Origin of the sequence: Micromonospora sp. DH13 (genome assembly GCF_020873825.1) — a bacterium.
GTDB lineage: Bacteria > Actinomycetota > Actinomycetes > Mycobacteriales > Micromonosporaceae > Micromonospora > Micromonospora haikouensis.
The window spans coordinates 168342-283684 of record NZ_JAHWGR010000006.1 but is presented as its reverse complement, the minus strand read 5'-3'; the positions used below and the strand labels follow the sequence as shown (position 1 = coordinate 283684).

The 115343-nt window shown below is 73.6% G+C and carries 81 protein-coding genes, 1 tRNA gene, 1 other RNA gene and 1 pseudogene (1 of these 84 only partly in view); 53 read left to right on the top strand and 31 right to left on the bottom strand.

The features are described 5' to 3' along the window. Nucleotides 1-648: 648 nt before the first annotated feature. On the top strand, nt 649-1233 hold the full coding sequence (locus LPA42_RS08860; RefSeq protein WP_077936346.1) for a MerR family transcriptional regulator: 585 nt from the start codon (nt 649-651) through the stop codon (nt 1231-1233). Between the two features lie 84 nt (nt 1234-1317). Here LPA42_RS08860 and LPA42_RS08855 read toward each other — a convergent pair whose 3' ends face one another. From LPA42_RS08855 to LPA42_RS08845, 3 genes are all read right to left on the bottom strand, one after another. Further along, nucleotides 1318-2349 carry a glycoside hydrolase family 11 protein gene (locus tag LPA42_RS08855; RefSeq protein ID WP_077936347.1) on the bottom strand — a complete coding sequence of 344 codons (1032 nt, stop codon included), beginning with the start codon at nt 2347-2349 and terminating at the stop codon, nt 1318-1320. Between the two features lie 436 nt (nt 2350-2785). Further along, nucleotides 2786-3247: an S-adenosylmethionine decarboxylase family protein gene (locus tag LPA42_RS08850; RefSeq protein ID WP_043962040.1), complete on the bottom strand. Its 462-nt coding sequence runs from the start codon at nt 3245-3247 to the stop codon at nt 2786-2788. Nucleotides 3248-3284: 37 nt separating this feature from the next. Further along, the gene (locus tag LPA42_RS08845) at nt 3285-4484 is read right to left on the bottom strand and encodes a nucleotide disphospho-sugar-binding domain-containing protein (RefSeq protein ID WP_077936348.1); all 1200 of its coding nucleotides are present in this window, start codon (nt 4482-4484) and stop codon (nt 3285-3287) included. 229 nt (nt 4485-4713) lie between these two features. Here LPA42_RS08845 and LPA42_RS08840 point away from each other — a divergent pair, with 229 nt between their 5' ends. Continuing rightward, entirely contained in the window at nt 4714-5667 is a 954-nt protein-coding gene (locus LPA42_RS08840) for an aldo/keto reductase (RefSeq protein WP_077936349.1), read from the top strand. Between the two features lie 126 nt (nt 5668-5793). Here LPA42_RS08840 and LPA42_RS08835 read toward each other — a convergent pair whose 3' ends face one another. The 9 genes from LPA42_RS08835 to LPA42_RS08795 all read right to left on the bottom strand — a co-directional run bounded on the left by LPA42_RS08835 (nt 5794) and on the right by LPA42_RS08795 (nt 14883). Further along, complete coding sequence (locus LPA42_RS08835) at nt 5794-6975, bottom strand: endonuclease/exonuclease/phosphatase family protein (RefSeq protein WP_077936350.1); 1182 nt, start codon at nt 6973-6975, stop codon at nt 5794-5796. Next, complete coding sequence (locus tag LPA42_RS08830) at nt 6972-8030, bottom strand: glycosyltransferase family 2 protein (RefSeq protein ID WP_077936351.1); 1059 nt, start codon at nt 8028-8030, stop codon at nt 6972-6974. The genes LPA42_RS08835 and LPA42_RS08830 overlap by 4 nt, the downstream gene beginning before the upstream one ends. A gap of 45 nt (nt 8031-8075) precedes the next feature. Then, the gene (locus LPA42_RS08825; protein WP_198956459.1) at nt 8076-9062 is read right to left on the bottom strand and encodes a UbiA prenyltransferase family protein; all 987 of its coding nucleotides are present in this window, start codon (nt 9060-9062) and stop codon (nt 8076-8078) included. Nucleotides 9063-9080: 18 nt separating this feature from the next. Continuing rightward, nucleotides 9081-10130, bottom strand: a complete 1050-nt coding sequence (locus LPA42_RS08820) for an NAD(P)-dependent oxidoreductase (protein WP_077936356.1) — start codon at nt 10128-10130, stop codon at nt 9081-9083. Further along, complete coding sequence (locus LPA42_RS08815) at nt 10127-11455, bottom strand: aspartate aminotransferase family protein (RefSeq protein WP_198956460.1); 1329 nt, start codon at nt 11453-11455, stop codon at nt 10127-10129. The genes LPA42_RS08820 and LPA42_RS08815 overlap by 4 nt, the downstream gene beginning before the upstream one ends. A 202-nt stretch (nt 11456-11657) precedes the next feature. Then, a complete protein-coding gene (locus tag LPA42_RS08810; RefSeq protein ID WP_228986474.1) occupies nt 11658-12641 on the bottom strand; it encodes a lysylphosphatidylglycerol synthase domain-containing protein in 984 nt (327 codons plus the stop codon). Further along, a complete protein-coding gene (locus LPA42_RS08805; RefSeq protein ID WP_043962045.1) occupies nt 12641-13648 on the bottom strand; it encodes a glycosyltransferase family 2 protein in 1008 nt (335 codons plus the stop codon). Before LPA42_RS08805 ends, LPA42_RS08810 begins: the two co-directional genes overlap by 1 nt. Nucleotides 13649-13904: 256 nt before the next feature. After that, complete coding sequence (locus LPA42_RS08800; protein WP_043962046.1) at nt 13905-14132, bottom strand: hypothetical protein; 228 nt, start codon at nt 14130-14132, stop codon at nt 13905-13907. Between the two features lie 40 nt (nt 14133-14172). Next, a complete protein-coding gene (locus tag LPA42_RS08795) occupies nt 14173-14883 on the bottom strand; it encodes a BTAD domain-containing putative transcriptional regulator (RefSeq protein ID WP_077936357.1) in 711 nt (236 codons plus the stop codon). Nucleotides 14884-15084: 201 nt separating this feature from the next. Here LPA42_RS08795 and LPA42_RS08790 point away from each other — a divergent pair, with 201 nt between their 5' ends. The 7 genes from LPA42_RS08790 (at nt 15085) to LPA42_RS08760 (ending at nt 24662) form a co-directional block, all read left to right on the top strand. Then, nucleotides 15085-16035: a UbiA family prenyltransferase gene (locus LPA42_RS08790; RefSeq protein WP_077936358.1), complete on the top strand. Its 951-nt coding sequence runs from the start codon at nt 15085-15087 to the stop codon at nt 16033-16035. 128 nt (nt 16036-16163) lie between these two features. Further along, on the top strand, nt 16164-17246 hold the full coding sequence (locus LPA42_RS34390; protein WP_144082556.1) for a sensor histidine kinase: 1083 nt from the start codon (nt 16164-16166) through the stop codon (nt 17244-17246). Further along, the gene (locus tag LPA42_RS08780; protein ID WP_077936360.1) at nt 17243-17926 is read left to right on the top strand and encodes a response regulator transcription factor; all 684 of its coding nucleotides are present in this window, start codon (nt 17243-17245) and stop codon (nt 17924-17926) included. Before LPA42_RS34390 ends, LPA42_RS08780 begins: the two co-directional genes overlap by 4 nt. A gap of 156 nt (nt 17927-18082) precedes the next feature. Then, nucleotides 18083-19336, top strand: coding sequence for an AMP-binding protein (locus LPA42_RS08775; RefSeq protein WP_077936361.1), 1254 nt, complete (start codon nt 18083-18085; stop codon nt 19334-19336). 341 nt (nt 19337-19677) lie between these two features. Next, nucleotides 19678-21036, top strand: coding sequence for a lectin (locus LPA42_RS08770; protein ID WP_077936362.1), 1359 nt, complete (start codon nt 19678-19680; stop codon nt 21034-21036). Nucleotides 21037-21208: 172 nt separating this feature from the next. Then, complete coding sequence (locus LPA42_RS08765) at nt 21209-22438, top strand: hypothetical protein (RefSeq protein WP_077936363.1); 1230 nt, start codon at nt 21209-21211, stop codon at nt 22436-22438. 391 nt (nt 22439-22829) lie between these two features. After that, nucleotides 22830-24662, top strand: coding sequence for a hypothetical protein (locus LPA42_RS08760; RefSeq protein ID WP_077936364.1), 1833 nt, complete (start codon nt 22830-22832; stop codon nt 24660-24662). Between the two features lie 48 nt (nt 24663-24710). Here LPA42_RS08760 and LPA42_RS08755 read toward each other — a convergent pair whose 3' ends face one another. Continuing rightward, nucleotides 24711-25538: a DUF72 domain-containing protein gene (locus LPA42_RS08755; RefSeq protein WP_198956461.1), complete on the bottom strand. Its 828-nt coding sequence runs from the start codon at nt 25536-25538 to the stop codon at nt 24711-24713. 140 nt (nt 25539-25678) lie between these two features. On the opposite strand from LPA42_RS08755, the gene LPA42_RS08750 reads away from it, so the two are divergent. Genes LPA42_RS08750 through LPA42_RS08740 form a run of 3 tightly spaced genes read left to right on the top strand, consistent with a single transcriptional unit; the run spans nt 25679 to nt 31271 of the window. Further along, complete coding sequence (locus tag LPA42_RS08750) at nt 25679-26143, top strand: hypothetical protein (protein WP_077936365.1); 465 nt, start codon at nt 25679-25681, stop codon at nt 26141-26143. A gap of 2 nt (nt 26144-26145) precedes the next feature. After that, nucleotides 26146-30489 carry a type VII secretion protein EccCb gene (gene eccCb, locus LPA42_RS08745; RefSeq protein ID WP_077936366.1) on the top strand — a complete coding sequence of 1448 codons (4344 nt, stop codon included), beginning with the start codon at nt 26146-26148 and terminating at the stop codon, nt 30487-30489. Nucleotides 30490-30539: 50 nt separating this feature from the next. Next, a complete protein-coding gene (locus LPA42_RS08740; RefSeq protein ID WP_077936367.1) occupies nt 30540-31271 on the top strand; it encodes a Clp protease N-terminal domain-containing protein in 732 nt (243 codons plus the stop codon). Between the two features lie 50 nt (nt 31272-31321). Here LPA42_RS08740 and LPA42_RS08735 read toward each other — a convergent pair whose 3' ends face one another. Beyond that, on the bottom strand, nt 31322-31840 hold the full coding sequence (locus LPA42_RS08735) for a hypothetical protein (RefSeq protein WP_077936368.1): 519 nt from the start codon (nt 31838-31840) through the stop codon (nt 31322-31324). A 157-nt stretch (nt 31841-31997) separates the two neighbouring features. Between LPA42_RS08735 and nfi the strand changes: the two genes are divergently transcribed. The 16 genes from nfi to raiA all read left to right on the top strand — a co-directional run bounded on the left by nfi (nt 31998) and on the right by raiA (nt 50381). Then, on the top strand, nt 31998-32684 hold the full coding sequence (nfi, locus tag LPA42_RS08730; protein WP_077936381.1) for a deoxyribonuclease V: 687 nt from the start codon (nt 31998-32000) through the stop codon (nt 32682-32684). A gap of 108 nt (nt 32685-32792) precedes the next feature. Next, nucleotides 32793-33893 (top strand): hypothetical protein, encoded by a 1101-nt coding sequence (locus tag LPA42_RS08725; RefSeq protein WP_096761590.1) that lies wholly within the window; start codon nt 32793-32795, stop codon nt 33891-33893. 68 nt (nt 33894-33961) lie between these two features. Beyond that, the gene (locus LPA42_RS08720; protein ID WP_077936369.1) at nt 33962-35347 is read left to right on the top strand and encodes a phosphomannomutase/phosphoglucomutase; all 1386 of its coding nucleotides are present in this window, start codon (nt 33962-33964) and stop codon (nt 35345-35347) included. Nucleotides 35348-35409: 62 nt separating this feature from the next. Then, nucleotides 35410-35595, top strand: coding sequence for a Trm112 family protein (locus LPA42_RS08715; RefSeq protein ID WP_043962058.1), 186 nt, complete (start codon nt 35410-35412; stop codon nt 35593-35595). Then, nucleotides 35592-36788 carry an SIS domain-containing protein gene (locus LPA42_RS08710; RefSeq protein WP_077936370.1) on the top strand — a complete coding sequence of 399 codons (1197 nt, stop codon included), beginning with the start codon at nt 35592-35594 and terminating at the stop codon, nt 36786-36788. Before LPA42_RS08715 ends, LPA42_RS08710 begins: the two co-directional genes overlap by 4 nt. A gap of 28 nt (nt 36789-36816) precedes the next feature. Then, nucleotides 36817-37842: a cation diffusion facilitator family transporter gene (locus LPA42_RS08705; RefSeq protein ID WP_077936371.1), complete on the top strand. Its 1026-nt coding sequence runs from the start codon at nt 36817-36819 to the stop codon at nt 37840-37842. Nucleotides 37843-37844: 2 nt separating this feature from the next. Then, on the top strand, nt 37845-39023 hold the full coding sequence (manA, locus tag LPA42_RS08700) for a mannose-6-phosphate isomerase, class I (RefSeq protein ID WP_077936372.1): 1179 nt from the start codon (nt 37845-37847) through the stop codon (nt 39021-39023). 352 nt (nt 39024-39375) lie between these two features. Continuing rightward, nucleotides 39376-40875 carry an adenosylhomocysteinase gene (gene ahcY / locus LPA42_RS08695; protein WP_077936373.1) on the top strand — a complete coding sequence of 500 codons (1500 nt, stop codon included), beginning with the start codon at nt 39376-39378 and terminating at the stop codon, nt 40873-40875. A gap of 201 nt (nt 40876-41076) precedes the next feature. After that, nucleotides 41077-41970, top strand: coding sequence for an iron uptake transporter permease EfeU (efeU, locus tag LPA42_RS08690; protein WP_077936374.1), 894 nt, complete (start codon nt 41077-41079; stop codon nt 41968-41970). Between the two features lie 21 nt (nt 41971-41991). After that, entirely contained in the window at nt 41992-43125 is a 1134-nt protein-coding gene (efeO, locus tag LPA42_RS08685) for an iron uptake system protein EfeO (RefSeq protein WP_077936375.1), read from the top strand. Nucleotides 43126-43171: 46 nt separating this feature from the next. Beyond that, the gene (gene efeB, locus LPA42_RS08680) at nt 43172-44452 is read left to right on the top strand and encodes an iron uptake transporter deferrochelatase/peroxidase subunit (RefSeq protein WP_077936376.1); all 1281 of its coding nucleotides are present in this window, start codon (nt 43172-43174) and stop codon (nt 44450-44452) included. A gap of 74 nt (nt 44453-44526) precedes the next feature. After that, nucleotides 44527-45216 carry an MtrAB system response regulator MtrA gene (mtrA, locus tag LPA42_RS08675; RefSeq protein WP_043962066.1) on the top strand — a complete coding sequence of 230 codons (690 nt, stop codon included), beginning with the start codon at nt 44527-44529 and terminating at the stop codon, nt 45214-45216. Between the two features lie 103 nt (nt 45217-45319). Next, nucleotides 45320-46984, top strand: a complete 1665-nt coding sequence (gene mtrB / locus LPA42_RS08670; protein ID WP_228986473.1) for an MtrAB system histidine kinase MtrB — start codon at nt 45320-45322, stop codon at nt 46982-46984. Beyond that, nucleotides 46981-48795 (top strand): LpqB family beta-propeller domain-containing protein, encoded by a 1815-nt coding sequence (locus LPA42_RS08665; RefSeq protein WP_077936378.1) that lies wholly within the window; start codon nt 46981-46983, stop codon nt 48793-48795. The genes mtrB and LPA42_RS08665 overlap by 4 nt, the downstream gene beginning before the upstream one ends. Further along, the gene (locus LPA42_RS08660) at nt 48795-49499 is read left to right on the top strand and encodes a ComF family protein (protein WP_077936379.1); all 705 of its coding nucleotides are present in this window, start codon (nt 48795-48797) and stop codon (nt 49497-49499) included. Before LPA42_RS08665 ends, LPA42_RS08660 begins: the two co-directional genes overlap by 1 nt. Nucleotides 49500-49751: 252 nt before the next feature. After that, nucleotides 49752-50381: a ribosome-associated translation inhibitor RaiA gene (raiA, locus tag LPA42_RS08655; protein WP_043962069.1), complete on the top strand. Its 630-nt coding sequence runs from the start codon at nt 49752-49754 to the stop codon at nt 50379-50381. 58 nt (nt 50382-50439) lie between these two features. Here raiA and LPA42_RS08650 read toward each other — a convergent pair whose 3' ends face one another. Both LPA42_RS08650 and LPA42_RS08645 read right to left on the bottom strand, forming a co-directional pair. Beyond that, on the bottom strand, nt 50440-51591 hold the full coding sequence (locus LPA42_RS08650) for a GNAT family N-acetyltransferase (RefSeq protein ID WP_228986467.1): 1152 nt from the start codon (nt 51589-51591) through the stop codon (nt 50440-50442). Continuing rightward, nucleotides 51591-52790 (bottom strand): GNAT family N-acetyltransferase, encoded by a 1200-nt coding sequence (locus tag LPA42_RS08645; RefSeq protein WP_198956462.1) that lies wholly within the window; start codon nt 52788-52790, stop codon nt 51591-51593. The genes LPA42_RS08650 and LPA42_RS08645 overlap by 1 nt, the downstream gene beginning before the upstream one ends. A gap of 162 nt (nt 52791-52952) precedes the next feature. On the opposite strand from LPA42_RS08645, the gene secA reads away from it, so the two are divergent. After that, nucleotides 52953-55871: a preprotein translocase subunit SecA gene (gene secA, locus LPA42_RS08640; protein WP_077936384.1), complete on the top strand. Its 2919-nt coding sequence runs from the start codon at nt 52953-52955 to the stop codon at nt 55869-55871. Between the two features lie 197 nt (nt 55872-56068). On the opposite strand, the gene LPA42_RS08635 is transcribed toward secA, so the two are convergent. Both LPA42_RS08635 and LPA42_RS08630 read right to left on the bottom strand, forming a co-directional pair. Beyond that, entirely contained in the window at nt 56069-56671 is a 603-nt protein-coding gene (locus tag LPA42_RS08635; protein ID WP_091284028.1) for an Rv3235 family protein, read from the bottom strand. Nucleotides 56672-56770: 99 nt separating this feature from the next. Continuing rightward, nucleotides 56771-56998 (bottom strand): helix-turn-helix domain-containing protein, encoded by a 228-nt coding sequence (locus LPA42_RS08630; protein ID WP_007074927.1) that lies wholly within the window; start codon nt 56996-56998, stop codon nt 56771-56773. Between the two features lie 203 nt (nt 56999-57201). Between LPA42_RS08630 and LPA42_RS08625 the strand changes: the two genes are divergently transcribed. Then, nucleotides 57202-57711 (top strand): hypothetical protein, encoded by a 510-nt coding sequence (locus LPA42_RS08625; protein ID WP_077936385.1) that lies wholly within the window; start codon nt 57202-57204, stop codon nt 57709-57711. Nucleotides 57712-57762: 51 nt separating this feature from the next. Here LPA42_RS08625 and LPA42_RS08620 read toward each other — a convergent pair whose 3' ends face one another. Further along, a complete protein-coding gene (locus LPA42_RS08620) occupies nt 57763-58821 on the bottom strand; it encodes a hypothetical protein (protein ID WP_077936386.1) in 1059 nt (352 codons plus the stop codon). 390 nt (nt 58822-59211) lie between these two features. Here LPA42_RS08620 and pruA point away from each other — a divergent pair, with 390 nt between their 5' ends. The 8 genes from pruA (at nt 59212) to LPA42_RS08580 (ending at nt 66795) form a co-directional block, all read left to right on the top strand. After that, a complete protein-coding gene (gene pruA / locus LPA42_RS08615; protein WP_077936387.1) occupies nt 59212-60840 on the top strand; it encodes an L-glutamate gamma-semialdehyde dehydrogenase in 1629 nt (542 codons plus the stop codon). A gap of 220 nt (nt 60841-61060) precedes the next feature. After that, a complete protein-coding gene (locus tag LPA42_RS08610) occupies nt 61061-61576 on the top strand; it encodes a PadR family transcriptional regulator (protein ID WP_043964044.1) in 516 nt (171 codons plus the stop codon). Between the two features lie 145 nt (nt 61577-61721). After that, nucleotides 61722-62843, top strand: a complete 1122-nt coding sequence (prfB, locus tag LPA42_RS08605; RefSeq protein ID WP_077936388.1) for a peptide chain release factor 2 — start codon at nt 61722-61724, stop codon at nt 62841-62843. Between the two features lie 118 nt (nt 62844-62961). Further along, on the top strand, nt 62962-63642 hold the full coding sequence (ftsE, locus tag LPA42_RS08600; RefSeq protein WP_043962078.1) for a cell division ATP-binding protein FtsE: 681 nt from the start codon (nt 62962-62964) through the stop codon (nt 63640-63642). A 67-nt stretch (nt 63643-63709) separates the two neighbouring features. After that, entirely contained in the window at nt 63710-64585 is an 876-nt protein-coding gene (gene ftsX / locus LPA42_RS08595; RefSeq protein WP_077936389.1) for a permease-like cell division protein FtsX, read from the top strand. A gap of 148 nt (nt 64586-64733) precedes the next feature. Beyond that, the gene (smpB, locus tag LPA42_RS08590) at nt 64734-65213 is read left to right on the top strand and encodes an SsrA-binding protein SmpB (protein WP_074478481.1); all 480 of its coding nucleotides are present in this window, start codon (nt 64734-64736) and stop codon (nt 65211-65213) included. A gap of 105 nt (nt 65214-65318) precedes the next feature. Beyond that, nucleotides 65319-65694: a transfer-messenger RNA gene (gene ssrA, locus LPA42_RS08585) on the top strand. An 87-nt stretch (nt 65695-65781) separates the two neighbouring features. Then, a complete protein-coding gene (locus LPA42_RS08580; protein WP_077936390.1) occupies nt 65782-66795 on the top strand; it encodes a hypothetical protein in 1014 nt (337 codons plus the stop codon). 57 nt (nt 66796-66852) lie between these two features. On the opposite strand, the gene mdlC is transcribed toward LPA42_RS08580, so the two are convergent. After that, nucleotides 66853-68448: a benzoylformate decarboxylase gene (gene mdlC / locus LPA42_RS08575; protein ID WP_077936391.1), complete on the bottom strand. Its 1596-nt coding sequence runs from the start codon at nt 68446-68448 to the stop codon at nt 66853-66855. A 66-nt stretch (nt 68449-68514) separates the two neighbouring features. Then, entirely contained in the window at nt 68515-69318 is an 804-nt protein-coding gene (locus LPA42_RS08570) for an S-methyl-5'-thioadenosine phosphorylase (RefSeq protein ID WP_077936392.1), read from the bottom strand. A 239-nt stretch (nt 69319-69557) separates the two neighbouring features. Between LPA42_RS08570 and LPA42_RS08565 the strand changes: the two genes are divergently transcribed. From LPA42_RS08565 to LPA42_RS08550, 4 genes are all read left to right on the top strand, one after another. After that, a complete protein-coding gene (locus LPA42_RS08565; protein ID WP_043964045.1) occupies nt 69558-70148 on the top strand; it encodes a YqgE/AlgH family protein in 591 nt (196 codons plus the stop codon). A 91-nt stretch (nt 70149-70239) separates the two neighbouring features. Next, nucleotides 70240-70312 (top strand) — tRNA-Ala (locus LPA42_RS08560). 95 nt (nt 70313-70407) lie between these two features. Beyond that, entirely contained in the window at nt 70408-70662 is a 255-nt protein-coding gene (locus LPA42_RS08555; RefSeq protein ID WP_077936393.1) for a hypothetical protein, read from the top strand. Further along, nucleotides 70644-71060, top strand: a complete 417-nt coding sequence (locus tag LPA42_RS08550) for a type II toxin-antitoxin system VapC family toxin (RefSeq protein ID WP_077936394.1) — start codon at nt 70644-70646, stop codon at nt 71058-71060. Before LPA42_RS08555 ends, LPA42_RS08550 begins: the two co-directional genes overlap by 19 nt. A gap of 78 nt (nt 71061-71138) precedes the next feature. Here LPA42_RS08550 and LPA42_RS08545 read toward each other — a convergent pair whose 3' ends face one another. From LPA42_RS08545 to LPA42_RS08525, 5 genes are all read right to left on the bottom strand, one after another. Then, nucleotides 71139-72506, bottom strand: a complete 1368-nt coding sequence (locus tag LPA42_RS08545; protein ID WP_077936395.1) for an aspartate aminotransferase family protein — start codon at nt 72504-72506, stop codon at nt 71139-71141. 82 nt (nt 72507-72588) lie between these two features. Further along, entirely contained in the window at nt 72589-73965 is a 1377-nt protein-coding gene (locus LPA42_RS08540) for a methylaspartate mutase (RefSeq protein ID WP_077936396.1), read from the bottom strand. Further along, complete coding sequence (locus LPA42_RS08535; RefSeq protein WP_077936397.1) at nt 73958-74527, bottom strand: cobalamin-dependent protein; 570 nt, start codon at nt 74525-74527, stop codon at nt 73958-73960. Before LPA42_RS08535 ends, LPA42_RS08540 begins: the two co-directional genes overlap by 8 nt. Before the next feature lie 80 nt (nt 74528-74607). Further along, nucleotides 74608-76032: a fatty acid desaturase gene (locus LPA42_RS08530; RefSeq protein WP_228986466.1), complete on the bottom strand. Its 1425-nt coding sequence runs from the start codon at nt 76030-76032 to the stop codon at nt 74608-74610. A 47-nt stretch (nt 76033-76079) separates the two neighbouring features. Further along, entirely contained in the window at nt 76080-77633 is a 1554-nt protein-coding gene (locus LPA42_RS08525) for a pyridoxal-dependent decarboxylase (protein ID WP_228986472.1), read from the bottom strand. A gap of 225 nt (nt 77634-77858) precedes the next feature. Between LPA42_RS08525 and LPA42_RS08520 the strand changes: the two genes are divergently transcribed. Continuing rightward, on the top strand, nt 77859-78044 hold the full coding sequence (locus LPA42_RS08520; protein WP_077936398.1) for a hypothetical protein: 186 nt from the start codon (nt 77859-77861) through the stop codon (nt 78042-78044). A gap of 97 nt (nt 78045-78141) precedes the next feature. On the opposite strand, the gene LPA42_RS34385 is transcribed toward LPA42_RS08520, so the two are convergent. Both LPA42_RS34385 and LPA42_RS08510 read right to left on the bottom strand, forming a co-directional pair. Next, complete coding sequence (locus tag LPA42_RS34385; RefSeq protein ID WP_077936399.1) at nt 78142-81105, bottom strand: AfsR/SARP family transcriptional regulator; 2964 nt, start codon at nt 81103-81105, stop codon at nt 78142-78144. An 82-nt stretch (nt 81106-81187) separates the two neighbouring features. Further along, a complete protein-coding gene (locus LPA42_RS08510; RefSeq protein ID WP_228986465.1) occupies nt 81188-82240 on the bottom strand; it encodes a DMT family transporter in 1053 nt (350 codons plus the stop codon). 136 nt (nt 82241-82376) lie between these two features. On the opposite strand from LPA42_RS08510, the gene LPA42_RS08505 reads away from it, so the two are divergent. The 4 genes and pseudogenes from LPA42_RS08505 to LPA42_RS08490 all read left to right on the top strand — a co-directional run bounded on the left by LPA42_RS08505 (nt 82377) and on the right by LPA42_RS08490 (nt 85231). Further along, complete coding sequence (locus tag LPA42_RS08505; RefSeq protein WP_158229381.1) at nt 82377-83045, top strand: CGNR zinc finger domain-containing protein; 669 nt, start codon at nt 82377-82379, stop codon at nt 83043-83045. A 424-nt stretch (nt 83046-83469) separates the two neighbouring features. Beyond that, a complete protein-coding gene (locus tag LPA42_RS08500; RefSeq protein ID WP_144082558.1) occupies nt 83470-84738 on the top strand; it encodes a hypothetical protein in 1269 nt (422 codons plus the stop codon). 23 nt (nt 84739-84761) lie between these two features. After that, nucleotides 84762-84905 (top strand): annotated as a pseudogene (locus LPA42_RS08495) (hypothetical protein); the annotation flags it as partial. Further along, nucleotides 84902-85231, top strand: coding sequence for a helix-turn-helix domain-containing protein (locus LPA42_RS08490; RefSeq protein ID WP_077936403.1), 330 nt, complete (start codon nt 84902-84904; stop codon nt 85229-85231). The pseudogene LPA42_RS08495 and the gene LPA42_RS08490, both read left to right, overlap by 4 nt. A gap of 103 nt (nt 85232-85334) precedes the next feature. Here LPA42_RS08490 and LPA42_RS34135 read toward each other — a convergent pair whose 3' ends face one another. The 3 genes from LPA42_RS34135 to LPA42_RS08475 form a co-directional block, all read right to left on the bottom strand. Further along, on the bottom strand, nt 85335-86558 hold the full coding sequence (locus tag LPA42_RS34135) for a helix-turn-helix domain-containing protein (RefSeq protein WP_304442019.1): 1224 nt from the start codon (nt 86556-86558) through the stop codon (nt 85335-85337). Nucleotides 86559-86799: 241 nt separating this feature from the next. After that, nucleotides 86800-87609, bottom strand: coding sequence for a GntR family transcriptional regulator (locus LPA42_RS08480; protein ID WP_077936404.1), 810 nt, complete (start codon nt 87607-87609; stop codon nt 86800-86802). Between the two features lie 465 nt (nt 87610-88074). Continuing rightward, nucleotides 88075-92160: an alpha/beta hydrolase gene (locus LPA42_RS08475; protein WP_077936405.1), complete on the bottom strand. Its 4086-nt coding sequence runs from the start codon at nt 92158-92160 to the stop codon at nt 88075-88077. A 790-nt stretch (nt 92161-92950) separates the two neighbouring features. Between LPA42_RS08475 and LPA42_RS08470 the strand changes: the two genes are divergently transcribed. The 6 genes from LPA42_RS08470 to LPA42_RS08445 form a co-directional block, all read left to right on the top strand. Beyond that, entirely contained in the window at nt 92951-93763 is an 813-nt protein-coding gene (locus tag LPA42_RS08470) for a helix-turn-helix domain-containing protein (protein ID WP_158229382.1), read from the top strand. 251 nt (nt 93764-94014) lie between these two features. After that, a complete protein-coding gene (locus LPA42_RS08465) occupies nt 94015-94245 on the top strand; it encodes an MbtH family protein (protein WP_176734036.1) in 231 nt (76 codons plus the stop codon). Continuing rightward, nucleotides 94238-102283, top strand: a complete 8046-nt coding sequence (locus LPA42_RS08460) for a non-ribosomal peptide synthetase (protein WP_228986464.1) — start codon at nt 94238-94240, stop codon at nt 102281-102283. The genes LPA42_RS08465 and LPA42_RS08460 overlap by 8 nt, the downstream gene beginning before the upstream one ends. Further along, nucleotides 102280-110103: a non-ribosomal peptide synthetase gene (locus tag LPA42_RS08455; RefSeq protein WP_077936414.1), complete on the top strand. Its 7824-nt coding sequence runs from the start codon at nt 102280-102282 to the stop codon at nt 110101-110103. The genes LPA42_RS08460 and LPA42_RS08455 overlap by 4 nt, the downstream gene beginning before the upstream one ends. Nucleotides 110104-110108: 5 nt before the next feature. Beyond that, nucleotides 110109-111920: a carbamoyltransferase C-terminal domain-containing protein gene (locus tag LPA42_RS08450; RefSeq protein ID WP_077936415.1), complete on the top strand. Its 1812-nt coding sequence runs from the start codon at nt 110109-110111 to the stop codon at nt 111918-111920. Beyond that, on the top strand, nt 111917-115343 hold the 5' portion of the coding sequence (locus LPA42_RS08445) for a non-ribosomal peptide synthetase (RefSeq protein WP_077936416.1). Its footprint extends 179 nt past the window's final position; the window shows 3427 of its 3606 coding nt (coding positions 1-3427); its start codon is at nt 111917-111919; its stop codon lies off the right edge, out of view. Before LPA42_RS08450 ends, LPA42_RS08445 begins: the two co-directional genes overlap by 4 nt.

Sequence of the window (115343 nt, the reverse complement as noted above, 5' to 3'; positions counted from 1 at the left end):
TCAGATCCTCCGGGTTGGGCGCAGGTGGCTAAGCGGCGCCCAAATTGCCCAACGTGGATAGCCGCCCGGCCGGGTTCGACGCCTCTCGGTGCGCTGTTCCGTGTGGGAATTCCGCGGCGTGACCCTGCCGCCTGGTGCTCGGGTGAGATGGCTCGTGGGCGCGACCGCCGTCGGCGTCGGATGGCGGGAGTGCGCTCGTCGATCCGGGTGGACCGACGTTCGCCGGGTGCCACTAAAGAAGTGGCATTGCGCCGCAGAAACTCTGTAGGCCGCGAAGCGTCACCATGCATACATCACGAACATCCCGGTCAGTGTGACGCGGTGTCCGGTTGCGCTCGGCTCACTTGTCATGCGGATGTGGCGGGCGTGGCCGGTTGGTGAAGCGCCTCTATACGCGGGTCGGCACACACGCGACGAGCGCCTGTCGGAGGCCCTTTATGTTTTGCTTATAGCGCCGCTGCCACAATCACGGTCCGGGGGATGTGGAATGTCGCTCGACGATCTGCGGCGTATACCACTCGGGGCTGGCCCGATGGGTGACGACACTGCGGTTCGGCAGAAAGTGGACAGCCCGAGGCTCACTGGGCCCGGCGGTCGCCACTGGCTCCGGGCTGCTGCGGCAACAAGCGGAGGCAGGGGATACTCTTGATGACTATCGATCAGCTCGCGGCCGAGGTATGGCTCACCCCGCGGACCATCCGCTCCTACCACACCCGCGGGCTGCTTCAGCCGCCGAACCGGGTCGGCCGGACGCCCTACTACGACCGTCCCCACCTCAACCGAATGCGGACCGTCGCGCTTCTGCAGGGACAGGGCCTTTCGCTGGAGACGATCTGTGCGCTGCTCGACCCGGACGGGGTGATCGGCAAGTTCATCCTGCCGAACCGGACGATCGACCAGGTGCTGCGTGCCGACCCGAGCCTGACCCGCCCGCTGATCGACAGTGGAGTCCTCCTGCCGCGCCTGGACGGCGCGTTCAGCGTCCGGGGCGCTCGTGCGGTGCTGGCCGCGAGGGTCGCGAGCCGGCCGGACGCTCCGCTGACCGAGGTGCTGCACGTTCTTGCCGGCTCGGTGACCGCGATCGCGCCGCTCGCCGACGAACTGCTCAGCCGGGTGGGCGCCGAGCTGCTCTGTCTGGTGCCCGGCGGTGTCTCCCATCGGGAAGAACTGCTCGACCTCGTCGTCGAGGCGTTGCGGGTCGGGCTGCAGACCAGGGCCGCGCCGGCCGCCTGACGCCGTCGGCGTCGTGGACCTGCGGCGACGGGTGGCGCGCCGGCTCGGCCGGCACGCCACCCGCCTGGTTCGCCCGGGCCGGGGTCAGCCGGTCCGGCAGGTGACCGTCGGCCAGTTCCAGTTGCCGTTGGCCATGATCGTGATGCCGAAGTTGTTGCCGTTGCCGTTCGGCCTGGCGGTGACGGTGCCGGTGGTGCCGCTGACCGAGGCGTTCCAGCTGTTCTGGATGCTCTGGCCCCCGCCGAGGCCGAGGGTGACCACCCAGTTGCTGGTGCCGCTGACCGCCACGTTCAGGTTGAACCGGTCACCCCACTGCTCGGCGGGCGACAGCACCGCGGTGCAGTTGCCGCCCGCGGGCGGGGTGGTCGGGCCGCTGGTCGGACCGGTGGTGGGGTTGCTCCCACCGCCCTCCCAGACGGTGACGTCGGAGCTGCCGCTGCTCTGGTAGCCCTCGGTGGCCATGATCTGGTAGCTGTGGTTGGTGCCGAGGTTGAGGCCGGCGCGGGCCCAGGCGTCGAAGTGGTTGGCGACCGTGATGGTGCCGCTGCTGCGCTTCTGCTGGCGGACGCTCCAGTACTGGTAGAACGTCTGGTTGCCGTCGATCGACGGGGCGTTGACCCGCAGGCTGCGCAGGATGTCGTAGGTGCCGCCGTCGGTGGTCACCGTGCCCAGCCTGGTGGCGCCGCTGCTCGGGTTGTAGCTACCGAAGTTCTCCACCACGTAGTACTCGATGAGCGGGTTGCGGGTCCAGCCGTACAGGGCGAGGTAGGTGTTGTTGTTGCCCGGGTTGTAGTTGCCCGAGTAGCTGACCGTCCGTCGGGTGCCGGTGGCCCAGCCCTTGCCGCCGACCCAGTTGTTGGTGCTCCTGTCCCAGCTGCTGCTGTAGCGGCCGTCGGCGCGCAGCGTCATGCTGGCGTTGCCGCTGTCCTTCCAGAACGAGAAGTAGTAGCCGTTGTGCGTGCCGGTGAGGTTGGAGGTGAGCGTCCGGTCGGCCTCGGCGTACGCGTTGGGCGAGGCGATGAACGTGCCGGTGACGGCCAGCGCTGCGGCGCACGCGGCGCCGAGGAGCAGCCGCAGTCGGCTGCCCCTTCGCGGTCTGGTCGAGGTGTGGTTCATTAGCGTGTTCCTCCTCGTGACAGCTGGTGGTGGCCAGCGCCGCGGTGCGACCCGGCGGGCTGTCGGCGGCCAGGCGCGGCAGCCGGTCGTTCGGCGTCTCACCACACGGTGGGCGGGCGGTCCTCGGGTACGACCGGGACGGGGTCGCGGGGGGTGACATCGACAGCATTGAGAACCGTCGATGACGAACGTAAGACGCCGAATTTGGGTCTGTCAACGATTTTCCGAAATATTCCCGAAACTTGTTTCTCTCGGGGTGCGGGCCGAGGGTGGCCGCCGGTGGGCCGGCCGCAGCGCCTGCGGATCGCGTTCCGCATGGTCATGCGCCCTCGCGGGGCGGGCACGGGTGATCCGGAGCCGGATCTTCGAAACTTCCGGAACTACCGTCACGCTGCCGGCCGCGCTGACCGGCCGGCCCCGCGCCGCGCGCCGCCCGTCAGGCACCCACCGCCGCGAGCCGCTGGCTGCGCCACAGCCGGGCCGCCGGCCCGAGCGCACGGGGCCAGTTCTCACCCCGGCGGGTCAGGGACCGCTCGCTGATCTCGAACCCGCCGACCAGCCCGGCCAGCTCGTCGAGCACGTCGGCCTCGCGGAACGGCTTGCAGGAGAAGATGTTCACGAACACCTCCCGCAGCCCCGGATAGGTGTGGATGGCGGCGTGCGACTCGGCGAGGATCACCACGGCCGACTTGCCGGCCTGGTGCGGCGGGCCGTCCTCGCTGGCGACCAGCGGCCCGGCGATCACGGTCATGCCGATGCGGGCGACGAGGTCGCGCATGAAGGTGTGCAGGGCCTCGCCGTCGTCCAGGGCGCGGGTGTCGGTGACCGCGGACAGCCGCAGGGTCAGCTCGTCGCCGTAGTGGTCGTCGATCGGATGGTCACCAGGGTGCCCGGTCATCGGTCGTTCTCCTTGTCGGTGGGATGTCGGTGCGGAGTCAGCCGGCGCGGGACAGCAGCCGGACCGGGTCGGCGGTCAGTTCCTGCATGATCGAGACGACGCGGGCCGGACCGGTCGGCGGCGCGGCGGCCCGGGCGGGGCGGGACGGCCGGACGCTGCCGGCGCGGTCGACGAGTTCCCGGAGCCGCTCCGGACGCCAGTCGTCGTCCCCGCAGTTGGCGGCCAGCCCCTGGCGGGCCAGCATGTCGGCGAAGTACTCGCGTTCCGGGTCCCCGCCGGGGAAGACCAGCAGCGGCACGCCGGCGTGCACCGCGCTGGCGAGCGTGCCCCGGCCGCCGTGGCAGAGCAGCGCCCTGGCCCGCCCGAGCAGGTTGCGCATCGGCAGCAGCGGCCACGCCTGCACGTTGCCCTGCGGCGACACCCGGGGCGGGGCCGTGTCGGTGCTGCCCGAGGCGATCAGCACGTCGACGTCCGAGCCCTCGAACGCCGCGAGGCAGTGCCGGTAGTACCAGTCGGCGTCCATCGGCGGCCCGCTGGTGTAGGCCAGCAGCCCGCGCTGCCCCGGCCGGGGCCAGTCCACCGGCCCGGTGACGAGGTGCCGGTCCAGGGACGCCGCGGTGAGCTGGCCGACGTACTCGCCGGTGCTGTGCCGCGCGACCAGCGGGTCCATCTCGGGGGCCAGCGGGTAGACCAGGCGGGTGCTCCAGGTGAAGAGCACCTCCGACAGGGACTGGGGCTCCGGTGCCCGGCTGCGGCTCAGCGCCGGCCGGAACGCGGCCAGCGCCCGGGTGTCCACCGGCGCCCAGCTGTCACTGCCCCGCCCGAAGAGACGGTGGTCCGGCCAGGTGACCGGGCTGACCACGGGGATGCCGGCGAGCGACCCGGCGACCACCGTGGTCAGGTCGTAGTCGTGGAAGAGCACCTGCACCCGGCGGGCGCGGAACTCCCGCAACTGCGCGGCCAGGACGGTCTCCACCAGGTCGGGGTCGGCGTACGCGGACCGGGACAGCAGGTCGTCCAGGCGCAGGGCGGTCGTCGCGTCGGGGTACGGCGCGGTCTCCGGCCCGGGGATCGGCACCGCCGGCACGCCCAGCCGGTCCAGCAGGGGCCGGAAGTGTGGGCTGGCGAACAGCACCGGCGTGTGCCCCGCGAGGCGAACCGCCTCGTACACGCTGAGCACGGTGGAGACCGAGCCGAGGCCGTACGACCACACGCCGGGAACCAGGCCGACCCGCATGGTGTCATCCTCCTTCCGGGCACCGCACCGCTGTGGCCGGTGCCCTGCGGCGACTGTAGGAAGCCGGCAACCGCGGCAACAAGGTGGCGACGTCCGCCGTCGGCACAGATGCGCCCTGGGTGCCATCTACCCTGCGCCGAAGGTCGTAGATATCGATCAGGAGCGGGCCTGCGGAGGGTTGCCGTCCCTATCCTGGGCGCGACGGACCGTCACACTCTGGGAGGGACTCATGAGGCAACGCGAGTTGTCCGGCGGCGCGGGGATCCAGGTCAGCCAGCTCTGCCTCGGCGCGATGGCGTTCGGCACCGAAGTGGACGAGGAGACCTCGTTCGCGATCCTGGACCGCTTCGTCGAGGCGGGCGGCACCACCATCGACACCGCCAACTGCTACTCGTTCTGGGTCCCCAACGGGGTCGGCGGCGAGAGCGAGACGGTGCTCGGCCGGTGGCTGTCCCGCCGGGGCGGCCGGGACGGCCTGGTGCTGGCGTCGAAGGTGGGCTCCGGGCCCGGCGCGCACGGCGGGGCCGAGGGGCTCGCCCCGGAGGTGATCCGCACCCAGCTGGCCGGCTCGCTCCAGCGGCTCGGCGTGGACCACCTGGACCTGTACTACTCGCACCGGGAGGACCGCGACACCCCCGACGAGCAGACCCTGGCGACGTTCCACGAGGCGGTGACCGAGGGGAAGGTGCGGACGCTGGGGGCCAGCAACCACGCCGCCTGGCGGCTGGCCGAGACCCGGGCGCTGGCCGAGGCGCGGGGCTGGACGCCGTACACGGCGGTGCAGCAGCGCTACTCGTACCTGCTGCCCCGCCCGGCGACGGCGCTGCCCGAGGGCGGGCACGTGCACGCCAGCGACGAGCTGCTGGACCTCGTCCGCAGCCGGGGGCTGACCATGTTCGCGTACAGCACCCTGCTGTGGGGCTCGTACACCCGGCCGGACAAGCCGCTGCCGGAGCACTACCAGCACCCGGGCACCGAGCGGCGGCTCCAGGCGCTGCGCGAGGTGGCGGACGAGCTGGGCGTCACCGTCAACCAGGTGGTGCTGAGCTGGCTGATCGGCGGGGAGCCGGCGATCGTACCCATCGTCGGGGTCAGCTCGGTGGCCCAGCTCGACGAGGCCCTCGCCGCGGTCGACCTGGACCTCCCGACCGAGCTGCGCAAGCGCCTCGACGAGGCCTGCTGAACCACCCGCGTCGGCGACCGGGCAGGGGATTCCCCTGCCCGGTCGCCGTGTGTCCACGCAGAAACCCCGTCCCGCTCCCCGGGCGGGGGGAGCGGGACGGGGCCGGCCGCTGGCCGCGCGTGCCGGTCAGCCGGTGCCGGTGAGGGAGACGGTGAACCGCTGTCCGAGGTGGTCGGAGAGGCCCTGCGGACCGACCATCCGGTAGTCGTGGGACTGCATCGGGCCGGACACGAACGCCCAGTCCAGCCGCCACCACGGCTTGCTGTCCGGCCAGGACGCCGGGTAGAGAAGGCCGCTGGCCTCGGCCACGTCGGTCATCCCACCGGCGAGGTCGTGCAGTTCGCCCATCGCCGAGGTGGCGTTGAAGTCACCGGCGACGAGCTGCCCGTTCCGGTTGCCCGCCAGGTCGGCCCGCAGCGCCCGGTAGTGGGCCTGCCGGCGATCCTCCTGGGCCCGCATGAACTCGGTGAACTCGGGGTCGGTGGGGTCCATCGAGATGTCGAGCTGCACCGGCACGTGCACGTTGTAGACGGAGAGCACCCGGCCGTCGACGAGCAGATCGGTGCGGAGCACCTTATGCCGGTAGTAGTCGCCGAAGTCCGAGTCCGCCGGCACCCCGTGCCGCACCGGGTCGCCCAGGTACGGCAGCCCGTCCAGGGCCCGCGAGGCCACGATCGGGTAGCGGGACATGGTGAGCAGCTCCCCGACGGCCACCACCTGGTAGTCGGGGAAGAGCCGGCGCAGCTCGGCGACGTGGTCCACCCGGACCGGCCGGTGCCGGTCCAGGTCCCAGCCGACGTATTCCTGGAGGAGGTAGACGTCGGCCTGCTGGGCGGCCAGGTAGTCGTGGAAGCGCTGCGGGTCGGACCCGTCGTACCAGTACTCGGTGTTCCAGGAGAACACCCGGACCGCGCCGGGCGGGGCCGGGGTGGCCCCGCCGGACAGCGCGGCCGGGTTCAGGCCCGACACGTCGAAGCCGACGGCCAGGCAGCACAGCGCGGCGACGGCGAGCCGACCGCGCGCCGGCCGGGCCAGCGGGGCGAAGGCCAGCAACAGCAGCGGTACGGCGACGAAGACCAGCGGCGGCATCAGCTCGACGGGCCGCCACCACCAGTGCCCACCGGTGAGGAGCAGGAACGTCGTGAGGAACACCGCCCAGCAGGCGGTGAGCGCGGCGAGCCAGCGGGCCCGGCGCGGCCACCCCGGCTTGACCGCGGCGTGGCGTTGTGGTGCGGCGGGGGTGGTGACCCCGGGGGTCCCCGGCGCGGCGGTGGCCGCGCCGGGGACGGGGTCGAGCAGGAGGCTCATGCCGTGGTCCCGACCATCGTCGGGGACGACGGGGTGCGGGCGGCCGACCAGTCGGCGTCGTACAGCCGGCGGAAGTCGCGGGACACCAGCCACTGCAGGGCGCCGACCGCGATGCCGGCGGCGATCGCCACGTTGGTACCGAAGGCGACGGCGGTGAACACGGCCAGGAACGGCAGGCCCTTGCGGCGGCGCACGTGCCGGTACATCTCCGCGTCCGCCGACAGCGAGATGCCGAACAGGGCGGCGGTGAGCAGCAGCCAGGCGGGGTGCAGCACGGCCAGCGGCAGGCTGGCGAGCACGCCGAGGGCGGCCACGGTGCCGAAGGAGCGGGCCGGGCTCTCGAAGCCCTTGGCGAAGCGCCGCCGCCGGGCGAACAGCGGCACCCGCAGCCGGGCCCGGCGGTAGAGCTTGTGCAGCAGCGGCCACAGCTCGTCGTCGTCGTCGTGCCAGCCGCGGACCTTGTCGGTGACCATGATCTGGTAACGGGCCGACATCCGCTCGCCGTAGTCGACCTCCTCGGTTTGTCGCAGCCGGGGATTGAACGGGCCGACCTCCTCGAAGACCCGGCGGGGGATCGCGGTCAGCGACGAGAACAGGAAGCTGACCTCGCCGAGGGACGCCATCCGCCAGGAGTACGCCTGGAGCACCCGGCACTCCTCGACGATGCTGTCGCGGATCAGCGGGTCCTCCTCGTAGATGCCGCAGACCGCGCCGTAATCGGGGTGGGCGGCCAGCTCGGCGACCGCCAGCTGCACCGCGTCCGGGCGCAGCGCCACGTCGGAGTCGACGAAGAAGAGGATCTCGCCGCGGGCCGCCGCGGCGCCGGTGTTGCGGGCGACGGCCACCCCGCTGTTACGCGGGGTCTGGAGCACCGTCACCGGCCGCTGGCGGGCCTTGGCGAGCGAGTCGTCGGTGCTGTGGTCGTCGACCACGATCACCTCGATCGGCTGGTAGGTCTGCCCCAGCGCGGCGTCGATGCACCTGCCGATGGAGTTGCCGTAGTTGTAGTTCGGGATGATCACCGAGACCAGCGGGTTCGCGGTCGGGGTCGTCATGGGGCTGTCTCCTCAGGAGGGGGTGGGTGAGGTGGGTCGGGATCGTCAGTGGGCGAGGGCGAGCAGGGCCGGGTGTTGGGTGACGAGCAGGACGCCGCCGATCAGCACGCCCCACAGCAGGGCGTTGACCAGCATCGCCCGGTCCTTCAGCAGCACCCGGGTGGGTTCGCCGCCGTCGCCGTCGACGACCACCACCTGGAGGTAGCGGGCCACCGCGAAGAGTGCGAACGGGGTCGAGCCGACCAGGGCCAGCGCCTGGTACGGGGTGGGGATGGTGGCCTGCACGTGGCCGAGGAAGCCGCTGATCGCGACCGCGGCGCAGAGCACGATCAGCAGGTCCAGGTACTGGACCGAGTAGCCGGCGAGCGAGGGCCGGTGGGCGCTGCCGCCGACGGCCATCTCGTGCCGCCGCTTGCCGAGGATGAGCAGCAGGCAGAGGGAGAAGACGGCGATCAGCAGCCAGCTCGACACGGCGACCCCGGCGGCCAGGTAGCCCTGCACCACCCGGAGCAGGAAGCCACCGGCCACCACGAGCACGTCCAGCAGCGGCAGGTGCTTGAGCCCTCTGCTGTAGGCGACGTTCAGCGTCAGGTAGGCCGCCAGCGGCCACCACGGGAACGCCGGTCCGAACGCCACCGCCGCGACCAGCGCGGTGGCGAGCAGGGCACCGAAGGCGTACGCGGTGGGCACGCTCACCCGCCCGGAGGCGATCGGTCGGTTGCGTTTGGTGGGATGCGCCCGGTCGCGGTGCCGGTCGTAGACGTCGTTCCAGACGTAGACCAGCGCGGAGACCAGGGTGAACAGCAGCACCGCCCAGCTCACCCGGCCGAGGACACCCAGGCCGAGCCGGGGGGTGTCGATCAGCACCAGCGGCACCACCAGCAGGTTCTTCGCCCACTGGTGCGGCCGGATCAGGGTGGTCAGGTCACGCACCAGGTTGCGGTCGGTGGCGCGGGAGCCGGTGGACAGGGCGGCCGTGGGGGCGACCGGAGCGGGCCGGTCGAGGGTCGGCGGGTCGACGAGGACAGTCACGGTTACCTCCGGTGCCGATCAGAAGATGGCCTTGGCCAGGCCGAGGGCGCCCTGCTTCCAGGGGTCCCGGCTGGTCCGGCCGGACGAGGTCGGTGCGGCGGTGCGGTTGTTGGCCCGCCACCAGTCGTAGGTGCGCAGGATGGCGTCGCGGTTGGACAGTCGGGGCGTCCAGCCGAGCACGTCGCGGGCCTTGTCGACGCTGACGTAGGAGTCGGCCCGCAGCTTGTGGATGAGGCGTCCGTAGACCGGGGAGAGCTTCAGCCGCTGCAGCAGCTCCAGCGCGGCGACGGCGGGGCGCACCGGCACCGAGACGACGCGCTTGCCGTGGCCGGCGGCGTCCAGCACCGCCTGGAAGTCCTCCCGCAGGGTGGCGAACTGGTCGGCGGCGATGTTGAACGTGTCGTTGGCGACGTCGTCCGGTGCGTGCAGCACGGTGCGTACCGCGTCGACCAGGTCGTCGATCGCCAGCATCTGGATCCGCACGTCGCCCTTGCCGAGCACCGGGAAGTTGCGGCCCTCCTCGGCCCACTCGAAGAGCATCGAGAACAGCCCCATCCGGCCCGGCCCGAGGAACGTCTTGGGCCGCAGCATCGGCAGCACCATGCCGGCCGCGCGGTACCGCTCGGCGACCTCCTCCGCGCCGGCCTTGGCCCGGCTGTACGGGTCGACCGGCTCGCGCGGGTACTCCTCGGTGGTGGGCACCACGTTCGGCAGGCCGTACACGGCGGTCGAGGAGACGTGCACCACCCGGGCCGTGCCGGCGCGGGCGGCGGCGTCGAGCACCGTCTCCGTGCCGCCCACGATGATCGAGCGGATCTCGTCCTCGGGGTAGCTGGGCAGGGCGGCGGCGGTGTGCACCAGGGCGTCCGCGCCGGCCAGGGCGGCACCGACCTTGGCCCGGTCCCGCACGTCGGCGACCGTGTACTCGACGCCCCGTACCGGCTCGATCGGGTCGCGCACGTCCAGGCCGCGCACCCGCCAGCCGTCGGCGGCCAGCGCCCGCACCAGGTGCCCGCCCAGCATTCCGCTGCCGCCGGTCACCACCACCGTCTTTGCGTTCTGATTCACCACAGCGACGACACCTTCTCCTTGACGAAACGGGTGACCAGCCGGGGCAGGCCCTGGGCGAGGGTCTGGTCCAGGCGGTCGAGGAAGTGCTCCACCTCGGCCGTGCCGGTCACCAGCGACGGGCCGACCACCAGTGGGTTCTTGCCGTTGAGCGTGTAGTACGTGTAGATGTCGTGGTCCCGGTAGAGGGCGCTGATGACCGCGCAGGTGACGAGCTTCGTGCCGAACTGCGGGTCCTTGGCCAGGCCGCTGGGCGCCAGCTTGGTGACCAGGTCCAGCACGCGCGGCGCGTCGAGGAACACCCCCCACAGGGCGCCAGCGCCGCGGACCTCGGCGACCGCGTCCGGGTGCTCCTTGGCGATCCGGGCCAACCCGGGGCCCAGGATCCGCTCGATGTCGCGGGCCCGGGCGGGGAAGTCCTCCTCCACCGCCACGTTGATCGCCTCGATCGCGGTGGCCGTCTCCTCGCCGAAGCCGTAGTAGGTGGTGCTGGTGCTCTGCAGCAGCGCGTCGTTGAAGCTCTCGTACGCCTTGTGGAAGATGGGCCGCCGGGCCACGTACGCGGAGATCGAGGACTTGCCGCCGCCGAAGGACTTCGACGTGGTCACCACGTCCGGGATCAGCCCCGGGTAGCGCATGAAGTAGAACATCGTGCCGGTCTTGCCCCAGCCGGTGTAGATCTCGTCGAAGATGAGCACGATGTCCTCGCGGGTGCACAGCTCACGCAGCCCGCGCAGGAACTCCTCCGAGCACCAGCGCATGGTCGAGGCGCTGAAGGGTTCGATGAGGATCGCGTACACGTCGCACTTGCCCCGGCGGTCCCGGGTCGCGTCGACGGCCGCCTGGACCGCGGCCAGGTCGTCGTACGGGAAGCTCACCACCCCCGGGATGCCGGGGAAGGTGAAGTGGTTCTGCGAGCTGCCGGTTAGGCTGCCCGAACCGAGCAGCTTGCCGTGGAAGCTGATGTCGCTGCGCATGATCGTGTTGCGCTTGCCGCCGTGGTACTTGTAGGCGAGCTTGACCGCGCCCTCCACCGCCTCGGCACCGGAGTTGGGCAGGAAGGACATGTCGAGGTCGCCGGGGAACACGGCGGCCAGGTTGTGCGACAGGGCGGCCAGGTACGGCGAGAAGTAGGTCTTGTGCACCTCCATCCGCCGCTGCTGCTGGAAGCGCTGGCGGGCGGCCAGGATCCGGGGGTGGTTGTGCCCGTGGTTGAGCACCCCGACGCCGCCGGTGAAGTCGAGGATCCGCCGGCCGTCCCGGGTGTGGATCCAGGGGCCCTCGGCGTGGTCGACCAGCTCCCGGCCGAAGCCGAACGAGGTCATCAGGCTGACCTGGCTCTTGTTGACGTGCTTGCGGTAGAGGTCCTGCACCTCGGCGACGGAGAGCTGCTCCGCGTCGTCGATGGTCAGTAGCTCGGTCATGAGGGGTCCTTTCCTCAGCGGGTTTCACGGAGGTGGTGGTGGAGCGGAGGTGGTGGTGGAGCGGAGGTGGTGGTGGAGTCGGGGTGGTTGCGCCCGGCGGGGGTCAGCCGGGGGTCGGGGTGAGCCGGGCGTCCGCCCCGGCGGGTGGGGTGGCGGCGCGACCCCTGGCGGCGAGCCGGTCCGAGACCGCGACCGTGAGCAGCGCCAGGCCCGCCGTGAGCACCTCGGCGAGGGTGCTGAGCACCCGGCTGGCCACCGCTGCGGTGACCGCCGCCGGCAGGGGCAGGACGGTGGACAGGGCCGCGACCACCAGCACCTCCCGCACGCCGGCGCCGTCCGGCACGAAGATGGCGAACGTGCCGGCGGTGGTGGCCAGGGCGAACGCGCCGACCGCCGCCGCCAGGGCGGCGCGAGCGTCCGCGCCGAGCAGCGCCGCGACGACCCACAGGTGCACCCCCGAGAGCACCCAGGACAGGGTCTGCCACCCGATCGAGCGTCGGACCTCGGCGGGCCGGTGCAGCGGTGCCGGCTGGGGCCGGCGGGCGACCCGGGCGGCCAGCCGGACCAGGGTGTCGAGCAGCCCGGGCCGGACGGCCAGCACCACCAGCAGGGCCACCGGCAGGAGCAGCCAGGCCAGCCCGGCGCCGGTGCCGAGCACGGCCGGGGCCACCAGGAGCCCCACCGCGCCGCCGGTCAGCAGCACCACGACCAGGTTCACCAGGTAGGTGCCGGCCATCCGGCCCCGGCTGACCCCGGCGGCGTCGCCGAGCCGGAGCTGGGCCAGCAGGCCCCACAGCCGGCCCGGGACGAACTTGCCGAGGAACCCGACGAAGAACATCCGTACGCCGGTGCGGGACGGCACCTCCGCACCCACCGAGGCCAGCGTCAGCGTCCAGGCCCGCATGCCGCAGAGCAGGCCGGCCCCGGTGACCAGCAGCGCAGCCAGCAGCCATCCGGCGGTGTCCGGCCGCAGCAGCCGGCCAAGCGTCGACCAGTCCTGCCCGCGCAGGGCCACTGCGACGCCGCCGAGCACCGCGACCACGAAGACCGCCGTGAGCGCCGTGCGCCACAACCGCCGCCGGCCCATCACCGACCCGCCGCGAGGGGCAGGGGGCGGGGGCTGCCGGTGCCGCGCAGCCGGGCGACCAGGCCGGCCGCCGCGCCGACCACGATGGCGAGCTGGGCCACCAGGTGTACGCCGACGAACCAGGCCAGGAAGGCCGTGCCGCGCTCGCGCCGGACGAACGGCAGCAGCCCCGGGTCGGCGAGCAGGAAGAGCCCGAAGCAGGCCAGCGGCACGGCGAGCAGCGCCGGGTGCAGCAACCCCAGCGGCAGGGTGGCCAGCACCAGCGGGGCGGCCAGCACGCCGAGGGCGGGATTGACCGCGACGCTGCCGGCACGCATGCGGTGCGCCCCGGCGAACGCCGCCAGCGGCAGCGACCGGCGGTACTGCTCGCGCAGCATGTCCCCGAACCGGGCGCAGTCGTCGTGCCGGCCGACCACCGTGTCGGTGAGCCTGATGCCGGTGACCCGGGCGAGCCGTTCGCTGTACTCGACGTCCTCGGCGTCGCGCAGCTCCTCGTGGAACGGGCCGGCGGCGAGGAACGCGGACCGCCGCACCGCGGCCAGCGCGAAGATCGCCGTGTTGACCCGGCCCACGCTGCGCCGTCGCCACCAGTGCGCGTGCAGCACCTTGTAGTGCTCGATCGGCCCGTCGTCGTAGAGCGGCTGGGTGTCGTAGGTGCCGTGCACGCAGCCGCAGGTGGGGTCGGCGGCGAGCACCGCCAGGGCGTTGGCGATCGCGTCGGCGCGCAGCGCCACGTCGGAGTCGACGAAGAAGAGGATGTCGCCGGTGGCCGCCCGTGCGCCGATGTTGCGGGCCGCCGACACGCCCCGGTTGCCTCCGCCGTCGACCACCCGGCACGGGTACCGGGCCGCGATGTCGCGGGACCGGTCGGTGGAACCGTCGTCGACGACGATGACCTCGTACGGCCGGTGGGTCTGCGCGAACACGGCGTCCAGGCACGCACCGAGCGTCTTCTCGTAGTTGTAGTTCGGTATGACGACCGAAACTCTCTGCCCATCAGCGGCCATTCGGCCTCTCCCCCTCACTCCCGACGCCGTGGTCGACGTCGATGAATACCGGTGCCAACGACGTTAGGGACGTCGATTCCTCCGGCCAAGGTGGCGCATCCTCATTCGGGCGGGATTTCCTCAAAGGTGGAAGGTGCATCTACGACCATCAGCGCATGGGCTTTCTCGGCAGTGGGAAATCGGCAGAGAAAAAGGGCGCCCCGCACGTCTGGCACGACGTGCGGAACGCCCTCGGACAGGGACGGTGCGGCTGGTCTCAGTTGCGGTGCGCGGTGTACAGCAGGATCGGGGGGCAGTCGTCGGCCACCGCCAGCAGGTTTCGCCGGACGCGGTGCAGGGCCTGCCGGAACCGGCTGCCCAGCGAGCTGCGGGCGGGCGGCGCCGGGTCCGTCACCGGCGGGCCGGCCGAGAGCCGGTCACCGGCGGCCCGGGGCGGTGCGGACGGGATCGGGGCCGGGTGCTCCAGCGGGATCGTGATGGTCATGCTGCTCCCTCCATGGGTGTGCGGTCGGTCCTTGCAGGGGTCACACCTGCGCCAGCCGGCTCTGGGCGAGCTCGTCCCAGCGCAGCGCCGCCGCCGTGATGCCGAGCTGGCGGTGGCAGTCGGCCAGGACGGTGAAGGCCGCCGGGTCGTACGGGTCCACCTCCAACGCCCGGCGGTTCCAGCGGATCGCGGCCCACCAGTCCCCGGACTCCAGGGCCAGGTCGCTGAGGAGCCGCAGGGCGTGCAGGGCGCGGACGCGGCACCACTCCCGCTCGGCCACCGCCCACTCCGCGTCCTGCGTGGGCAGCAGGTCGCCCCGGTAGACCTCCACCGCGCGCCGCAGGTGCCCGGCGGCCAGCACCCGGTCGCCGGTGGCGACCGCGGCGGTGGCGGCGGCGATCCGGCGTTCGAAGGTGGCCACGTCGATCCGGAGCTGGTCGGCCTCGAGCAGGTAGCCGCCGTCCACCGAGGCGATCCGCACCGCGGCGTGCCGCTCGCCCGTCGCGCAGAGGGCGCGCCGGGCCCCGTGCACCGCGGCCTTCACCGAGGTGGCGCCGGCCGACGGGGGCAGGTGCGGCCACAGCGCCGAGCGGAGGGTGTCCCGGCTGACCGGTCGGCCCCGGTGCAGCAGCAGGTATTGCACGAGCGCCTGGGACTTGCCGGCCCGCCAGTTGGTGACGGTGCGACCGTCGATGGTGATCCGGAATCCGCCGAGCAGTTCGGCGCTCGACGTGACTGCGATGTCTGACATAGTGTTCCACCACGCTCTGTCGTTCACGGGCTGTGGGTGCCCTGCCGACCGTAAATTGCCTGCGCGGTGGTGGCCAAGGTGGCGTAATCAATGTGGCGACGGAAGTAGCATTAGGTGGTAGGTGCCCTGCTACCTACGTCGTAGGCGTAAGTTAGTGACTCGGGTGAACCGGGTAACGCGTTTCCCGCCCACCATATTCACATGACCTACCACTCGGTTATTCGGTTCGACCGGTACTCCCGGTCCGTCGGTGTCGTACGGCCGTCGTCGGTGGCGGTCGCGGAAGGCTGCCGGCACGTGGCGGCGAGCTGGCGGGAGGCCCGCCCCGTCGTCCAGGTCGTCTTCCAGTTGCGCTTCCTCGCGGGCGCGGCCGTGGCCGCCCCGCAGGCGGTGCTGACCCGGCCCGGGTCGCTGCTGGTCGGCGCGTTCGCCTGGCTCTGCGCGACCTGGTTCGTCTACCTGCTGAACGGGCTCTCCGACCAGGTCGAGGACCGGCGCAACGGCTCGCCGCGCCCGCTCGCCACCGGGGCGCTCCCCGTCGGCGTCGCCCGGCGGATCGTGGTGGCCCTGGCCGGGCTCGCCCTGGTGTCGGCAGCGGCGGTCTCGGCGCGCCTGGCCGGGCTGGTGGCGCTGATGCTGGCCCTCGGCTGGCTCTACTCTGCCGGTCCCCGGCCGCAGAAGGGCAACATGTTCGGCTTCGTGCTGGTGGTCGCCTCGGGTGGGATCGTCACCTACCTGGCCGGGGCCGCCGCGTCCGGCGGCCCGGTGGGTCCCGAACTGGTGGTGCTGTCGGTGGCGATGTCGCTGTGGATGGCGCTGGGCGGCACCACCAAGGACCTCTCCGATGTGGCCGGTGACCGGGCGGCCGGCCGGCGCACCCTGCCGGTGCTGCTGGGCGACCGGCCCGCCCGCCGGTTGATGGCCGTCCTGGTGGTGATGGCCGGCGGCGTGCTGCTGACGGGTGCCCTGGTGCTGACTCCGGTGCTGCTCCTGCCGGCGGTGGTGCTGGCCATCGGCGCGACGGGGGTGGTCGGTTGCCTGCTCACCGGGGCCGGCGCCACCGGACGGTGGCTCCAGCGCCGCCCGTACCGGCTCTTCATGGTCAGCCAGTACGCCGTGCACCTGAGCGTGCTGGGGCTGTTCCCCGGCTGACGACGGGCCGGGCGACGGGCCGCCAGTGTCGTCAGTGGACGGTTATCTTCGTCACTGTCAGCCGAGGGTCTACGCTCCGCTACAGGCGCGCTACCGTGGTAGCCTCTGGCGAGACAGCGGGGGGGTCCGTGGCGAATCCGTACGCGATGCAGCCCGTGGCCGAGGCCGAACTGTCCTCGATGGCGCGCGAGATCGTCGAAGCGTTTCAACGCTCACTGCGTCAGCAGGAGAGTGACCTGGCCAATGGTCCCGACGTCCTGGCGCAGCTCGCGGCCCAGGTGCAGGCGGTGCTCAGCGATGTCGCGGCCCGGGTGTCCATGACGGATGCGCCACCGATGGACCTGGTCGGCGAGGCTCGGCTGTTCGCCGTCGACATCGGCGCCGACCGGGCCCGGCGCGGGATCCACCCGGTCCAGTCGCTCCGCGCCGCGACCACCCTCTTCGAGGTGATGCTGCCGATCATCACGCGCGGTCTGCCGGCCACGGACAGCGCCGGGGCGTTGCGACTCAGCCGCGCGCTGCACGAGGCGATCATGGCCCGGGTCGCGCTGGCCTCGCTGTCGTACGTGGGCTTCCTCATGGAGAAGCTGCAGGCGTCCCGGCAGGAGGAGCGCACCCGGATCGCCCGCGAGCTGCACGACCGGGTCCTGCACGAGATGGGCCTCACCCTGCACCGGCTCGACCTGCACCGGCACTACGCCGACCGTGACCCGGAACAGGCCCGCGCGAAGATCGACTCGGCCATCGAGTCGCTCGACGAGGCGGTCCGCACGGTGCGCGGCCTCTCCGCCGAGCTCCGTCGCTCGGTGGGCGAATACGGCCTGGAACGCACCCTGCGCGGCTATCTGGAGGCCAACGTGCCGCCTCCGATGCAGTTCTCGCTGGTGACCAACGGCGATCTCAAGGTGCTCCCGCCGGACGTGCTGGAGGAGCTCTACCTGATCCTGCGGGAGGCCGCCCGCAACGCGTTGCGGCACGCCGCGCCGAGCCGGGTGGACATCGCGGTGGACGTGGGAGACAACGCGGTGGCCGCCACGGTCGTCGACGACGGGTGCGGCTTCGACACGACAGATCCGGACCGTGCCCGGGGCGGCCTGCCGTCGATGTTCGAGCGGGCCCAGTTGCTGCACGGGCAGGTCGAGCTGATCAGCGCGCCGGGTCAGGGCACCCGGGTCGAGGTGCGGATCCCGTTCGCCGAGGCGGGCCTGTGACCGACACGGACCGGTCCCAGATCCGGGTGTGCCTGGCCGACGACCACACCCTGCTGCGCGACGGCATCAAGGAGATGCTCTCCACCGAGCCGGAGTTCGCGGTGGTCGGTGAGGCGTCCTCCGGCCCGGAGGCGCTGGCCCTCGTGATGCGGCTGCGCCCGGACGTGCTGCTGCTCGACGTGGAGATGCCGGGACCGGGCGCGGCGGCGGTGATCCGACAGGCCCGACGGGTGGCACCGGAGACCCGGGTGATCGTGTTGACCATGCACGACGACCCGGACATGGTGCACGATCTGCTGGAGGCCGGCGCCGTGGCATACCTGCTCAAGACGATCCTGCGGGACGACCTGGTCGCCGCGGTGCGCTCGGTGGTCCGCCGGCCCACGCAGAGCGTCCTGCTGGCGGTCTCCCGCGAGACGGTGGAGCGGCTGGACCGGCAGAAGCCGCGGACGAACGGCACGCCGTTGACCTCGCGGGAGCTGGAGGTCCTCCGGCTCACCGCGGAGGCGATGAGCAACGCGCAGATCGCCAGCCGGCTCTTCATCACCGAGGCCACGGTCAAGCGGCACCTCACCAACATCTACGCCAAGCTGCAGGCGGTGTCCCGGGTGGACGCGATCCGCAAGGCGACCGCCGCCCGGCTGATCAAGCCGATGGACGACCGGCCCAGCGCCCGCTGACGACCCACGCGGCGCGCACCGTGAGGCATGACCGGGCCGTGACCGGCGTCGCCTAGGTTGGTTCGGTCGGATGTCGTCGAGGTTTCGCCCGGTGTTCTCCCGGCCTCGCGCCGGCGGGATGTATGCCGGGCCAGTCTCCGGAACTGGGAGCGCCGCATGTCTGGGTGGAGGGAGTCCCGCTACTTTCAACTGGTGGTCAGCCAGGCCCGGGATTTCGCGGTCTGGCCCATCGGTCGACGGCCGCCCGCGGGGTGGCGGGCCATGCCGTTCGCCGGCACCATCCAGGCCTGTGGCCGGCAGGTGGCGGAGCTGACCGGCGTAACGCGGGCCAACGACCCGACCCGCTCCCTCGCGACCGACATCAGCCTCGTCGGTCTGCTCCGCAAGGCTGCGGGGGAGCAGCCCGACGCGCCGGCGCTGTGCGTCGGCGACCTGCGGCTGTCCTACCGACGACTGTGGGAGTCGATCGACGACGTCGCCGACCGGCTGGTCGCGGCCGGGGCGGGCCCCGGCCGGCGGGTCGCCGTCGTCGGCGAACGCGCCGAGGACCTGGTCGCGGCGGCCCTCGCGGTGCTGGCCACCGGAGCCAGTTGTGTCCTGTGTGTCGGCAGTCGCCCGGACGCGGCGGTGCGGGAGGCGCAGCCGGAGCTGGTGCTGACCCCGGCGGGGGCGGCGACGCCCGGCGGGTGGCCGGTGGTCCGGCAGCGCTGGCGGAGCGTGACCGGGGCGTTCTGGCAGGCCAACGGCCGCACCGAGGAGTCGCTGGCCGTGCCGGCGGGGGACGAGCCCGGGCCGTCCCTGGTGGTGCCGCTGGCCGACGGCGCGGTGGGTGTGGTGTGGCGTGGTTCGCAGCTGAGCTGGCTGGCCGGCGCCTGTGGTCTGCCGCCGTCGGGCCACGGGGACCGGGTGAGCGTGCCGGCGTCGGCGGGCCCGCTGGTGGGCGTGGTGGCGGCGACGCGCGCGCTGCTCACCGGCGCGGAACTGCTCCTGCCGGCGGCGCAGGCGCCGGGCGCGGGTGCCCGGGACGACGAGACGGCGGGGCCGGCACGGTGGTCGCTGCGGATCGACCGGAACGCCGGCCGGGCCGACGAGATGGAACTGTTCGGCTTCGCCGAGACCTCGATGATGGCGGCGGTGGTGCCGGGGGGCGAGGTGCTGACGCCGTTGCCGCAGCACCGGTGGCACGTTCTCGACGCCGGCTTCGGGCCCGTGCCGGCGGGGGAGGTCGGGGAGCTGTTCCTGGCCGGCCCGATGCTGGCCGTCGGGTACCTCGACCGGCCGGAGCTGACCCTGGCCCGTTTCCTGCCCGATCCGCTGGGCGCGCCCGAAGGCAGCCGGATGTTCCGGACCGGGTGCCGGGCGCGGTGTCTGCCGGGGCACGGGTTCGCGCTCGTCGAGGGGGAGGACTGAGCGTACGGGGTTGTCGGGGCCGCAACCTGCCGGACATGGCATTGACATATCTCACTCGATGGTTCTAGGGTCTTGCCGAATCGGTTCGACGCCAGCGGACGGTCCGGGCTGCGTCCGGCTCCGTGCGGTACGGATGCCGTCGACGATTCGAAGACCATCCGGTCCTGCATGGGCAGCGAGACCGGAGATGGAGCCTGCGGAGGCGGAGCCGGGCACCGCGGGCACGTCGTGCGCCTCTCCCGGTGTCTCCCCAGCGGTGTGCGCCATCAGGAGCGGCCGGCAGGGGAGCGCCGTGGACCCCCGCACCTGAATCAGTCCGTGCCGAGTGGCAGGAGCCCATCATGGCGAAGCGCAGACCAATTCTCGGAACCATCGCGGCGGCGGCGATCCTCGTCGCCGGCGTGAGCGCGACGGCACTGGCCGGCGGCCTGGGCGGAGCCGCGTCGGCCGCGGGCCTCGGGGCCGCCGCGGCGACCGCGGGGTGCGGCAAGGCGCCCACGTTGACCAGCGGCCAGCGGACCATCCAGAGCAGTGGCCAGAACCGCAGCTTCATCCTGCGGATCCCCGACAACTACGACCGGAACCACCCCTACCGGTTGATCTTCGGCTTCCACTGGAACGGCGGCACCGCCAACGACGTCGACTCCGGCGGGACGGACGGGGCGGCCTGGTCCTACTACGGGCTGCGCCAGCAGGCGAACAACAGCACGATCTTCGTCGCGCCCCAGGGCAACGGCAACGGCTGGGCCAACCCCGGCGGCCAGGACGTCACCTTCGTCGACGACATGATCAGGCAGATCGAGGCGGACCTGTGCGTCGACACGACGCAGCTGTTCGCGCTCGGCTTCAGCTACGGCGGGGGCATGAGCTACTCCCTGGCCTGCTCCCGGGCGAACGTCTTCCGCGCCGTCGCGGTCTACTCCGGCGGGCAGCTCAGCGGCTGCAGCGGCGGCACCCAGCCGATCGCGTACATGGGGATCCACGGCATCGGGGACCCGGTGCTCAACGTCTCCGCCGGCCGGTCCCTGCGCGACACGTTCGTGCGCAACAACGGGTGCACGGCGCAGAACCCGCCCGAGCCGAGGGCGGGCAGCCTGACCCACGTCACCACCACCTACTCCGGCTGCCGGTCCGGCTATCCGGTGGTGTGGGCCGCGTTCGACGGCGGCCATACCCCCGGCCCGGTGGATGGCGGCGGCGACAGCGGTGTCCGGACCTGGACCAAGGGCGAGGTGTGGCGGTTCTTCACCCAGTTCGACAGCACGGGTCCGACGCCGTCGCCCACCGTCAGCCCGACCACCCCGCCGCCGGGCGGCACCTCGGCCGTGCGCAACACCACCGCAGGCCGGTGCCTGGACGTCAACGGCGGCTCGCAGGCCAACGGCGCTGCGGCGATCATCTGGGACTGCCACGGCCAGAGCAACCAGGCCTGGACCTCGACCGCGGCGCAGGAGCTGCGGGTCTTCGGCGGCAAGTGCCTCGACGTCAACGGTGGTGCCACCGCCAACGGCAGTTCGGTGATCATCTGGGACTGCAACGGCCAGTCCAACCAGCGGTGGCGGTTCAACGCCGACGGCACGATCACCGCCGTCGGTTCGGGCCGGTGCCTGGACCTGGTCAGCGGCGGTACGGCCAACGGGACGCGCACCCAGATCTGGGACTGCACCGGGGCGGCCAGCCAGAAGTGGAGCCGTAGCTGACCCGCTGAACGTCGCGGACGAAACGGTGGATCCGGCGGTGCCCCGACAGGCTATAGATTGACGCTGGCCGATGCGTAAGGTCAACTTATCGACGTGGCGGGCCGCTGGCGGCCTGCCGGGGCAACGCCGCCTCCGCCGTGCAGGAAACGACGTTTTGTGGGGAGAACAGCACATGAACGAACATCAGGACGGCAGCCGGTGGGTGCGCTGGGGGCGGGCGGCGAGAACAGCCGTCGCCGCGGCGACGACAGCCATCGGGATCGCGGCGCTCGCCGTCGGAGTCACGGCGGGCCCGGCCACCGCGGGCACGGGCTCCGCCGCGCGCGGGTCGCTGAACGCCTCGCTCGCCGCCGCGCCGGTCGCCCGGGTGGCCGCGGGTAACGCGCACACCTGTGCGATTCCCGCCGACGGAACGCTGTGGTGCTGGGGCGACAACCTCAGCGGCCAGCTCGGCGACGGGACCACCACCAACCGCACCACCCCGGTCCAGGCCGGTGCGGCCACCACCTGGGCGCGCATCGACGCCGGCACCAGCAGCACGTGCGGGGTGCGCACGGACGGGACGCTGTGGTGCTGGGGCGGCAACTCCAACGGGCAGCTCGGTGACGGGACCTCCACGAGGCGCACCGCCCCGGTGCAGGTCGGTGACGCCACCAACTGGGCCAGCGTCAGCGTCGCCGCCAACCACACCTGCGGCGTCCGGACCAACGGCACCCTGTGGTGCTGGGGCCTGAACCGCAACACGCAACTGGGCACCGGTTCGTCTCCCTACTGGACGACCACCCCGCTGCAGGTCGGCACGGCGACCACCTGGGTGAGCGTCTCGACCGGATACGCGCACACCTGCGCCGTCCGCACCGACCGGACCCTGTGGTGCTGGGGCGACAGCACGGACGGCCAGCTCGGCCTCGGCATCCTGAGCTACCGGTCGACGCCGACGCAGGTGGGGACCGCGACCAGTTGGGCCGGCGTGACGACCGGCTACGCGCACACCTGCGCGGTTCGCACCGACGGGACCCTGTGGTGCTGGGGCGAGAACGGGTACGGCCAGCTCGGTGGCGGCACCGGTTTCCAGACCACGCCGGTCCAGGTCGGCACCGCCACCACGTGGGCCCGGGTCGACGCCGGCGTCGACTCGTCGTGCGCGGTCCGCACCGACGGCAGCCTGTGGTGCTGGGGCAACAACAACTCCGGGCAGTTGGGCGACGGCACCACCACCCACCGGAACACCCCGACCCGGATCGGCACCGCCACCACCTGGACCGACGGCTTCGCCGTGACCTACCACGGCTGCGCGATCCGCACCGACGGTGGCCTGTGGTGCTGGGGCAACAACATCTCCGGGCAGCTTGGCGACGGCACCACCACCAACCGGTCGACCCCCGCACAGGTGGTCGTGTAGGCCTGACCGGACGTCCCGTTCTTCTCCGCCTCGCGGACCCCGGTCCGGGCGGCGTACCGACGGTAAGGCCCTGGCCTGGGTGCGAATCACCAGGCCAGGGCCTTCTTCTGTTCTCCCGGAGTGGCCGGGCATTCGCCGGCGCCATTCGCGTCCACCGGGGACCGGCTGACAGGAGCAGTCCTCGGCGGTACGCTGTGGGCGCTCGGAATCCGAGCCGAATATCCATTTTTGTCATTCAGCCGGATTTCTGCCGGACTCCCGGCAGTGATGCCGTAGACGTTTTGCCGCGCCCGAGTTGGCGATCCTCCGTTACGGTGAGTGTCGCTTTCGTCGTGTCCGGTAATCGTCAATGCATCACGACGAAGAGATTGTGTCGAGAGAGAGGGCATTGATGCATCGGCCCAGAATGTCTAGATGGCGGCTGTTCTCCGCCGTCGCACTCGGCGTCCTGCCGGTTCTCGCCGCCGCGCCGTCCACGGCGGCGGTTCCCGGGGAGCCGGGGCTGCTGCCGCGGGCGTCGACGACATTCGAGCACGAGTTGCTCGGAAAGGCGCTTCCCGACGAATGTTTCGCCGGGATCGGGCAGCCCTATCCGGCCGGCCCGCCGTGTGCGCAGGGACAGGCCAAGGTCAACCAGGCGTACGTGTGGTCGCTCGCCCAGGCGAACAATCGCCTGTGGTTCGGCACCGGAGCAAATGTTAACTGCATCGTAACGGGTTCGACTCTTTCCCTGCCGAACCCGCGGCTGAACGACGACTATGTCTGCGAGTTCGCGAGCAGTCAGATTGTCGTACAGAACCCGACCATGCCGACAAACGTGGGCGACCACCGGCAGCCCCGGGTGTACGTCTACGACCTGGCCTCCAAAGTGCAGACGGAGAAGACCGGCGTCATCATGAACGCGTCGGCCGACGACGCGTCCCGGCTGAAGAGGACGCTGGGCCTGCGGGCCGGCGGGACGCACCAGGGCGTCGTCCTGCTCGCCGGGCCGGCCCTCGGCCAGACGGTCAACATGTTCGCGTTCGACACGGCGACCGGCGACTACCTCGGCTCGGCCAACTTCACCAAGTACGGCAACATCCGCCACTTCCTCGTGGCCGGCGACGTCCTCTACGCGGGCGTCGGGGTCGGCGCCAACGGCCGGGACGGCGGGTACATGCTGCGCTGGGCCGGCGACCGCACCAACCCGTTCAACTTCGTCGAGGTCGGCAAGCTGCCCGCCCAGATCGCCGACCTGACGGAGCACGACGGTCGGGTCTTCGTCAGCACCTGGTCGGCGGCGACCGGCGGGTCGCTCGCCGCGCGTTCGACGGCCGGCTCCGGCTGGGGCCGTCCCGGCGTCACGCCGGCCGACGAGCCCAACCCCGCCGTCGCCGGCGTCTGGATGAGCCCGCCGCTGGCCGACGGCGCGCCCGGCCTGACGGAGGAGGACACCGTCGGCTGGAAGCAGGTCTGGAGCGCGGCGTCCTACGAGCCGGACCCGGTCATCGCCGGCACGTACGGCCTCGGTGCGCTGATGTCCTACCAGGGCTACCTCTACTGGGGGACGATGCACGTCCCGATGAAGTCGACGAGCGTGGTCGCCGACCTGTACCCGCCGGCCGACGAGACCGCGGCGCGGGCGATGCTGGAGAAAACCCAGCGCCCGGTGAGCATCTTCCGGGGCAAGCGGTTCGACACCGACCGGGAGAAGGTGGAGCTGCTCTACGGGGAGCGGGTGCTACCGGCGTACGACCCGACGGCGAACGAGGGCGCGGGCGCCTGGAAGTGGACCTCCACCGGCTACAAGCCGAAGTACGGCCACAGCGGGTTCGGCAACGTCTACACCAACTACACCTGGACCATGGCCGTCGCCGGCGGCCGGCTCTTCGTCGGCACGATGGACTGGAGCTACCTCGCGAAGGACCTGCTGCCCGAGGCCGCGCGGCAGATGGGCTTCGCCAACGCGGCGCGCGGGCTGAGCGACGACCTGGACCCGATCGAGATCGACCCCGAGCTCTACGGCGGCGACCTGTACGTGTTCGAGTCCAGCCTGCGGGGGGCCACCGCCGTGGACACGAAGGGGCTGGGAAACTACCTCAACTACGGCTTCCGCACCATGGTCGCCGACGGCTCGACCCTGTACCTCGGAATGGCCAACCCGATGAACCTGCGTACCGACCCGACGGACGACGTGCCGGAGGGCGGCTGGGAGCTGATCAGGCTCACCCCCACCGGACGCTGACCGATCCCGGGGGGCTGCCCGGCGGCGCCGGGCGGCCCCCCGGGGCACTCAGAAGAGGGTGAGGGGCCCGACCGGCACCGGCTCGGGCAGCGCCTCGACGCCGGGCACGCGCCCGCGCACCTCGTCGTGGAACCGGCGGGCGAGCGCGGGCGCGTCGGCATTGTCCGGGGTGTGGACGAACACGGTGGGCGAGCGGCCCTCGCGCAGCCAGCCGGCGACCACGTCGACCCAGTGCCGCCAGCCGTCGACGGTCCGCTCGGGGTCGTCGCGGCCGAGGTACCGCACGATCGGCCGGTCGGTCAGCGCGCGGGTCCGCAGCGGCAGGCGCGGCTTCCTCGTCCACGCCTCCCGCTCCGCGTCGCTGGTCGGTGGGCTCGCGAAGAACGCGGTGGTGTCGAACGGGATCCACTCGGCGTCGGTGACGGCGAGCGTCTCCTCGAGCAGCCGCGCCGCGTGGGCGTCGGCGAAGAACGCGGGATGGCGCACCTCCACGGCCTGCCGGTGGGACGCGGGGAGCCGGCGCAGGAACCGGGCCAGCGCGGGCACGTCGGCCGGGGCGAACGACCCCGGCAACTGGACCCAGAGCGCGTGGGCCCGGGGCCCGAGCGGCTCGATCGCGTCGAGGAAGGCGCCCAACTCGGCGTCGGCGTCGGCGAGGCGGCGCTCGTGGGTGACGAGCTTGGGCAGCTTGACCACGAACCGGAAGTCGGGCCCGGTCTGCCGCGCCCACGACGCCACGGCGTCCCGGCTCGGGGTCGCGTAGAACGTCGTGTTCCCCTCGACCGCGTCGCACCAGCCGGCGTAGTGCCGCAGGCGCTCCTGGGCGGGCAGCGGGTGCGCCAGGAAGCGCCCCTGCCACGACCGGTGCGCCCACATCGCGCATCCCACGTGCAGCCGCATGGGCCAGACCCTATCCGGGTGCGCCGGGCCGGTGTCCGCCCCGGGTGGCACGGGCCCACCGGACTGGCGCCGGTGGTGTTGAATGTGGACATCCCGCCCGTCTGACGGAGGTGCGCATGTCGGAGCTTCAGCTGCTCGTGGAGCCTGCCGCGGCGGTCTCCGCCGAACGGGTCGACCAGCTCACCGGCGGGCTCGCCGACGACCTGCGGTCCGTGCGGGGACTACGCGTCGCGTACGCCCAGTCGCCCGCGACCACCCACGGCAAGTCGCAGCAGGCCTGGGAGTTGGGGATGCTGGCCGTCGGCGGCCTCTTCTCGGCCGCCACCATGCGCACGATCGCGCTGATCGCGGTGGCCTACGCCGACCGGATCAAGGCCCGGTCGGTCCGGCTGCGCCGGGGTGACCGGGAGCTGGTGATCACCGGGGCGACGAAGGTCGACGACGCGCTCGTCGCCCAGCTCGTCGCGCTGCTGGCCGACCCGCCCCCGCCCGCCGAGCCGGGCGCGCTGCCGCCTCCGCCCGCCGAGCCGGGCGCGCTGCCGCCGGCGGGGACGAGCGGCGGTGCCGCCGCCGGGGGCTGACCGTGGGACAGCGCCGCGCCCTGCTGATCGCCAACGACCGGTACGTCGACGAGGCGCTGAGCGACCTGTACGCGCCCCGGGAGGAGGCGCGGGACCTGCTGAGCCTGCTCGCCGACCCGGACATCGGTGCCTTCGACCAGCCCTTGCTGCTGGAGAACGAGTCGAAGAGCTCGATCGAGCGGGCCATGGAGTCGATGCTGCGCGCGGCCGGCCCGGAGGACCTGGTCCTGCTCTACTTCTCCGGTCACGGGGTGCGCAGCAGCAAGCGGGGCCGGCTGCACCTGGCGGTGTCGAACACGGAGGTCGACCGGCTCTCCTCCACGGCGGTGTCGGCGTCGTTCGTCCGCGAGCTGCTCGACGAGTCGGACGCGGCGAGCTTCGTGCTCCTGCTCGACTGCTGCTACAGCGGCGCGTTCGAGGGGCAGGGCCTCAAGACCACCGACGACCTGGCCATCGACGGTGAGCTGAAGACCGGTTACGGCCGGTACGTGATCACCGCCACCAACTCGGTGGAGCGCGCCGACGACGGCCGCCCCGCGTCGGGGGGCGCGCCCCGGCTGCGCTCGGCGTTCACCGAGACGGTCATCCAGGGCCTCAGCACCGGTGCCGCCGACCTCACGGGCCAGGGCCGGATCACCCCGGACGACCTGTGGCGGTATGTGCGGATGGAGCTGCCGAGGCGCACGACATCGCAGTCGCCGTCGCAGTTCGGGCAGGTCAGCGACGAGATCCACATCGCGCTGTCGCGGGAGGGCCACCACCGCCAGCGGCAGCGGCGCGACCACCGGGACCTGCGCCTCGGCGACCTGCTCGGGCCGCTGGAGCCGACCGACGACGTGCGGCTCTGCGCGGTCGACTGGCGGCGGCGCGGGCTGCTCAAGGTGCCGGTCGGCCAGGCCCACCGGCTCGACCAGCCGGCCGGCGAACCGCTCTGGCTCGACCTCGCCTCGTCCGAGGGGCACCTGCTGGTGGTGGGTCGGGCCGGGACGGGCAAGACCACGCTGCTACGCACCATCGTCGGCGGGCTGGCGCTGACCCACTCCGACCAGGAGGTGGCCTTCCACTGCCTGGAGTCCGGCGGGAACTGGTTGGGCCCGATGCGCCGCCTGCCGCACGTGCGCGAGGTCGTCGGCGACGACGAGGTCGCCGAGGTCGGCGCGCTGCTGGACCGGCTGGAGCGGGACGTCCTCGCCCGCAAGAAGCTGTTCCGCCGCTACGAGCTGGAGTCGCCGACGGGCCTGCGCGCCCGGCGCGCCACCCTGGACGGCGGGCCGTACCCGGACGTGTTCCTGGTGGTCGACCGCTGGCAGGACTTCGCCGCCCTGCTGCCGGACTTCACCGCCCGGGTGGTCGACCTGGCCAACAAGGGCCTGGGGTACGGCGTGCACGTGGCCGTCGTCGAGCGCAGCTGGCGGGCGATCCCGGAGGAGCTGCTGGAGCTGCCGCAGGCCAGGATCGAGACCCGGCTGTCCCAGCCGCAGGAGTCGCGGGTCAGCCCCGACCTGGCGGGGCGGCTGCCGGCGAACCTGCCGGGCTGGGCGATCCACGGCCGGCGCACCTTCCGCATCGCCCTGCCGGATCTGACGGTCAGCGACGCCGATCCGGAGACCGAGGCCCCCGGCGCGGTGGACGAGGCCGGGCTCATGGTGGCGCTGATCGCGCAGGCGTGGTCGAGCGCGCGGGAGCCCGAGGAGGCCGTCGCCGGCCGGCGGGTGCGGCCGCCGTTCTCCGGGCACACCGACGAGGCGCTGGCCCTGATCGGGGTGGCGGACCACGCGGCGCTGGTCGACTTCGCGGGCGCCGACGAGCCGCTCGGCCCGGACTTCCTGCGGCTGCCGATCGGCGTGGCGGAGGACGGCCGGCCGGTGCTGCTGGACCTGAAGGAGTCCGCCCGGGACGGGATGGGCCCGCACGGGGTGCTGGTCGGCGCGCCCGCGTCGGGCAAGGGCGAGCTGCTGCGGGCGCTCGTGCTCGGGCTCGCGGCCCGGCACTCCGTCGCCCGGTTCAACGTGCTGCTGATGGACTTCAAGGGCGGCGCGGCCTTCGCCGGGCTGGACGGGCTGCCGCACGTCGCCGGGCACGTCGCCAACCTCGCCGAGGACCCGGCCCTGGTCGACCGGCTGCGGGACGCGCTCGGCGGCGAGCTGGCCCGCCGGCAGGAGCTGCTGCGGTCCGCCGGCACGCTGCCGAACTGGTGGGCGTACGAGCAGGCCAGGGCGGCCGGTGCGGAGCTGGTGGAGCTGCCGGTGCTGCTGGTCGTCTGCGACGAGTTCGCCGACCTGCTCACCGTCCAGCCGGACCTGGGCGAGCTGTTCGCCCGGATCGGCCGGGTCGGCCGGGCGCTGGGCGTGCACCTGCTGCTGGCCGGCCAGCGGGTCGAGGAGAGCCGGCTGCGCGGGCTGGACACCTACCTGTCGTACCGGATCGCCCTGCGGACGTTCACGGCGCAGGAGAGCCGGCTGGTGATCGGGGTGCCCGACGCGTACGGGTTGCCGTCGCTCCCCGGGAGCGGCTACCTGCGCACCGGGTCGGGTGATCCGGTCCGGTTCCGGGCGGCGTACGTCTCGGGGCCGGTGGGCCTGCGCACCGGCTACGCGGAGCCGCCGCCGCCCGACCTGGCCGGGCACAGCCTCGCGGACATCGTGGTGGGCCGGCTGCGCGGCGCTGGACCCCGTGCCCGGCAGGTCTGGTTGCCGCCGCTGGACGCCTCGCCCACCCTGGGTGGGCTGCTGCCGCCGGTCGACCCGACCGCCCCCGGGCCGCCGGCCCACCTGCCGGGGTTCCTCGCCGTGCCCGTCGGGGTCGTCGACCGCCCCTACGAGCAGCGCCGCGACCCGCTGACGGTGGAGCTGGCCGGCGCGGGCGGGCACGTCGCCGTGGTGGGCGCGCCGCTGACCGGCAAGAGCACGCTGGTGCTGACGGTGGTGGCCGCGCTGGCGCTGACGCACAGCCCCCGGGAGGTGCAGTTCTTCTGCCTCGACTTCGGCGGCGGGCGGCTGGGCGTCCTCGCCGGGTTGCCGCACGTGTCCGGGGTGGCCGGGCGGCGTGACGTCGAGGCGGTGGGCCGGACCGTCGCCGAGGTGGTGGGGATCCTCGACCGGCGCGAGGACCGGTTCGCGGAGCTGGGGATCGAGTCCATGGCGGCCTACCGCCGCCTGCGCGCCGAGGGCGCGTATCCCGACGACCCGTTCGGCGACGTGTTCCTCGTGGTCGACGGCTGGCCGACGCTGCGGCGGGAGCACGAGGAGTTGGAGGAGGCCGTCGCCGACGTCGCCGTCCGTGGGCTGTCCTACGGGGTGCACCTGCTGGTCACCTCCGGCCGCTGGGGCGACTTCCGGCCCGGCCTGCGGGACCGCCTCGAAACCCGGCTGGAGCTGCGCCTCGCCGACCCGTACGAGTCGGAGATGGGCCGGCGGGCGGCGGCGAACGTCCCGGAGCGGTCCCCCGGGCGCGGCCTCGCGGGCGACCGGGCGCACTTCCTGGCCGCCCTGCCGCGCGTCGACGGCCGCGACGGCGTCGCCGACCTGGCGGAGGCGACGGCCGAGCTGGTGGCGGGGGTGGCCGCGGCGTGGCCGGGGGAGGCGGCGCCGCCGGTGCGGCTGCTGCCGCTGCGGCTGACGGTCGCCGAGCTGGACCGCGCGTGCCCCGCCGGGGAGCGGGGCCTGCCGATCGGACTGGACGAGGCGACGCTGGGCCCGGTGGTGCTCGACCCGGCGGCGGACCCGCACCTGGTCGTCTTCGGCGACGCCGAGTGCGGCAAGACGAACCTGCTCCGGCTCGTCGCCCGGCAGGTCGTCGCGCGTCACTCCCCGGCCGAGGCGCGGCTGGTGCTCGCCGACTACCGGCGGGGCCTGCTCGGCGCCGTCGAGGGGGAGCACCTGCTCGACTACGCCCCCTCCGAGCAGTCCTTCGCCCAGACGGTCGCGGAGATCCGTGCCGTCCTGCACGAACGGCTCCCGGGCCCGGACGTCACCCCGCAGCAGCTACGCGAACGGAGCTGGTGGCGGGGCCCGGAGCTGTTCGTCCTGGTGGACGACTACGACCTCATGGCGGCGGGTGGGACCAACCCGCTGCACGCCCTGCGGGAGCTGCTGCCGGTGGCGGGGGACGTCGGCCTGCACGTGGTGCTGGCCCGGCGGAGCGGCGGGGCGGGGCGCGCGATCTACGAGCCGGTGCTGCAGACCCTGCGGGAGTTGGGCTCGGCCGGGCTGCTGATGTCGGGCGACCGGGGGGAGGGGGCGATCCTCGGGAGCCTGCGCCCGCGTCCGCTGCCGCCGGGCCGGGGGGTGCTGGTCCGCCGCCGGGAGGGGCAGCAGTTGATCCAGACCGCGCTCGCGGAGGCGTGATCGTCAACTTCGGGTTGACGGTCCGAGGTGCGTCAACCTATGGTTGACGCATGACGGAAAACGCCCAGCTTCCCAGTTCGGTCCGGCTCGACGACCTCATCGCGGGGATCAAGAAGGCCCGCCCCGACGTGCTCGACCAGCTCACCGACGCGGTCGTGGTCGCCGACCACCTCGGCGACATCGCCGATCACCTCATCGGCCATTTCGTCGACCAGGCCCGCCGCTCCGGCGCGTCCTGGACGGAGATCGGCCGCAGCATGGGGGTCAGCAAGCAGGCCGCCCAGAAGCGTTCCGCCGCCAAGGCGGAGACCGCCGCCACGCTCGACCCGAGCGCCGGGTTCGGCCGGTTCACCCCGCGCGCCCGCAACGTGGTGCTGGCCTCGCAGGAGGAGGCGCGCGCCGCCGGCAACGCCGAGATCACCCCGGGACACGTCGCGCTCGGCCTGCTCGCCGAGCCGGAGGGACTGGCGGCCGCGTTGATCGCGGCCCGGGGCGTACCCCTGGAACGGGTCCGGGAGGCCGTCACCGCGACCCTGCCGGCGCAGGCCGACCCGGTCCCGGAGCTGGTTCCCTTCGACGCGCGGGCCAAGAAGGTCCTGGAACTGACGTTCCGGGAGGCGCTGCGCATGGGGCACAACTACGTCGGCACGGAGCACATCCTGCTCGCCCTGCTGGAGGAGGAGGGCGGCGACGGCGTGCTCGGCGGGCTCGGTCTGGAGAAGGACGCCATGGAGTCCGCCGTGGAGGGCGCGCTGGCCGAGCTCACCCGCAAGCGGGCCTGAACCGCGTCGGGCACGCGCCACGGGGGTGCGTGCCCGACGCGCGGCGGGGGTCAGTCTTCGGCGGGGAAGCCGTAGCGGGCCGCGTGCTCCGGGTCGGCCGGGTCGACCTGCCGGATGCCGGCGTCGGCGAGCCGCTTGTTCACCTCGTCGAGCTGCTCCCGGACCAGCCGGGCCTCCTCCTCGGTGACCCGCCCTCGGTGCGGCTTGCCGGCGTGCTCGATCGTGCCGTAGTCGACCTTCTCGGCACCCTTGCGGGCCTTCGGCGGGCGCACCCGCTCGGCGGTCTTCAGCAACTGGGCCATCGGCACGTCGGTGGCCAGCGCGTCGAACTCGCTGGCCGTCAGCACCACCCGGCGGGGCTCGCCGCCGCCGTGCCGGTCATGGATCTCGACCACCGCGACGTCCAGGGCCGCGTCGTCGATGCTCTCCACCTCCGTCGCGGTGGCGTCCAGCTGCACGGGCCCCGCGACCAGGTCGGGGTGCTCCAGCACCACGACGCGGACCACCTCGTCGTCCGGCTGCAGAACGGTGCCGCTGAAGTCGGAGACGTGGATCGTCTTCTTGCCCATGCGCGGAGCTTCTCCTGTCGGTGACCGGTTGTCGGACCAGAAGAAATTACCCGACAGGTGTGCGAAACAGCGGTCTGGACCGGACGGGTGTGTCGCCGCGGCGGCGCCCCGGCGGCACGACGCGCCGGGGGTGTGGGGCGCCGCCTACGATCACCGGGTGGACACCCCGGTCGCCGCCCCGCCGCCCCGGACCGAGGCCGAGGCGCTCGCCGTGCAGGACCGGCTGCGCCCGCTGGTGGACCTCACCGGGCCGGGACCCGCCGCGCCCGCGACGGTGGCCGGCCTCGACGTCGCGTACGCCGAGAGCGGCGACCGGCTCGCGGCGGCCGTCACCGTGCTGGACGCCCGGACGCTGGCCGTGGTGGACCAGGCGGTGAGTGTGGGCCGGCCCGCCTTCCCGTACGTCCCCGGGCTGTTCGCCTTCCGGGAGCTGCCCGCACTGCTGGCGGCGTTGGAACTGCTGACCGTCCGCCCGGAGCTGCTGGTCTGCGACGGGCACGGGCTGGCCCATCCGCGCCGCTTCGGGCTCGCCTGCCACCTGGGCGTGGTGACCGGCCTGCCGGCGATCGGGGTCGGTAAGACGCCGCTGGTGGGCCGGTGGGAGCCGCCGGCCGGGGCGCGTGGCGCCTGGTCCCCGCTGTGCGACGGCGGGGAGGTGGTGGGCCGGGTGCTGCGCACGCGGGACGGCGTGAAGCCGGTCTTCGTGAGCGTCGGGCACCGGATGGGACTGGAGAACGCGTGCGCCCGGGTGCTCGCGCTGACGCCGAGCTACCGGCTGCCGGAGACCACCCGCACCGCCGACCGGCTCTGCCGCGCCGCGCTCGCGAGCCGCAGCGGGGTGTGAGAAGGGGACCCTTCTCTACCGCAGGCGTTAACAGGGGGCCCCTCCTTTCCGCGCCGAGCCGCGATCGGCGACCGGTAGTAACCTGACCCGCGGACCCGGAAGGGAGAAATGGCGGTGATCATGGCGCTACGTCGGCACGCGACGCGGCTCGCGGCGGTCTGCGTGATGCTGGGCGGCCTGGTGGCCGCCGGGGCGTCGCCGGCCCTGGCCGAGGGTGACTCGGTGCGGGTGCGCGCCACCGACAGCTTCCGGCCGGGCGGCTCGCCCGGCGCGGTCAACGTCGAGGTGCGCAAGCGCACCGAGGGCTGCGTGGTGCTGCGCACCGGGCTTGGCCTGAGCCTCGCCGGCCTCGCCGCCAACCAGGTCACCGCGCAGGTGAGCCTCGGGGGCCGCTGGGTCCCGGTGCCGGTCTCCGGCGGTGGCGGAACGGTCGCCACGGGCCGGTCCGCCCCGACGAACCCGACCCTGTGCAAGGGCAAGGGCGTCACCATGCGCTACCGGCTGACCTTCGCGGCGGGGGCACCGGGCGGCCGGCTCACGGTGGTCGGCGAGGCAGTCGACGGGCGGGGCCGGGCCATCGGCCGGGGGGCCGTCGCGTCCCGGGTGGTCGGGCCGCAGGCGGTGAAGCCGTCGCCCACCCCGAGCCGCAGCCCGTCGCGGTCGCCGAGCCCGAGCCCGACGGCGGAGCCCACGACCGACGCGCCGACGGCCGGGGAGCCGACCCTGGCCGCCGTCGCCGCCGGGGCCGCCGGGGCCGGCACCGTGGCCGCGGCCGAGGAGGGCTCCGGCGGGCTGTCCTGGATCATGCTCTTCGGCGTCGGCCTGGTCGTGCTGGGCGTCGGCCTGATCGTGCTGCTGGTGCGCCGGTCGCGGGCCGACCGGGAGCCGGCCGACGACGCCGACGCCGTCCCCGGCGTCCCGCTGCCGCGCAACCCCGGCGGCACCACCTACCGGTCGGCGACGCCCGCGACGCCCGCGCCGGGCCGGACGCCGCCGACCCCCGGGGTGTACGGCCGGCCGGCCGCGCCACCGTCCGGCGGGGTCTACGGCGCCCGCCCCGGTCCGTCGGCCGCTCCGCCGCCCACCGGCGGGGTCTACGGCGGCGGCGCGACGCAGCCCGGCGACGGTGGCGGGTCGGGGCCCGGCGAGCCGCCCGCGCCCGCCGGTGGGGGCGACGCGACGACGATCATGCCGCGCCTGCCCGGCTGAGGCCGGCGGCCCCCCGGTGCTCCGATACGCTCAGGCCGTTGGCGACCTGCGGCGAAGGAGCGAAGCGCGTGTCTGATCTGTCCCGGATCGTGAAGGCGTACGACGTCCGTGGGACGGTGCCGGACCAATGGGACGAACGGGTCGCCGAGGCCCTGGGGGCCGCCTTCGGGCAGGTGCTCGCCGCCGCCGGTGAGCCCGGCGACGCGGTCGTGATCGCGCACGACATGCGGGCCAGCGGGCCGGGCCTGGCGGAGGCGTTCGCCGCGGGCGTCCGGGCCGAGGGTCGCTCGGTGATCGAGTTGGGGCTCGCCTCCACCGACATGCTCTACTACGCCTCCGGCACCCTCGGCCTGCCCGGGGCGATGTTCACCGCCAGTCACAACCCGGCGCAGTACAACGGCATCAAGATGTGCCGGGCCGGCGCCCGCCCGATCGGCCAGGACAGCGGGCTGACCGAGATCCGGGACCGGGCGCAGGCCCTGCTCGACTCCGGGGCCGTCCGTCCGGCCGGCGCGCCGACGCGGCCGACGCAGCGGCGCGACCTGCGCCCGGAGTACGCGGCCCACCTGCGCAAGCTGGTCGACCTGTCCGGCATCCGGCCGCTGAAGGTCGTGGTCGACGCGGGCAACGGGATGGGCGGCTGGACGGTGCCGAGCGTGCTCGGCGACGCCGTGCTGCCCGCGCTGCCGCTGGAGATCGTGCCGCTCTACTTCGAGCTGGACGGCACCTTCCCCAACCACGAGGCCAACCCGCTGGACCCGGCCAACCTGGTCGACCTCCAGCGGGCCGTCCGCGAGCACGGCGCCGACCTGGGGCTGGCGTTCGACGGTGACGCCGACCGCTGCTTCGTGGTCGACGAGCGCGGCGAGCCGGTCTCCCCGTCGGCGATCACCGCCCTGGTGGCGGTCCGCGAGCTGGCCAAGCACCCCGGCTCCACGGTGATCCACAACCCGATCACCTCGCGCGCGGTGCCGGAGATCATCCGCGAGCACGGCGGCGAGCCGGTGGTGACCCGGGTCGGCCACTCCTTCATCAAGGCCGAGATGGCCCGCACCAACGCCGTCTTCGGCGGCGAGCACTCCGCCCACTACTACTTCCGCGAGTTCTGGTTCGCCGACACCGGCATGCTGGCCGCCATGCACGCGCTCGCGGCGCTCGGCGGGCAGGCCCTGCCCCTGTCCGAGCTGGCCCGCGAGTACGAGCGCTACGTCGCCTCCGGCGAGATCAACTCCACGGTGGCCGACCAGGCGGCGAGCATCGCGCAGGTGCGGGCCGCGTACCCGCAGGCGGCGGTCGACGAGCTGGACGGGCTGACCCTGAGCTTCCCCGACGGCGCCTGGTTCAACCTGCGCGCCAGCAACACCGAGCCGCTGCTGCGGCTGAACGTCGAGGCACCGACCGAGGAACGGATGATCTCCCTCCGCGACGAGGTGCTCGACCGGGTTCGCCGATAAGATCCCCTGCGCCGGCCGGCACCGCCGACCGCCGCCTACGCACCCGTGGAAGGAGCCGCACCATGGCCCTGGACCCGCAGTTGCTCGAGATCCTCGCCTGTCCGGACACACACCACGCCCCCCTCGACTACGACGCGGGGGCACAGACGCTGACCTGCACCGAGTGCGGGCGGATCTTCGAGGTGCGCGACGACGTGCCGGTGCTGCTGCTCGACGAGGCGCGCGGCGGACCCGCGCAGCAGTCGTGATGGAGGGGACGGCCGGTGTCAGCGGGCACCGGCACGCCGACGAGGCCCTGCTGGACAACCCGGACGCCCTCGCCGAGCACGACCCGGGCGGCATGCTGCGGTTCATGGCCTCGGCCGGGGCGCAGGTGCGGGAGTCCGCCGCTCTGGCGGCCGAGGCCAACCTCACCGTGCTCGCCGACGAGGGCCGCCCCCGGGCGGTCGTCATCGCCGGCATCGGCACCGCCGGGCGTACCGGGGACGTGCTGGCCACGGTCGCCGGGCCGCGCTGCCCGGTGCCGGTCATCCCGCACCGCAGCGCCGGTGTGCCCGGCTGGGTGGGCGCGGCCGACGTGGTGATCGCCGTCAGCGCCTCCGGCCGCAGCCCCGAGGCGCTCGGCGCGGCCGAGGCCGCCCACCGTCGGGGGGCCCGCCTGGTCGCCGTCGGCGCGCCCGACTCGCAGTTGCAGTCGGTGGCCGAGCGGGCCCGGGCGCCGTTCATCCCGGTGCCCCGCCGCGCCCCGGCCCGGGCCAGCCTGTGGGCGCTCACCGTGCCGGTTCTGCTCGCCGCCCGTACGCTCGGGCTCGTGAAGGTCAACGAGGCGGATCTCGCGGAGACGGCGGCGCGGCTCGACGCCGACGCCGACCGCTGCCGTCCCACGGCCGAGTCGTTCGTCAACCCGGCGAAGTCGCTGGCCCTGGGGCTGGCCGGCTCGGTGCCGATCGTCTGGGGCTCGTCGCCGCTGGCGACCGTCGCGGCCCGCCGGTTCGGCGACACCCTGTCGGCCAACGCCCGCTACCCGGTGGTCAGCGGGGCGCTCGGCGAGGCCGGCCGGGGCCGCGTCGGCCTGCTCGACGGCGTGTTCGGCGGGCTGGCTGAGGGGGAGCGGGACATCTTCGCCGACCCGGGCGAGTCCGACGGCGACGGCACCCGGCTGCGGCTGGTGCTGCTGCGCGACGGCGGGCTCAACGCCGAGGACGACGCCGACGAGCCGCTGGCGGTCGAGGAGCGCCGGGCCGACGCCGTGCAGACGCTCGCCGAGCGGCGCGGGGTCCGCTGCGACGTGGTGACGGCCGAGGGCGGCTCCGCGCTGGAGCGGCTCGCCTCGCTGGTGGCGGTGCCCGACTTCGCCTCCATCTACCTCGCCCTGGCACACGGGCTGGACCCGATGGCGGTTCCGGCCATCACCGAGATGAAGGAGCTGGCAAACCAGTGAGCACGTGCGGCATCGAACGGGGACAGCGGTGAGCGCCAACGGCGGCACGAAGGCGATCGTCGCGGCCCTGCTGGCCAACGTCGGCATCGCGGTCACGAAGTTCATCGCGTTCCTGTTGACGGGCTCCTCGTCGATGCTCGCCGAGTCGATCCACTCGGTGGCCGACTCGGGCAACCAGGGCCTGCTGCTGCTCGGCGGCAAGCGGGCCCGGCGCGAGGCCACCCCGCAGCACCCCTTCGGGTACGGCCGGGAGCGCTACGTCTACGCGTTCATCGTGGCCATCGTGCTGTTCAGCCTCGGCGGCCTGTTCGCGCTCTACGAGGCGTGGCACAAGGCGGCCGACCCGCACCCGATCGAGAACTGGCAGTGGGTGCCGGTCGTCGTGCTGGTGGCGGCGATCGTGATGGAGAGCTTCTCCTTCCGCACGGCGATCGTGGAGTCGAACCTCATCCGGGGCAACCAGTCCTGGGTGCGGTTCATCCGCCGGTCCAAGGCCCCCGAGCTGCCGGTGGTGCTGCTGGAGGACTTCGGCGCGCTGGTCGGTCTGGTCTTCGCCCTGTTCGGCGTCGGGATGACCCTGATCACCGGCAACGGCATGTGGGACGCGGCCGGCACGGCGATGATCGGCGTCCTGTTGGTGGTCATCGCGGTCACCCTGGCGATCGAGACCAAGAGCCTGCTGCTCGGCGAGGGCGCCGAGGCGACCGACGTGGCGACCATCGAGCGGGCCGTCACCGACGGCCCGGAGGTGGAGCGGATCATCCACATGAAGACGCTCTACCTGGGCCCGGAGGAGCTGCTGGTGGCCGCGAAGATCGCGGTGCCGGCGTGCGAGAGCGCCGAGGAACTGGCCCGGGGGATCAACGCCGTCGAGGCGCGGATCCGGGCGGCCGTCCCGGTCGCCCGGGTGATCTATCTGGAGCCGGACATCTGGTCCGCCACCGCGCAGCGGGCCGGCACCGGCGCCGCCGCGCACACCGCCGTCGCCACGCCGGAGGCCGCCACGCCGCAGGCGGCGGTGGCCGGCGCGGACGAGTCGCACGCCGGGGGCTGACCATGGAACCGCTGCACGGCCCGATCCGGGACTACGCCTGGGGTTCGCGCTCGGCGATCGCCGGGTTGCAGGGGCGGTCGGTGCCGAGCCCCGGGCCGGAGGCGGAGCTGTGGCTGGGCGCGCACCCGGGTGCCCCGGCCAGCGTGCAGCGCGACGGCGAGCCGGTGAGCCTGCTCGACGTGCTGGCGGCCGAGCCGGGGCGCTGGCTCGGCGAGCAGTCGGTGCGCCGGTTCGGCCCCCGGCTGCCGTTCCTGCTCAAGGTGCTCGCCGCCGACACCCCGCTGAGTCTGCAGGCGCACCCCGACGCGGAGCAGGCCCGCGCCGGGTACGCGGCCGACGCGGCGCGTCCGGTGGGGGAGCGCAACTACGTCGACCCCCACCACAAGCCGGAGCTGCTGGTCGCGCTCACGCCGTTCTCGGCGCTGTGCGGCTTCCGCGACCCGGCGGCGTCGGCTGCGGCGCTGGCCGCCTTCGGCGTACGGGCGCTGGAGCCGGTGGTGGCGGCGCTGCACGAGGGCCCGGCGGGGCTGCGGGAGGCCGTCCGGCTGCTGCTGAGCTGGCCGGAGGCCGAGCGGGCGGGGCTGGTAGAGGCCGTGCTCGCCGCGGGGGCCGCCGGGCCGGACGCGGCGCTGGCGCACGCGCTGGCCGCCCACTACCCCGGCGACCCCGGGGTGCTGGTGGCGCTGCTGCTGCACCACGTGCGGCTCGCGCCGGGGGAGGCGATCTGGATGCCGGCCGGCAACCTGCACGCCTACCTGCGCGGCACCGGCGTGGAGATCATGGCGGCCAGCGACAACGTGCTGCGGGGCGGCCTGACCCCGAAGCGGGTCGACGTCGACGAGCTGCTGCGGGTGCTGCGCTTCGAGGTGCTCGGCGACCCGCTGGTGGCCCCGGAGCAGGTGGCCCCGGGCGTGGTGCGCTGGCCGGTGCCGGTCGACGACTTCGCGCTGTACCGGGCGGTCGTGGCCGGTGCGCCGGTGCGGCTCGCGGTGCCGGGGCCCCGCGTGGTGCTCTGCCGCGCCGGGAAGGTCTCGGCCGACGACGGGACGGGCGCGGTGATCCTCGCCCCGGGGCAGGCCGCGATCGGCCCCGCCGACGCGGGGCCGCTCGTCCTCGACGGCGAGGGCGAGGCATACGTGGCGACCAGCGGGTTGGACCGAGGCGCCCTCGGGGCCGGCTAAAGCCGGGCTTGGGTCCGGCTTGGCCTGGCGTGTCTGAGGCTCGTCCGGCCTTCCTGCGGCGGGGCACCCGACAGCGGCGGGTGAGCCGGGATCGGCCTGGCGGATCCCGGCGACACAAATCGGATATTCCCGAAATGACTTGACGTCGCACTGCCTCCGGGTAACTTCTTAGGTGCGCAGCGTCACCGCGACGAAGGTCCGGCGGCGCGCGGGGAACCAAACCGGGGGGATGCACGGGGCGGCCGGACCGTGGGCGGACAGTCCGCTCGCGACCGACCGCCCCGTGCGCTGTCCGTCTCCGCGCGTAAGGTGGAGGGTCGCGCAGCACTTCGTTCGTTCGACAGGAGCTTCCATGACCAGCACCCTCCCGGCGGCCCACCACGGCACGCCGTCCGAGGCCCGGCCGAGCACCCTCGCCGAGGGCGACTACAAGGTGGCGGATCTGTCGCTCGCCGAGTTCGGGCGCAAGGAGATCCAGCTCGCCGAGCACGAGATGCCGGGCCTGATGGCGATCCGCCGCGAGTTCGCGCAGGCGCAGCCCCTCGCCGGGGCGCGCATCACCGGCTCCCTGCACATGACGATCCAGACCGCCGTGCTGATCGAGACCCTGGTCGCGCTCGGCGCGCAGGTCCGCTGGGCGTCGTGCAACATCTTCTCCACCCAGGACCACGCCGCCGCCGCGATCGTCGTCGGCCCGGACGGCACCCCCGACGCGCCGGCCGGCGTCCCGGTCTACGCCTGGAAGGGCGAGAGCCTCCAGGAATACTGGTGGTGCACCGAGCGGGTGCTCGACTGGCCCGACGGTCAGGGCCCCAACATGATCCTCGACGACGGCGGCGACGCGACCCTGCTCGTCCACAAGGGCGTCGAGTTCGAGAAGTCCGGTGTCGTGCCGCCGGTGGAGTCGGCCGACTCCGAGGAGTACGCGGTCATCCTGGAGGTGCTGCACCGCTCCCTCGCCTCCGACGGGCAGCGGTGGACCCGGATCGCCGCCGGCATCAAGGGCGTGACCGAGGAGACCACCACCGGCGTGCACCGGCTCTACGAGATGCACCGCGCCGGCACGCTGCTCTTCCCGGCCATCAACGTCAACGACTCGGTCACCAAGAGCAAGTTCGACAACAAGTACGGCTGCCGCCACTCGCTGATCGACGGCATCAACCGGGCCACCGACGTGCTGATCGGCGGCAAGATGGCCGTCGTGCTCGGCTACGGCGACGTGGGCAAGGGCTGCGCCGAGTCGCTGCGCGGCCAGGGCGCCCGGGTCGTGGTGACCGAGGTCGACCCGATCTGCGCCCTCCAGGCGGCGATGGACGGCTACCAGGTCTCCACCCTGGACGACGTCGTCGAGCAGGCCGACATCTTCATCACCGCCACCGGCTGCTTCGACGTCATCACCAACGAGCACATGGCCCGGATGAAGCACCAGGCCATCGTCGGCAACATCGGGCACTTCGACAACGAGATCGACATGGCCGGCCTGGCCAAGCGCTCCGACGTCGAGCGGATCAACATCAAGCCGCAGGTCGACCTGTGGCGGTTCGCCGACGGGCACGCGATCATCGTGCTCTCCGAGGGTCGTCTGCTGAACCTGGGCAACGCCACCGGCCACCCGAGCTTCGTGATGTCGAACTCGTTCGCCAACCAGACGATCGCCCAGATCGAGCTGTTCACCAAGACCGAGGAATACCCGATCGGCGTCTACGTGCTGCCGAAGCACCTCGACGAGAAGGTCGCCCGGCTGCACCTCGGCGCGCTCGGCGCGAAGCTGAGCACGCTGACCAAGGAGCAGGCCGCCTACCTGGGCGTCTCCCCGGAGGGCCCGTTCAAGCCGGAGCACTACCGGTACTGAGCCAGCGACGACAGGGACCGGGTCGGCCGCACGGCGGCGGGCCCGGTCCCTTCGCGTGCGGGGGCCGCGGCGGCGGCCCCGCGGTGCGCCGTGGCCGGGCGGGTGACGTGGCGAAGAACAACTTGACGGAGCCGGGTCGACGGGAGGAAGGTATGGCTGCCCTAAGTTAACCGAGGCAACCTGATCGATCACGGAGCACCGATGTTCGCCACCTACCTGATCGGCCTGCGCGAGGGCCTGGAAGCGACCCTCGTGGTCAGCATCCTGGTCGCCTTCCTCGTGAAGTCGCAGCGCCGGGACCGGCTGCCGCAGGTGTGGGGCGGCGTCGGGCTCGCGGTGGCGCTGTCGGTGCTCTTCGGCTGGCTGATCGAATACACCTCGACCTCGCTGCTGGCCCGCTCGGAGGACCGGGAGCTGTTCGAGGCGGTCACCTCGGTGGCGGCCGTCGTCTTCGTCACCTGGATGATCTTCTGGATGCGCCGGGCGGCCCGCACGATGGCCGGCGAGCTGCGCGGCCGGCTCAGCGAGGCGCTCGCGGTCGGCTCCCTCGCGGTCGCCGGGATGGCCTTCCTCGCCGTGATCCGCGAGGGGCTGGAGACCGCGCTCATCTTCTACTCCGCCGCCCAGGGCGCGGCCGGCGACAGCGGCCCGCTGCTGGCCCTGCTCGCCGGCATCGCCAGCGCCGTGGCGATCGGCGTGGGCCTCTACTTCAGCGCCCTGCGGATCAACCTGTCGACGTTCTTCACCTGGACCGGCGCGCTGCTGATCCTGGTCGCCGCCGGCATCCTCAAGTACGGCGTGCACGACTTCCAGGAGGCCGGCGTCCTGCCGGGCCTCAACGACCTGGCCTTCGACATCAGCGCGACCCTCGACCCGAGCACCTGGTACGCCGCCCTGCTCGCCGGGATGTTCAACGTGACCCCCGCCCCGAGCGTGCTGGAGACGGTCGCCTGGGTCGCGTACGCGGTGCCGGTGCTGGTGCTCTTCCTGCGCCGCCCCGCCCCTCCCGCCGGCGCGAGCGCGCCCGCCCCGTCGGCGGGTGCCGCCGGCGTCACCGAGCCCACCGGAACGGCGCCCGCGTCGCCGCGCGCCTGACCATCCCGAGGAGAAACCCCGATGCGTACCACCCGCTTCCTGGTGCTCGCCGCCGCCGGCGCGCTCGCCACCACCGGCCTCGCCGCCTGCGGCGGGCAGGAGAAGGACGCCGGCACGGCCGACGGCGGCCCGATCGCCGTCAAGGCGAGCGACACCGCCTGCGAGGTCGGCCGGACCGAGCTGGCCGCCGGCCAGACCGTCTTCGAGGTGACGAACTCCGGCGCGAAGGTGACCGAGTTCTACGTCTACGCCGCCGGGGACCGGGTGATGGGCGAGGTCGAGAACATCGCCCCCGGGCTCAAGCGCGAGCTGCGCGTGGAGCTGCCCGCCGGGACGTACGAGACGGCCTGCAAGCCCGGGATGAGCGGCAAGGGGATCCGGGGGGCGCTGAAGGTCAGCGGCACCGCCGCGACCGTCGCCCCCGACGCCGCGCTGGCCGAGGCCACCGCGAGCTACCAGCGGTACGTGGCCAGCCAGACCGCCGCGCTGCTGACGAAGACCGAGGAGTTCGTCGCCGCCGTCAAGGCCGGCGACGTGGCCAAGGCCAAGGCGCTGTACCCGGTGGCCCGCACCTACTGGGAGCGGATCGAGCCGGTCGCGGAGAGCTTCGGCGACCTCGACCCGAAGATCGACGGCCGCGAGGAGGTCGTCGAGGAGGGCATGGAGTTCACCGGCTTCCACCGGATCGAGAAGGACCTCTGGACCACCGGCGACATCAGCGCCGACGGCCCGATCGCCGACCAGCTGCTCACCGACGTCAAGGCGATCGTCGCCAAGGCCAACGCCGAGAAGCTGACCCCGCTCCAGCTCGCCAACGGCGCGAAGGCGCTGCTCGACGAGGTCGCCAGCGGCAAGATCACCGGCGAGGAGGAGCGGTACTCGCACACCGACCTGTGGGACTTCAACGCCAACCTGGAGGGCTCGAAGGCCGCCATCGCCGCGCTGCGCCCGGCCCTGGAGCAGCGCGCCCCCGAGCTGGTCACCCAGCTCGACGCCGAGTTCGCCAACGTGGAGACGGCGCTGGGCAAGCACCGCGACGGCGACGGCTGGAAGCTGCACACCGCGCTGAGCAAGGCCGAGCTGAAGGAGCTGTCCGACAGCATCAACGCGCTGGCCGAGCCGATCAGCAAGGTCGCCGCGGTCGTCGCCCGGTGACGTACGTCCCCGGCGCACGCGCCGACGAGCAGGAAGGGGTGCAGCGATGAGCGCGAGCAGACTGTCCCGGCGGCGGGCGATCACGCTCGCCGGCGCGGGGGTCGCCGGGGTGGCGGGCGTCGCCGCCGGGGCCGGCGCGCTGGTCCGCGGCGGGGCGGAGCGCGCCTCGGCCGACCAGGGCGCGGCGGCCGGCGCGGTGCCCTTCCACGGCGAGCACCAGGCCGGCATCACCACCCCGGCCCAGGACCGGCTGCACTTCGTCGCCTTCGACGTGGTCACCAAGGACCGGGCCCGCCTGGTCGAGCTGCTCGGCGAGTGGACGGCCGCCGCCGCCCGGATGACCGCCGGGAAGGACGCCGGGGTGATCGGCGCGGTCGGCGGCGTGCCGGAGGCCCCGCCGGACGACACCGGCGAGGCGCTCGGGCTGCCCCCGTCCCAGCTCACCCTCACCATCGGCTTCGGGCCGACGCTGTTCCGCGACGCCCAGGGGCGGGACCGGTTCGGCCTCGCCGACCGCCGGCCCGCCGCGCTGGTCGACCTGCCGCACTTCGCCGGGGACGCGCTGCGGCCGGAGATCTCCGGCGGCGACCTCTGCGTGCAGGCCTGCGCCAACGACCCCCAGGTGGCGGTGCACGCCATCCGCAACCTGGCCCGCATCGGCATGGGCGTGGTCAGCGTCCGCTGGTCGCAGCTCGGGTTCGGGCGCACCTCGTCGACCTCGACGGGGCAGGCGACCCCGCGCAACCTGTTCGGCTTCAAGGACGGCACGGCCAACCTCAAGGCCGAGGACGGCGGGCTGCTGCGCGAGCACCTGTGGGTGCAGCCCGGCGACGGCCCGGACTGGATGACGGGCGGGTCGTACCTGGTCACCCGGAAGATCCGGATGCTCGTCGAGACCTGGGACCGCAGCTCGCTGGTCGAGCAGGAGCAGATCGTCGGCCGGACCAAGGGCAGCGGCGCGCCGCTGGGCAAGGGGGACGAGTTCGACGAGCCCGACTTCGCCGCGAAGGGCGACGACGGCCAGCCGGTGATCGCCGCGACGTCGCACGTGCGGCTGGCCCACCCCGACGCCAACGACGGGGCGCGGCTGCTGCGGCGGGGCTACAACTTCGTGGACGGCTCCGACGGGCTGGGCCGGCTCGACGCCGGGCTGTTCTTCATCGCCTACCAGCGGGACCCGCGCAAGCAGTTCGTGCCCATCCAGACCCGGCTGGCCCGCAACGACGCGATGAACGAATATCTGCGGCACGTCTCCAGCGGCATCTTCGCCTGCCCGCCGGGCGTACGCGACGGCGGCGACCACTGGGGGCGGGCCCTGTTCGGCTGACGAGGTGGCCCGCCGGCGACTCCCGGGACGGTGCCGGTCCCACCGACCGGAACGGGGATGGAAGTATAGATCCCATGAGAGCCCGGGTACTGGTGGTCGATGACGACCCCGCGCTCGCCGAGATGCTCGGCATCGTCCTGCGCAGCGAGGGTTTCCTGCCCTCGTTCGTCGCCGACGGGGAACGGGCGCTGGCCGCGTTCCGGGAGAACCGGCCCGACATCGTCCTGCTCGACCTGATGCTGCCCGGGATGAGTGGCATCGACGTGGCCCGGGCGATCCGGGGCGAGTCGGGCGTGCCGATCGTGATGCTGACGGCCAAGAGCGACACGGTGGACGTGGTGCTCGGCCTGGAGTCCGGCGCGGACGACTACGTGGTCAAGCCGTTCAAGCCCAAGGAGCTGGTGGCCCGGATGCGGGCCCGGCTGCGCCGGGGCGAGGACGTGGCCCCCGAGCTGCTGACCATCGGTCCGCCCGGCAACCAGATCAGCATCGACGTGCCGGCGCACACGGTGAGCCGCAACGGCGAGGAGGTAAAGCTGACGCCGCTGGAGTTCGACCTGCTGGTCGCGCTCGCCCGCAAGCCGCGCCAGGTCTTCACCCGCGAGGTGCTGCTGGAGCAGGTCTGGGGCTATCGGCACGCCGCCGACACCCGGCTGGTCAACGTGCACGTGCAGCGGCTGCGGGCCAAGATCGAGCCGGATCCGGAGCGGCCGGAAATCATCCTGACGGTGCGGGGCGTGGGCTACAAGGCGGGCACGGGATAGCCTTGGTCGCACTGTGACCACCTCCCCGCCTCCCGGTCCCGCACCCACCGTCACCCGCCGGCCACCCGCCGCGCGGGAGCTGTGGCGCGCGCTGTCCGGGCGGGTGGCGCGGCTGCTGGCGGGCGCGCACCAGACGTGGCGCCGCTCGCTCCAGCTCCGGGTGGTGACCATCACACTGGTCACGTCCAGCCTGCTCGTGGGCGGTTTCGCCTACCTCATCGCCGACAAGATCACCAACATCCTGCTGGAGAACGCCGAGACCGACGTCCGGCTGCGGCTCAGCAGCGGCAGCGACTACGCGGCCAAGCAGTTCAGCCTGTTCAGCCAGGCGCAGGAGGCCCAGCTCCAGGACACCATCGACGGCACGGTCAACTACCTGGCCGGCGGCGACCCGCAGCAGACCAGCGGGGTGGTGGTGGCGATCACCGCCGACAACTACACCGGGATCATCGAGCCGCGCTTCTCGCCCGACGTCGACGTCCGCCCGCTGATCAGCCGGGAGCTGCGGGCCACCGTCGCCGACGGCAACATCGCCAGCCAGATCCGCACCGGCCGGCTCACCGGCGACACCACGAAATACCTGGTGTACGGCTCGCCGGTGCCGACCCGGTTCGGCCAGGTGGAGCTCTACTACCTCGTCCCGCTGACCCGGCAGGACGCCACGGCGACCGACGCCCGGGCCACCGTGGTGGCCACCGGGGCGGCCCTGGTGCTGCTGCTCGGCCTGCTCGCCGCCCTGGTGACCCGGCTGGTGGTGACGCCCGTGCGGGTGGCCGCCCGCACCGCCCAGCGGCTCTCCGCCGGCCTGCTCGACCAGCGGATGGTGGTCAACGGCGAGGACGACCTGGCGCTGCTGGCCGCCTCGTTCAACCAGATGGCGACCAACCTGCAACGGCAGATCCTCCGGCTGGAGGAGATGTCCCGGTTGCAGCGCCGGTTCACCTCCGACGTCTCGCACGAGCTGCGCACCCCGCTGACCACCGTCCGGATGGCCGCCGACCTGATCTTCGCCGAGCGGGAGGAGTTCGAGCCGGCCGTGGCCCGCAGCGCCGAGCTGCTCCAGGCCGAGCTGGACCGCTTCGAGGAGCTGCTCACCGACCTGCTGGAGATCAGCCGGTTCGACGCCGGGTTCGCCATGCTGGACGCCGAGCCGACCGACCTGGTCCCGGTCGTGCACCGGGTCGCCGACCGGCTGGCCGGGCTGGCCGAGCGGGTCGGCGTCACCATCGACCTCGACCTGCCGGACGCCCCGGTGATCGCCGAGGTGGACCCGCGCCGCGTCGAGCGGGTGCTGCGCAACCTGGTCGGCAACGCCGTCGAGCACGGCGAGGGCAAGCCCGTCCGGATCACCCTCGGCCAGGACCGGGCGGCCGTCGCGGTCACCGTCCGCGACCACGGGGTCGGCCTCAAACCGGGCGAGGAGAAGCTGGTCTTCAACCGGTTCTGGCGGGCCGACCCGTCCCGGGCGCGGCAGACCGGCGGCACGGGCCTCGGCCTGTCCATCAGCCTGGAGGACGCCCGGCTGCACGGCGGCTGGCTGGAGGCGTGGGGCTCGCCCGGCCAGGGCGCCCAGTTCCGGCTCACCCTGCCGGCCCGGGCCGGCGACCGGCTGACCACGTCGCCGCTGCGGCTCGTGCCCGCCGACGCGACCCTGCCCTTCGGCGGCCCCCGGGCCGGCGGGCTGCTCGCCATCGGCCCGGGCCCCGGCGGCGCCCTGGCCATCGGGCCGGCGGCGGGGGCCGAGGACCGGGCGGAGGTGGGTTCGTGACCCGCCGCCGGCTCGCCGGGCTGCTCGCCGGGGTGCTCCTGCTCACCGGGGCGGCCGGCTGCGGCATCCCCGAGCGGTCCGAGGTCCGGGTCGACGGGCAGGTCACCGCCGCGAAGTCCGGCTCGTCGAGCTTCCGCCGGGACGAGCCGCCGAACCGCCTCGCCAGCGGCACCGACCGCGCGGCCTTCGTCACCAACTTCCTCTCCGCCGCGGCCGGGGAGGCCGACCGCGCCTACTACCGGGTCAAGCAGTTCGTCGCCCCCGAGGGGCGCAGCCGGATCCAGGAGAAGCAGCCCAGCGAGGTGGCCCTCACCGTGGTGCGGCTGCGCGAGACACCGGTGATCACCGACAGCACCGACGGCACCCGGGTCACGCTGCGGGTGCAGCAGATCGGCCTGCTGCGCGCCGACGGCACCCTCATGCCGCCGGTGGCCACCGAGACGGAATACCGCTTCGAGCTGCGCGCGGCCTCGCAGGAGGACAAGCCGGACACCGGCTGGTACGTCGCCGACCCGCCGCCGAACGTGCTGCTGCTCAGCGACCAGGCGCTGCGCCAGTACTACCAGACCCACATCGTCTACTTCTGGAACACCGGCCGCACCCAACTGGTGCCCGACCAGCGCTACCTGCCGCTGGCCGTGCCCGACGAGCGGCGGGTCACCGAGGTGGTCAAGTGGCTGACCGCCGGGCCGTCGGAGTGGCTGGGGCCGGGCACGAGCCGGCTGCCCGACGGCACCCGGCTGATCAACAACGCGACCGGGGCCGACGGGCGGTGGGAGGTCAACCTCGACATGCCCGTGGACGCGGACGACCGGCGGGTGGAGGAGTTCGTCGACCAGCTCGCCTGGTCGCTGCCGGAGCTGGACGGCCAGCTCGAACTGCGGATCCACAACCAGACCCGGGTGACCGTGCCCGACCTCGGCCAGCGCCGGCGGGACCGGCCGGCGTACCCGCTCGACGGCAACCCGCAGCGGTTCTGCGTCTACGACGGCGCGGTGCACCCGCTCGACTTCGGCGGCGGTGAGCTGCTCGGCGCCGCGCCGGTCACCGAGGCCGTCAACAAGGGCGTCGTCGCCGCCGGGTTCAGCCGCTCCCACGACGAGATCCGCGCCGCGCTGGTGACCGCCGGGGCGGACAAGCGGCAGCGGCTGGTGGTCGGCGTCGGCGCGGCGCCGGTGTCGATCGTCCAGCGTGGCACCCGCACGTTCACCGCGATGGGCCAGCCGGTGTGGCTGCGCTCGCCCGCCCCCGACCGGCCGCAGGGCCTGGTGGTGGCCGACGGCGCGCTCTACCGTTTCGACTCCGGCGCCCAGTTGCGGGCCGTACCGCTGACCGCCGAGGGCCGGGTGACGGCGGTGGCGACGTCGCTGGACGGGCACCGGATCGCCGTCATCGTCGGCGGCGCGCTGTATGTCGCGGCGGTCAACCTCAACGGCGGCGTGGTCTCCGTGGGCCCGGCCCGCCGGCTGGCCACCTCGCTGACCGACCTCTCCGCCGTCGACTGGGCGGGGGAGAACACCCTGCACCTGGCGGGCTCGGCCGGCCGGCCGGCGATCTACGACATCAGCGTGGACGGGGCCCTGGAGACGCCGCTGCGCCGCGACGTCGGCGCCCGGGTCACCCACCTGTCGTCGTACCCGTTGAACGCGGTGGCGCCGTTCCCCAACGGCAACCTGATGTACGAGGCGAACGGGGTGGCCTACCGCAACAGCCCGTTCGACACGATCAAGCGGGACGAGGTGCGGGACGTGACCCCGCCGCCGGCCGGGGCGCAGGCCGGCAACCCGACGGCCCCGTTCTTCCTCTACTGATGCGCCTCTGGGCGGACCTGACCGACCTGGTGCTGCCCGTGGAGTGCGCCGGTTGCCGCGAGCACCGGGCGGCCCGGCAGGGGTTCTGCCCCGGCTGCGTGGCCACCCTGGCGGCGCTGCGCCCCCGGCCGGTACGCCCCACCCCCGCCCCGCCGGGGCTGCCCCCGTGCGTGGCGCTGGGCCCGTACGGCGGGGCGCTGCGGGAGGCGCTGCTGGCGTACAAGGAACGGGGCCGGCACGGGCTGGCCCGGCCGCTGGGTGGGCTGCTCGCCGAGGTGGTGGCCGGGGCGGTCGGCGCGGCGCGGCCGGTGCTGCTGGTCCCGGTGCCGGACACCGCGGCGGCGGCCCGCGCCCGCTACGGCGACCACCTCGGCCGGCTGGCCCGGCACGCGGCGGCCCGGCTCACCGGGGCCGGCTGGCCCGCCCGGGTGGTCCGGCCGCTGCGGGCGCTGCCCCGGCCGGACTCGGCGACCCTGGACAGCGCGGGCCGGGCCCGGGCGGCGGAGTCGGCGTTCCGGGCCCGGCCGGGAGTGGCCGCGCCCACGGTCCGCGCCGGCTCGCCGCCGCCGGTGGTCGTACTGCTCGACGACATCGTCACCACCGGCGTCACGCTGGCCGCCGCCGCGCGGGTGCTCACCGCGACCGGCCTGTCACCATCGGTCGCCGCCGTTCTCGCGGCCACGGAGAAACGTCGGCTTCCGTGACTCAACGTGTTTCTGATTCACCCGACCGTGTGTCAGCTGTGAAAATTCTGAGGCTTTGCGCGTTGGGGGGTGACTGCCGGGCGAACAGGGGTTAGCGTTTTCGTGTCGGGGGTAGGAAGGCATTCCCACCCGCTCCCGGCGGTGAGAGGAGGCGCAGCCGCACTGACCCGGTCGACGCCGAGCGTGGGGTCTCCCAGAAGGCGAGCCGGCCGGGATTTCCGGATCGAAGACCGTCCGAACAAGGGAGGTCACGTGGACATCGTGGTCAAGGGCCGCAACGTCGAGGTCCCGGATCATTACCGGGTGCACGTAGCCGAGAAGCTCGCAAAGATCGAACGTTACGATCACAAGCTTATTCGCGTCGATGTCGAGTTGTTCCACGAGCGCAATCCGCGCCAGTCCGACCATTGCCAGCGGGTCGAGATAACGTGCGTTTCCCGTGGTCCGGTGATTCGGGCCGAGGCCTGCACCGACGATTTCTACAGCGCACTCGACGCCGCGATCGCCAAGCTGGACAACCGGCTGCGCCGCGCGGCGGACCGCCGCCGGGTCCACCGGGGGCGGCACGCGCCGATCTCCGTGGCGGCGGCCACGGCCGACCTGCCGGTCGCCGGCCTCGGGGCACCCGTCGCGGCCCTCGACGGCGCCGGCACGGCCACGGCCGTCGCCGAGCGGTTCGAGGAGGAACCCGACGACCAGCCGTGGCACATCGCCCGGGCGAAGGTCCACCCCGCCGAGCCGATGACGGTCGACGACGCGTTGTTCCAGATGGAACTGGTCGGGCACGACTTCTACCTGTTCCACGACAAGGAGTCCGGCCGCCCCAGCGTCGTCTACCGGCGACACGCCTACGACTACGGCATCATCTCCCTCGACACCTGACCACCTGATCCGACGGCCGCCCCGCTGACCCGTCCACGGGCCAGCGGGGCGGATCCGTTCAGCGAAGCTCGTCAGTGGCGAGCCGGGCGTACTGGACCGAGTCGACGCGGGTGCCGTCGGGGCCGGGCAGCCGGCCGCGCAGGAGGCCCTCCCGGGTGAAGCCGGCCCGCTCCAGGACCCGCTGCGAGGCCGCGTTCTCCGGCCGGGTGCCCGCCCAGACCCGGGCCAGCCCCACCCCGTCGAACGCCCACCCCGTGACCAGCCGCACCGCCCGGGTGGCCAGCCCCCGCCCCCGCCCGGCGGGCAGCAGGCTGAAGCCGATCATCGCCTGCCCGGTCGCCTGCTCGTCGTGGTAGAGCATGCACCCGCCGGCCAGCTCGCCGGTGTGCGCGTCCACGATGGCCAGGTCGGCCGCCTCCCCGGCCAGCCAGCGGGTGCCGGCCAGCCGGCAGCGCCGCTCGACGTCGGCGGGCGTCGGGGCGCGCGGGGGCACCCGGTTCGCGACGACCTCGGGCAGGCTGTGCAGCGCGAACAGCGCCTCCGCGTCGTCGGGCCCGACCGGGCGCACGGTCACCACCCCGTCGGTGAGCCGGCCGCCGGGCAGGTCGGGCAGGAGGCGGGGCACCGGGCCGGGCGGGTCGTCGACCAGGCGTACCCAGCAGACCAGGTCCTGCCGGCCGCCGCCGCGCGCCAGGTTCGCCGCCCGGCGTACCCCCTCGTGCCGGAACCCGGCGGCGAGCGCGACCCGCTGGCTGGCCGTGTTCTCCGGGTGGGTGAGCAGCTCCAGGCGGGCCGTGCCGTGCGCGAAGGCCGCCGCCGCGAGCGCCCGGGTCGCGGCCGTGGCCACGCCGCGACCCCGCGCCCACGGCGCGACCCAGTAGCCCAGCTCCGCCTGACCCCGCACTGGCACCAGGTTGCCCAGGCCCGCGCCGCCGAGCAGCCGGTCGGTGGCCGGGTCCGCGATCGCGTACGAGGCCCCGCCGGCGGCCCGGGCCGCCGGGGCGCCCTCGGTCACCCACCACCGGGCGTCGGCCTCCGTGTACGGGCTGGGCATGCCGGAGATGAACCGCTGGGTGAGCGGGTCGGCGCAGGCCGCCGCGACGTCCGGCACGTCCCCGACGCGGTACGGCCGCAGTCGCACCCCGTCGCCCTCCACGGTGCCGGGCACACTCGTCATGCTCACCGGGCTATCTCCGTTCGCGGCGCTCATCAGCCCCTCCCGGGCGGCGCGGGCGTGGGCGCGGCCAGGTCCCCGGGCAGCAGCGACGCGACCCAGGCGTCGGCCCGGGTGCCGGCGCGGGTGGGCAGGAAGCCCCGGGCGGTGCCCTCCATGGTGAACCCCGCCTTCTCGGCGACCCGGCGGGAGGCGGTGTTGCCGACGAGCGCGCGCCACTCGACGCGGGCCAGGCCGAGGGTGGTGAAGCCCCAGGCGGCCAGGGCGGCGGTGGCGGCCGGCATGTACCCCCGGCCCCGGGCGTGCGGCGCGGTCATGAAGCCGACCATGCCCTGCACCGGGTCGGCGGCGGCGAGCCGCAGGTCGACCGAGGCGACGTACCGGTCTTCGTCGTCGGCGACGGTGAAGTACGCGCCGGTGCCCCGCGCCCAGGCCGCGTCGGCGACGTCGCGCCTGAACCCCGCGGCGTCCGCCCGCTCGTACGGGGCCGGCACCGTGGTCCACTCGACCGTGTGCGGGTCCCGGCAGGTCTCGGTGATCGCGTCGAGGTCGCCCTCCTCGATCGGCCGCAGCCGCAGCTCCCGCCCGGCGACGGTGGCGAACAGGGTGGGCTGCCCCCGGCCGAAGACGCCGGCCCGGCGGGCGTCGAGGGTGTCCGGCCCGGCCGGCCCGGGCGCGCCCGGCGCGGGCAGATCTTCGGGGAACAGGGAGCCGATCCAGCCCTCCCGCCGCCCGCCCGGCGACGGGTCGGCCAGCCGCAGTTCGCCCTCGATCCGGAAGCCGGCGCGCAGCGCGGCCAGCCGGGAGGCGTGGTTGCCGATCTCGGCCTGCCAGATCAGCCGGCGCAGCCCCAGCGCGTCGAACGCCCAGCGGGCGAGGGCCCGGGTGGCCCGGGTGGCGACGCCCCGGCCCCGGGCCCACGGCGCGACCCAGTAGCCGACCTCGCCGGTGTCCGTCGTCTGGTCCACCGAGACCAGCCCGCACGAGGCGAGCAGCTCGCCGGTGGCGGCGTCGCAGACGGCGAACGGCGCGCGGGTCCCGGCCCGCCAGTCCCCGGCGCTGATCTCGCCGACGAAGGCGCGGGCGTGGTCCGGCAGGTACGGTCGCGGTACGGTGGTCCAGCGCTGGATGTCCGGATCCTGGCAGGCCCGGTGCACGGCGTCCGCATCGGCCGCCCGCCAGGGTCGCAGCAGCAGGCCGTCCTCGGTGAGCTCCACGGGTTCCACCCGAGCCATCGTGCCGGATCTTTCGCGCTGGGCGTAACCGGATATCCCGCCGCCCGGCCGGCGGTCGGAGTGTTATGTCGGTTTCTCGCCGATCAGACCGCCGCCACCAGTGACCATCGGGCCGACGAAGCGCCTACGATGGGTCGAGACTGTCTAGGGGAGCGTTGATCCGTGTCGATTCTGGAAAAGGTCCTACGCGCGGGCGAGGGCCGCATGGTGCGCCGGCTGAAGGCCATCGCCGCCGCCGTCAACTCGATCGAGGACGACTACGTCAACCTCACCGACGACGAGCTGCGGGGTCTCACGGACCAGTACCGGGAGCGGCTCGCCGACGGTGAGACCCTCGACGACCTGCTGCCGGAGGCGTTCGCCACGGTGCGCGAGGCGGCCGCCCGGGTGCTCGGCCAGCGGCCGTACGACGTGCAGGTGATGGGCGGCGCGGCGCTGCACTTCGGCAACATCGCCGAGATGAAGACCGGCGAGGGCAAGACCCTGACCTCGGTCATGGCGGTCTACCTCAACGCGCTGTCCGGCAAGGGCGTGCACGTGGTCACGGTCAACGACTACCTGGCCCAGCGCGACGCCGCCTGGATGGGCCGGGTGCACGAGTTCCTGGGCCTGACCGTCGGCGTGGTGCTGCCCAACCGGCCGGCGAGCGAGCACCGCGCGGCGTACGAGTGCGACATCACCTACGGCACCAACAACGAGTTCGGCTTCGACTACCTGCGCGACAACATGGCCTGGTCGAAGGACGAGCTGGTGCAGCGCGGCCACAACTTCGCCGTGGTCGACGAGGTCGACTCGATCCTGATCGACGAGGCCCGCACGCCGCTGATCATCTCCGGCCCGGCCGAGCACTCCGCCCGCTGGTACGGCGAGTTCGCCGGCGTGGTGGCCCGCCTCCAGCCCGGCAAGGACGGCGAGGGCGACTACGAGGTCGACTACGCCAAGCGCACCATCGCGGTGACCGAGCGCGGCGTCGCCAAGGTGGAGGACCGGCTCGGCATCGACAACCTCTACGAGTCGGTGAACACCCCCCTCGTGGGCTACCTCAACAACGCGATCAAGGCCAAGGAGCTCTACAAGCGCGACAAGGACTACATCGTCAGCGACGGCGAGGTCCTGATCGTCGACGAGTTCACCGGCCGCATCCTGCACGGCCGCCGCTACAACGAGGGCATGCACCAGGCGATCGAGGCCAAGGAGGGGGTGGAGATCAAGCAGGAGAACCAGACCCTGGCCACGATCACCCTCCAGAACTACTTCCGCCTCTACGAGAAGCTGTCCGGCATGACCGGCACGGCCCAGACCGAGGCGGGCGAGTTCAACAAGGTCTACAAGGTCGGCGTGGTGAGCATCCCGACCCACCGGCCGATGGTCCGGGAGGACCGGGCTGACGTCATCTACAAGACCGAGAAGGCCAAGTTCAACGCCGTCGTCGAGGACATCGCCGAGCGGCACCAGGCCGGCCAGCCGGTGCTGGTGGGCACCGTCTCGGTGGAAAACTCGGAGATCATCTCGCAGCTGCTGCGCCGCCGGGGCATCCCGCACGCCGTGCTGAACGCCAAGTTCCACGCCCGCGAGGCCGAGATCGTCGCCCAGGCCGGGCGCAAGGGCGCGGTCACGGTGGCCACCAACATGGCCGGCCGGGGCACCGACATCCTGCTCGGCGGCAACGCCGAGTTCCTCGCCGCCAACGAGCTGCGCCAGCGCGGCCTTGACCCGGCGGAGAACGAGGAGGAGTACGCCAAGGCGATGGAGGAGGTCCTGCCCAAGTGGAAGCAGGCCTGCGACGCCGAGGCGGAGGAGGTCGCCGCCGCCGGCGGGCTCTACGTGCTGGGCACGGAGCGGCACGAGTCCCGGCGCATCGACAACCAGCTGCGTGGCCGGGCCGGCCGGCAGGGTGACCCGGGCGAGTCCCGCTTCTACCTGTCCCTGCAGGACGAGCTGATGAAGCGGTTCCGGGCCGGCGCGGTCGAGGCGGTGATGGACCGCTTCAACATCCCGGAGGACGTGCCCATCGAGTCGAAGATGGTCACCCGCCAGATCAAGAGCGCCCAGGCCCAGATCGAGGGCCAGAACGCCGAGATCCGCAAGAACGTCCTCAAGTACGACGAGGTGCTCAACAAGCAGCGCCAGGTCATCTACGCCGAGCGCCTGCGGGTGCTCAACGGCGAGGACCTCTCCGACCAGGTGCGCAACATGATCGACGACGTCGTCGGCGCGTACGTCGTCGGGGCCACCAGCGACGGGTACGCCGAGGACTGGGACCTGGAGCAGCTCTGGGCGAGCCTCAAGCAGCTCTACCCGGTGGGCGTGACCCTGGACGAGCTGGAGGAGGAGCTCGGCTCCCGGGCCGGCATGGACCAGGACTTCCTGCTCGCCCGCCTCAAGGACGACGCGCACGCCGCGTACGACCGGCGCGAGGAGCAGCTCGGCACCGACGGCACCCGTGAGCTGGAGCGGATGGTGCTGCTCCAGGTCATCGACCGCAAGTGGCGCGAGCACCTCTACGAGATGGACTACCTCCAGGAGGGCATCAGCCTGCGGGCGTACGCCCAGCGCGACCCGGTGGTGGAATACCAGCGCGAGGGCTTCGACATGTTCGCCACCATGATGGACGGCATCAAGGAGGAGACGGTCGGCTTCCTCTACAACCTGGAGGTGCAGGTCCAGGAGGCCGAGCCCGAGGCCGAGGAGGTGCAGCTGCTGGAGAAGCCGGTGGAGATCAAGGCCAAGGGCCTGGGCCGCGCTCCCCAGCAGCAGGGTCTGCAATACTCCGCGCCGACCATCGACGGCGAGGCGGGTGCGGGCGCGGTCGCCGTGGAGCGGCCGGAGGAGCAGGCCCCGCCGGTGCGTAAGCCCCGCGCGGAGCGCCCGGCCCGGCCGGTCCCGCCGCCGGCCCCGGAGCCCCAGCGCGCCCCGGCCGCGTTCGGCGGCAGCGGGCAGGCGACGGCGGCCAGCTCGACCCGCCGCACGACCCCGGGGCAGGCGGACTCGTCCGGCAACACGTCCCGCAACGCGCCCTGCCCGTGCGGCTCCGGCCGTAAGTACAAGCGCTGCCACGGCGCGGCCAACGGCGGCAACTGACCCACCGCGACACCGACGGGCCCCGGCGAGAACGCCGGGGCCCGTCCGCGTCCGCGTCGGCGGGCTCCGCCGCCGCCACCGCCGCCCAGCGTGATCGCCTGCTGGTTTGTGAGACGACACGCCGGACGGGTTCGCCAGGAACCGCAGACGATCATGGGGCTTCACCCCGGCGGGGAGTGGGAGCACCGGCGCTGACTTCAGAGGACCTGGAGGGCGGTGCACAGCCAGCGCCCCCGGCGGTGCTCCAGGCGCAGCGCCATCGCCCAGGTGCGGCCGGTGGCAGCGGTCAGGACGGCGGCGGCCTCCACGGCGGCCGGGCGGGGTTCGCAGACCCGCAGCCGGCGCAGCCGCACGGTGGGGCGGGTCGAGCGGCGGCGCACCGGGCCGGTGTGTGCGGCTGCCGTGGCCAGCTCCTGCGCCACGTCGGCCGCCCGGCCAGGCTCGGTCAGCGGGCGGATCTGCCCGGGTGGCCGGTAGCCGTTGACGATCTCCAGGCAGGTGGCGACGAATCGCTGGGCGGCCCGGGTGGCCTCCGGGGTGGCGGTCACCAGCGCGGACGGCGGCGGGGCGGCCGGGGTGGCCCGGCCGGGGCCGCCGGGGGTGGGGCGCGGGTCGTGCGGCCGGCCGGTGGGCCGGCGTGGGGCGAGCCGGTGCGCCTCGAACAGGTCGAGGGCCAGCTGAGCGGCGACCGGGCGGGGGAAGCCCTCGGCCGGCTCCTCCAGGAAGGGCGGGTCGAGCGGCGGCGCGGGGCGCACCCGCACCGGGGGACGGACGGGACCGGGCCGGCGGGACTCGATCATCGCAACCCCCGATGTTTGCGTTTGCCTTCGTTTGCCTTCGACAGCATCGATTCTCGGCCACGCAGCGGCCCCGGTCAATGGCGTGGGGTGCGGGGGAGGCTACTCCGGGTCGCGGTCGGTCAGCGGGTTGCCCCGGACCCACTCGGCGGTCTCGGCGTACTTGCGCTGGATGTACTCCTCCAGCCGGGCCCGCTCGACGCGCCACTGCCCCCGGCCGCCGATCTTGATCGCGGGCAGCTCGCCGCTGCGCACCATGTGGTAGACCTGCGAGTCCGACACGTTGAGCTCGGCGGCCACGTCGGAGAGCAGCAGGAACCTCGGCTCCACGGAATCTCCCGGGGTTGGGATCGTTTGCTTCAGTTTGCCACCCACTGCCGACAACGCCGCCCCGTGCCGGCCGACGCGCCACCGGGACGGCCCGCGCGGCAGCTTCCCGCCGGCCGGGTGCGCGGTGTATGACGGTCACGGCGTACGGCATGATCGGCGCCCGGGCCCACGCACGTCGGCCCGGAGGCGGAGGGAGACCACCGGTGAACGACGAGCTTGTCCGGGTGTACGTGCCGGCGATCGTGCCCATGCTCGCCCGCCTGCCCGAGCAGGGGCTGCCCGAGACGGACGCCCACGCCGTCACCCCCGCCCTGCGCGAGTGGTACGCCGAGGGCGACGAGGAGGAGCTGGAGTACGTCGCCTTCACCCGCGCCGCCCAGGACGCCCTGCTCCTGCTGCGCGACGACCCGGCCGCGCCCCGCCGCCGGGTGGTGATCTCGGTCGACGTGCCGGCGGCGGCGCTGCGCCGCACCGACGACGTGCTCGGCTCCAGCGCCGTCCGGCTGGTGCGCCCGGTGCCGGTGTCGGCCGTCGCCGCCCTGCACGTGGACGGCGACGACGCGGTCGCCGACGTGTCGGCCGCCGCCGCCGTGGCCGCCGAGGCCCTGGCCGGCGACCCGGACGCCCAGTTCACCGTCGACGGCGCGGAGGACCACGAGCTGGAGTGGTACGACGTCACCGAGCTGGAGCAGCTCCTCCGCGCCGCCTCCTGACCCGCGTCGCGCCTGGCCGCCCCGCCGGTCCGCTGCCGCCCGGCGCACCCCTCAGCGGTCGGCGCTCGCCTCCACGGCCTCCGCCTCGTCGTCCTCCCCGGCGGCCTCGTCGTCGGGCGTCGGGCCGAGGGTGCGGCCGAAGGCGATCAGCGCGGTGAGCGCGCCGACGAAGAGCACCCAGATGCCGTTGTCGATCCGGGAGGTGCCCAGCGAGGTCTGCGCGACGGAGTCCGCCTCGCTCAGCGCGCCGGCCAGGTCGAGCAGGGACCGCCCGCCGATCCGGATGACGACCTCGGCGAGCAGCAGGAGCAGGCCGGGACCGGCCCCGGCCAGCAGGTAGCCGGGCCAGCGGACGTCGCCCGCCGCCGGGTCGCTCCGCCGGGCGCGGCGCCGGGCCCAGGTCAGGTATGCGAAGGCGAGCAGCCCCGCCAGCAGGCCGGCGAGCAGCGACTCCGTCCGCGACACCCACTTGGCGGCGGTGACCAGGGACTCCTGGGTGTCGCCCGCCCCGAACAGGTCGAACAGGGGATCCCGGGCCCGGCTGAACGCCACCACGAACACCAGCGCCCCGAGCGCGGCGGCGACCACCGCCCCGGCCACCCGGGCGTTGCCGGCACCGGCCACCGCGCCGCCGATGGTCGCCGCCGCCGCGGCGGTGCCCGCGATGACGTTGGTGGTCGCGTTGTCGAAGTAGGTCAGGTTGATCACCACGGCGGCGGCGAGCCCGACGAGCAGGCCGGCGCCCGTGGCGACGACGAACCGCAGGGTGGCCCGGTCCACGCCGCGCCGGGCCAGCAGGTTCGTCACCGCCAGGGCGACCGCCGCGCCGGCCACCAGCGCGGCCGAGATCACCCCGGGCAGCGCGAACGCGGAGAGGCTGATCGCGGTGACGCCCGCCTGGGCGGAGGTGATCGCCGCCCGGGTCGACCAGAGCATCGCCGCCAGCCAGCCGACCGCCAGCAGCGCTAGCACGGCCGCCCCCGGGGCGCGGGCGATCGTGCCCCCGGTGGCCTGGAGAGACTCGGCCACCGGCTCCCGCTCGGCGGCCGGGTCGGTCTCCACCGGCTGGTCCGGCTCCTCGGCCGTGGAGCTGCCGGGCTGGTTGCTCATCGTCTCCCCTTCGACGGGCGCCCGGGCCCGCGCCGGCGCTGCCGGGACGCGGCGGGCTGGTCACCGGCCATCCAGGGTACGCGCCGGGCCCGCCGCCGGGCCCGCCGCCGGGCCTGCGGCCGGGCGGGCTCGCCAGGTCGGCGACATGGGGGTGTCCTGCGGCGGGGATGCCCCCATGTCGCCGACCTGGAGTCGATCATGCGGCGCAGAGGCCGGACGGCGCAGGCCGGCCGCGGCCGCCGGAGCGGGACAGGAGCCGGCCCGTGGAAGAATCGGCGCAGGTCCCGCCGCCGCGACCGGTACACCGCGCGGTGCCCCGGCGTCCGGTCACCCGGCCGGCCGCCCGCGGGTCCGGTTTCGCCACCGCTGTCGAGATCGCCAGGAGCGCTGATGGACGCCGTGTTCTCCGTACCCGAGCCGCACAACGAGCCGGTCCGCACCTACGAGCCGGGCGGCGTCGACCGGGAACGGCTCCAGCGGAGGCTGGCCGAGCTGGCCGCCGAGCGGATCGACCTGCCGATGACCATCGCCGGCGAGCAGCGGATGGCCGGCGGCGACCCGATCGACGTCGTCCAGCCGCACCGGCACGCGCACGTGCTCGGCGTCACCGGCCACGCCACCCACGACGACGCCCGCGCCGCCGTCGCCGCCGCGAAGGCCGCCGCCCCGATGTGGCGGGCGCTGCCGTTCGCCGAGCGCGCGGCGATCTTCCTGCGGGCCGCCGAGCTGCTCGCCGGCCCCTGGCGGGACACCCTCAACGCCGCCACGATGCTCGGCCAGTCGAAGACCGCCGTCCAGGCCGAGATCGACTCGGCGTGCGAGCTGATCGACTTCCTCCGGTTCAACGTGTTCTTCGCCCGGGGCCTGCTGGAGGAGCAGCCGATGTCCTCGCCGGGGGTGTGGAACCGGTTCGACCACCGCCCCCTGGAGGGCTTCGTCTACGCGGTCACCCCGTTCAACTTCACCGCCATCGCCGGCAACCTGCCCTCCGCGCCGGCCCTGCTCGGCAACACGGTGGTCTGGAAGCCGGGCCCGACCCAGCAGTTCGCCGCGCACTTCACCATGCGGCTGTTCGAGGCGGCCGGCCTGCCGCCCGGCGTGATCAACATGGTCACCGGGCGGGGCGAGGAGGTCTCCGACGTGGTGCTCGCCGACCCGGACCTGGCCGGCATCCACTTCACCGGCTCCACGAAGGTCTTCCAGCACCTGTGGCGCACCGTCGGCGAGAACATCCACCGCTACCGGGGCTACCCCCGCCTGGTCGGCGAGACCGGCGGCAAGGACTTCGTGGTCGCACACGCCAGCGCCGACGTCGACGCGCTGCACACCGCGCTGATCCGGGGCGCGTACGAGTACCAGGGCCAGAAGTGCTCGGCCGCGTCGCGGGCGTACGTGCCCCGGTCGCTGTGGGACGGCGGGCTGCGGGACCGGCTGGCCGCCACCGCCGACTCGCTGACCTACGGCGACGTCACCGACTTCACCAACTTCGGCGGGGCGGTGATCGACGCGCGGGCGTTCGACCGGCACACCGCCGCGCTGGAGCTGATCTCCGGCGACCCCTCCTGCACCGTGCTGGCCGGCGGCACCGCCGACGACTCGGTCGGGTGGTTCGTCCGGCCGACCCTGTTCGAGTGCTCCGACGCCGCGCACGAGACGTTCACCACCGAATACTTCGGGCCGATCCTCGGCGTGCACGTCTTCGACGACGCCCGCTTCGACGACGTGGTGGCGCAGGCCGAGTCGATCGCCCCGTACGCGCTGACCGGGTCGATCTTCGCTACCGACCGCCGGGTGGTCGACGCGGTGGCCGAGAAGATGCGGTACGCGGCCGGCAACTTCTACATCAACGACAAGCCGACCGGCGCGGTGGTCGGGCAGCAGCCCTTCGGCGGCGCCCGCGCCAGCGGCACCAACGACAAGGCCGGCTCCTGGCACAACCTGGTGCGCTGGATGTCCCCCCGGACGATCAAGGAAACCTTCGTCCCCCCGACGGACCACACCTACCCCCACATGGGCTGAGCGCAAGGAGGGGCCCCCTGTTAACGCTTTCTGTTGTACAGGGGGCCCCTCCTAACGCCCCGGCGCGCGCCAGCGGGGTGCCCGCGGCGGGGCGGGCGCGTGCCCGGGTCACCGTCCCTTAACGGACTGTCGCCGGCCGACAGTGCACATTGGAAGCCGTCCGGGTGGCGAAAGTGGCAAATCCTGGACGCCGGGTCGGCAAAGTGGCAGCGTAATGGGCATGGCGGATTCCGGAGTGAACCCCACGGCGGCGGCCCTCCTCGGGCTGCTCCACGAGGGTCCCATGACAGGCGGTCAGCTGATGGCCGCCGCCGAGCGCAAGCTCGCCCCGTACTGGTCGATGACCCGCAGCCAGGTCTACCGGGAGCTACCGGTGCTGGCCGAGCGTGGTCTGGTGCGGCTGGGTAAGCCCGGCCCCCGCTCCAGCCAGCCGTACGCGATCACCGCGGCCGGGAAGCGGATGTTCTCCCGGTGGCTGGCCGAGGACCCGGGGCGGGACACCATCCGCAACCCGATCGCCCTGCGGATCGCCTTCGGCAGCCTGCACTCGGCCAACCAGCTGCGCAACCTGCAGGCCTCTGCCAACGAATATCACACCGAGGCCCTCGCCCGGGTGCGGGAACAGGTGAAGAACGCCAAGAAGGAGGGCGACAACTTCGATGCCAGCGCGCTGGAGTTCGCCGTCGCCTACCACAAGGCCGCCCTGTCCTGGCTGAAGACCGCCCCGGTCGGCTGACGGCGTCGACCGCGCGGCCCGCCACCCCGCCACCGGGCCGCGCGGTCGGTCTCCAGGCTGTCCCCGCCCGCACCGGGGACAGTTTTGGCTCGTGACCGCGGGGCTGGCAAGCCCACCCGGGGCCACCGCAGTACGCTTGTCAGTCGTGACCGCTGCCGATTACGCCGAACAGCTCAAGGAACTCGACGCCACCCTGCGCAACATCGAGGCCGTGCTCAACATCGACCGGCTGCACGAGGACAAGGCCAGGCTCGAGGAGCAGGCCTCCGCGCCGGACCTGTGGGACGACCAGGCCAAGGCACAGCAGGTGACCTCCCAGCTGTCCTACGTCAACGGCGAGATCAACAAGCTGGGCAGCCTGCGCTCCCGGCTCGACGACGCCCGGGTGCTGCTGGAGCTGGCCGAGGCCGAGGACGACCCCGGCGTGCTCGCCGAGGTGGAGACCGAGATCGGGGCGCTCACCAAGAGCATCCAGGACATGGAGGTCCGCACCCTGCTCTCCGGCGAGTACGACTCGCGGGAGGCGCTGGTGGCGATCCGGGCCGGCGCGGGCGGCGTGGACGCGGCCGACTTCGCGGAGATGCTGCTGCGGATGTACCTGCGCTGGGCGGAGCGGCACGGCTACCCGACCGAGGTCTACGAGACCTCGTACGCCGAGGAGGCGGGCCTGAAGTCCGCGACGTTCGCGGTCAAGGTCCCGTACGCCTACGGCACCCTCAGCGTGGAGTCGGGCACCCACCGCCTCGTGCGGATCAGCCCGTTCGACAATCAGGGCCGCCGGCAGACCAGCTTCGCCGGCGTGGAGGTCCTGCCGGTCACCGAGCAGACCGACCACATCGACATCCCCGAGAACGAGGTGCGGGTCGACGTCTACCGCTCCTCCGGCCCGGGCGGGCAGAGCGTCAACACCACCGACTCGGCCGTGCGGCTCACCCACATCCCGACCGGCATCGTGGTCACCTGCCAGAACGAGAAGTCCCAGCTGCAGAACAAGGCGTCCGCGCTGCGGGTGCTCCAGGCCCGGCTGCTGGAGCGCAAGCGGCAGGAGGAGCAGGCCAAGCTGGACGGCCTGAAGACCGACGCCGCCGGCTCGTGGGGCGACCAGATGCGGTCGTACGTGCTGCACCCTTATCAGATGGTGAAGGATCTCAGAACCGAGCAGGAGACGGGCAATCCGAGCGCGGTCTTCGACGGTGAGCTGGACAGCTTCATCGAGGCCGGCATCCGCTGGCGCAAGCAGCGTCAGCTCGCCGGCGACGCTGCGTGATCACCCGTGGGCGGAGCGCGTCGTCGATCTCCTGCTAACCGGGCGTTTTGACGACGCGCCCCGCATCACGGGGGCGCGGGGCTTGGCTCATCGATTACACCGCGTAGACTCACCACCCGTGATTCAGCTTGAGCAAGTGACGAAGACGTACCCGAAGGCGTCCCGGCCTTCGCTCGACAACGTGTCCGTCTCGATCGAGAAGGGCGAGTTCGTCTTCTTCATCGGCCCATCCGGCTCCGGCAAGTCCACCATCATCAAGCTGCTGCTGCACGAGGTGACCCCGAACAAGGGGCGCGTCATCGTGAACAGCAAGGACGTGACCTCGATGCGGTCGTGGAAGCGCCCCCACTTCCGGCGTTCCATCGGCTGTGTCTTCCAGGACTTCCGGCTGCTGCCGAACCGCACCGCGTACGAGAACGTGGCGTTCGCCCTTGAGGTGATCGGCAAGACCAAGGCGGTCGCCCGCCGGGTCGTGCCCGAGGTGCTGGAGCTGGTCGGGCTCGGTGGCAAGGAGCACCGCTACCCGCACGAGCTCTCCGGTGGTGAGCAGCAGCGGGTGGCCGTGGCGCGGGCGTTCGTGAACCGCCCGCTGATCCTGCTCGCGGACGAGCCGACCGGAAACCTCGACCCGGACACGTCCATCGAGATCATGCGCCTGCTGGACCGGATCAACCGCACCGGTACGACGGTCGTGATGGTCACGCACGACTCGAACATCGTGAACCAGATGCGCCGCCGGGTCGTCGAGATCGAGAGCGGCCGCATCGTGCGTGACCAGGCCCGCGGCGTCTACGGGTGAGCCGGCGCTCCACCCCTGTGCAGCCTGACGACGAACACCTCACGCCGGAGACCCGGAGGAATTCCCGATGCGCGTGAAATACGTCCTGTCCGAGGTACTGGTCGGACTGTGGCGCAACGTCACCATGACCATCGCGATGATCATTACGTTGGCCGTGTCGTTGACCATGCTCGGTGTCAGTGGCCTGGTGTACAGCAAGGTCGACGACATGAAGGACCTGTACTACAAGAACATTCAGGTCTCGATCTTCCTGAAGAGCGACGTCACCGACCAGCAGCGCACCGACCTGGAGACGAAGCTCAAGAGTGACTCCCTGGTGAAGGAGGTCCTCTACGTCAACAAGGACGAGGCGTACAAGCGCTTCCAGGAGATGTACCAGGACGCGCCGGACCTGGTGACCGCCGTGAAGCCGGACCAGCTGCCCGAGTCGTTCCGGCTCACGCTGGTCAACCCCGAGCAGTACAAGAGCATCTACGACCAGTACAAGGACACTGAGGGCGTCGACGAGATCGTCGACCAGAGCCGGCTGCTGGACAAGATCTTCGACCTCTTCACCGCCGGCCAGAACATCGCCCTGGCCGGGGCGATCGCGATGGCCATCGCCGCCCTGCTGCTGGTCGCCAACACCATCCAGGTGGCCGCGTACAGCAAGCGGCGCGAGGTGGCGGTCATGAAGCTGGTCGGCGCGTCCAACTGGTTCATCCAGGCGCCGTTCGTCCTGGAGGCCGTGGTCGCCGGTCTGATCGGTTCGTTCCTCGGCCTGGGTGCGTTGATCGCCTTGAAGTTCTTCCTGTTCGACGGCTCCCTGAGCGCGCTGCAGGGCCTCTTCTCCCCGGTGACCTGGAGCGACATCTTCCTGATGTTCCCGATCATGGCGGGCGTCGGCGCGCTGGTCAGCGCCGTCACCGGCTGGACTACCCTCCGGTTCTACCTGCGCGTCTAGTCGCCTACCGGGTCTGCCGGCGACAGCCGAGGGCCCCCCGGCGCGGAATAATCCGCGCCGGGGGGCCCTTGTCGTTCGGGTAGCATGATCTCCGCTTCCGGCCCGCCGTCCGGGCCGGGGCGGGTATCGCACGAGGGGAGGGGCACCGATGCCACGGGAGAAGGGGCGCAAGGTCGTCGCCTCCAACAAGAAGGCGCGGCACGACTACGCCATCCTCGACACGTACGAGGCGGGCATGTCGCTGACCGGCACCGAGGTGAAGTCGCTGCGGGCGGGGCGGGCGTCGCTGGTCGACGCGTTCGCACAGGAGCGCGACGGCGAGCTGTTCCTGCACGGCATGCACATCCCGGAGTACACGCAGGGCACCTGGACCAACCACGAGCCCCGGCGCACCCGGAAGCTGCTGCTCAAGCGGCTGGAGATCGACCGCCTGATCGGCAAGACCCGCGAGGGCGGCCTCACCATGGTCCCGTTGCAGGTCTACTTCTCCGACGGTTGGGCCAAGGTGGAGATCGCCCTGGCGAAGGGCAAGAAGACGTACGACAAGCGCCAGGACCTGGCCAAGCGGGACGCGGAACGGGAGATCGCCCGGGCCGCGGGCCGGCGCGGCAAGGGCATGGACGACTGATACGTCCCGTTTGTCCGTCTCGGCGCGCCGGGGCGGGGCTCGGGGATGAATCCCGTTGCGGCAGGCGTTAGTCTTGGTGGTGCCGCCACACCGGCGGCCCGTCGAGGGGGTGACTGGTTTCGACTTCGTACGTTGCGGCAGGGGAAGCGAGCCGAGGAAGCCGACGTCGTCTCGAGAATCGGTCGTCGGAAACCAATAAGCGCCAAGAACAATCGCGCTGACTTCGCTCTCGCCGCCTGAGGCGAGTAGCTAAGTCTGTCGGCCTGGGAACGCCTTCGTCCCAGTAGCCGGCATCAGCTAGAAGGCTGGCCAACCGGACCCGGTCGCGGGGTCCGTGCGGCGAGATCAATCAGCGACTGGGCCCGTCACACCAACTTGCTCGCGTGAGCGGTGGGGCCGAGTAGAGGCACAGCGAGCTGCGCTCGGAGAAGCCCTGACAAACCGGCGAAGGACCCGGGTTCGATTCCCGGCACCTCCACCACCTGGCGATGCGCCCCGGCCACCCGGCCGGGGCGCATCGTCGTATCCGGGGCCGGAACCGCAGGCCGCGCGGGCGCGTCGTAGCGGTATGCGTCGAGTTCTCGCCCTGCTGGGGCTGCCCCTGTTGGTCGTCGCGGCCGGCTGCGCGCCGGCCGGTTCCGAGCCGTCCACCGGCGGCGGCCCCGCCGGCAGCGCCGACCAGCGCTTCGCGGGGTTCGGGCAGCGGGCCGACGAGGTCGCCGGGGCGTGGCGGCCGGGTGCCGTCTGGACCGGCGGCTACCTGCCGCTGCAGGAGCCCACCGTGCTGCTCGGCGACCCCGGGTTCAGCGCCGACACCGAGCAGGCGTTCCGCAACGGCTGGTACCGCGAGCAGATCGAGGTGCCCACCGCCCGGCCGGCCGACGGTGCGATCCGCTTCCCCGACGGGACGCTCACCGTGAAGCTGCTCAGCGCCGCCGAGGCGTACCGGCAGCTCGACCAGGGGGACCCGCCGCCGTGCGAGGGACGGCCGAGGGGCCCCGGCCGGCCGGCGAAGCCCGGCTCCGGCCCGGTCGTGGAGCCGGGACCCGACGGCCCGACCGTCGGGGAGGGACCGTACGGCCACAGCGTCGGCCCGAACGACCCGGCCAGCAGCGCGCCGTCGTCGGCCTGCGTGCCGCTCACCGTCACCGCCGTGACGCTCGGCACCGCGCCGGTGCGCACGAGCCGGGGCGAGGCGCAGGTGCCGGCGTGGCTGTTCACCGTCGACGAGTTGACCACGAAGGTGGCCCGGCTCGCCGTAGCCGACCCCGCCGCCCCGCCCGATCCGGTCGCTCCGACGGGCCGGGCACCCGACGGGGTGGTCAGCGCGCAGGACCTGCGGTCCGTCGACGGGGCGAAGCTGACCTGGCGGGTCGGCGTGGGCGCCTGCGACACCGGGATCACCCCGCTCGTGCAGGAACGCGACGACGTGGTGGTGGTCGGCGGCGGGGTCGTCCGGGGCACCGGCATGTGCGTCGACCTGCTCAAGCTGGAGCCGGTCACCGCCACCCTCAAGGCGCCGTTGGGCAACCGGCCGGTGCTCGACGTGGTCACCGGCGCGCCGCTGGTCCTGCGCCCCTGAGCGCGGCCCGAGGAACACGTGGCGGCCCCCGAGGGTGCAGCGCGGCCCCGAAGGCGCTCAGAGCAGCTTCGGGACCTCGGTGCTGATCGGCACCGGCAGCACGGTGGGCCGGTCCGCCGCCAGGGCCGCGCCCAACGCGTCGCCCAGCCCGTCCAGCTCCTCGACGACCGTGGCGGCGCAGCCGTACCCCCGGGCCACGGCGACGACGTCGAGGCCGGGCAGGTCCAGGCCGGGCACCCCGGGGGTGTGCTTCAGCTCGGCGAACGCCTTGAGGATCGCGTACTGCTGGTTGACCGGGACCACGACGGCCAGCGGCAGGCGCAGCCGCGCGGCCGTCCACAGCGCCTGCACGGAATAGTGGAACGACCCGTCGCCGATCACCGCGACCACCGGCCGGCCCCGCCCGGTGTCCCGCTCGGCGAGCGCGATCCCGACCGCCGCCGGCAGCCCGAACCCGAGGCCGCCGCTGGCCATCGTGAAGTACGACCCGGGGCGGGTGACCGGCAGCCGGCGGCGCAGCGCGGCCAGGTTGGACGGTGACTCCTGCACGAGCACCCCGTCGGGCGGCCAGTGCCGGGCCAGGGCGGCGAACAGCGCGTCGGGGCTCACCGGCGGGCCCGCGTCGGGCGGCCCCGGGGCCGGCCGGGGCGGCGGGGGCGGTCGATCGGTCGCCGGGAGCAGCTCGACCAGGGCGGCCAGGGCCAGGCCCGGGTCGGCGAGCAGGCCGTCGCCGACCGGGGCGCGGGCCGTCTCGTCGGGGTCGTCGGTGACGTGCAGCAGGCGGGTGCCGGCGGGCAGGTAGTCGCCCGGCACGTGCGGGTAGTAGCGGAACACGGGCGCGCCGACCACCAGCACCGTGTCGTGGCCGGCCAGCGCCTCGGCCAGGGGCCCGATCGCGTACGGCAGCACGCCCCGGTAGTGCGGGTGGTCCTCGGGGAACGGGGTCCGCTCGGGGGCGGGCGCGGCCCAGACCGGGGCGGCCAGCCGCTCGGCCAGCGCCACCGCCGCCGGCCACGCCCCGGCCCGGTCGACCGCCCCGCCGAGCACCAGCGCGGGGCTGCGGCTGGCGGCCACCTGGGCGGCGAACTCCCGCAGCCGGGCCGGGTCGGGGGCGTACCGGGTGGCCACGGTGCGCACCTCGGGCGGCCCGTCCGCCGGCCGGGCCCAGTCGTCCAGCGGCAGGGAGAGGAAGACCGGGCCGGCGGGCGGCTGCACCGCCGTGGCGTACGCCCGCATGAACGCCGCCGGGATGTCCTGCGCGCGGGCCGGCTCGTGGCTCCACTTGACGTACGGCTGGGTCAGCTCGGCCGCCCGGGGGCTGGCCAGCCGGGGCTCCAGCAGCAGCATCTCCCGGCTCTGCTGACCGGCCGAGACGATCAGCGGGGTCTTGTTGTGCCAGGCGGTGACGAGGTTGCCCATGCCGTTGCCGGTGCCCGGCGCGGTGTGCAGGTTGACGTGGGCGGGGCGGCCGGTGGCCTGGGCGTACCCGTCGGCCATGGCGACGGCGGACGCCTCGTGCAGGGCGTGGACGTACCGGAAGTCGGCGGGGAAGTCCTGGAGGAAGGGCTCCTCCGTCGAGCCGGGGTTGCCGAACACGGTGGTCATGCCCAGCGCCCGCAGCAGCTCGTACGTCGTCTCGCGGACCGTTGCCACCCGCCGAATCTATCGGGAAAAGCCCCACCTACCGGGCGATTCGCCCTCCCGTGAGCCCGGCCGGGCTCACGGGAGGGCGAAGGGCAGCTTGATCCCGTCCAGCGCCCGCCCGCACGGGCAGTCCCGCCCGGCCGGCAGGGCGGCGACGGCGTCCAGCAGCACCCCGCGCAGCCGGTCGGTGTTCTCGGCGAAGACCCGGAAGACCTCCTCCTGGGTGACCGACTCGCCCGCCTCCACCCCCGCGTCGAGGTCGGTGACCAGCGCGATCGGGGTGTAGCAGAGGGCCAGCTCGCGGGCGAGCACCGCCTCCGGGTGCCCCGTCATGTTGACCACTGCCCCGCCGATCGCGGTGAACCAGCGCGACTCCGCCCGGGTGGAGAAGCGCGGCCCCTCCACGACCACCATCGTCCCGCCGTCGACGGCCGGCACGCCGCGGCCCGCCGCCGCGCCCAGCAGCGTCCGCCGCCCCACCGGGCAGTACGGGTCGCCGAAGGCCACGTGCACCGCGCCCCGGTCGTAGTAGGTCTGCACCCGCCCGCTGGTGCGGTCGATCAACTGGTCCGGCACCACGAACGTGCCCGGCCCCAGCTCGGGGCGGAGCCCGCCGACCGCGCACGGGGCGAGGACCTGCCGCACCCCGAGCGCCCGCAGCGCCCACAGGTTCGCCCGGTACGGGATCAGGTGCGGCGGGTGCCGGTGGTCGCGCCCGTGCCGGGGCAGGAACGCCACCCGCCGGCCGCCCACCTCGGCGATCGTGACCGGGTCCGATGGCTCGCCGTACGGCGTCTGGACCCGGTGCTCGGTCGCGCCCTCCAGCAGGGCGTAGAGCCCCGAACCGCCGATGACCGCGATGTCCGCCGTCGGACCCATCGTCGCCCCCTTCGATCCCACTCGATCACCCACCGGTCAGACCTTAGCCAGCGCCCCGGGCGCAGGCTATGGTGCCAGGCATGGCGTTGACAGCACGGATGAGCCCGGCGTCCCGTGCCGACCGGGTCGGGCAGGCCACCCCCCATGCCGGCCACGACGTCGGTTCCGCCCGGCCCGGCGGCGTCGTCGTCCCGGGGTGCCTTCTCCGCGTCCCGGCGCGCGGCTGACGGATGTCCGACATGCAGGGAGAGGACCAGGCGATCGGCGGGCGGGCGATGGACTCGATGACCGGACGGCTGCTGGTCGCGACCCCCACGCTCAAGGACCCGAACTTCGACCGCACGGTGGTGCTGCTCGTGGCCCACGAGCCGGGCGGCGCGCTCGGCGTGGTGCTCAACCGGGCCACGGAGGTGCCGGTCGCCGACGTCCTCGGCGACTGGAGCGACCTGGCGCGGGAGCCGGCGGTGCTGTTCGAGGGCGGTCCCGTCCAACCCGACTCGGCCATCTGCCTGGCCCGGATGCGCAACCCCGTCAAGCGGCTGCGGGGCTTCCACCAGGTCTCCGGCGCGGTGGGCACGATCGACCTCTCCGTGGACCCGGAGCGGATGCGGGAGAGCATCGGCGGCATCCGGGTCTTCGCCGGCTACTCGGGCTGGGGCGCGGGCCAGCTGGAGCAGGAGATCGAGGACGGGTCCTGGTTCGTCCTGGACGCGCTGCCCGGCGACGCGTTCGTCGACCGCCCCGACGACCTGTGGCCGATGGTGCTGCGTCGGCAGGGCGGGATGATGGCCGCCGTCGCCCACTTCCCGCCCGACGTGGCGCTCAACTGACGCGCGCGGGGGAGGGGCCCCGCGAGATGACCATGCGGGCGGGCGTGTGTATAGTTCTCTCCGTGCCCGGGACACCGGGGGCGAGCAGCAAGGGGCCGTGGCGCAGCTGGTAGCGCACCACACTGGCAGTGTGGGGGTCAGGGGTTCGAGTCCCCTCGGCTCCACCCTTGAATGGCAGGTCAGCGGCGCAGCCTATTAGGCTGTGCCGCTTTCTTTTCTTCCCGCCAGGGCATGAGCAGTCTGCATGCATAATGAATGCATGGTCGCTCTCCAGATTCGGGACGTGCCGGAAGACGTGCGAGACGCCTTGGCGGCCCAGGCCAGGGCACGCGGGCAGTCACTCCAGGCGTTCCTGCTCGAATTGGTGGAGACGCAGGCCCGGCGTCTGCGTAACACCGCAGTCCTCGATCGCTTCGCTGGTCGGTCGGATGGTGCTCGTTCCCTGCCGGGAGAGAGCGCCGACGAGCTGACCGGCCAACGGGAACAACGCGGACCGTGGGGCAGTGCCGCGTGATCGTCGTGGACGCGTCGGCCCTGGCCGATGCCCTGGTGGACGACGGGCCGGTAGGCGATGCGGCCCGGGCGGCACTGGCGGCGGATCCGCACTGGGCCGCGCCTGGCCATCTTCTGGTCGAGGTCGTGTCGGTGATCCGGGGCAAGGTCCTCGGCGGGAAGCTCGGCCTGGCCCGCGCCCAGGAGGCCGTCGACGCCTTGCCCACGCTGATCATCGATGAGATCGGCCTTTCGTCGCTGCTCGACCGGATGTGGCAGTTGCGGGTCAATGTCACCGCCTACGACGCCGCGTATGTCGCCGCGGCGGAATTGATGGCCTGTCCGCTGGTGACCGGTGACGGCCGGCTCGCCAAGGCCGGCGGCGTCCGTTGCGAGATCAGGCTGCTCACCGCCACCTGACCCGGTGCCCCGAGCGTCGTCGACCAGCCAGCGGTGCCCGGGGCGGTGCCGTGGACCGCCCCGGGCTGTCCGTGCCGGTCAGCCCTCGACGTAGCGGTCGGCGACCTCCAGCGCCTCGTCGAGGATGTCCAGCCCCCGCTGGGCGTCCTGCTCGGAGATGACGCAGGGCGGCACCACGTGCACCCGGTTGAAGTGGGTGAACGGCCACAGGCCCCGCCGGCGGCAGGCCGCCGCCAGCTCGTTCATCGGCGCGGCCTGGGCCGGGGTGGGGGCGAACGGCACCAGCATCTCCCGGGTCCGCCGGTCCCGGACCAGCTCCACCGCCCAGAACGCGCCGAGCCCCCGCACCTCGCCGACGCTCGGATGCGACTCGGCCATCTTGCGCAGCCGGGGGCCCAGGACGTGCTCGCCGAGCCAGGCGGCGTGCTCGACGATCCCCTCGTCCTCCATGGCCCGGATCGTCGCCACGGCGGCGGCGCAGGCCAGCGGGTGACCGGAGTAGGTCAGGCCGCCGGGGTACGGGCGGTCGGCGAACTCCGCGGCGACCCGGTCGGAGATGATCACGCCGCCGAGCGGGACGTATCCGGAGTTGACGCCCTTGGCGAAGGTGATCAGGTCGGGCACGACGCCCCAGTTGTCCACCCCGAACCACGTCCCGGTCCGGCCGAAGCCGGTCATCACCTCGTCGGTGATCAGCAGGATGCCGTACCGGTCGCAGATGGCCCGGACGCCGGGCAGGTAGCCGTCCGGGGGCACCAGGATGCCGTTGGTGCCGACGATGGTCTCGATCAGCACGGCGGCGATGGTCGTCGGCCCCTCGAACTGGATGACCTGCTCCAGGTGCTCCAGCGCCCGCGCGCACTCCTGCTCGGCGGTCTCGGCGTGGAACGCCGACCGGTACGGGTACGGCCCGAAGAAGCGGACCACCCCGGCCGTGCCGGTGTCGGTGGGCCACCGGCGCGGGTCGCCGGTCAGGTGCATCGCCGTGTGCGTGGCGCCGTGGTACGACCGGTAGGCGCTGAGCACCTTGGGTCGCCCGGTCACCAGCCGGGCCATCCGCACCGCGTGCTCGTTGGACTCCGTGCCACCGTTGGTGAAGAACACCCGGTTCAGGTCGCCCGGCGCGTGCTCGGCGATCAGCCGGGCCGCTTCGGAGCGCTGGTCGTTGGCGAAGTGCGGGGCGATGGTGCACAGCCGGGCGGCCTGCCGCTGGATCGCCTCGACCACCCGGGGGTGGGCGTGGCCGATGTTGAGGTTGACGAACTGCGACGAGAAGTCCAGGTAGCGGTTGCCGTCGTAGTCCCAGAAGTGCACGCCCTCCCCGCCGGCCACCGGCAGGGGGTCGATGTGCGCCTGCGCCGACCAGGAGTGGAAGACGTGGGCCCGGTCGGCCGCCCGGACGGCTGCCGCCGCGCCCGGGTCCGGCTGCTGGTTCGGAGAGTGCATCGTGCTGTCCTTTCGGGCTTTCGGGCTTCGGGAGGGCTTTCGGGTGCGGGATTCGGGGGAGGGCGATAGACGGGCGGGGCACTCAGGCCGGCACCGGGAACGCCCGCTCGTGGTGCAGGAAGTAGTCGATGTCGGCGCTGACCGTCTCGATGAACCGGCCGGGGTCGCCCGCCCCGTGGCGCAGCAGGTCGGCGTTGCGCCGCCGCACCTCGGCGGAGAAGGGCAGGTTGCCGGCCTCCCGGTAGCGGATCGCCCCGGTGCGGTCCCGGCCGGGGACGACCTCCGACCGGGCGTGGACGCTGGCGCTGAACGGCACGTCGAGCCGGCCGGCGTCGAACGCCGCCACGATCGCGCCGGCCAGGTCGTCGCCGTCGAGCACCGGATCGACCAGCTCGGCGACCTCGCGCTGCAGCCAGTGCATCTCCTCGGCGACCCGGTCGGTGTCGAGGCGGACGAAGTCGAGCAGCGCGGAGCCGCCGAGCAGGGTGGTGTGGATGCCGGTCGCGTTGGCGGCGGCGTCCGGGATCCCGTACGCCTCCTGGTTGGTCTTGTTGATCACCTTGTCGGCGCCGCCGAGCCGGGCGACCAGGCCGCCGTAGAGGACGAGCGCGTCGGCGGCCCGGCGGTCGCGCGGGAAGACGCCCATGAACTCGTGCAGCACCGGGTAGACCTCGACGTCCGCCGGCAGGTACCGCGCGGCCAGCTCACGGATCGACCGCAGAGCGGCGACGTCCTGGTGCACCTCCCCGCCCTGCGGGTAGGCGATCGACAGGCAGCGCACCCCCTGCGCCACGGCGGCGCGGGCCTCCAGCAGGGTGACCGCGAGGCTGGTCGACGGCGGCACCAGCACGGCGGTGAGCGTGCCGAACAGCTCCCGGTCGACGAGCACGCCCGCCTCGGCGAGCCGGCCGCAGACCGCGTCGACCTGCCGCCAGCACTCCAGCGACGTGGCCAGCGGGACGTCCTTGCAGTACGGGATGTTGTAGCCGATCCCGCCGCCCTCGAAGGAGGTGAAGCCGGCGGCGAGCGACACGGCGAACAGGTCCCGGGGGTCGGGCGAGCCGTGCCGGATCTCCAGCGGCACGTCGACGGTGGCGACCAGCTCCCGGCCGCGTTGCCAGCCGTGCGCCACCAGGGGATAGCCGTTGAGGTCGGCGGGGTTCTCCCGCAGCACCCGGGCGGCGTGGTCGAACTGCCGCAGCCGGGTGAACGAGTCGATCGTCACGGTCAGCATGCCCGGGCCGGCGGGCGCGAGCGAGCGCAGCAGCTCGATCATCGCGTCGTGCGACCCGACGCCGCAGCGGGGCTGCACGATCGGTCGGCCGGCGCGCCGGGCCGCCCGCAGCGCCGCCACGGCGGTCGGCGCCCCGCTGTCGCGCAGGTGTGCCACGGTCTCCGTCCAGGACGGCAGGCCGTCGACGGTGGTGTCCGCCAGGTGCAGGTCGGCCCAGTCAGCCACGGCTGCCCACCGCCGTCCGGGGCTCCCGCTGGCCGGCCGCCCGCGTGCCGGTGCCCTGGTGGGCGGCCCGGGTGCCGGCGCCCTGCAGGTGAGCCGCCCGCGTGCCGGTCCTGGACCGGGCGTTGCGCTTCTTCGCGCGCCGGGTCGCGCCGGGCGCGGACGCGCGCAGCAGGTCCAGCACCAGCGGCAGCTCGTAGGGGTTCTCCAGGATGTGGTCGACGCCGAGGGCCCGCAGCCGGTCGTGCACGTCGTCGGCCTTGTGGCTGCCGACCGAGAGGTTCCCGCCGAGGACCACCGGGCGGGCGAGCCGTCCGGCGGCCCGCAGCGCCGGCAGGTCCCGCAGGTCCGCGTACGCGTGCCCGTTGAGGCTGCCGATGATGACCGCCTCCGCCTCGGGGTGCGCGTCGACGGCGTCGGCGAACTCGGTCAGCGGCGTGCAGACGCCGAGGTTGACCACGTCGAAGCCGTGCTCGCGCAGGTGCATCGCGATCAGGTGGTTGGCCACGGCGTGCGCGTCGCTGCCCGCCACGCCGAGGATGACGAGGTGTCGCGTGGTGTCCATGATGCTCCCGTCCGGGCCGTCGGGCCCTCGTGTCGTGGGTGGTGGGCGGCGGGGCCGCGCCGGCCCCGCCGCGCGGCCGGTCAGTCGTCGAAGGCGGCGAACAGCTCGCGGTCGCTGGTCTCCGCGAGGCGCTGTGGGTCGAACTCGTCCGGGTCGGCCTCGGCCAGCGAGTCGAAGACCAGGTTGATCGCGGGGATCAGGCCCCAGATCTCCCGGTACGGGGGCCAGCCCCGGTGCCCGCCGTCGATGTCGGCCTGCCGGGCGAAGATGTAGTTGGCCCAGTCCCGGCTCATCGGGCGGCGGTGGTGGAAGTCGTGGCAGACGGTGTCGCCGGTGAGCACCAGGTAGCGGGAGGGGAAGTGGACCAGCAGCATCCGGGTCCACCAGCGGGCCCAGGCGCGCACCGCGGGCCCGCCCCGCAGGGAGCTCGCCGGGGCGGGCTCGCCGATGAAGATGGCGTTGGTGAGGCTGGCGAAGTACGCCTTGCCCCGGCGCTGGGTCTGCCAGGGGGCCGGGAACGTGTGCTTGACGCAGAGCCGCAGGGTGTTGCTGATCTGGAAGAACACGGTCATCGGCAGCACCCAGCCGACCAGCACCAGGGGCCAGGCGTGGGCGACCGTGGCGAGCGCGGCGACGGTGGCGTACCCCGTGGCGGTGACGGCCCGTTCGGTGCGGCTGGCGGCGTGGCTGTAGGAGCGGATCCGGGCCCAGAGGAACCGGGCGTGGAACACCGGCGAGGCGAGCCGGCCCAGCACCCGCCGCCACATCTGCCGGCGGGTCATCCCGGGGCGCAGCCGCAGGCTGACCAGGAACGCCTGCACAGTGGGGTCGCGCAGCGTCATGTGGTGCAGCGCGTGGTGGTCGGCCACGTGCTCGGCGCTGTAGCGCTCGAAGTGCTGCACCATCAGCACCCCGGCGACGATCTTGCCGAGGATCTGATCCGGGCGTTTGCGGGCCCACATGTTGCGGTGGGCGCACTGGTGGAACACCATCATGCGCAGGTTGCGCGCGCCGTGCAGGGTGCTCGCCCAGCCGGGCACGAGCAGCGCGAGCCACCAGCCCGACAGGGCCAGGGCGACCCCGGTGGCCGCCAGGCCGACGCCGACGGACCCGGTCGCGGTGACCAGGTGGACGGTCGGGGTCAGCCGCAGCGGCCGCTGCCCCGTGTGCGGCCGGCCGGTGAGGAAGGTCAGCGGGAGCTGGGCGAAGCCGGGCAGCCGCCGCATCGAGTCGCGGACGCTGTTGTCGGCCGAGTCGCGCGTGTCCCGCTCGGCGACCGTCAGCCGGCCGGGCCGCTGGTCGGCCCCCGCCGGCCCGCCGGCCCGGGTTCCAGGGCGGCGGGGCGCGGTGACGGTCGGCTGGTGCGGTTCGCCGGTGGCGGTGCGGGTGCGGTGCGGCGCGGTGCCGGCGGGCCCGTGCGGTTGCGTGGCGACGGTGCGCTGCGGCGCGGTGACGACGGCACCGTCCGGGTCGGCGGGCCGCGCAGAGGCGTCGATGGTAGTCATTTCTCCCCTGTTTCTCTCTGCTCGGGGCGGCGGGAGGGCCCGCCGCGCTAGCGGCTCGCCCGCGCCGACCGCTCCAGGTCGGCGGCGGTGGCGAGGATGTCGTCGATGACGCGGTCCAACTCGTCGGTGGTCGTGGCTGGGTTGAGCAGCATCAGCTTGAGGAAGACCGGGCACGACCCGTCGGGCCGGCGCACCCGGGTGCGGGCCAGCAGCGTGACGCCCCGGGTCATGAGCTGCCGCCGCAGCTCGCCGTTGAAGGCGTCGGCGTCGCCGTCGTGGCGGTAGCGCAGCAGCACCGTGCTCATGGACGGCCGGGCGGCCAGCTCCAGGGCCGGCTCCGCCTCGACCCGGTCGGCGGCGTGGAGGGCGAGGTCGTGGCAGCCGTCCACCATCGCGGCCATCCCGTCGCGGCCCAGCGCGTTCATCGTGACGGCGATCTTGAAGGCTTCCGCGCGGCGGGTCGCCTGCACCGAGTTGCCGTACAGGCCGATGAAGCCGGCCTCGGCGTCGTCGTCGGCGTTCAGCGTGGTGGTCTGCTGCGCCAGCGGCGTCATGACGCTCGCGTCGCGCACCAGGAAGATGCCGGAGGTGGCCGACGTCCAGCCGAACTTGTGCAGGTCGAGCGTCACCGAGTCGGCCTCGGCGATGCCGTCCAGCCGGGGGCGCAGCCGGGGGGAGAACAGGGCCCCGCCGCCGTACGCGGCGTCGGCGTGCAGCCACACGCCGTGCCGGCGGGTCACCTCCGCCAGCGCCGCCACGTCGTCGACCCAGCCCTGGTCGGTCGCGCCGACACAGGCGATCGCCGCCACCGGGACCACGTCCTCCGGCAGGCCCGCCAGCGTGCGCTCCAGCTCCTCCGGCAGGAGCCGCCCCAGCTCGTCGGACGGCACCCGGACGATCATGTCCTCGCCCAGGCCGACCATGCCCACCGCCCGGCCGATGGAGAAGTGGGTGGCGTCGGTGGCCAGCACCACCGGCCGCTTGTCGAGCCCCGTGAGGCCCTGCGCGAAGGGCCGCCACCCGCACCGCTGCGCCAGCACCCGGTCGCGGGCCGCCAGCACGGCCATCAGGTTGGAGATGCTGCCGCCCGCGGTGATGGTGCCGCCCGCGTCCGGTCCGTAGCCGACCAGCTCGCCCAGCTCGCGGATGACGTAGCGCTCCAGTTCGAGGGCGTACGGGCCGCTCTCCCAGGCGTGCAGGGACTGGTTCAGGATGCCCACCACCAGCTCGGCGGCGGCGGCGACCGGGGTGGGCGGGCACTGCATGCGGGCCACCGCGGCCGGGTGGCTGACGTCGACCGACCAGGTGGCGTAGTCGCGCACGAACCGGCGGAACGTCTCCAGGGGATAGCCCGGCTCCGCTGGCAGCAGCGGCCCGCCGAGGGAACGCCGGGCGGCCTCCCGCACCGCCGCCGGACCACCGGCGGTCACCGGGCCGGGCCGGTCCAGGGTCACCTCCCGCAGGGTCTCCAGCGCCACCGCAGTCAGCGCCTGCACGTGGTCCAGCCCTGCGAGGCTGCCGGCCGGCGGCAGCACGGCGTCCACCACCTGACGGGCGGCCGAACCGTCCGCGACCGTCTCCATCGGGGTGCTCTCTTGCATGATCGTCACTGCGGTCTCCTCGACTCCGGCTCCGTTCGCCACGTCGGCGGTGGCGGCTGACGTCGGAGGAAATCCCCGGCTGCCCTTCGGCCGGCTATGGTCCGGCTATCCGGCGGGCGGGGCGGCGCGGCCCGCAGATCGGTTAGCCCGGGAATAGGACTTCGATAGCCGGCCGGGGACACAGGTGACAGACGCGATCCGCACCCATCCCCGTGGAGGTAACCGATGATCCGCCTGCTGCTGGCGACGACTACCGCCGTCCTCGCCGTCGCGGTGCCCGCCGGTCACGGCACCGCCGCGACACCCGACCTGGTGCCGGAGACCGGCTGGGGCGCCCCGGCCGGGGACACCGTCGCACCGATGGACGAGACCGGCTGGGGAGCGCCGCCCGCCCACCAACCACGGCGGTGAGACCGCACGGGCCCGCCCGGTGAGACGGGCGGGCCCGTGCGGTGGGGCCGGGGCGGGGCCGCCGGTGGGACGGGGGCGGCCCCGCCCCGTGCCGGGTCTACCCGGACACGTCCGCCAGGGCGCGCAGCGCGCGGGCGTGCCACACCCGCGCCTGCAACTCTCCGAAGATGTCCGCCGCCCGGCGAAGCTGGTCCGCCGCCTCCGCCCGGTCCCGGTCGGGCAACTGGGACAGCTCGTACAGCGCCTGCGCCTCCACCACCCGCTCGACGACCTGACCGGCGATCTGCCGGGCCCGGGTCAGCATCGCCCGCGCCTTCGCGAGCCGCCCGTCGCGGCCGTACACGACACCGAGACCGTGCAGGGCGTACGCCTCGCCCGTGCGGTCGGAGGCGGCCCGCACGATGTCGAGCGTGCCCTGGAACGACTCCTCGGCGCGGCGCAGCTCGCCGGAGCGCAGATACAGCTCCCCGAGCCGGTGCAGCACCTGCGCCTCGACCCGCCGGGCCCCCGCGTCCCGGCAGATGGTGAGCGCCTCGCCCAACAGGGCCTGTGCGGCGGCCGGATCGCCCTGCTCCAGCCGGATCCCCGCGATGCTCACCAGCACGTGCGCCCGGCCCACCAGGTCACCGACCGAGCCCAGCCCGGCCAGCGCCGCCTCGTACCCGCGCAGGGCCGCCCGGTCGTCGCCGCGCAGCCGGTTGAGGTAGGCGAGGTTGCGTTCCACCAGCGCCACCCCGTGCCGCTCGCCGAGGGGACGCAGGATCCGCAGCGCGGCGGTGAACATCCGCTCGGCCTGCCCCGGGTCCCGCAGGAACATGTGCATCGCGCCGAGGGAGTGCAGCGTTATCCCCTCACCGCGCCGGTTGCCGCTGCGCCGGGTCGCCGACAGGGCGAGGTCGGCGGTCTCCGCCCACTCGTCGAAGTAGCTGCGGGCCTCGAAGAGCGTCACGAGGGTGAACGCCAGATCCCAGCACAGCTCGTCGAGGCCGAGGGCGTCGGCCTGCCGCACGGCGGAGACCAGGTTGCGCCGCTCCAGCTCCAGCCAGTCCATCGGCCGGCCGAGCAGCCCGTCGGTGACCGTACGCGGCACCGGCCAGCGGGCGGCGGTGCCGTGCACAATGGTGAAGTCGCCCCCGTACTCCCGGCGGTGTGCCTCCTCGGCCACGGCGAGCCAGGCGCCGAGCACGTGCCGCACCAGCGACCCGCGCTCCTGCGCCGGCTCCTCGGCCAGGAGGCGCTCGCGGGCGAAGACCCGGACGAGGTCGTGCAGCCGGTAGCGGGTCGAGCCGCTCTGCGGGTGGCCGTGCGCCTCCAGCAGCCGCACGTCGACCAGCTGCTCCAGCAGGTCCTCCAGCACCGACGGCGGCTCGTCGAGCAGCGGCGCGGTCACCCACAGCGGAAAGTCCTCGCAGTCGAGCAGCGCCAGCCGCCGCAGCAGCCGCCGGGACCGCTCCGGCAGGCTGTGGTAGCTCAACCCGATGGTGGTGCGGATGCACAGGTCGCGGTGCACCAGCTCGTCGAGGAGCTGGGACTGGTCCCGCAGCCGGTCCACCAGGCGGCTCACCCGCCAGTGCGGCCGGGAGGCCAGGCGGGCACCGGCGATGCGCAGCGCCAGCGGCAGCCACCCGCACAGCCGGGCCAGCTCGTCGGCCTGCAGGGGCTCGGCAGCGATCCGGTCGCCCACGATCTGGTGCAGCAGGGCCACGCTCTGCTCCGGCGTCAGGGCGTCCACGTCGACCTCGTGCGAGCCGGCGAGGGTGCCGAGCCGGGCCCGGCTGGTCACGATGACCGCGCAGCCGGCCGTGTTCGGCAGCAGCGGCGCGACCTGCGTCTCGTCGGCGGCATTGTCCAGCAGGATCAGCACCCGCCGCCCGGCGAGCCGGCTGCGGTATAACCCGATCCGCTCGGTCAGGTTGTCGGGGATCGCCGGGCCGGCCACGCCCAGCGCCCGCAGGAAGCGGTCCAACACCTCCGCCGGGCGCTCCGGGCTGGGCGACGGCCCGCCGAGGTTGGCGTAGAGCTGGCCGTCGGGGAACCGGTCCACCAGCGAATGCGCCACGTGCACGGCCAGGCTGGTCTTGCCCGCCCCGCCCGGGCCCGTGATCACCGCGAGCGGGGCGAACCCCCGGTGCCCCGGGTCGGCCTCGGCGGTCAGCAGGTCGCGGATCTCGCCGACGAGCTTCTGCCGGCCCGTGAAGTCCGCCAGGTCCCCCGGCAGCTGGTGCGGAACGTCCGGACCATGCCCACCCGGCGACGCGGGCCCCGTGGCGGCGACGGACGGCGTGACCGGAGACGCGGCGGGCGCCGCCGGAAGGTCGAGCTGAGGCGCGCGGGACAGGATGGCCCGCTCCAGCCGGCCCAGCTCCGCGCTCGGCTCCATGCCGAGCTCCTCCACGAACAGCGCCCGCGCCCGCCGGTACGCCTTCAGCGCGTCGGCCTGCCGGTCGGCCCGGTAGAGCGCGAGCATGAGGTGGGCGTGCAGCCGTTCCCGCAGCGGATGCCGGGCGATCAGCGCCTCCAGCTCGCCGACCAGCTCGTCGTGGCGGCCGAGCGTCAGCTCCAGCCGGATCCGCTCCTCGACGGCCGCGCCGCGCCGCTCGTCGAGCCCCCGCCGCCACGCCTCGACCGGATCGCCGGGCACGCCGGCCAGGGTCGCGCCGTACCAGAGCGCGTCGGCGGCCCGCAGCCGGGCGACCGCCTCGGCCACCTGGCCCTCGCCGCTGAGGTGTCGGCTCTCGGCGACGAGCAGCTCGAACCGCCCCGCGTCCAGCTCCGTGGGGGCCAACCGCAGCAGGTAGCCGCCGAAGCGGGTCTCCAGGGCATCCTTGCGGCCGACCTCGGCCAGCAGGCGGCGGAGCTGCGACACGCAGATCTGGATCTGGGAGCGGGCGGTGGACGGGGGGCGGCCGTCCCACACCGTGTCGATCAGATCCTCCACCTGCACCGCCCGGCCCCGGTTGGCGGCGAGGATAGCGAGGACCGTGCGGGCGCGGAGCCCGGGAATGTCGAGCCGGCGGTCTTCGTGGGTGATCTCGATTGGCCCAAGGACCCGTAGCTGCACGACCTTCCCCTGACCGTCGCCGAGTGTCCACTCAGGCTAACAGTGGGTACTTGCCGCCGCAGTGGGTGCGTAACCGGCCTCCTCAGCCGACCCGGAGCCGTTGCAGGTGGACCACCGCGCCGATGACCAGCAGGCCGCCCGCGATCTGCACGGCGTTGAGCGACTGGCCGAGCCAGGTCCAGGCGAGGACCGCGCTGAACACCGGCTCCAGGCAGATGTTCACCGCCCCGGCGTGCGGGCCGACCCGGGCCGTGCCCCAGGAGAAGAGCACGAAGGGAGCGAGGGTGCCCAGGATCGCGACGAAGAGCACCCCGGGCAGCAGGTCGTGCCGCCCGACGATCTCCGGCACACCCTGCGGGGCGAAGTAGAGCAGCCAGGCCACACTGGACACGGCGAACGCGTACGTGTTGGCGCGCAGCGCCCCGTACCTGCGGGTGGCCCGGCTGCCCAGCACCGAGAAGGCGGCCACGCCGACGGCGGTGGCGATGCCGAAGCCGACCCCGAGGAGGTTCACCTCGCCCAGCGGCGTGGTGGGCAGCTCCACCACCAGGGCCACCCCGGCGAGGGCGACGACCAGCCCCAGGGCGATCGCGATGCCGAGTCGGCACCGGCCGAGCACCACCAGCCACCCCACCACGAACGCCGGGGCGAGATTCTGCAGCACCATGGCGACCGCGACCGGCAGGTGGCTGATGGCCAGGAACAGGCACGCGTTGGCCACGGCGATCGCCAGGCCGAACGCGACGACCAGCGGCCAGTCGATCGGCTCCGTGCGCCTCGGCGTGCCGGAGCGGCGGCGGGCCAGGGCGAGCAGCAGGCCGAGCCCGGCGAGGCTGATCAGGGTGCGGGCGGCGACCAGCTCGGCGGGGCGCAGCCCGGAGTCGAACAGGTCGCTGGCGACGGTGCCGCCGAAGCCCCACAGCGCGGTGGCGACGCACACGGCGAGCAGCCCGAGCCGCCGCGCGCCGGGGTCGGGTGCCTCCTCGTCGTGGTCAGGGCGGGCGCCCCGCTCGTCGGGGTGGGCCTCCCGCTCGTCGGGGTGGGCCTCCCGCTCGTCGGGGTGGGCCTCCCGCTCGTCGGGGAGGGCGTTCCGCTCGTCGGCGGACGAGGGGTTCAGGTCGGCGGATGCCGTCATGGAGTCACCTCGGCGTGGTCGTCGTGCGTGTCGGACCGGTTGCGGACGGTGGTACCCGGTGCGATGCCGACTGTAACCTCTAAACTGTTTGAGTGGTTACCGACGCGTGGGATGGGACGATGTGGGAGGTGGGACGGTGAAGCGCCAGGAGGCACCCGGCCGGCTGGAGGTCGTCCGGTCCTTCGTCAACACGCTCGACCTGGAGCGCGGTGTCGACGAGATTGACACGGTCCAGGGGCTGGCCGGCTGGATCGGCGCGCGGTTCTCGGCCGAGTTCCCGGGCGTGCCGCCCCGGCCGGACGCCTTACCCTCGCCGGACGGTTCGCCCCGACCTGGTGAGCTGCCCCGGCCTGGTGAGCCGCCCGCGCTGACCGAGGCGGACCGGCGGGCGGCGGTGGAGCTACGCCAGGCGCTGCGCGACACCATCGCTGGTGCTGGTGCTGGGTCCGCCGCCGCATTCGGGCCCCCTGCCCACGCCCCGGCGGCTCTGGACCGGCTCAACCGCGTCGCCGCGCGGCTGCCCGTACACCTGCGGTTCGCCGACGCGGCGACGCCGCAGTTCGTCCCCGAGCGTGCCGGCATCGACGCGGTGCTGGCCGGGCTGCTCGGCGTGGTGGCCGTCGCCGCGCTCGACGGCACCTGGGGTCGGCTGAAGATGTGCCCGGCCGAGGACTGCCGGTGGGTCTTCTACGACCACGCCCGCAACCGGACGGGGGTGTGGTGCCAGATGGCCGAGTGCGGCAACCGCCGCAAGGTACGCGAACACCGGTCCCGGCAGCGCGCCGCGTCAACCACACGGTCCTGACCGGGCTAAAGGCGAAGATTCCGTAGATCTTGGAAAGTTTCGGCCCCTGGAGGGGCCATTTCGCTCCAAGATCTCCCTTTCTCGCCCACGATCTTGCAGGTGTGGCCCCCTGGTAGGGCGCGTTGTACCTTTTGTCGGGGCTGCAAGTGCAAGATCGCGGGGTAGGGGCGGGGCGGCCCAGCCTGTGGCGGCGGTCGGCTGCGGGGTCCGCGTAGGGCCTCCTGCCTGCTCTTTCGCCCACACGTCACCGCCGGCGCCTGTTGGGCGTTGACAGGGCGACATGCTGAAGTCGGTCACTCCGATTTCTATCAATCGTGACAAATGCATTCCGCTCTCCTCAAACGGACGTCATGCCCCAGAGGTTCTTTCGTCGCGTAGCTACAATGCGGCTGCCGCTGTCAGGGCGCACCGGGGAGAGTCGCGGATGCTGGGAATTGTGAGGAAAGTCGTGACGACGATGAGCATCTGGCGTAGAAGTCTGTGGCGCTATCGGGTCACCACTGCGGGAATTGCGCTGACCTCCTTCGGCGCCGCCACCGCTATCCACAACCCTCCTGTTGCAGTCAGCGTGCTGGCGGCAACTGCCGGCTGTTTCGTTTCCGTGCTGGAAATCCGTGCCAATCGTCGCCGGGCCCGGTTGGTGCGGTTTCAGTCGCGGGACGGCGACGACTACAGCGACCTGTCAAGTCAACTCAGCAGTCTGGGGACCATCGTCAAAAGCGCACACGACGTCGGCGTGGTCATGGCGAAAGAGTGCGCGCGGCTCCGTGACCAGCCCGTCAGGGCCGAGCTTGAAACCTCACCATATCGCCTCCCTCGCGAGCTCAGGATCTGGTCGTTCGACTTTCTTGCGCGTCGTGCCCGTGTCGCTGCCATGTACAACGGTGACATCATCGGCCTGGCCTCCGATGTGCCATCCGGTGACGAGGAAGTGGCTGTCAAGCTGAGGCCCGGCCGCTATTTCGACTTCTTTTGCAGCAATTTGCTGGCTCCGTTCGACGTATGGGGGACGGGTAGGAAACTGCCGCTTCTGCGGGGAAGGGAGTTGATCCTCGACCAGGGTGGGAAACTGCTGACCTTTCGGCGTAGCCGACTCGCCAACACTATCGGCGTGTCCTCGCTGGCCTTCACGGCGGACGGCCAACTGATCCTCGTGGCCCAAGCCAAGGACAACGTGGGCAGCCCTGGCCTCATCGCCCCGTCCGGCTCTGGCGCTCTTGAACCCCGCGACGTGCCACAGGATGGCACCGGGCTGACGCTCGGAGACATCGTCCGCCGCGGTGCGGAGCGGGAGTTGCGGGAGGAATGCCACATCAGCGAGCAGGACATCGAGGTCAGCGCGATCGTGGGGCACGGTCGGTGGGTCAGCCGGGGTGCCATGCCGGAATTCTGCGTGGTCACCCTGCTCCAACTCACCAGCGACGAGGTGCTCGATCGGGCTGTCCGGCTCGTCGAGCGCCCCTACGTCACCGAGGTGCTGGCGGTCGACCTGGCACCGATCACGAGATGGAACCCGAAGAAGCCGTTGGCCATGCTGCCGCAAGAGATCAGAGGATCAGCGTCATGGCCCCTGGCCCTCGGCCTGGCCTGCATGGCTCAGTCCATCCTCGACCAGTCGTGGCCGCTGGGGCAGGAGTTGACGCAGCGGCTGCCTGCCCAGAGGGAGCGACGGGCTCTGCGTGAAGGTGCGTGATCGGGGCTGGCCCACGCCAGGTGTTCGACATCGAACGGGAGGCTGTGATCCTGGTCGCCGGCGACAAGGCGGGCCGGTGGAGTCAGTGGTACCGGGAGAACATCCCGGTCGCGGAGGAGCGGTACGAGGAATACCTGACCGAGCGCAAGGGTGGGGAGGCGTCATGACTGCCCGTCGGTGGAGCGATGTGAGGGCTGAGGCGACGGCCCAGGAGCCGTGGCTTGCCAGTGCCGAGGCACAGACGCAGCGTGCCGCGATTCGCGCCGAGAACCTCGGCCGGACCCGTGGCCATGAGTTGGCCGAGATGCGAAAGTCCGCTGGGCTCACCCAGGCTGAGGTGGCCGTGGCCCTCGGGGTGAGCCAGGCAAGAATCTCCCAGATTGAGCACGGCCAGGTCGACAGCCTGGACACCCTGCGTGCGTACGCCGAAACGCTGGGCGCGGAGGTTTCCATCGTCGTGTCCAGAGGGCCGCTCACTCTGCGGGTCGCCTGATCGGCCCGAGGGCGCCCAGAGCGTTCGGAGAGATTCGACTGCAGCGCGCTGCCAGGTGAATCGGATCGTTAGCCGCGATCCGGCGAGACTGTGGCAGCGACGGTCACCGACGGGTCAGGCCGATGGTGGCGGCGAGGCGGGCCACGTCGGCGGCGGTGGGCCCGGCGCGGAGCACGGCGGTCAGCGCGGCGTGGGCGGCGGGGCGGAGGCGGGTCTCGGCCGGGGCGATGCCGTCGGCGGTGACCAGGGCGCGGCCGGCGGCATGATGGTCGCCGAGGTCGAGGTGGGCGCGGGTGATGTCGACGAGGTGGGCGGCCCGGTGCTCGGCGGGTAGCTGACGCCACCCGTCGTCGCCGGTGGCCCGCCGGTGGGCGGCGACAGCCTGATGATGGTCGCCGAGGCGCATGGCGGTCAGGGCGCGGGCGAGTTCGACAGTGGTGGGGCCGAACCCGATGCCGTCGTGGTCGTCGTGCTGCCGCTCGCCGTGGCTGGCGGCGAGGTGGGCCGCCCGCTCGGTGAACTCGGCAGCGGCGGCGACGGCCCCGCACGAGGCGGCGGCGAGGGCGGCCTCGGCCAGCAGGGTTCCCGTCAGCGCGGGCCCCTCCGGCAGGAATGCCCGGGACGGGGCGAGGTCGAGCCGGTGCATGGCGGCTGCGGCGGCACCCATCGCCAGCTTGCCCTGGCGTAGCGCCCGGAGGGCCTGGGCGACGGAGACCGCCGCCAGGCCGGCCAGCCGTGGATCGTCGGCGGCGGCACCCATCGCCCGGTCGGCCGCCAGCCAGGCCAGGTCGGCTTTGCCGAGCTTGACCAGCACCTGGGCGGCGAGCCGGTAGACCCGCACCGGCAGGTCGGCGGCGGACGCGTCGCCAGCCGCGCGGGCGTCGGCGAGCAGGTCGGGCAGCATCCGCAACACCTGGGCGTGGTGGCCGTTGCGGTACGCCGTCCAGGCGTACCCGACCTGGTCGGCAGGCTGGCGCGGCGACGACGCCGGCGGGCCGTCACCACCGATTCTTGGTACGTCGTAGCGGGCCAACGCCTCGCGTACCCGCTCCACGGCGCTGCCGGTGTCGGCGCCGGCGGCCGAACCCCGCTGGGCCCTGCCGCCGAGCAGGACGGCCGGGGCGACCCCGAGGGTCGCGGCCACCGTCTCGATCACCGAGAACCGATCGAGGGTACGGACGCCGCGCTCGACCTTGTCGACCCAGCTCTTCGACCGGCCGATCCGGTCGGCGAAGACCTGCTGGCTCATGCCCCGGCTGACGCGCAGCTCCGCCACCCGCCGCCCGATCGGCGGCTCGTCGCCGGTGCGCCGCGTGGGCCGGGTCACCGATCCCGCTCCGTCGGCGGCATGGCCAACGTGGACTCCCCGCAGCGCGGACACCACCGCGACTTGACCCGGAAGGCGAGCAACCCGAGGAGGAATCCCGGCACCAACCCACCGAACACAAGAGACACGACCTGAGACAGCACAGTCACCCCTCACCTTCGGGTGAAGCCGAGGGTCGGATTGCCCCTCCCTTGAGGAGTAACCCTGCCAGATTGTCAGCAGACAATCAATGCCTCTGCGGTCAAACTCCTGCTGGCTTGTCCTCCTCCCCGGCAGGGAAGGCGTACAGCAGCTCGTACATCTCGGCGTCAAGCACCATCAGGGACACCTCGACGCAGCGGTCTCCTGCGTAGGCGTGTCTGGTGATCTCGAAGACCAGGCTGCCCTCTCGGCGCAGGCCCAGTCCTTCCCGGCCGTCCACACCGTTGATCTCTTCGGGAGTGGGCGCGCGACTGATGACCCGCTCCAGGAACCTGGTTGGCGCGAATCCCTGCTCGGCGAGTCGTGCGAAGGTGCCGCCGGGGCCAGTGTCCGTGTGCTCGATGCGAGTGCCACGGGTCAGATCGGTTGGCAGGTAGGCGGTGGCGAGCTGGACCGAACGCCGCTCTCGCACGTACCTCCGATGCCTCGATAACACCATCTCGCCGGGCTGCACGCCGAGGGCCTGGGCGACCTGTGCCGGCGGCACGACGTCTCCCACGATGACGTCCACAGCCTTCGGTGGGTCCATGGAGTCGTATGCCTGGATCGACAGCCCGCGTCCCCACTGCGTCGCTGCCAGACGTCCCGGTGAGGTCCGAGGGATGCGGCTCGCCCGGACATAGCTGCCGGACCCTCGGCGCGACTCGATCAGTCCTTCGGCTCGCAGGCGGTCGATGGCCTTCTCTGCGACACCGCGCGCCACGCCCGCCTCCTCGGCGGCGAACGCGCGGAGTGTGGGGAGCTTCGCGCCGGCCTCGTAGCCTTTGGCACCCTCCTTGATCCTGCGCCTGAGTTCGGCGGCGAAGCTCTCGGCGGTGTGCTTCTTCTCCTGGCCGTGCACGTCGGTCATCGGACTCTCCAACTGTCGTCTGACAGAAGGTTACTTGCGGGCCTGTCACAGAAGCCGTGCTACCCAGTTGATCCATGTTCTCGGTGGCTGACATTGGTTGCATGGATTGTCCGATGACAAAGATTGTCGCGGAAGGTCACGACTTCGGTGCCTTGTGTTGCCATGGCTCCGGGTGTGGCTCCTTGGGTCGCCGGCATGCTCAGTTCCGCTGCTATCAGTGCCTGACTCCGCTCGGGAGCCTCAACTGCTGATGTGCTGAATCTGCTCGTTTGTCGAGAATCGTGCTCTGATTGCGATTCGCAGAAGCCGTTCCTTGCTGTGAGGACGTACCCCAGTTGACGGTCGGAGACGACCACGACAAGGCCTGCAAAGCCGAACAACCGGTAGGGCAGGTCGGGGCACTCGAACGGACGAAAGGGCCCCCGCAAGGGGGCCCTTCCAGTCAGTGTCCGAGGTGGCGGATCGTCACTTCTTGAGCAGTCGCACCTGCACGGTCTTGCTCGCGCTCTGCCCCGTCGCGGTGCCGAACGCGACCGTGACCGTCACGTCGAGCCGCCCCGCCTTGACCAGCTCCTGCCGGTACGCGGGGTCGACCGTCACGGTCAGCGTGACCGTGCCCGCCTTGCTCACCTGCCTGGTCACCGCGACCACCTTGTCGCCGGTGAGGGTGAGCGTGCCGGCCGTGTTGACGGTGGCGGCGATCGTCGCCGTGCCCGTCTTGGTGTTGGTCGTCACCTTGCCGAGCTTCACCGTCGGCGGCGGCAGCACGGTGCCCACCACCGCCTTGGACAGGGTCGCCCGTCCGGACGAGTCGACGACCAGCGCCTGGAGCTTGACCTGCCGGCCGGCGTCCCTGGCGCTGGGCGTCCAGTCGAACAGGTACGGGGCGACGGTGCTGGTGCCGACCCTGGTGCCGTTGACGAGCAGGGTCGCCGACGCGATGGCGAAGTCGTCGGTGCCCCGGATGAGCGGGTGCACCGTCGTCCCGACCTGGAACACCGCGCCCTGCCCCGGGTCGGCGACCTGGGCCGACGGGGCGCGGTCGGCGACGCGGCCCACCCCGGTCGGCACCGCCTTCGGCGGCTTCGGCAGCCGCTTGGCGAGGGTGACGGTGGCTGCGCCGGTGCTGTCGGGGCCGGAGACTGCCTCGGCCCCGGTGCGCGGGTCCGCCGGGCCGCCCGAGAGCGGCGCGCGCTTGCCGAGGTAGCTGCCGGTCACCGTGAACGGGGCTGCCTCGCGTACGGCCGTGTTGTCGGCGTTGGCGTTGTAGGCGGCGTACCCGTTGCCGGTGATGATGTCGCCGGAGGCGGTGAGCGCCCCGACGCTGTCGGTGCCGGCGTCGGTCAGCAGGATGCCGTAGGACTTCTCGGGCGCGGGCGGGTGGTAGTTCCCGGTGATCCGGCTGTCGTTGACGAAGCCGGTTGCCCCGCTGGCGTACCGGATGCCGACCTGCGGGAACACGCTGCTCGACGCGCCCGCGACGACCGTGCCGGTCACGTAGCCGTGGTTGCGGATGCCGGTCCGGGCGGTGTTGTCCGGGCTGCCGTCCGTGCCCCGCGCGCCGTCGAACAGGATGCCGCCCGACTGGTAGCCGGTGACGACGCTGCCGGTGACGGTCACCTCGCTCTCGACGGTGGCGGCGCTCGCCCCCCGGATCACGCCGGTCTTGACGATGCCCCAGCCGTGCGGGTGCTCGGCCAGTTCCTGCGCGGTGGTGGCGGCCCGCAGCGGGCCGACGACGCTGTTCGCGACGCGACCGGCCGCGCCGAAGAAGGCAATGCCCGCCTCGGCCCACACGTTGCCGGAGGTGACGGTCACGCCGGAGATGTCGACGAACATCTCGTTGGTGTCGGTGGAGCCGAGCGACTGCCGCGACACGGTGATCACGTTGCCGCCGCCGTCGCGCAGGTAGGGCTGGTCGCCCGCGAGGGTGCCGAGCGACTGGTCCGGCTTGATGGTCACCTTGTCCGCGCCCGCGCCCTTGATCTTCAGGGGCTTGGTGATGGTGAGGCCGTTGCGCGCGCCGGCCTGCACGGGGTTGGACGCGTGGTTCACCGGCGTCGAGGACTCCTGGTAGACGCCCGCGCAGACCACGATCGTGTCCCACGGCGAGGCGTGGTCGACGGCCGCCTGGATCGACGTGAACTGGGCGGTGGGGCACTGCTGCCCGTCGTCGTCGACGGTCCAGGTGGTGTTCCCGCGCGGGTTCGCGACCGGGTCGACCAGTGCCACCTTGCCGGGGGCGTTGTCGTACGCGGCAAGGTAGGTCGCCGGGTCCGGGCCGCCGAGGGCGGACTTGCCGTAGCCCGCGCCGTTGGCGTGGTTGCCGTCCGACAGCAGCCGCGCCCCGGCCGCGCTCTCCTGGAAGCGTACGTCGGCGAGCTGGATCGAGCCGGACTTGGGCAGGTCGCCCGCCCCGAAGCGCAGTTCGAGCTTGGCCAGGGAGCCGACGTCGACGCCCTGCGCGGCGAACTCGCTCAGCGGCACGCGGATCTGGTCGAGGACGATGTGCGTGTTCGGCGTGTTCGTGCCGGTGGACATGTGCAGGGCGTTGCCCCAGCGCGGGTCACCGGCGTCGACGGTGGCCTCGTGCCCGGCCGTGTCGCTCAGCGCGATGACGAAGCGCTGCGTGGTCGACGTCGGGTCGTACGACGTGGGCAGTTCGTTGGGCCAGACCGGGCTGGTCGGGGTCCCGTTGACGGTGGTGTCGCGGGTGTTGTCGCCCCGGTTGTCGGCGCCCGGGTTGCGGGTGTCGAAGAAGTTGACGGCGGCGCTGAGGGCCAGCGCCTTGAGGCCCCGTACGTCCTTAGACGCGGCCGGGATCGCGGCGGTGAGGGTGGCGGTGGAGGTCGGCTCCCAGGCGAGGGTGAGCTGGCGGCCGTAGGAGTGGTTGATCGGGCTGTTCTCGCGGGTGGCGTTCTGTCCGCCGAGCGCGCCGGCCGCCGGCAGCGGGCAGGGCTTGGCGGCGGTCGGCAGCCCGGTCTTGCCGAGCTGGGCGGGCGCGAAGTCCTGGGGCTCCGGGTTGCACCAGTCGTAGCCGCCGGCCGTCGCCGCCGGCTTCGGCGCGACGCCGGGCGACTGGGCGTACGGGTCGGCGAAGCCGCTGCCGGTCAGCGGGCCGCCGAGGGCGTTGAGGCCGAGGGGGTTCTCCACCTCGGGGCGGATCACGTCCACCCGCTCCTGTGGCGCGGCGAAGTAGCTGGTGTTGACCCGCTCGTTGCAGGCGATGGCCGTGCCGGACGGGCTGGTCGGGCAGGCCGTCGCCGGGACCTGCAGGCCGCTGGCGGTGTTGGCCAGCTCGCCGGTCAGCCAGGGCTGGAACGCGCCCTCGCCGCCGACGTAGCGGCGGAAGAAGGCGGCCATCGTGGCCAGGCCCAGCTTTTCCTGGTCGCCCATGCGGGCCGCGTCGCCGGAGAACTTGGTGTTCACGGCCGGGTTCAGCGGATCCGAGTTGTCGATCTTGTAGTTCAGGTCGGGGTCGGTGTAGCTGGCCGCGCCGCTGAGCCGCAGGTTGTTCGGGTGGATGTTGTTCGTCGCGAACGGGGCCGAGTTGCCGCAGGCGGCGTCGTTGTTGCCCTGGCCGTCCGCGCCGCCGTCGGCGTACCAGACGGTGTTGTACCAGTTGTGGATCGCGCCGAGGTGCTCGACCTGGATGCGGGGGAAGGGGTCGCCGGGGTTGACGTACTGGCTGCGCTCGAACAGCCGCGCGCCCTGGAGGTTGGACACGTCGCCGTCGCACATCGGCAGGATCGTCAGGTACGGCATGCCGTACGGTGCCTTGCGCTCGTAGTCGACCGGCGCGAGGGAGATGACGCCGCGCAGGGGGTAGCGCGGGCCGTCGGTGCGGATGCGGTTGTAGTCGATGAAGCTCGACACGGCGTCACCGCCGCGCGAGTGCCCCATCAGGCCGATGCGGGTGAGGTCGAGGTGGCCGGAGAGCGTGGTGCCGACGGTCGTGTGTTCGTCGACGGGCAGGCCCTCAGCGCGGTTGGCGGCGCTGAGCGCGTCCAGGGTGGCGGCGATGAGCATGCGCCGGCTGTGCATGCCTTTGCCCTTGCTGCTGTCCTGCCGCATCATCAGCTGGTCCTGCGACACCGAGAACGTCGTGTAGCCCCAGGTGGCGAGGTTCTCCGCGAGGTAGGCGTAGCCGTTCTCGTTGTGCTTGAACTGGGCGCAGGTGAGCTGGGCGCTGTTCTGCCCGGAGTCGCACGAGCCGTGGTTGCCGTGCACCAGGACGATCAGCGGCGACGGGGTGGTGCGCTTGGCCCAGTCCGGCGTGTAGAGCTGGCCGCGGATCTCGACCTGCTCCGCCGCCTGGGCCGTCCCCGGCGTCGGGTCGGCCCCGGCGGAGTTGGGCTCCTGGATGCTGGCGAGGCCGAGCTTGGCCTCCTGGACGGCCTGGTAGCCGAACGGTCCGCGCGCCGTCGGGTCGGGCAGGTCCGCCGGTGCGGCGGGGGGCGGTGCGGCTGCGGTGGGGGACGCCGCACTGGCCGGGGCGGCCAGCGCGGCCGGGGCCGTCAGCGAGACGACCACCGCGAGGAGAATGCGCATGCTCCTCGATGTTCGTACCTTCAAAGTGTCTCCCCGGAAAGGAGTGGAAATGTTCAACGATCGGGGACGCTAGCCAGCTCTCGTTTCTCCCGCGTTTCGTATGGCGTGCGTCTCGCGGCGCGCGGAAATCGCCTCTACCAGGGGATATGCGCCCCGGACGGGAAGCCGACCGCAACTGCGGCGATTGGGACTCCGGGGCTCTTCGCGACTCATATCCGCGCCGGGAAACGGCGCGCCGAACGGTGTGCTCGGGGTTGGTGCAATCCGTTGGGAATTGTGGGCCCGCGAATGGAGAGCCGCACTTGAATGTATTGCCGTCCTCGGTCGGCGCGGGGCGCGTGGCGCGGGCCTCGGCGCGCGGCACGATCTACGCAACAGGGCCATCACGGGCAAGTGGTGCGCACTCCCGTGGACGTGGCCAAGGGGGCAGCCCGGCCAAGTCCATGACGATTGGGTGCAGGTGGCAGGGAATCGCCGGAGGGGATGACCGCACAGTGATCCGAGCGATACTCAGCTATTGGTGTCCGGGTCCCCGAGCGGTAGCATCCACATTCGTGACAGTCACTGGACACGATTGTGTCCGTACCGTCGCGAGCGGGCTTTGGCCTATTCGGCCGAAAGTCTCGTACGCGGGATCCTTCGGTCCCGGCGACGGGCAGCCGTCGACCGATCGATCCGCCCTGCTTCCGGCTCTCGGGAGAGCCGTGTGACCGGTGGCCGTTGTTCCATTTCGGTGCAGGTCCAGATGCGCGGGAAATATCATTCACGGCTGCGCCAGGACGAGGGAGAAATGGTTGCCATTCGGCAGGTCTCGGCAGATCAGAACAGCGAGCTGGCCGCCTGCGTCAAAGCCTGGCGGCACCGGCTGGTGCCCGACGACCGGCTCCTCGCCCGACGCCGCCGAGCCCGTCGGTCGAACGTCACCCAGGAGGAGGTCGCGGAGATCGTCGGGGTGAGCGTCGTCTGGTACAGCAACCTCGAACGCGGGGTGCGGGCCAACTACTCGGACGCCTTCCTCGACGCCGTCGCCGAGGCGCTGCGCCTCGACCGGCACGAGCGGGAGCTGCTGTATCTCCTGGCGGTCGGCCGGATGCCGTCGCCGTCGCCGGTCGGCGCGACCGCCGTCGTCCTCGGCCCCGCCCTGCGCCAGTTCGTCGAGGGGCAGCGCTGGGCGACCTACGTCCTCGACCGGTACGCGCGGGTGGTGCTGCACAACGAGGTGTGCGAGGCCTACTATCCCTGGCTGCGCAGCGATCCCAGCTACCCCCGCTGGCTGTTCACCGACGCCGACGCGCGCCGCCGGCTGGTCAACTGGGACACCGACTGGGCGGCGCCGCTGCTCACCCAGATGCGCATCGCCCAGGCGCTGCACCCCCAGGACGCGGGGATCGCCGCGCTGGTCGACGCCTGCCTGGAGACCAACCCCGAGGCCCGCTGCCTGTGGAACGCCCACGCCGCGAACGGGTGCACCCTGCAGTCGCGGCGCGGCATCCGGCTCTCCAGCGACCACCGGACGACGCTGGTCGACGTCGTGACCCTCACCGATCCGAGCGCGAGTGAGCTGCAGATCGTCTCGCTGATTCCGGTGGCCGACCCGGCGTAGCCGCCTTTCATCCCCCCGCTTCCCCTCCAGCGAATTCCGTCGTCGGCGATTCCGGCCTGCCCGCTCGACCTCGGCCTTCCCGTGGGCTGCCGGCCTGCCCGTGTGCTCTCGCCGAAACCGTTTACACCAACTGCCACTTGGTGAAGTGGCAATTTCTGGCCGCCGCCGCTATCGCCCGGCAGGATTCTCCCCGGCCGCTTCCGGGGGCTATGTGGACTCCCTGCGGCATCGATGTGGACCGGAGGCGGATCATGAATCCATTCGACGATGCGGACGGCACTTTCCTGGTGCTGGTGAACGCCGAGTCGCAGCACTCGTTGTGGCCGGAATTCGCCGAGGTGCCGGCGGGCTGGACCGTGGCATGGGGGCCGGGCGGCCGCGACGACGCGCTGCGCTTCGTCGAGGAGAACTGGCAGGACATGCGGCCGAAGAGCCTCGCCCTCGCCATGGACCAGGCCGAGCAGGCCGCGTTCCATGGGTGAGGACGACCGGCACTGGCCGCTGAGCAGCGAGCAGCAGCGGCTGTGGTTCATCGACCGGCTGACGCCGGCCAGCGCCGCCTACCACGTGCCGGTGTCGTGGCGGCTGCGGGACGCCGTACCGCTGCCGGAGGTCGTCGCCACCGTCGGCCGCCTCCTGGCCCGGCACGACGCGTTGTTCACGGCCTTCGCGGAGGTCGACGGCGAGCCGGTGCAGCGCCTGCTGCCGGCCCGCGAACTGCCCCTGGAGGTGCACGACCTCACCGACTGCCCGGCCGCCGAGCGCGACGCCCGGTGCGCCGAGGTGGTGCGGGAGGTGTCCCGCCGACCGTTCGACCTGAGCGCCGGGCCCCTGGCCCGCGCGGCGGTGATCGCCGTCGACGACCACGTGCGGCTGCTCCACCTCACCTTCCACCACATCGCCGTCGACGGCCTCTCGCTGGAGATCGTCGAACGCGACCTCGCCGCCGGCCTGGGCGGCGCCCCCGTCCCGCCCCCGCCCCGGGCCGCGTACGTCGAGCACTGCGCCCGGCAGCAGGAACGGCTGGCCGGGCCGCGGGCGCAGCGGGACCTCGACCGGCGCGTCGAGCAGTTGCGGGGTGCGCCGGAACTGCTCGAACTCGGCCGCGACCGGCCCCGGCCCCGCGACTTCACCTACCGGGGCGAGACCCTGCGGTTCACCGTGGAGCCCGGCGTCCGCGACCGGGTGCGGGCCCTGGCGGCGGGCAGCGGCGTCACGCCGTACGTGGTGCTGCTGGCGGCCTTCCACGTCTTCCTGCACCGGCAGACCGGGCAGACCGACCTCGTCGTCGGCTCGCCGGTCGCCGGCCGGGGGGACAGCCGGTTCCTCGACGTGGTCGGCCTGTTCGCCGGCACGATGGTGGCCCGCACCGACCTGGGCGGCGAGCCGACGTTCGAGGCCGTCGTGGCGCGCACCCAGGAGTCGGTGCTGGACGCCCTGGAGCACCTCGACGTGCCGTTCGACCGGCTCGTCAACCGCCTCGTGCCACAGCGGGTGCCCAGCCACGGCCCGCTCGTGCAGGTGCTGTTCGCGTTCCACGAGACCGGGCCGGCGGCCGGGGCCGGCGCCGCGGGCGGAGCCGGGGCGGGGGCCGGCGGGTCGTTCCTCACCCGCGAGTTCGTGCCCACCGACACGGCGAAGCTGGACCTCACGTTCACCGTCTACGACGTCGGCGACCGCTTCGACATCGAGATCGAGTACTGCACGGACCTGTTCGGCCGCGACTCGGTCGAGCACTTCTTCCGGCACTGGTCGCACCTGCTGTCGAGCGCTCTCGACCAACCCCGGCTGGCGATCGGACACCTCGCGGCGATGGACGCCGCCGAGCGGTCGGTGATCCGGTCCTGGTCGGCGGCCCAGACGTCGGCGGCGGGTGACGACGCCGACCTGCTGGTGCACGAGTTGGTGGGGCGGTGGGTGGAGGGGTCGCCGGGTGCGGTGGCGGTGGTGTGTGGGGAGGTGGTGTTGACGTATGGGGAGTTGGGTGCGCGGTCGGATGTGGTGGCGGGGTTGTTGCGGGGGTTGGGGGTTGGTGGGGGTTCGTTGGTGGGGGTGTGTGGTGGGCGGTCGGTGGAGTTGGTGGTGTGGTGTTTGGGGGTGTTGAAGGCTGGTGGGGCGTATGTGCCGTTGGATGTTGATTATCCGGCGGAGCGGTTGTCGTGGATGTTGGTGGATTCGGGTGTGTCGGTGGTGTTGGGGGCTGCGGGTGCGGCAAGCCGGTTGCCGTCGGGTCCGTGGCGGGTGGTGGAGGTTGACGGGGAGGTTGTGGGGCCGGTCGGCGAGGTCCCGCCGCCGGTAAAGGTGACTGCGGACAGTGCGGCGTATGTGATCTACACGTCGGGGTCGACCGGCCGCCCCAAGGGCGTCACCGTGACCCACCGCAACGCGGTCCGGCTGTTCGCCTCGGCCGCCCGCGACTTCAGCTTCGGCCCCGACGACGTCTGGTCCATGTTCCACAGCTCGTCGTTCGACGTCTGCGTCTGGGAGACGTGGGGCGCGCTGGGCACCGGCGGTCGGCTCGTCGTGGTGCCCTACTGGGTCTCCCGCAGCCCCGACGACCTGTACGCGCTCGTGCGGGACGCGGGCGTGACCGTGTTCAGCCAGACCCCGTCCGCGTTCGTCCAGTTCGAGGCCGCCGACGCCCGCCTCGCCGACCCGCACCTGCAGTCGCACCCGGAGCCGCTGGCGCTGCGCTACGTCGTCTTCGCCGGTGAGGCCCTGGACCACGGGTCGGTGCGCCGGTGGGCCGCCCGGCACGGCTGGGACCGCCCGCGACTGGTCAACATGTACGGGATCACCGAGACCACCGTGCACAACACGTTCCGCGAGGTCGGGCCCGACGACCTGACCCGCGCCCTCACCCAGATCGGCCGCCCGCTGGCGGACCTGGCGATCCACGTCCTCGACGGGCACCTGCGGCCCTGCCCGGTCGGCGTCATCGGCGAGATGTACGTCGGCGGGCCCGGGGTCGCCCGGGGCTACCTCGGCCAGCCCGGACTGACCGCCGGACGCTTCGTGGCGGACCCGGTCGGCGACGAGCCGGGCGCGCGCCTCTACCGCAGCGGCGACCTGGCCCGGTGGCGTCCCGACGGGACCCTGGAGTACGCCGGCCGCGCCGACAGCCAGATCAAGATCCGGGGCTTCCGGGTGGAGCTGACCGAGATCGAGGCCGTCGCCCACCAGTTCCCCTGCGTCACCGGCACGGCCGTCACCATCCGGCCCGACGACGCGGGGGCCCCGCAGCTCATCGCGTACGTGGTGCCGGAGGCCGGGTCGACGGTGCCGGTCGCCGAGCTGCGGCAGTGGCTGGCGGACCGGCTGCCCGACTACATGGTGCCGGCGCGCTTCGTGGAGCTGGCGGCGATCCCGCTGACGCCGAGCGGCAAGACCGACCACCGGCGGCTGCCCGACCCCGTCGAGGAGGCCCGCCCCGCCGGCAGCGGCGACTACGTCCCGCCGCAGGGCCCGGTGGAGCGGCGGCTCGCCGAGATCTGGGTCGACGCGCTCGGCCCCGTCCAGGTGGGCCGGCACGACAACTTCTTCCACCTCGGCGGCGACTCGATCCGCAGCATCCGGGTGCTCGGCGCGGCCCGCGCCAGCGGCATCTCCTTCGAGCTGCAGGAGCTGTTCCACCGCCCCACGATCGCCGAGCTCGCCGCCGCCTGCACGGTCGTCGACGTCCCCGACGCCCCGACGCGCCGCCCGTTCGAGCTGGTCGACGCCGCCGACCGGGCCCACCTGCCGGGCGGGCTCGTCGACGCGTACCCGATGACGGCGTTGCAGGTCGGCATGGTCTACGAGATGACCCGCGACCCGGAGCGGCTGCCGTACCACAACGTCGACAGCATGAAGGTGCGCGCGCCGTTCGAGGCCGACGCCTTCTCCCGGGCGGTCGCGCACGTCGTGCGCCGGCACCCGATCCTGCGTACGGCGCTGTCGCTCACCGACTACAGCGAACCGCTGCAGCTCGTGCACGCCGAGGCGGTCCTGCCGGTCGGCTGCGACGACCTACGCGACCTCGACGAGGCGGCGCAGGACGAGATCGTCCGGGCCTACCTGGAGCACCAGCGGGTCACCCCGTTCGACCACGACCGCCCGCCGCTGCTGCGGATGCACGTGCACCGCCGCTCCGACGACGTGTTCCAGTGGACGCTCACCGAGCACCACGCCGTGTTCGACGGCTGGAGCCTGCACTCCACGCTCAGCGAGATCATGCGGGTCTACCAGGGCCTGCGCGACGGCGTCGAGCCGGCGGACCCGCCGCTGACCGCGCAGTACCGCGACTTCGTCGAGCTGGAACGCGCCGCCCTCACCTCGACCGAGACCGAACGGTTCTGGCGCGAGCGGCTGGCCGAACCGCCGGACACCCGGCTGCTGCGCTGGCCCGACGGGCCCGTGCCGGAGCTGCCCGGCGAGCAGCGCTTCCTGGGCGAGTGGTGGTATTCCACCGACGCCCGCCAGCGCTACGGCTCGGTGGAGACCGTGCTCAGCCCCGAGCTCTGCGCGGCGCTGGGGGACCTGGCCAACCGGTGCGGCACCCCGCTGAAGGCCCTCTTCGTCGCGGCCTGCCTGCGTACGGTCGGCTACGCCACCGGCGCGACGGACGTGCTGGTCGGCGTGACCGCCAACGGCCGGCCGGAGGAGGCCGGCGGCGACGACGTGCGGGGGCTGTTCCTCAACACGCTGCCGTTCCGGCTGGCGCTGCCCGACGGCAGGTGGACGGACCTGATCGCCGCGGTCTTCGCGGCCGAGCGCGACATGCTGCCGCACCGCCGCTTCCCCATGGCCGAGATGCAGCGCCGGCTCGGCATGGACCAGCCGGTCAACGTCAACTTCGTCTACAACCACTTCCACGTGATGGCCGAGATGCTCTCCGGCCGGGGCACCGAGATCCTCGACGGCAAGATCGGCAGCTTCTCCACCGTCCGCGCCGAGCCGACGAACTTCCCGCTCAACATCGGGGTCGTCCGCGACCCGGTCTCCGACCGGGTGCTGCTGGCCATGGACTTCCACACCGACGCCGTCCGGGCCGAGCAGGTCCGGCTGCTGCGCGACTGGTTCGTGGCCGCCCTGTGGGACATGGTGACCGCGCCGGACCGCCGGTACCTGCGCGAGCCGCTGGCCGGCGCTGCGGAGCGGTCCCTGCTCGCCTCCTGGTCGGCGGCGGCCGCGCCGCCCCCGGAGCCCGCCGACCGCGCGCTGCTGGTGCACGAGTTGGTGGGGCGGTGGGTGGAGGGGTCGCCGGGTGCGGTGGCGGTGGTGTGTGGGGAGGTGGTGTTGACGTATGGGGAGTTGGGTGCGCGGTCGGATGTGGTGGCGGGGTTGTTGCGGGGGTTGGGGGTTGGTGGGGGTTCGTTGGTGGGGGTGTGTGGTGGGCGGTCGGTGGAGTTGGTGGTGTGGTGTTTGGGGGTGTTGAAGGCTGGTGGGGCGTATGTGCCGTTGGATGTTGATTATCCGGCGGAGCGGTTGTCGTGGATGTTGGTGGATTCGGGTGTGTCGGTGGTGTTGGGGGCTGCGGGTGCGGCAAGCCGGTTGCCGTCGGGTCCGTGGCGGGTGGTGGAGGTTGACGGGGAGGTTGTGGGGCCGGTCGGCGAGGTCCCGCCGCCGGTAAAGGTGACTGCGGACAGTGCGGCGTATGTGATCTACACGTCGGGGTCGACCGGCCGCCCCAAGGGCGTCGTCGTCCCGCACTCGGCCGTCGCCCGGCTGCTGCACTGGGGCGAGGAGTTCCTGACCGCCGGCCCCGACGACGTCTGGTCCATGTTCCACAGCTCGTCGTTCGACTTCTCCGTGTGGGAGATCTGGGGCGCGCTGAGCACCGGCGGCCGGGTCGTCGTGGTGCCCTACTGGGTCTCCCGCAACCCCGAGGACTTCCACCGCCTGGTCACCGACGCCGGGGTCACCGTGCTCAACCAGACCCCCTCCTCGTTCGCCCAGTTCGAGGACGTGGACTCCCGGTCCGACCGGCCCCACGCGCTGCGCTGGGTGGTCTTCGGCGGCGAGGCCCTGGAGCACGCCTCGGTGCGCCGGTGGGCCGCCCGGCACGGCTGGGACCGCCCGCGACTGGTCAACATGTACGGGATCACCGAGACCACCGTGCACGTCACCGCGCGCACCCTCGGGCCCGACGACGTCGGCGACGGCCTCAGCCGGATCGGCCGCGAGGTGGCCGGCCTGACCGCCCACGTCCTCGACCCGAGGCTCGTGCCCGTGCCGCTCGGCGCGGTCGGCGAACTCTACGTCGGCGGCGCGCGGCTGGCGCGCGGGTACGTGGGGCGGCCCGGACTCACAGCGGAGCGGTTCGTCGCCGACCCGTACGCCCGCCCGCCCGGCGGCCGGCTGTACCGCACCGGCGACCGGGTGCGGCTGCGCCCCGACGGCGACCTGGAGTACGCCGGCCGCGTCGACAACATGGTCAACATCCGGGGCTTCCGGGTCGAACCCGGCGAGGTCGAGGCGACGATCGCCCGGCACCCGGACGTCGGCGCGGCCGTCGTGGTGACCCGCCCCGACGAGGCGGGACGCGCCGGGCTCGTCGGCTACGTCACCCCCGCCGGCTCCGCCACCCTCACGGCGGCGCAGGTCCGCGAGTGGCTGCGCCACCAGCTTCCCGAGTACCTGCTGCCGGCGCGGCTCGTGGTGCTCGACGCGCTGCCGCTGACCCCGACCGGGAAGGTCGACCGGGCGGCGCTGCCCGAGCCCGAACTCGACGGGTCGCTCACCGGCCCGGCCCCCCGCACCCCGGCCGAACGCATCCTGTGCGAGCTGTTCGCCGAGCTGCTCGGCGTGCCCGAGCTGGGCATCGACGGCAGCTTCTTCGGCCTCGGCGGCGACAGCATCATGTCCATCCAGCTCGTCAGCCGGGCCCGGCGCGCCGGCCTGCAGCTCAAGCCGAAGGACGTCTACCAGCAGCGCACCGTGCGCGCCCTGGCCGCCGTGGCGACCACCGTGGACGGTGCCGACGCCGGCCCCGCCGACGACGGCACCGGCACCGTGCCGCTGACGCCGATCATGGCCTGGGCCCGGGAGGAACTCGGCGGCCCGCTGGACGCGTTCAGCCAGTCGATGCTGGTGCGGGTGCCCGCCGGGCAGACCGTCGAGCGGGTCCGCGAGGCCGTGCAGGCGCTGCTCGACCACCACCCCGCGCTGCGGATGCGGGCCCGCACCGGGCCGGGCGACGAGCCGTGGGAGCTGGAGATCCCGCCCGCCGGGGCGGTACGCGCCGACGACTGCCTGCGCGTCGTCGACCTCGCCGACGCCGACGCGGCCGACCGGCCGGCGCTCATCGCCGCGCAGGCGCGGGCCGCCCGCGAGCGGCTGCGCCCCGCCGACGGCGTACTCGTGCAGGCCGTCTGGTTCGCCGCCGGCCCGCACGTCGGGAACCGGCTGCTGCTGGTCGTGCACCACTTCGCCGTCGACGGGGTGTCGTGGCGGATCCTGCTGGCCGACCTGCGCGCGGCCTGCGCCGCGCTCGACGCGGGGCGGCGGCCGGAGCTGGAGCCGGCGGGCACCACGCTGCGCAGCTGGGCGCGGCAGGTCGCGGCGCTGGCCGGAAAGCCGACCCGCGACGACGAGCCAGACCGCGCCGACGAGCCGACCCGCGCCGACGAGCTGGCCGCCTGGACGCGGCTGCTGGACCGGCCCGACCCGCCCCTGGGCGACCGGCCCCTCGACCGCCGCGTCGACGTCCACGGGCGGCTGCGCAGCGTCACCCGCACCGCGTCGCCGGCCTGCACCTCCGCCGCGCTCACCACCGCGCCGGCCGCCTACCGGACGGGGGTCGACGAGATCCTGCTCAGCGCGCTGGCCCTGGCGCTGTCGCCCTGGCTGGCCCGGCGGGGCCGGGGCGGCTCCGACGGGGTGCTGGTCGCCCTGGAGGGGCACGGCCGCGACGGGCTCGTCCCCGACGCCGACCTGTCCCGCACGGTCGGCTGGTTCACCCGCATCCACCCCGTCCGGCTCGACCCGGGCCCCGTCGACGGGGCGCAGGCGCGCACCGGCGGCCCGACCGTCAGCGCCGCCGTCAAGCGCGTCAAGGAGCAGCTCAACGCCCTGCCCCCGGCCGGCGGGTACGGCGTGCTGCGCTACCTCGACCCCCGGACCGGCCCCGCGCTCGCCCGGATGCCGGCCCCGCAGGTGGCCTTCAACTACCTCGGCCGGTTCCCCGCCGCCGAGCCGGACGACTGGGGACCGGCGGAGGAGGGCCTCGTGCTGCGGGGCGGGGCCGACCCGGGCGACCCCGTGCCGCACGCCCTGGAGATCGGTGCCGTCACCGTCGACGGCCCGGCCGGGCCGCAGTTGCGTACCACCTGGTCGTGGCCGGCGGGGCTGCTGGCCGAGACCGACGTGGCCGACCTGGCCGACGACTGGCACGCCGCCCTGGAGGCCGTCGTGGCCAGCTCGGCGACACCGTCCGCCGGCGGTCACACGCCGGCGGACCTGCCGCTGGTCTCGCTGACCCAGGACGAGATCGACGACCTTGAGCAGGAACTCGCGGCGGAACAGGGAGCGGTGTCATGACGACGTCGAACATCGAGGACATCCTGCCGCTGGCGCCGTTGCAGGCCGGGATGATGTTCCACTCCTGGCAGCGCAGCGCCGGCCCGGAGGTGCAGACCGCGCAGCTCATCCTCGACCTGCACGGCCCTCTCGACGCCGCCGCCCTGCGCGCCGCGGCGGAAGGGCTGCTGCGCCGGCACCCCAACCTGCGGGCCAGCTTCCGGGAACGCCGCTCCGGCGCGCCCGTGCAGGTGATCACCACGGGGGCGGGCCTGTCGTGGACGGAGGTGACCGTCGAGCCGGGGGAGGACCCCGACGCCGCCCTCGCCCGGCACACCGAGGCCGACCAGGGCCGCCGCTTCGACCTGCGCCGGGCCCCGCTGATCGTGTTCCGGCTGATCCGCGTCGACGGCGACCGGCACCGGCTCGTCGTCACGTACCACCACATCCTGCTCGACGGCTGGTCCACGTCCCTGCTGATCCGCGAGCTGTGCGCCCTCTACGAGCACGGGGGCGACGGCGCGGCGCTGCCGCCGCCGGTGCCGTACCGGGACTTCCTCGCCTGGCTCGCCGCGCAGGACCGGCCGCGCGCCGAGGCGGCCTGGCGGGCGGCGCTGGCCGACCTGGACGGGCCGACCCTCGTTGCCCCCGCCGACCCCACCCGCGCCCCCGTCTGGCCGGGCAGCCTGCCCGGCGAACTCGGGCCGCAGGACACGGCGGACCTCGTCGCGTTCGCCCGCCGGCACGACCTCACCGTCAACACCGTCGTCCAGGCCGCGTGGGCGCTGCTCGTCGGCCAGCTCACCGGGCGCTCCGACGTGACGTTCGGCGCGGCCGTGTCCGGGCGGCCCCCCGAGCTGGCCGGCGCGGAGAGCATGCTCGGCCTGCTGATGAACGTCGTGCCGGTGCGCGTGCGGCTGCGCCGCGACGAACCGCTGTCGGCGCTGCTGACGCGGATCCAGCACGAGCAGGCGCACCTCATCGAACACCACCACCTGGGCCTCGCCGACGTGCAGAAGGTCGCCGGGACGGGCGAGCTGTTCGACACCTGCGTCGCGTTCGAGAACTTCCCCGAGTCAGGGGAGCTGCGCTGCGGGCCGCTGCGCGTCGAGGCGGGCGCGGACGACGCCGCCCACTACCCGCTGAGCCTCAACGCGGCGGCCGGCACCCGGCTGCGGCTGCGGCTGTCGTACCGGCCGGACCTGTTCCCGGCGGCCTTCGCCCGGGGCCTGCTGCGCCGGTTCACCCGGCTGCTGACGGACCTGCCCGCCGCGACGGCGACCCGCACCGGGCGGCTCGACCTGCTCGGTGTCGAGGAGCGGCACCGGCTGTCGACCCAGTCCCGCAACCCCGACCCGGTGCCCGTGGCGACGCTGCCGGCCCTGGTGGAGGCGTGGGCCGCCCGCACCCCCGACGCGGTCGCCGTGCGCTGCGGCGCGCGCAGGCTGACGTACGCCGAACTGAACGCCGCCGCGAACCGGCTCGCCCACGCGCTCGTCGCCCGGGGGATCGGCCCGGAGCGGCTCGTCGCGCTCGCCCTGCCGCGCGGCATCGACCTCGTCACCGCGATCCTCGCCGTCACCAAGGCCGGCGGCGGCTACCTGCCGGTCGACCCGGAGTATCCGCGTCCCCGCGTCGAGCAGATGCTGGCCGACGCCGAGCCGGCCTGCGTGGTGTTCGCCGGGGCGGACGCCGCGCCGGTGGCCCGCGCCGCCGCCGAGGCCGCCGGCCTGCCCCGCCTCGACCTGCGCGACCCGGCGCTGGCGGCGGAACTGGCCGGCCGCCCCGACCGCGACCCGACCGACGGGGACCGCAGCGTCCCCCTGCTGCCGACGCACCCCGCGTACGTGATCTTCACGTCCGGGTCCACCGGCCGCCCCAAGGGCGTCGTCGTCACCCACCGGGGCATCAGCAGCCTCGCCGCCACCCAGGCCGCCCACCTCGGCGTCGACGGGCGGGCCCGGGTCCTCCAGTTCGCCTCGCCCAGCTTCGACGCCTCCTTCTGGGAGCTGTGCATGGCGCTGACCTGCGGCGCGGCGCTGGTCGTGCCGACCGAGCGGCTACTCGTCGGCGAGCCGCTCGCCGAGTGCGTCCGGGCGCACGGGGTCACCCACGCGACGCTGCCCCCGGCGGTGCTCACCCAGCTCGCCGTGCAGCCGCTGCCGACCCTGCGCTCCCTGGTGCTGGCCGGCGAGGCGCTGCCCGCCGAGCTGGTGACCCGCTGGGCGCCGGGCCGCCGAATGTTCAACGCGTACGGCCCGACGGAGACGACGGTGTGCGCCACCATCAGCGCCGACCTGCGCGCCGACCGGGTCGGGGCGGGGGCCGCCGTGCCCATCGGCCGCCCGGTGCGCAACTGCCAGGTGTACGTCCTCGACGACAGCCTCCGGCTCGTCCCCGCCGGGGTGGCCGGCGAGCTGTACGTGTCGGGGCGGGCGCTGGCCCGCGGCTACCTGCGCCGGCCGGGGCTGACCGCGACCCGGTTCGTCGCCGACCCGTACTCGGGGCCGGGCGAGCGGATGTACCGCACCGGCGACCTGGTGCGCTGGCGTCCCGACGGGGAGTTGGAGTTCGTCGGCCGGGTCGACGACCAGGTGAAGGTGCGGGGGCACCGGATCGAGCCCGGCGAGGTGGAGGCGGTGCTGACCCGCCACGACGCCGTCGCCCAGGCGGCGGTGGTCGTCCGCGAGGTCGGCACGGGCGGCCGGCAGCTGGTCGCGTACCTGGTCGGGACGGCGGGCGGACCCGCCCCCGACCCGGCGGCCGTGCGCGCCTTCGTCGCCGCCCACCTGCCCGAGTTCATGGTGCCGAACATCTTCGTGCGGCTCGCCGCCCTGCCGCTGACCCCCAACGGGAAGGTCGACCGGCTGGCCCTGCCCGCGCCCGGCCAGGAGCCCGCGCCCGGCGACGACCTGCCCGGCACCGCCACCGAGAAGCTGCTGTGCGACCTGTTCGCCGAGGTCCTCGGGGTGCCCACCGTCGGCGTGCGGGACAGCTTCTTCGGTCTCGGCGGCGACAGCATCTCCTCGATCCAGCTCGTGAGCCGGGCGCAGAGCGCGGGGCTGGCCATCCGGCCCCGGGATGTCGTCGCCCACCCGACCGTCGCGCGGCTGGCCGCCGCCGCCGACCTCGCCGCCGACGTCGCCGCCGACCGCACCCGCGACGCCGCCGTCGCCCGCGCCGACGACGGGGTCGGCGAGCTGGCCCCGACGCCGATCATGGAGTGGCTGCGGGCGGCCGGCGGGCCGGTGGACGGCTACTACCAGTCGATGGTGGTGCGCGTGCCGGCCGGGCTCACCGAGGCCGACCTGCGCGCCGCCGTGCAGGCGGTCCTCGACCGGCACGACACGCTGCGGATGCGGCTGGACCGGCCGTCCTGCCCCGACGGCCCGTGGCGGCTCGACGTGGCCGCGCCGGGCAGCGTGCCGGCCGCCTCGGTGCTGACCCGGGTGCCCGTCGACCCGGCCGATCCGGAGCCGGCCCTGCGGGTGGTCGTGGCCGCGCACGCCCGCGCGGCGCAGGCCCGGCTCGCGCCGGCCGCGCGGGTCATGCTCCAGGCCGTCTGGTTCGACGCCGGCCCGCAGGCCCGGGGCCGGCTGCTGCTGGCCGCCCACCACCTCGCCGTCGACGCCACCTCCTGGGGGATCCTGCTGCCCGACCTGGCCGCCGCGTGGGCCGCCGCGTCGGCGGGCACCCGGCCCGAGCTGGCCCCGGTCACCACCTCGTACCGGCGGTGGTCGGCGCTGCTCGCCGAGGAGGCGGCCCGGCCGGCGCGCACCGCCGAGCTTGACCTGTGGCGCGGGGCGCTCGCGACACCCCCGCCGCCCGTCGGCACCCGCCCGGCCGACCCGGCCCGGGACACCGCCCGCACCGCCCGCAGCCTGGCCCAGACCGTGCCGGCGGAGCTGTCGGCGGCGCTGCTGCGCCGCGTCCCCGACGCGTTCCACGCCGGGGTCGACGAGGTGCTGCTGGCCGCGCTGACCATCGCGGTCGCGTCCGCCCGGCCCGGCGGGCTGCTCGTCGACGTCGAGAGCCACGGCCGGCAGCCGCTGACCGAACACGTCGACCTTTCCCGCACCGTCGGCTGGTTCACCAGCCTGTTCCCGCTGCGGGTGGACCCGGCCGGCGTGGACTGGGCGGACGTGTGGGCGGCCGGGGCGGGCGTCGGCACCGTCGTCAGGGAGGTCAAACAGCGGCTGCGGGCCGTGCCCGACAACGGCATCGGGTACGGGCTGCTGCGCCACCTCAACCCGGCCACCGGCCCCGAGCTCGCCGGGCTGGGCCGCCCGCAGCTCGGCTTCAACTATCTCGGCCGGCTCGGCGGCGGCGCGGCGGAGGCCGACTGGACGCCCATCGCGCAGGACGCCCTCGGCGGCGACGTCGACGCGGACATGCCGCTGCCGCACGCCGTGTCGCTGAACGCCGTGGCCATGGACGCCGCCGACGGTCCCCACCTGCGGGCCACCTGGACCTGGGCCGGCGACGCCGTGCCGGAGCACCGGGTCCGCGAGCTGGCCGACGCGTGGCTGCGCGCGCTACAGGTGCTGGCCGACAGCGCGGCGGCACCGGCGGCGGGCCGGATCCCGTCGGACTTCGACCTGGTAGACGTCGGGCAGGCCGAACTCGACGCCATCGGGGCCGAGTACCCGCGCCTGACGGACCTGCTGCCACTCGCGCCGCTGCAGGAGGGCATCCTCTACCACGCCACGTACGCCGAGGCCGGCGCGGACGTCTACACCGCCCAGCTCACCCTGGAGCTGACCGGCCCGCTCGACGCGGCTGCACTGCGCCGCGCCGCCGGGGACCTGCTCACCCGGCACCCGCACCTCGGGGCGGCGTTCCGGCAGCGGCTCGCCGGCCCACCGGTGCAGGTCATCGGCGACGGCGTGGAGCTGCCGTGGCAGGAGACCGACCTGTCGGCGCTGCCCGACGCGGAACGCGACGCCGAGGCCGCCCGGATCGCCGACGCCGAACGGCGGCGGCGGTTCGACCCGGCCCGGCCGCCGCTGCTGCGGTTCAGCCTGATCCGGCTCGACGCCGGGCGGCACCGCCTCGACTTCACCCACCACCACATCCTCCTCGACGGCTGGTCGCTGTCGCTGGTGGTGCGCGACCTCATCGCCGCCTACGAGCACCACCGGGGGGCCGCCGCCCCGCCGCCGCCCGCGCCGTTCCGCAGCTATCTGGCGTGGGTGGCCCGGCAGGACCGGGCCGCCGCCGAGGCGGCGTGGCGGGAGGCGCTGGGCGGGCTGGCCGAGCCGACCCTGCTGGCCGGGCCGGGCGCGGCGCACCCCACGGTGCTGCCGCGCGACGCCGACCTGGAGCTGGACGAGGAGCTGACGGCGGCGCTGACCGCCCTGGCCCGGGCGCGCGGCGTGACCGTCAACACCGTGCTTCAGGGGGCCTGGGGCGTGCTGCTCGGCTACCTCACCGGCCGCACCGACGTCGTGTTCGGCACGCCGGTGGCGGGACGCCCGCCGGACCTGCCCGGCGTCGAGCAGATGGTCGGGCTGTTCCTCAACACGCTGCCGGTGCGGGTGCGCACCGGCCCGGGGGAGACGTTCGGCGACCTGCTGACCCGGCTGCACGGCGAACAGTCGGCCCTCGTGCCGCACCAGCACCTCGGGCTGGGCGCGGTGCAGCGGCTCGCCGGCACCCAGGGCACCCTCTTCGACACCCTGTACGTCTTCGAGAACTACCCCGTCGCGCTCGACGGCGCGCCGGCCGTGGGCGAGGCCCGGATCACCGCCGTGGCGGGCCGCGACGCCACCCACTACCCGCTGGCCGTCGTCGTGCTGCCCGGCACCCGGATGCGGGTCCGCGTCAGCCACCAGCCCGACCTGGTCGACGCGGCGACGGCGACGGCGGTGCTGGAACGGCTGGCGGCGCTGCTGCGGGCGGTCGTCGCCGACCCGGCCACCCCGGTGGCCCGGCTCGCCCCGCTCACCGGCGCGGAACTGCGCCTGCTCGCGGACGCCAACGACACCGCCCACCCGGTCGGGGCCGCCGACGACCCGGCCGACCCGGCCCCGCCGCTCACCCTCGCCGGGCTGGTCGAGGCGCAGGCGCGGCGCACCCCCGACGCGGTCGCCGTCCGCTGCGGCGACGAGGAGCTGAGCTACGCCGCCCTCGACGCCGCCGCCAACCGGCTGGCCCACCTGCTGATCGCGCGCGGGGCCGGCCCGGAGCGGGTGGTGGCCGTCGGGCTGCCCCGCTCCCCGGCCAGCCTCGTGGCGATCCTCGCCGCCGTGAAGGCGGGCGCCGCGTACCTGCCGGTGGACCCGGACTACCCGGCCGCGCGGCGGGCGCTGATGGTCCGCGACAGCGCGGCCGTCTGCGTCGTCGCGACCCGGGACACCGCCGGCCAGCTGGTCGCCGACGGCTGCCCCGCCGACCGCTGCGTCGCCGTCGACGACCCGGCCGTGGTGGACCTGCTCGACCGGCAACCCGCCACCGCACCCACCGACCGGGACCGGCGCGCCCCGCTGCGCCCTCAGCACCCCGCCTACGTCATCTACACGTCCGGCTCGACCGGGCGGCCCAAGGGGGTGGTCGTCCCGCACGCCGGCATCGTCAACCGGCTGCGCTGGATGCAACAGGAGTACGGGCTGAGCGCCGCCGACCGGGTCCTGCACAAGACCAGCCTCAGCTTCGACGTGTCCGTGTGGGAGATGTTCTGGCCGCTGTCCACCGGCGCGGCGGTCATCGTCGCCGACGCCGAGGAGCAGCGCGACCCGACCCGGCTGGCCCGGCTGATCGCCCGGCACGGGGTCACCACCGCCCACTTCGTGCCGTCGGTGCTCGCCGCGTTCCTGGCCGAGCCGGTCGCCGCGCACTGCGCCGGCCTGCGCCGGGTCATCTGCAGCGGCGAGGCCCTCGACCCCGACCTGGCGCACCGCTTCCACGCCACCTGCGGCGCGGAGCTGCACAACCTGTACGGGCCCACCGAGGCGTCCGTGGACGTCACGTACTGGCCCGTGCCGGCCGGCGCGCGCCCGGCGTACGTGCCGATCGGCCGGCCCATCTGGAACACCCGGGTGCACGTGCTCGACGGCTGCCTGCGCCCCGTACCGCCGGGCGTGGTGGGCGACCTCTACCTGTCAGGCGCCGGCCTGGCCCGGGGCTACCTGGGCCAGCCCGCCCTGACCGCCGGGCGGTTCCTGGCCGACCCGTTCGGCGGCCCGGGGGAGCGGATGTACCGCACCGGCGACCGGGCGGCCTGGGACGCCGCCGGCCAGGTGGTGTTCCACGGGCGCGACGACCAGCAGGTGAAGGTGCGGGGCTTCCGCGTCGAGCTGGGCGAGATCGACGCCGCGCTGGCCCGCTGCGCGGGCGTGGCCGCCGCGGCGACGACGGTCCGGGAGGACGTGCCGGGCATCCGCCGCGTCGTCGGCTACGTGGTGCCGCAGCCGGGGACCCCGTTCGACCCGGCCCGGCTGCGCGCCGAGCTGGCGGCGAGCCTGCCGGCGTACCTGGTGCCGGCGGCGCTCGTCGAACTCGCCGCGCTGCCGCTCGCGCCGAACGGCAAGCTCGACCGCGCCGCCCTGCCCGCGCCGCTGCCGCCGGCCGCCGAGGCGGACACCGCAGCCGGGGCCCACGCCGGGGCGGTCACCGCCTGGGAGGCCCGGCTGTGCGCGCTGTTCGGCGAGGTGCTCGGCGTGCCCGCCGGGGTCGACGACGACTTCTTCGACCTCGGCGGGGACTCGCTCACGGCGATGCGGCTGGTGCACGGCGTCGAGGCGCTCGGCGTCGACCTGGAGGTCCTGGAACTGATGCTGCACCCCACCCCCGGCCGACTGGCCGCGCACCTGCCCGAACCCACCCCTGCGAACGAAGGTTGACGACAATGCTGACGCTGGGATTCAGCGGCCTCGACCGCGGCACGGCGCTCAAGCGCGCGATACTCGGCGACGGGTGGCGGCGGGAACAACGGATCGTCCAGGGCCTGGACTCCGCGGCGGCCCTGGTCGACGAGACCGGGGTGATCGCCGCCGCCGCGCAGGAACGCTACGACGGCGACAAGGGTACCGGCCGCTTCCCCCACGACGCGATCGACGCCTGCCTGCGGGCGGCCGGGGCGACGATGCGCGACGTCGAGGTCGTCGCCCACGGCTTCCGGTACGAGCCGTCCCCCGTCTGGCGGCTCGACCACCTCGCCACCCGGTGGTACGAGGAGGTGTACGCCCAGCGCGTCCAGCGGGACACCTTCCGCGCCCACTACCCGCCCGCCGTCGCCGAACCCCGCTTCGTCCACGTGCGCCACCACGTTGCCCACGCCGCCAGCAGCTACTACCTCAGCGGCTTCGACGAGGCGCTGGTGGTCGTGGCCGACGGCATGGGCGAGCAGGAGTCGCTGACCGTGTTCGAGGGCCGGGGCGCGTCGCTCGACCAGTGCGGCAGCTACCCGATCATGAGTTCGCTGGGCATCCTCTACAGCGTCTTCACGCACTACCTGGGCTTCCAGCCCGGCATGGACGAATACAAGGTGATGGGCCTGGCCCCGTACGGGGACCGGCAGCGCTACCGCGGCCCGCTCGACGAGTTCGTCCGGCTCGACCCCGACGGCCGGTTCGCCGTGCCGCTGCTGTCGGCCAACAAGTCCCCGATGGAACGCGAGACGCACCAGGGCGTGCTGCGCCGGCTGGAGGAGAAGCTCGGCCCGGCGCGCGAGCCCGACGCCGAGCTGGCGCAGCACCACATGGACGTGGCCGCCGCCCTCCAGGACGCGCTGGAACGGACGCTGCTGCACGTGCTCACCGAGTACCGCCGCCGCACTGGGTTGCGCCGGCTCTGCCTGGCCGGCGGCGTCGCGCTCAACTGCTCCGCCAACGGGGTGATCCTGCGCAGCGGCCTCTTCGACGAGGTGTTCGTGCAGCCGGCCGCCGGTGACGACGGCACCGCCCTGGGCGCGGCCCTGGCCGCGCTGCGCGAGGCGCGGCCGGCGGCGCCGGCCGGCATGGACATGCCGTACTGGGGGGACGACCTCGCCGCCGCCGACGTCGCGGCGGCGCTGCGCGACCTCGGCCCCGGCTTCACTGTCGCGCGGCACGCCGAGGAGGACCTGGTCCGCGAGACCGTGGCGCTGATCGAGGGCGGTGCCACGGTGGCGCTGTGCCAGGGCCGGATGGAGTTCGGCCCGCGCGCCCTGGGCAACCGCAGCATCCTCGCCGACCCGCGCTCGCCGACGATGCGCGCCCACCTCAACACGGTGGTCAAGCAGCGCGAGGAGTTCCGCCCGTTCGCCCCGGCGGTGCCCGTGGAGGACGCCGCCACCTACTTCGACATCCCGCCGGGGACGCAGGCGGCGTTCCGGCACATGCTGATGGTCACCGGCGTGCGGGAGCCCTACCGGGACCGGCTGCCCGCCGTCACCCACGTCGACGGGTCCGCCCGGGTGCAGGTGGTGCAGCGCGAGTCCGCGCCGCTGTTCTGGGGGCTGCTGCGCGAGATGGGCCGCCGGACGGGGCTGCCGGTGCTGGTCAACACGTCGTTCAACCTGCGGGGCCAGCCGATCGTCCGCACCCCCGCCGAGGCGGTCGCCACGTTCGCCCGGTCCACCTTGGACGCGCTCGTCCTCGGCGACCACCTGGTCCGGCGCACCGGCACGGGTGCCGGCGCCGGTGCCGACGCGGGTCACGACGCGGGGAGCGCCGCGTGAGCATCGACAACGAGCCGGCGACGGCCGACGCCGCGCCGTACGCCGAGATCGTGCACGCCGCGATGGGGCAGGTGCTGCGGCGGGACCGGATCGACCCGTACGCCGACTTCTTCGACCTCGGCGGGCAGTCCCTCCAGGCCGTCGAGGTGGCCCTCGAACTGCGCCGGCGCACCGGCATCGCCGTCGACCTGGACCTGCTGTTCACCTGCCGGCGGCCCGTCGACGTGGCCGCGCACCTCGCCCGGCACGCGCCGTCGGCCCGCGAGACCCCGATGTCGCCCACCGAGGAGCGGCTGCTGTTCTCCGACCGGCTGCACCCGGGCTCGCCGCTGTACTGCGTCCCGGTGCGCTACCGGTTCGCTGGCGACGTCGACGCCGAGGCGCTGCGCGCCGCGCTGCAGGACCTGGTGGACCGGCACGAGGCGCTGCGCACCTGCTTCACGGCGGACGGCCGGCGGCTGGTCCGGTCGGCCGCCGCGCTGCCGTGGACGGTCGTGGACCTGTCCGGGGAGGAGCCTGCACGGGCCGCCGCCGAGGCCCGCCGGTACGTCGCGGAGGAGGCCCGCCGGCCGGTGCCCACCGACGTGCCGCCCCTGGCACGGGCCTGCCTCGTCACCGAGCCCGGGGACCGCGCGGTCCTGCTGCTCACCCTGCACCACCTGATCGCCGACCAGCACTCGCTGGACCTGCTCGACCGCCAGCTCCAGCAGTCGTACGGCGACCGCGCCGGCCTGTCCCGGGACCTGCCGCCGCTGCGCCGCCGGGGCCTGGCCGGACGCCCCGACGCGGCGGCGGCGCGCGCCCACTGGCGGGGGCAGCTCGCCGGGCTGGGCGGCCGGATGGCGCTGCCGGCCGACCGGCCGCGTCCCGACGTGGTGGGCCCGGCCGGCGAGGTGGTGACCGCGCCCGTCGACGCGGCGCTGGTGGCCCGCCTCGCCGAACTCGCGGCGGCCTGCGCGGCGTCGGAGTTCATGGTGCTGCTCGCCGCGTACGCGGCGTTCCTCGCCCGGGTCGCCGCGCCCGGGGGCGCGGCGCATGCGCCGGAGGTCGTGGTCGGCGCGCCGCTGGGCGGGCGGACGGCCGACGACGAGGACACCGTCGGCATGTTCGTCAACGTCCTGCCGGTCCGGGTGCGCGTCGGGCCCGACACCACGTTCCGGCAGCTCGTCACGCAGGTGCGCGGGCAGGTCAGCGCGGCGCTGGCCTACCAGTGGACGCCGTTGCAGGAGCTGGTGGCCGACGCGACCGCCGCAGCCGGTGCCGCCGGGCACCCGCTGACCCAGGTCAGCATCTCGCACGTCGACGACCGCGCCTGGCACTGGGCCCCGGCCGGGGCCACCGCCGCCCGCGACGTGCTGTCGACCGGCACCGCCAAGTACGAGCTGCTGTGGACGGTCACCACCGGCGCGACGGCGGCGACGTCGGCGCTGGAGGCCGCCGCCGACCTGTTCACCCGGGGCCGGGCCGAGGAGCTGCACGGCCGGCTGCTGGCCGGCCTCGCCCGGCTCAGCGCGGCCCCGGACGCCCCCGTCGCGGCGACGCTGTCCATCCCGGAGACCCCGCCCGCGCCGGTCGCGTCGGCCCCGTCGGTCGCGTCGGCCCCGTCCCGGCCCGTCGGCCGGGTCCCCGGCGGGTACACCCGCCAGCCCGCCGACCGGCCGGTGCACGAGCTGGTGGCGCAGCGGGCGCGCGCCTACCCGGAGGCGGTCGCCGTCCGGCACGGCGGAAAGAGCCTGCGCTACGGCGAGCTGGACGCCGCCGCCGCCGGGCTCGCGGGGCACCTGGTCGAGGCGGGCGTACGGCCGGGGGACCGGGTCGCCGTGGCCGCCGAGCGGGGCGCGGACGCGGTCACCGCGTTCCTGGCCGTGCTGCGCGCCGGGGCGGCGTACGTGCCCGTCGACGTCGCCCAGCCGCCCGCCCGCAGCCGGACGATCCTGCGTGACAGCGGCGTGCGACTCACCCTGTGCCAGCCCGGCGCGCAGGAGCACGTGCCGACCGGGGTGCCGACCGTCGACCTGGCCGCCGCGCTGGCCGGGGCCGCCGACCGGCCCGCCCCGCCGCCGGTGCCGGTGCCGGTGCCGGTGACCGTTCGGCATCCCGCGTACGTCATGTACACCTCCGGCTCCACCGGCACGCCGAAGGGGGTGGTGGTCCCGCACGAGGCGATCCTGCGGCTGGTGCCGCGCTCCAACTTCCTGAGCCTGCACCCGGAGGACGTCGTCGCGCACCTGTCGAACACCGCCTTCGACGCGGCCACCCTGGAGGTCTGGGGCGCGCTGTGCGCGGGCGCGACGCTGGCGGTGGTGCCCCGCGAGGTGGCCCTGTCGCCGCACCGGATGGGGCGGTTCCTCGCCGACACCGGCGTGAGCGTCATGTTCACCACGAACGCGCTGCTCAACGCCATCGTCGCGCACGTGCCCGACGCGTTCGCCGGGCTGCGGGTGCTGCTCATCGGCGGCGACCAGTACGCGCTGGAGCCCGTGCGGCGGATGCTGGCCGCCGGCGCGCCACAGCACCTCGTCAACGCGTACGGGCCGACGGAGAACACCACCTTCTCCGCCGCCCACGAGGTGACCGCCGCCGACCTGGACCGGGGCGTCCTGCCGATCGGCGGGGCCATCGACGGCACGTACCTGCGGGTCCTCGACGACCGGCTGGCCCCCGTCGCGCCCGGCGGCACCGGCGAGCTGTACGTCGGCGGCCAGGGGCTGGCCGACGGCTACGTGGGCGACCCGGGGCGCACCGGCGCCGCGTTCGTCGCCGACCCGTACGCCGTCGAGCCCGGGGCGCGGCTCTACCGCACCGGCGACCTGGTGCGGCTGCTGCCCGACGGCGGCGTCGTGTTCCTCGGCCGCCGCGACGACCAGGTCAAGGTCAGCGGGTTCCGGGTCGAGCTGGGCGAGGTGGAGCGGGTCCTCGGCGACTGCCCCGGGGTGGGCGAGGGCGCGGTGCTGGCGGTCGCCGACGCCGACGCCGTGGAGCTGGTCGCCGTGCTGACCGGCCCGGCCGACCCCGGCGAGGTGCGGGAGTTCCTGCGGGCCAACCTGCCGGCGTACATGGTGCCGGCGCGGTGCCACCGGGTGCGGCGGCTGCCGACGACCAACAACGGCAAGGTGGACCGGCCGGCGCTGCTGGCGGAACTGGGCCGCGCCGCTGCCCCGGATCCGGCCGCTGCCCCGGCCCCGATTCCGGCGGGTGCCCCGGCCCCGGCTCCGGACACGCCGGCCGCCCCGGCCGCCGGTTCGCCCACACCCGGCGCACCGGCCACCGCCGACGACCCGGTCGCCGCCGGCCTCGCCGACATCTGGCGGGACCTGCTCGGGGTCGCCGACGTCGCCGCCGACAGCCACTTCTTCGCCCTGGGTGGCACCTCCATCAAAGCCCTGCACCTGGTCGGCGCGGTGCACCGGCGGTTCGGCGTGG

What these genes read in the sequence shown, in the direction of transcription:
- LPA42_RS08860 (WP_077936346.1), top strand. Translation starts at nt 649, where the DNA reads ATGACTATCGATCAGCTCGCGGCCGAGGTATGGCTCACCCCGCGGACC.
- LPA42_RS08855 (WP_077936347.1), bottom strand. Translation starts at nt 2,349, where the DNA reads ATGAACCACACCTCGACCAGACCGCGAAGGGGCAGCCGACTGCGGCTG.
- LPA42_RS08850 (WP_043962040.1), bottom strand. Translation starts at nt 3,247, where the DNA reads ATGACCGGGCACCCTGGTGACCATCCGATCGACGACCACTACGGCGAC.
- LPA42_RS08845 (WP_077936348.1), bottom strand. Translation starts at nt 4,484, where the DNA reads ATGCGGGTCGGCCTGGTTCCCGGCGTGTGGTCGTACGGCCTCGGCTCG.
- LPA42_RS08840 (WP_077936349.1), top strand. Translation starts at nt 4,714, where the DNA reads ATGAGGCAACGCGAGTTGTCCGGCGGCGCGGGGATCCAGGTCAGCCAG.
- LPA42_RS08835 (WP_077936350.1), bottom strand. Translation starts at nt 6,975, where the DNA reads ATGAGCCTCCTGCTCGACCCCGTCCCCGGCGCGGCCACCGCCGCGCCG.
- LPA42_RS08830 (WP_077936351.1), bottom strand. Translation starts at nt 8,030, where the DNA reads ATGACGACCCCGACCGCGAACCCGCTGGTCTCGGTGATCATCCCGAAC.
- LPA42_RS08815 (WP_198956460.1), bottom strand. Translation starts at nt 11,455, where the DNA reads ATGACCTCGTTCGGCTTCGGCCGGGAGCTGGTCGACCACGCCGAGGGC.
- LPA42_RS08810 (WP_228986474.1), bottom strand. Translation starts at nt 12,641, where the DNA reads ATGGGCCGGCGGCGGTTGTGGCGCACGGCGCTCACGGCGGTCTTCGTG.
- LPA42_RS08805 (WP_043962045.1), bottom strand. Translation starts at nt 13,648, where the DNA reads ATGGCCGCTGATGGGCAGAGAGTTTCGGTCGTCATACCGAACTACAAC.
- LPA42_RS08800 (WP_043962046.1), bottom strand. Translation starts at nt 14,132, where the DNA reads ATGACCATCACGATCCCGCTGGAGCACCCGGCCCCGATCCCGTCCGCA.
- LPA42_RS08795 (WP_077936357.1), bottom strand. Translation starts at nt 14,883, where the DNA reads ATGTCAGACATCGCAGTCACGTCGAGCGCCGAACTGCTCGGCGGATTC.
- LPA42_RS08790 (WP_077936358.1), top strand. Translation starts at nt 15,085, where the DNA reads ATGACCTACCACTCGGTTATTCGGTTCGACCGGTACTCCCGGTCCGTC.
- LPA42_RS08775 (WP_077936361.1), top strand. Translation starts at nt 18,083, where the DNA reads ATGTCTGGGTGGAGGGAGTCCCGCTACTTTCAACTGGTGGTCAGCCAG.
- LPA42_RS08770 (WP_077936362.1), top strand. Translation starts at nt 19,678, where the DNA reads ATGGCGAAGCGCAGACCAATTCTCGGAACCATCGCGGCGGCGGCGATC.
- LPA42_RS08765 (WP_077936363.1), top strand. Translation starts at nt 21,209, where the DNA reads ATGAACGAACATCAGGACGGCAGCCGGTGGGTGCGCTGGGGGCGGGCG.
- LPA42_RS08760 (WP_077936364.1), top strand. Translation starts at nt 22,830, where the DNA reads ATGCATCGGCCCAGAATGTCTAGATGGCGGCTGTTCTCCGCCGTCGCA.
- LPA42_RS08755 (WP_198956461.1), bottom strand. Translation starts at nt 25,538, where the DNA reads ATGTGGGCGCACCGGTCGTGGCAGGGGCGCTTCCTGGCGCACCCGCTG.
- LPA42_RS08750 (WP_077936365.1), top strand. Translation starts at nt 25,679, where the DNA reads ATGTCGGAGCTTCAGCTGCTCGTGGAGCCTGCCGCGGCGGTCTCCGCC.
- LPA42_RS08740 (WP_077936367.1), top strand. Translation starts at nt 30,540, where the DNA reads ATGACGGAAAACGCCCAGCTTCCCAGTTCGGTCCGGCTCGACGACCTC.
- LPA42_RS08735 (WP_077936368.1), bottom strand. Translation starts at nt 31,840, where the DNA reads ATGGGCAAGAAGACGATCCACGTCTCCGACTTCAGCGGCACCGTTCTG.
- LPA42_RS08725 (WP_096761590.1), top strand. Translation starts at nt 32,793, where the DNA reads ATGGCGGTGATCATGGCGCTACGTCGGCACGCGACGCGGCTCGCGGCG.
- LPA42_RS08715 (WP_043962058.1), top strand. Translation starts at nt 35,410, where the DNA reads ATGGCCCTGGACCCGCAGTTGCTCGAGATCCTCGCCTGTCCGGACACA.
- manA (WP_077936372.1), top strand. Translation starts at nt 37,845, where the DNA reads ATGGAACCGCTGCACGGCCCGATCCGGGACTACGCCTGGGGTTCGCGC.
- ahcY (WP_077936373.1), top strand. Translation starts at nt 39,376, where the DNA reads ATGACCAGCACCCTCCCGGCGGCCCACCACGGCACGCCGTCCGAGGCC.
- efeU (WP_077936374.1), top strand. Translation starts at nt 41,077, where the DNA reads ATGTTCGCCACCTACCTGATCGGCCTGCGCGAGGGCCTGGAAGCGACC.
- efeO (WP_077936375.1), top strand. Translation starts at nt 41,992, where the DNA reads ATGCGTACCACCCGCTTCCTGGTGCTCGCCGCCGCCGGCGCGCTCGCC.
- efeB (WP_077936376.1), top strand. Translation starts at nt 43,172, where the DNA reads ATGAGCGCGAGCAGACTGTCCCGGCGGCGGGCGATCACGCTCGCCGGC.
- mtrA (WP_043962066.1), top strand. Translation starts at nt 44,527, where the DNA reads ATGAGAGCCCGGGTACTGGTGGTCGATGACGACCCCGCGCTCGCCGAG.
- LPA42_RS08660 (WP_077936379.1), top strand. Translation starts at nt 48,795, where the DNA reads ATGCGCCTCTGGGCGGACCTGACCGACCTGGTGCTGCCCGTGGAGTGC.
- LPA42_RS08650 (WP_228986467.1), bottom strand. Translation starts at nt 51,591, where the DNA reads ATGAGCGCCGCGAACGGAGATAGCCCGGTGAGCATGACGAGTGTGCCC.
- LPA42_RS08645 (WP_198956462.1), bottom strand. Translation starts at nt 52,790, where the DNA reads ATGGCTCGGGTGGAACCCGTGGAGCTCACCGAGGACGGCCTGCTGCTG.
- LPA42_RS08635 (WP_091284028.1), bottom strand. Translation starts at nt 56,671, where the DNA reads ATGATCGAGTCCCGCCGGCCCGGTCCCGTCCGTCCCCCGGTGCGGGTG.
- LPA42_RS08620 (WP_077936386.1), bottom strand. Translation starts at nt 58,821, where the DNA reads ATGAGCAACCAGCCCGGCAGCTCCACGGCCGAGGAGCCGGACCAGCCG.
- pruA (WP_077936387.1), top strand. Translation starts at nt 59,212, where the DNA reads ATGGACGCCGTGTTCTCCGTACCCGAGCCGCACAACGAGCCGGTCCGC.
- LPA42_RS08610 (WP_043964044.1), top strand. Translation starts at nt 61,061, where the DNA reads ATGGCGGATTCCGGAGTGAACCCCACGGCGGCGGCCCTCCTCGGGCTG.
- ftsX (WP_077936389.1), top strand. Translation starts at nt 63,710, where the DNA reads ATGCGCGTGAAATACGTCCTGTCCGAGGTACTGGTCGGACTGTGGCGC.
- smpB (WP_074478481.1), top strand. Translation starts at nt 64,734, where the DNA reads ATGCCACGGGAGAAGGGGCGCAAGGTCGTCGCCTCCAACAAGAAGGCG.
- LPA42_RS08580 (WP_077936390.1), top strand. Translation starts at nt 65,782, where the DNA reads ATGCGTCGAGTTCTCGCCCTGCTGGGGCTGCCCCTGTTGGTCGTCGCG.
- LPA42_RS08570 (WP_077936392.1), bottom strand. Translation starts at nt 69,318, where the DNA reads ATGGGTCCGACGGCGGACATCGCGGTCATCGGCGGTTCGGGGCTCTAC.
- LPA42_RS08565 (WP_043964045.1), top strand. Translation starts at nt 69,558, where the DNA reads ATGCAGGGAGAGGACCAGGCGATCGGCGGGCGGGCGATGGACTCGATG.
- LPA42_RS08555 (WP_077936393.1), top strand. Translation starts at nt 70,408, where the DNA reads ATGGTCGCTCTCCAGATTCGGGACGTGCCGGAAGACGTGCGAGACGCC.
- LPA42_RS08545 (WP_077936395.1), bottom strand. Translation starts at nt 72,506, where the DNA reads ATGCACTCTCCGAACCAGCAGCCGGACCCGGGCGCGGCGGCAGCCGTC.
- LPA42_RS08535 (WP_077936397.1), bottom strand. Translation starts at nt 74,527, where the DNA reads ATGGACACCACGCGACACCTCGTCATCCTCGGCGTGGCGGGCAGCGAC.
- LPA42_RS08530 (WP_228986466.1), bottom strand. Translation starts at nt 76,032, where the DNA reads ATGACTACCATCGACGCCTCTGCGCGGCCCGCCGACCCGGACGGTGCC.
- LPA42_RS08525 (WP_228986472.1), bottom strand. Translation starts at nt 77,633, where the DNA reads ATGCAAGAGAGCACCCCGATGGAGACGGTCGCGGACGGTTCGGCCGCC.
- LPA42_RS08520 (WP_077936398.1), top strand. Translation starts at nt 77,859, where the DNA reads ATGATCCGCCTGCTGCTGGCGACGACTACCGCCGTCCTCGCCGTCGCG.
- LPA42_RS08510 (WP_228986465.1), bottom strand. Translation starts at nt 82,240, where the DNA reads ATGACGGCATCCGCCGACCTGAACCCCTCGTCCGCCGACGAGCGGAAC.
- LPA42_RS08500 (WP_144082558.1), top strand. Translation starts at nt 83,470, where the DNA reads ATGCTGGGAATTGTGAGGAAAGTCGTGACGACGATGAGCATCTGGCGT.
- LPA42_RS08490 (WP_077936403.1), top strand. Translation starts at nt 84,902, where the DNA reads ATGACTGCCCGTCGGTGGAGCGATGTGAGGGCTGAGGCGACGGCCCAG.
- LPA42_RS08480 (WP_077936404.1), bottom strand. Translation starts at nt 87,609, where the DNA reads ATGACCGACGTGCACGGCCAGGAGAAGAAGCACACCGCCGAGAGCTTC.
- LPA42_RS08475 (WP_077936405.1), bottom strand. Translation starts at nt 92,160, where the DNA reads ATGCGCATTCTCCTCGCGGTGGTCGTCTCGCTGACGGCCCCGGCCGCG.
- LPA42_RS08470 (WP_158229382.1), top strand. Translation starts at nt 92,951, where the DNA reads ATGGTTGCCATTCGGCAGGTCTCGGCAGATCAGAACAGCGAGCTGGCC.
- LPA42_RS08465 (WP_176734036.1), top strand. Translation starts at nt 94,015, where the DNA reads ATGAATCCATTCGACGATGCGGACGGCACTTTCCTGGTGCTGGTGAAC.
- LPA42_RS08460 (WP_228986464.1), top strand. Translation starts at nt 94,238, where the DNA reads ATGGGTGAGGACGACCGGCACTGGCCGCTGAGCAGCGAGCAGCAGCGG.
- LPA42_RS08455 (WP_077936414.1), top strand. Translation starts at nt 102,280, where the DNA reads ATGACGACGTCGAACATCGAGGACATCCTGCCGCTGGCGCCGTTGCAG.
- LPA42_RS08450 (WP_077936415.1), top strand. Translation starts at nt 110,109, where the DNA reads ATGCTGACGCTGGGATTCAGCGGCCTCGACCGCGGCACGGCGCTCAAG.